A 96223-nucleotide genomic window follows, 5' to 3' on the forward strand; every position below is an offset into this window, starting at 1 on the left:
AACAAAAAAACAGAGATTCCGAAACCTATCGAAACCTCTGTTTAGGAATATTAATTTATTGAAAATCAATTTTCTCTGACCCTGCAATATCTTGTTAACTCCTTATCGGGTTGCTTTCGATAATAAAGCAACTTTAAAAGGCATGCGATTATCCATGAATAGGAATCTAAGCCCACATTAATTTCATCATTCGTAAAATGTTTCAAAAACAAGTTGAGAAGACGTAAAGGACATGATTCCTTAAGTCCCCCATTATGGGGATTTGCAGCATTGTAATAAAACTGCTTTAGGTTTGTTGCCCATTTATTCTTGAAAATGCCTTAAGATTTCAATATCAATCTAAATTGTTTGATGATTCCATTTTCTCCAATTAATGTAACCATATACACACCTTTGGACAAAGAACCAACCGGAATAGTAAAAGTTGATTTTTCATCTAACCTCGTATCCCGTTCAACTACCATACGTCCAGCCATATCGTAAATATAGATACCATATAAAGGTATATCAACCCCTAGCTCGATTGTTATATAGTCACTTGCCGGATTTGGATATAACAAAATGAAATCACTTCCAGAATCATTGGTTTCTTCCATCAATTCTAAATCCAATTCTTCCTGGCTCAATACCCTGAGATTAGAAATATTCTGTGATACTTTGTCACTGGAGATAACCCTGATACCACAAACCTGGGCATTGTTTACACTGGCAGCCATCGATATGTTCAGCACTCCATCCGTAACAGTGACTTGTTCAAATACCAACACCGTCTCCTTATTGTTGTTCGCTACAAATAAATCAAAATTTGCCCGAACCAACTGACCTTCCAGGGAAATGCTGTAAACCCGCTGTCCCGCCTTGGCAGCAGGACCTCTGCTTGTGCCAAAGTATAACTCGTTATGGTAGGTGCTGACCTGGTAAACACCATTGGGAACAGGAATGGAGTAGGTCAGGGTTTTCGAAAATCTTTCTGTTTGGTACAGGGGGACACTGCTGGCCAGGGAATTAGTATAGGTGTTTGATGCCCCAAAATAACTGCTGAACTTGCCGTCACCCAAAAATGTATTGCCCCCGAAGCTGGCATCGTTAACAGTGCCACTGTTCAGGTAAAGTGAAACGTCAGGGATGATCACTGGTGGGTTCACGGTGACTTCAACCATGTCCTCTGAAGCTTTTCCATTGCCATCGGTTACCTTCAATTTAACCGCATATACGCCGGCTGTGGTAAATGTATGAACCGGATCCGCAAGGGTGGAACTGCTGCCATCCCCGAAATCCCACAGATAGCTTAGCGGGCCGCTGCCAGTGGATCCAGATCCTGTAAAGTTGACAGACAGGGGTGCCGTTCCGGAATTAACCGAGGCGACTGCTATTGATTCCGGATTGGGTTCAGACAATTGCTCTGACACTACCGATATTCCACAAACCTGGGCATTGTTTGCACTGGCGGCCATGGATATATTCAGCACACCATCCGTAACGGTGATTTGTTCAAATACCAACACCGTCTCCTTATTGTTGTTCGCTACAAATAAATCAAAATTTGCCCGAACCAACTGACCTTCCAGGGAAATGCTGTAAACCCGCTGACCCGCCTGGGCGGCAGGGCCACTGCTTGTACCAAAGTATAACTCATTATGGTAGGTGCTGACCTGGTAAACACCATTGGGGACAGGTATGGAATAGGTCAGGGTTTTGGCCCACCTTTCTGTTTGGTACAAGGGAACACTGCTGGCCAGGGAATTAGCATAGGTGTTTGATGCCCCAAAATAACTGCTAAACTTGCCGTCACCAACAAAAGTATTACCCCCAAGGCTGGCGTCGTTAACCGTGCCACTGTTCAGGTAAAGTGAAATTTCAGGATTGACCACGGGTGGGTTCACGGTGACTTCAACCATGTCCTCCGAAGCTTTTCCATTGCCATCGGTTACCTTCAATTTAACCGCATATACGCCGGCTGTGGTAAAGGTATGTACTGGATCTGCAAGAGTGGAACTGCTGCCATCTCCGAAATCCCACAGGTAGCTTAACGTACCGCTGCCAGTGGATCCCGAACCTGTGAAGTTGACAGACAGGGGTGCCGTTCCGGAATTAACCGAGGCGACAGCTATTGATTCCGGATTGGGTTCAGACAATTGCTCTGACACTACCGATATTCCACAAACCTGGGCATTGTTTACACTGGCAGCCATCGATATGTTCAGCACACCATCCGTAACAGTGATTTGTTCAAATACCAACACGGTCTCCTTATTGTTGTTCGCTACAAATAAATCAAAATTTGCCCGAACCAACTCACCTTCGAGGAAAATGCTGTAAACCCGCTGACCTGCCTTGGCAGCAGGTCCCCTGCTTGTCCCAAAGTATAACTCGTTATGGTAGGTGCTGACCTGGTAAACACCATTGGGGACAGGAATGGAGTAGGTCAGGGTTTTCGAAAATCTTTCTGTCTGGTACAAGGGAACACTGCTGGCCAGGGAATTGGAATAGGTGTTTGATGCCCCAAAATAACTACTGAACTTGCCGTCACCAACAAAAATATTACCCCCAAGACTGGCGTCGTTAACCGTGCCACTGTTCAGGTAAAGTGAAACTTCTGGGATAATCACGGGTGGGTTCACGGTGACTTCAACCATGTCCTCCGAAGCTTTTCCATTGCCATCGGTTACCTTCAATTTAACCGCATATACACCAGCTGTGGTAAAGGTATGTAATGGATCCGCAAGGGTGGAACTGCTGCCATCCCCGAAATCCCACAGATAGCTTAGCGGGCCGCTGCCAGTGGACCCCGAACCTGTGAAGCTGACAGACAGGGGTGCCTTCCCACTTGATACCGAAGCCGTTGGCAGGGATACCGGACCTGAGGGTTCGACATAATTATTTACCGTAATCCCCACGTTGCCAATCGCCGATTCACCATTTTCATCAGTTACTGTAAGGCTTATATTATAACTTCCGGGGTTGACAAAGGTATGATTGACATCAGCATTAGTTGAGGTAATTCCATCTTTAAAATCCCAAAGAAAGGAAAGTGACCCAGTACCCATTGAACCTGCACTACTGAAATCAACCTGAAGGGGTGCAAACCCACTGATAGGAGAGGCTGTTAAATTAACGATCGGAGCAGCATTTTGACCTTTCAATTGGACCGTTTTGGTTTGGTCGATTCCATATTTGACCTCTAAAACAGCTTCCTTAAGCCCTGTTCCTACATATTCTATTTCTACATCAAATTGAGAATCCTTTCTTATAAGGAATTTATTTATTTGCTGGGATTTGATAACAAAACTTGAAGCATCAGGGCCATTTATAGTTATTGACCTGATAAAAATCCCGGTATTTCCATTGGCAACCCCAAGCCGGGCCCCTTTGGTTTCTCCGCTATTTAGCGTTAACAGGTCATCAACGGTAAGTTCACTTGCAATAAGTGCGGTCCCTTTTGGTTGATCATAACCGAAAACTTCCATGTTTTTCTGAGAGCCTCCACCTCTTGTCGGAGAACCGGCCAAAACATATAATCCTTTACCGGATACAATACCCTGAGTGCCGTGCCTGGGGAAATTCAACGGTTCCAGCAAAAACCAGGATTCTTCCACAGGATCGTACATTTCCGTTATCGCAAGAGCCTGGCTTTGTTCTCCCACTTCTCCTCCCGCCACAATTATTTTATCCAGGTAATTGTTGGTAATTGCACCTGCTCTGGGGGTAGGTAAATTTTGTTCGGCAGGCAGGGTCTTCCATGTTTGTGTGCTGAAATTGTACACATCAACTTCCGGAATCACAGGGTTAAATACTCCCCCATCTCCCCCGCTGCGCCTGCCAGAGATAACATACATTTCCTTTCCTACTACTGTCGAAAAGAAGTGGTCTCTTGCTTGTGGCGAGTTCTCCAGTACGGTCCATTCTCCGGTTTGCGGATCGAATTCGTCAAAGTAATTAACCGCCCCTCCGCTATGACCCTGTGTATTTCCATTTACCACGTAAAATTTTCCGTTGTAAACGACTACCCCTGCGGAACCTCTTTTTCTTCCCTGGGGAATTTCAGCCCCCTGCATCCATTCCTGGCTGGCAGGATTAAAAATCCAGATATGATCTGCCGGTATTTCATTGGGGAAATTATTACTCTTGAATGCACCGATCACCCAAATCAACCCCTGATATTCTACTGCCTGGAAATGGTTAAACTCAAAGGGAATGGTGTTTGGTAATGATGTCCAGGAATCATTGGTATAATCATATATTTCTACTGTTTTGCTGTTTTCCCGTCCTCCCAGAAGATAAAACTTATTGCCTGCCTGAACGAAGGAATTCTCATGCCTGCCGGTGTATTGCTGAGATTCATTTTTGATTTTCCAGGTTTGCTGAAGTAAACTTGAGCTTACAGTCCAGGTAAAATTGACTTCAACTGCGTCAGAGCTGGTCCCATCTTCATCATCAACGGTTACGGTAACCTGGTAAGGACTGTTTACATGTGCGTCTACATCCAAAGTCCCATAAATAGTACCATTTGTAGGCTCTATGGTTATGGATGGAGGAAGACCTGAAGCGGCATAATTAAGGTTTCCATCTCCTCCTGTCGCTTCAATGAACAAACTGCCGTCAAGTTCTTCCCCTGCAGAGTTAATTAAATTGTCGGGAGGCACCACCACAATTGGGTTATGAATAAAGGAACCAAATTTCCTGATGATCTCTATTCCATTAATCAGTGGATTTTCTATATTTTTAATAAAATTGATATTTAACTCTTCATCGTCCAGGGTAATTGGGATTTGCACCATGGCTCCCACATTATGTCCATACTGGGCAGATAAATCCACTTCAGGTAATTGAACTTCTCCTTCGATTGCAACGCTAAAAACCCGCTGCCCTGGAGCAGAAGTACCTTCATAGCCATTTCCCATATAAAGATTGACCAAATAATCTCCGTTTGGAATGGGTATGTTGAATTGCATACTTGAACCAGGATTGTATCGTTCGGTGTTGAAAATTTGCAAATACATTTCATCACTGATATAAGAGGGTATGGATGCATGTCTTTTGGCCAAAACGAAAGTATTGTTACTTAAATTTCCTGCATTCACATTGTAAGCTTCGGTATTCACAGCTCCTGCGATACTGTTACTCAACCAATCCGGGTTTTCCGAAGCATCATTCAAGGTTCCTCCACCAGCATTGATCCTCAGAAACACCTTGGTCCCTACATTCACATTTACCAGAAATGATTGCTCGACGAACAAGTTATCCTTATCCGTCGCCCTTATCGTTATCTCCGATTGACCTTCATTGTTTGGAAAACTTAATGTTAGGATACTTCCTGAAATCTTTGCGCCTACCTGCGGAAAAGTATTCGACACAACCGAATAGGTCAGATGCTGATTTCCTCCATTATCATCAAAGTATTCGTTTAGATTTATCAGGAGGTCGGGATCGTTAATGATTTTTTCAACATTTCCCAAATCCCGGGTGGTATAAGGCTGGTTTCCTGCCACCCTGAAATAATCCCAAACGCCAATAAATGCTCCCTCAGTATCATTGGATGTCCCAAAAATTCCAATCGCCAATGGCCTGTCGATATTTTGAATGGCAGTTTTTACCGCACCAGAGCTTAAGATACTGCCTATTTGCGTTTTATCTCCATTACCAAACTTGTAGAATGGCTTCACTGAGCCATCCGAAGGATCAACATCAAATCCCAAAGTAATCGAAACCCCTGCATCAGGGCGGTCCTGAACCGGAATGGAAATCATGATTGGGTTTGGATCAGGCACATCATTGATTTCCTGTGCCGCTACCAAATGGGTAGATGTAAAAACCAATTTAATAAAATTGCTTTGGGACCCGTCGCCCATTTGAATGCCCACTTCACCGGCACCAGCATATTCATAAAGAGCTCCGGGGGAAGTCAATCCAAGCAATCCAGAACTGATGGTGAATATTCCCGTTTCCAAACCTACATTGACGCCAAATTGGAAACCTTTTTCCTGGTTATTTGCTGTTCCATTCGCAGAGCCAGCTGTCATGGACACCTGAATGGCACCGGCAGCACCCCCGTAAATATCGGCAGGACCCGGTCTTTCGTTCGGTTTATCCAACCAGTTAAGCCAATTAGGGTTTAGCGCCCCATTGTTCATCAAACCTGTCAATCCCAACCCTAAAAAACCGCTTTGCCTGCCCTGAGCATCAAGCTGGTTGCTAAATAGTTCATTGTTAATAGGGAGGTTTCTGGAATACCCCAACTGAAAAGGGTCCAGCTGGTCAAGGATATCATCCCCATCATCATCTGTATCATTTAGATCTGATACCAAATCCTCATCGAAATCATTAGGGATAGAAGCACCAGAACAATAGTCACTTCCGTTGTCTATTTCATCCTGATTGGTATAACCATCAAAATCGTAATCTGCCAAAGTATTAAATGCCGGATCATTTTCTGCAATACAAACCACCTGATCTGTAGGTGTCAGGACCATTATCCTATTGTCATAGGTAGCCACCCAAATCGTGCCCGGAAAAATTTGATCATCTGCATTACAGGAAACTCCCAGCGCATTGCCCCCATTCAGATTCCATTTATCTATTTCCAGGTTATTTAATAATCCATCTGGATTTAGGTGAATTAAATGAAGAAATCCACCACTTTTTCCTACCACCAAAGCCCCTTTTAATTGCCCTGCAAAATTAGATGCCTTATATTCATCAATCCCATTCGAATTGATCGGCAACTGGGTGATGATTTCAGTTTGAGGACCATTCGGATTAGGCAAAGATGGGGCGATAAAATCTGCTTCTTTTCCATTTGCCATTGACAAAGGTACAGGTGGCCAATTGGCTGGCAGACTGGTGGCCGCATAATTGTCAAAACCCGGCGACCCGGGAGCTATAGGTTGAAGAATCTGTGTCCTGAATTTATCAGATGGCGGAAAATCAGGCACAATATTGGACCAGTTATCATCATCACCAACAAACTTAGTATACAAACCTGCACCACTTGGATTAAAGGGAAAACTTGACCCCGGTGAATAGGGGTTTCCGGGATTGGCCCTAACCGGAGTCGGGTGCCCTCCATAATAAGAACCAAAAATGAAACTATCCAAATCCCGGGCGATAAGGTGAAGGTGATCTTTGTTATCGACATATTCCCCGGAAGCGCTAGGACTATTCGCATTACCTCCTGGTTCCCCAACAGGAAAATTGTTACTTACCAATAAGGAATTTCCTTCATTTTCAGGAAGTCCGCCCCAATTGACGTTGGCGCCGTTATCGGTAGCATACACCCTGTTACTTTCCGTAACCACAAGGTCATAGGAATTCCTGTAGCCCCCTGAAAAAATTTGCACAGGACCACCCGCAACCACCATCGCCATGTTCAGCCCATCGTTACCACCAAAGGGATCATTTTCATCAATCCCATTATATGAGGGATGATTGGGGTTATAAATAAAATTTTTATTTGGCCTGCTGGGATCATCCAGGGTAGGAATATCATATTTCACCTGCCTGCCTGAAATTGGATCAATCTTCGTTGGTAATGCCTCTATTGCATCAAGGTCTACACTCAAAATAGCAGCTCCTAAAGCATATTCTGTAATGTAGGTAAAGTTTTTGGAAGGTGCGCCTGCATTTGTAAATCCTCCACTGGTCACCAATAAATAGGGCTTTCCGTTAATCAAAGTATGCTCAAGCCCATTTGTGGAATGATTTTCCTCAGACCTTGGCAGGCCCCTTACCAGATCGATTACATCCCAGGCAGAACCAGTCCAGGTTAACCTGGTGATGGTTCCTGAGTTGGTATCAAGCCCCTTATCCCCACTGGGTCCGCCCCACTTGGGATCACTCGAAGAAACATAAATTATAGGATTAGCGGCCGAACCGGCAACTGTTAACCCAGTTATTTGGCGTTTATTCCTATTATCAAATGCAGGATTGCCGTTGTCGTCAAAATTGGGAATCTCTTTTACCGCCGTTAAAACCTCCGCATCAATAACCTCATATTGATTCGTACCAACTTTTAAAATGGTATATATTTTTATGGTTCCATCAATCTGAGAAACGTACAGCCGCTCATCTGGACCAAATTTAAGCGATGTCCCATTTGAAATGGGACTGAAGCTATTAAATTTTAATGCGGTTTGGTCAAAACTAACACTTTGACCAATCGCCCTGTTGTTCCATAATAACCCTACTATTAAAACTAAAAAAAATAGGGAAAAAGACGATAATTTTTTTTTCGCAAAACAGCCCATTTTGCATTAGAATAAAGGTATAACAAGAACTTGACCTGTAATTTAAATCTTGTAATAAAATCTCATTGCCAATTTGAAGCAATATAAGAATAAAAATTTATTAACCAACATTTTTATGTTTTTTAAATTCATTTTTGTGTATTTTAACTAACTATCACTTTGAACGCTTGTTAAAATAAACCAAAAGCTGAAAAAAAAAATTTAGTATATTTATAAATATTATTATTAAATATATTTTCAATAATATTAACATTTGAATAATAATATTTATCAAAAAATTAATCTATATTATAGCTCATAAATACCGATTAATAGATTCCATTTTCTGAAATAAGGAAAAAGGTGCTAAACCCAATGTCTGGGATAAAAAAATGAAAACGCATCCCCTTTAACCAAAAAGCAATACAAGAATACCCTTTCGCTCAAAAGTAAATCCCCAATTATTAAACGCTTTCGTCCTGCCCATTAAAGTTGGTTTTGGAATCAAGGCAACAGGATTAAAAAATGGGAAGAATTCGCACCTTGGCAGGATTTGTCCCTACATGTCCCCTTTTTTCAATGCCCCAACCGCATGATCCACGGCCCTGGCCGTACAGGCCATATACGTCAGACTAGGATTTTGGGTGCCGGTGGAAGTCATGGAAGCTCCATCTGTCACATATACATTGGGGCAGGCATGCATCTGATGATGGCTGCCCAAAAGGGAGGTTTTAGGATCTCTGCCCATGCGTACGCCACCCATTTCATGAATATCCAATCCCGGTGCCTGCCTGCTGTCATTTTGCCGGATGTTTTTGCATCCGGCACTTTCCAGCATCTCAGCTCCCTGGTCCAGAAAGTCTCGAAGGGATTTTTCGTCGTTATCGTCGTAACCCACATCCACCCGTAACTGAGGCATCCCCCACTCGTCCTGTTGGGTATCGTCCAGGTACACCCGGTTACTGAGCTTGGGTATGGTCTCCCCCTGCATCATCATGTATACTCCCCAGGGGCCGGCCTCCGAATTAGCCTCCTTAAAATCCGGGCCGAAATCTTCATTTCTGGCAGCTCCCCAGCTTCCTCGTCCTGCGGAATAAAAACTCATGTATCCGCGCAAAAAATCCATCTCCTGCCTTTTGACATTCCTGAAATTGGGCAACATGACAGCTGTAGGCCTCCTTCCATAATAATAGGAATCCAGGTGACCTTCAATGCTGGCAGATAATGACCCGCGGTAATTGTGAAATGCAATATGGGTACCCAACAGACCATTGTCATTCCCCAAACCGTTTGGAAAGCGCTCTGATCTGGAATTCAACAATATCAGGTTAGAATTCAATGCCGAGGCATTGACGAAAATTACTTTGGCAAAATATTCCGTGGTCTCTTTGGAAAGTGCATCAACGATTCGCACTCCCGTCACCTTTCCCTTAGCGTCGTCATAAATCAAGGAATGTACGACCGAATGAGGTCTCAGCGTCAGGTTTCCAGTAGCGGCAGCTGCTGGTAAGGTCGAAGAATTAGAACTGAAATAGGCGCCAAATGGACAGCCTCGCTGGCAAAGGCTCCGCGCCATGCACTGCCCCCGGCCCTGGGCTGTATGGTGCGGCTGTGGTTTCGTCAGGTGGGCACAGCGCCCAATCACAAATTTCCGGTCCGGGTACGCACCTAAGATACGTTCCTGTACGATCCTTTCCACCTTATTCATTTCCCAGGGAGGTAAAAACTCTCCATCAGGTAAGGTTTCCAGGCCGTCTTTATTTCCACTAACACCTATAAATCTTTCCACATAGCTATACCATGGGGCGATATCTTCGTACCGGATGGGCCAATCTACGGCAAAACCATCCCTGCCTGGCCCTTCAAAATCATATTTACTCCAGCGCTGCACCTGCCGTGCCCAAAGCAGGGACTTGCCGCCAACCTGATATCCCCTGATCCAGTCAAAGGGCTTGTCCTGAATATAGGGGTGTTCCTTGTCCTTCACAAAAAAGTGATCTGCATCGTCTTTAAAGGCATAACAACGGGAAACCACCGGGTTTTCCTGCCGAAGCTCCAGGGGTAATTGACCCCTAAGTGGAAATTCCCAGGGAGGGGTATGCATGGTCGGATAGTCGTCCTTGTGGGTCACATTCCTTCCCCGCTCAAGGACAAGTGTTTTTAAACCTTTTTCGCACAATTCCTTTGCAGCCCAGCCTCCACTGATACCGGAGCCAACAACAATGGCATCATAATTATGATCATTCATGGTAATTCAATTATTCATAACGCAATGATTCTATGGGGTCCAACCGGCTGGCTTTGTAAGCCGGCAACAGCCCGGAGAACAAGCCGACCAAAACACATACGACAAAGGCAAAAATTATCCAGACCCATGGAATCAAAAAACCTCCCGGACCCACTGAATTTCCTACCAGGTTTCCGATACCGATCCCCATTAATACTCCCAAAATTCCTCCAAGAACACAGATCACTATGGCTTCAATCAGAAACTGCTGCCTAATCCGCTGAGGTGTCGCTCCCAGGGCCTTTCGGATCCCGATTTCCCTTGTTCTTTCAGTTACGGAGACCAACATGATATTCATCAGGCCAATGGCTGCCCCCAACAAAGTGATAAACCCGATGCCAAAGCCGCCGATCCTGAGAAATCCTGCAATCTCCTCCAAACTTTCTCCCAGGGTTTGCGATTTCACCACTTCAAAGGAATCCTCCATACCTATGGCATCCTCACGGATGGATCGCATGATGCCTGTTGCCTGCCCCATTTCATAATCAAGTTTCAAGGGGTCTTTTCCCGCTACCGTTATAGAGTACCGAAAGGTGCCTCTTTGATCCAGGTTTCTCGCATTGAGGATGGGAATGACAATGGCCCTGTCTGCACCTGAATCTCCACCAACTCCTCCTTGTTTTTCCATGACGCCCACAATCGTGTAACGCCTGCCAAAAAAAGAAATGTAATTTCCTATGGGGTTTTCTCCCTTTTCAAACAAAGTACTTTGGATTTCTGTACCAATTACACAAACATTATTTCCATATTGAATTTCTATGTTACTGAAACTCCTTCCTTCTTCAATACTTATTCCTTTGATCAAAAAGTAATTTTCGTCCCCTCCTATGATCCGGCTATTGGGATTGGTTTTCTTTGACCCTCTTTTTACCTCAGCAGAACCTGTCACAGAGGTGGTAATGGTAGATAAACCCCATTCGGAGTATTTGTCTTTAAACGCCTCCGACTCCCTGTAGGTTATATTTGGATAATTTTTCGGTGCAACCCCGGAGGAGGTGGCCCTTCCCCCGGAGAATCTTTTGCCCCGAACATCAAAATTATTTGCACCAAAACCGGAAAGACTTTCCTCAATCTGGGCCTTCATGGCATCTATTGCCGTCAACATACCCACCAGGGAAGTAATGCCTATAGCAATGATCAAACCGGTCAAAATTGTCCGTAAAAGATTGGTTTTTACCGACCGGAAGGCCTCCCGTATATTTTCGATCAAATTCATGCTTTGTCCGTAAATGGCCGCTTTTGAAAATATGGACCAACTATTTCGATAATATTAACCATTTATTGTTTTTGCACAAAGGAATTCAGAGAATTTAACTTTTAACTCCTGCTAATGCATTCGGTCTCCCCTGATAGCCAAATGCTCCATCACTCCTTTTTCAAAGGCCAGCCACTCTGCCCAGCGTTGATCCACCTTGCCCGGATCATTATAGGATTTTGCCAGTTGTATGAAATTTACGTAATGACCGGCCTCGGAAATCATCAGTTCGTGATAAAACTGTTTCAACTCCTCATCGGCTAGATTTTTCCAAAGGATTTTGAAACGCTCACAGGAACGGGCCTCAATCAGCGCATTCATCAGCAAATGCTCCGTCAATTGGTCTGTCCTGCTTCCGCCTTTCCGCACAAAACCTTGCAATTGAACCACATATTCATCCTTTCTGGGGAATCCAAATTTATACCCCCGCTTTCGGATTTGCTCCATGACGGATTCAAAATGCGCCCACTCCTCAGCAACTACAGGAACAAGAACATCCACCATCCGTTCATATTCCGGAAATTTGATAATCAGGGAAATGCAGGAGGAAGCTGCTTTCTGTTCGCAATAGGCATGATCCACCAATATCTCTTCCAGGCTCATTTTCGCTACATCCACCCAGCGGGGATCGGTGGGCAATTGTAGCCGCAACATTTTTTGCTTTGTCGATTCCTGCCAATCCATGTTCAAATTTAATCAAAGAAATACCAACTGATTCCCAGGTCCAGCATATTTTTTAAACCCGTATAACCGGGTGTTACAAAGTAGCCATCATTCTCCAGGTACCCTGCATTCAGGTGATTGTACCTGAAAAGCACCCTGGTGCGGTTGATCCTAAAGTTTAAAAAAGCATCCGCCACAGGATAAGCATAAACGTTGAAATCATTCTGCAGGTAAAATTGCTGGGTGGAGGGCATGTATGCGGGTGCGAAATTATCTGAGCGGTACCTTACTTCCAGACCCAACTGCACATACACGTTTTCATCAAATAAGGGGCCGTCAAAAAACACCCTGGAATTGACAAAAACTTCAGGAATCCGGAATTTATCAGCTGCACCACCGGTGATCAGGGTATAATATGCCTCAGACTGCCAGTGAAATTTACCGGCAAAGATAAAATGGGCATTCAGTCCGGGGATCACCATAAATGCTTCTGAGGAAGCTTGTTCGGGTACCTGCTCTTCATTGTAATACACATAATTGTTGATCCGGTTAATGGTAAGGTTGGGCCTTATTTTAAAATGGGTGAAATCAGCTTTAATGGTCCCTTTAATCTGATCCACCCCCGTATTGGAAAAGTCGTTGTCCCATTGGTAATGATTGCCCTGGTATCTTTCCTGGGCCAGAGTGGGCTTGTACAAAGCTTTGGTGTAACTGATGTCCAGAAAAGGGGAGATAAATAATCCACTGACCCTGTAGCCATCGGGAATCAGGTATTCACCTTCTGCCTCAAACACCCAATTTTCATTGATCTCACCCCTCAATGCCCCACCCAGATACAACTCTGTAAATGAATTGTTGGATGAAAAAAACCTGCTGGCCATTCTTCCGGAACGAAATTTCAGGTATGCATTGTAATAGACAGGACCAAAATCCCCCTTAAAACCCATCTCATTTCTCCACTCAGAAAAATGATTGTGGTTGTTGGTGGTATCTGTTTTGCTGTGCACCAGGCTGGTATCAGAAGAGATGAACCGGTTATCATTAAAAAAAGCCGCATCGGATGTCCCCAGGTCACTAAAAAAAGTCACTTCCTGCTTTTTCTTATCGAAAACATGATACACCTGCCAGCCTTTCAATAATTCGTATTCATGATAAAGGTGATATTCCTGACGCAAATCAACGGCTTTGGAGTTCCTCAGCCAGACTTTAGAGTCTTCATAGGTAAAATAAAGCGAGGTAGTATCGATCTCCGGCGGGATGATCCCCCCCTGCTCGTTGACATTATGCTTCATTCTCGAAAAACTGGCCAGGAGCCGGTACTTTCCATTTTCAGAATGGTAATTGGTATGCATTTCATAAGAATCATTGACCACGTTGTTATCGTCCCTGCGCGTGGGATTTAAAGTCTTCCTTGCGCGTATTGTGCGGTAGGCAATCCCCACATTCCAATTGGGTTTGATATTCCGGACAAATTCCACATCCAGCTTATTGCGGTTTCCGCCACCAAAAAAAGCCGCAATATGGGTATGGGGAGATTTGGTATCATAATACCTGATGCTGTCCGTGGTATTGTGGTACAGGTCATATGCCTCAAAACCTGAGGTGCTGCCTATCTGTTCGGGCACATCGTAAAATATGGGCCTGGCTGCCGTTCCCAAATTTGCAAGATCCTGGTATTTGTACCAGGTGTCCGCCACGGCTTCATAATTGTGGAAGCCTGTAAGTGAGGTATCCAGCTCCATTTTTTCAAACCGGTTGTTCCTTACCGATTTTTCATAAAAATAAAGAGAAGTGTTGGGACCGTATACCATCTTGGTAGAATCGTCCAACAGGCCTCTCCTGGGACTGTTCTCATCCCCATCCTCCACAGTTGTTTGCTGGGCGAATAAAGGAAGCTCCCATGACAACAAAATAGCCAACACAATAAAAAAGAGTCTCATCCTAATTTTCAACGACGAAATTTTTTGATTTAATCACTTCATGAACCCGATGCAGTAAATCCTGCTCATCGTTTTTCTCCATAACCACCTCAACGGGTAACGCAAAAATGGGCAAGTGCTGTAGTATTTTCAATAACTTTTTATCTCTAAGCTTGCTGGCATCTTTCTCAGTGGTCACCAGGGCCGGCCTGGATTCCTTGTACTTATCACATACATTTCTGATTTTAAGCATGTCATTTTCGGAATACCGGTGGTGATCCGGAAAAGATATGACTTCAAGCACCTTGTGATTTTTATTCAATTCATTTAACATTGGCCGGTAATCCACTATTCCTGTGAGCAGGATCAGGTTTTTATGATGCCTCATTTCTCCGGCCGCTAAAGGATATGGTTTGCCGTAACGCAACCCGGCAAAATAAACTGGGACTTCCGCTCTGGTATATCTTTTTATGCTTCCTGTAATCACCTTTTTTTCCTCCGGTGAAATCGAATCAGGACATTTGGTTACGACCACTGCATCTGCCCTGTTGGCATTTTTCCTTCCCTCGCGGAGTCTGCCCATCGGCAAAAGAAAATCTTCGTAAAATGGTTGTCCGTAAGTAGTCAATAACACATACAAATCTGCTTTCAGGTAGCGGTGTTGGTAAGCGTCATCCAGCAATATGCCCTGCACCCCATCCTCTGCCGCCAAAATCATGGGGATGGCCAGTATCCTTTCTTCTCCTACTGCTACCCGAACTTTATCCTTAAATTTGGCATATATCTGAAAAGGCTCATCGCCTATTTCTAATGGTCCTACCGAACCATCAGCAAGAATAAATCCCCTTGTTTTGCGACCGTACCCCCTGCTCAATACGGCAAGATTTAGTTTGGGAGTAAGGTGTTTGATCAAAAATTCCACGAAGGGTGTTTTGCCCGTCCCTCCCACAGCAAGGTTGCCTGCCACAATGGTAGGCACCTCAAATTGCTGACTTCTTTTTAATCCCGCATCGAACAAATGATTTCGAAAGGCAGTGATTCCCCCGTAAAGCATAGCAAAAGGAAATAACAAAAAGTCAGGGAAGCGCATTGTGGTTTTTTTTGTAGTTTTGATTGAAAAACAAAAGCAAATATATGGTTTATTTGATTAAGGATATCATTTCTCATTTAGAATCCATTGCCCCACCCCCATACCAGGAAAGCTATGACAATTCCCAACTACTGGTGGGTAACCCCGACAGCCCTGTGGAAGGCATTCTCTGTGCGCTCGATGTCACAGAAGCTGTAGTGGAAGAGGCCAAAAGCAAAGGGTGTAACCTGATCATTGCCCACCACCCCATCCTGTTTAAAGGGCTCAAAAGCCTTACCGGGAAAAATTATGTGGAAAGGACCGTCATCAAAGCCATAAAAGAGGATATTGCCATCTATGCCATTCACACCAACCTGGATGCGGTAGATCAGGGGGTTAATCAAAAAATCGCTCAAAAAATCGGCCTTTCCGAAACAAGAATATTGGCCCCGAAAAAAGGTGTTTTGACCAAACTGACCACATTTATCCCCAAAGAGAAAGCCGGGGAAGTCCTTCAAGCTTTGTATAAGGCCGGCGCTGGTAATATTGGTAATTACTCGCATTGTAGTTTTCAAACAGAGGGCCAGGGCAGCTTCCTTCCCATGGAAAATGCCCAACCCAGTATAGGTTCCCGGGGAAAAGAAGAAATGGTGACAGAAAAAAGAGTGGAATTGATGTTTCCCAGTCACCTGCAATCAAAAATCATTCATGAACTTAAAGTGGCTCATCCCTACGAGGAGGTGGCTTATTACCTGCATCCCCTGGAAAATGAGCACCAGGATGTAGGTTCGGGCATGATCGGACACCTGCCGGAGCCCCTGTCAGGAATGGATTTTCTGGAGCATCTTAAAAAATCCATGGGACTACAAGTATTGAAACATACGGCTATTTTGGACAAGAAAGTAAGCAAGGTAGCTCTTTGCGGAGGTGCAGGAATATTTCTATTGGGCCGGGCAATAAAATCAGGAGCCGATGTGTTTGTTACGGCGGATGTTAAATACCACGATTTCTTTGAAGCGGATCAGCAGATTTTACTGGCTGACATTGGGCATTATGAAAGTGAAATTTACACAAAAGAACTTTTAAAAGATTTATTGTCGCAAAAATTTAGTAATATTGCAACCTATTTGACAAATATAGTTACAAATCCAATAAGTTACCTTTAGTAAATGGAAAGTCCGGTCGCACAAAAACTAGAAGCTATTCTTAATCTTCAAAATATTGATTCCCGTTTAGATGCTATTTTTAAGGTGAGGGGAGCCCTTCCCGAAGAAGTCCAGGATTTGGAAGATGAAATCATCGGCTATGAAACACGGTTGAGCAAATTCAATTCTGATATATCGGCAACAGAGGATGAGATCAAAAAGCACAAAGATGCCATCAAGGAGTCTGAAAAACTGATCAAAAAATATCAGGACCAGCAGATGAATGTGAGAAACAACCGGGAATACGATGCCATTACCAAAGAATTGGAATTACAGGATCTTGAAATTCAAGTCTCCAAAAAGAAAATAGCTGAAGCACAAATTAGAATCGAGGAAAAACAAAAAGACATTGCCGATCTGAATGAAATCCTGAAAGACAGGCAAAATGACCTCGATCAGAAAAAAGGAGAATTGGACACCATAGTTTCAGAAAGTGAAACAGAAGAGAAAAAGCTCCGAAACGAAAGGGAAAAAGCTGCCAAAAAAGTAGAAGACCGGTTGATCAAGTCTTATGACAAAATCAGAAACAACGCAAAGAACGGTCTGGCAGTGGTCCTGGTAAAGAGGGGAGCCTGTGGTGGATGTTTCAATATAGTACCCCCTCAGCGGCAAGCTGAAATCAGGGAAAGGAAAAAAATCATTGTCTGCGAACACTGCGGAAGGATACTGGCAGGTGTAGAAGATGAAATCGTGGAAGAGCCAACGCCTAAAAGAAAAAGATCAAAAGCTTAAATCAATTTATATAAACCGGATAAATCCGGTTTTTTTTTGAATCCAATTTATTTTTTGTTTCGTATATATTAATTACATATATTACGATTCTATGAAAACAGTTATTTTAGCATTAACCCTAATTGCCTTTAGTCAGGTTTCCTTTGCAAAAGAAGGTCCTGAAAAGACTTTTTTAATTATTTTTAATGAAGCGGAATTAAAACGCATTCAGTCAAGTCCTGCAAAGGTGGAATTGAATTTTTTAAGTGCCTTTGAAACCAAGGCCTATGGTGGGAATTCAGAAAGGGCATTGATGGTAACAGTCCCCTTTGCTGATTGGACCGTGTGTGAAATGGGAAATATCCTAGTAAAAATAACTGAAGATAAAGAAGTCCCTTTGGATAACATTGCTTTCCGGATCATAGACCTGAATGAATGCCAGGAGAATTTCAAGGCCTTGCTTTCTGATTCAGAAGATCAAAGGCAAAGCAAAAAAACCGCTACCATCAAACTTACTTTATAGCCTCCATTTTTTTAAGCGGAGAAGGGTGGTATTTATCCAGATATATCTGACCATTTTCAGCCTGGTGCAATTCATAGCAACATAGGTTTTCATGCCTGAAGACATCCATATAGCGGAGGTCATATCCAAGTAATAACGTCATTAAAATACGGATAGCTCTGCCATGCATGCAAATCAAAATATGAGCCCCCCCCTGGTCTAAAATATAATGCATGGCCCTGCTCAGGCGTTTTGCCACATCTACCGGAGATTCTCCACCATTGATTTTGTTATCCAATTCTCCTGATGACCATTTATCCAACATGTTGAGATAATACTGATTTTCGTCGTGGTCCATAGGTAATCCTTCATAATTACCCCAGGAAATCTCGTTCAAATCCGGCAACTTTTCCTGGTATACTTCCTCATTCAAAAAATCCGCAATGGATTGTCTCGTTCGGATAAGGGAAGAATAATAAATATGATCGAAAGGAATATGCCTGAAATTTTTGTAAAAGGCTTTTGCTTGTTTAATTCCTGTTTCGTTGATGGGGGCATCGATCCCACTTCCCTGCACCACCCCTTTGAGGTTATAATCCGTTTGCCCATGCCGTACCACATATATTTTTTTACTGCTCAAGATTCTCTATTTTTGATTCCAAAATCAAAGAAAAAAATTTTATTGCATAAAACATGATATTTACTGAAAAACCGGATCTAAATTTTTTAAATCAAATCGGAAAGGAAAGCATGACCGGTTTTCTTGAGATTACTTACACAGCCATTGGAGATGATTTTCTGGAAGCCGCTATGCCTGTGGGACCAAAAACCAAACAACCATTTGGATTGTTACATGGGGGAGCCAGTGTGGTGTTGGCAGAAAGTCTCGGCTCGGTAGCAGCTTCCCTGACTTTGGAAAAAGACAAAGCCTATGCAGTGGGATTAGAGATCAATGCGAATCACCTGAGGCCGGTAAAGGAAGGAATTGTGACCGGAAGGGCCATGCCCATACATTTGGGCAAGAAAACCCAGGTTTGGGAAATAAAAATAAAGGACAACAAAGACAGACTATCTTGCATCAGCCGCATTACCCTGGCCATTCTTGAAAAGTAAGATTTTATGGAAACAACCAATAAGATAGCCGAAATTACGAAAGCGCTTTTTCTGGAGCACCTATTGTTCAGGGCACTGAATGAAAATTTGCCCATTGCCATTTGGAAAAAACCCAAGCAGTCACTAATTGAAGTTATCATTGACGAAGACAAAGAGGGCATCAAACAGCCTGGCATGGACCTGGATCAGTTACCTCCCGGATTTATGATCCATCCATTTCTTCACTCGGCAGACCACCAACCTTTCTTTATCAAAGCCACCAATTATTACCGGTTTAGCCTGGATGAGAACGAGGTATCGGATGATCAATTGCCAATTTGGGAAAATTCAAATAAAGAATTGACAGTAAAAATCCGTGAGATCATCCAATCCTTTCCTGCAGGCAAAAAGGCAAAAGCCTCCCGAAAGTCAGATTTTATCCAGACAGTAAACAAAGCCATTGAATCTATAGCATCCGGGAAGCTGTATAAGGTGGTGCCGGCCCGTCTGAAAAAAATGACCCTTCCCTCGGATTTCGATTTGGCAGGTACCTTTCTGGCCCTTTGTGATGCCTATCCCAATGCTTTTATCAATTGTTTTTTCAGTGAATCCACGGGGTTCTGGATCGGGGCCAGCCCGGAAACCCTGATCAAGACCAGAGCGGATAGTTTTTATACCATGGCATTGGCAGGAACCCAAAAGGCAAAAGGGGATAACCCCTTAAAAAATGCCGCATGGACACAAAAGGAAATTGAAGAACAGGCTCTGGTAAGTCGATATATTGTAGATTGTTTCAAGAAAATCCGGCTACGGGAATACCTGGAATTAGGTCCTAAAACCACCATAGCAGGCGGCCTGCTGCATCTAAAGTCTGAGTTTCTGGTGGATATGAAAGCAACCAATTTCCCACAATTGGGCAGCGTGATGCTTGAATTACTTCATCCTACTTCTGCCGTTTGCGGCATGCCAAAAGCGGAAGCCCTGGAATTCCTCGATACTGAAGAAAATTTTGATCGGTCCTATTTTTCCGGATTTATTGGCCCAGTCAATATTGAAGCGGAGACCGCATTGTATGTCAACCTCCGTTGTGCCAAATTGGAAAACAAGGAAGTCCTTCTTTTTGCTGGTGCGGGGGTCACGGAAGATTCTGTCCCTGAAAAAGAGTGGGAAGAAACGGAAATGAAATGCAACATTATAGGTAAAATCATCAAAACCAACCAATCTCGTTGATACTCCCTCAAATCAGCCACCTGGTTTCCATTTGTGCAAAAAGTGGTGTTACACAGGCCATTCTTTCCCCGGGGTCCAGGTGTGCTCCTTTATCGCTGGCCTTCATCAGGCATCCCAACATCCATTGCAGAACCATATCCGATGAAAGATCAGCAGCCTTCATGGCTTTGGGCATGGCACAGCAACTCAACAAGCCCGTTGTATTGGTCTGTACAAGTGGTTCTGCTACCTTAAATTACGGACCCGCCATTGCTGAAGCTTTTTACCAGCAAATCCCCCTTTTGATCCTCACGGCAGACCGTCCGGCAGAATGGATAGACCAGTGGGATGGCCAAACCATCCGGCAACAAGATATCTATGCTCCCCATATCAAAGGTAGTTTTACTTTCCCTGATGATGCAAATCCAACAGACAAACTGTGGCATGCCAAACGGATCGTCAAAGAAGCTATTGTACTTGCAAAAGCCTTCCCCAGTGGCCCGGTACACATCAATATCCCCTTAAGGGAACCCTTTTACCCTGCTCCGGGGGAAAACTACAATTTCGAAATCACAGACATGGAACCGGTTTTGGATGTGGAGACCGGTAGCTATGCTCTCAGGGAAGAGGTCAGACAAAAATTAAAAAATCAGTTGTCAGGCTTTAAAAGGATACTGCTCCTTCCGGGTCAGCAAAAACCCAACCTGAAAATTAAAAGGCTACTGGAAGAAATTGTCCAAAATCAAAAAGGACTTCTGGTAACGGATGTGACCAGTAATATGGCCCAACCCCTGGCCATTGTTCATCATGATTTTTTTGCAGCCGAGGTTTCAAAGGATAAAGAAATGGTACCAGACTTGCTGATTAGTTTTGGCAAATCCATATTATCCAAGTCGTTGAAACAGTCTTTAAGGAATTGCCCCATGTCTCACTGGCATGTACAACCTGAAGGCAGCGTCCCGGATCCATTCCAGCACCTGGATCAAATCATTCGGCTGCAGCCGGAGATATTCCTTGAATTTCTGCTAAAGGAAGGTCCTGAAATAGATCCTGTTTTTGGCCAGGCCTGGAAAGACAAAAATGAAATTGTGAAAACTCAGCTTCCCCAAATGCTGAATGGGGCTTCATTCGGGGAATTGAAATCATTGTCACACATTTTGCATGCCTTACCAGCAGCAGGTAAAGTACATCTGGCCAATAGCATGGCGGTGAGAAATGTCAATTTTTTGGGATTAAGCCAGGATAAAATCGAAATTATCTGTAACAGGGGCACCAGTGGCATTGATGGAAGCAACAGTACAGCGGTGGGCTGTACTTTCACCACCAAAGAACTTGTTACCCTGATTACCGGTGACCTGGCATTCTTTTACGACAGGAATGCTTTTTGGCATCAATACAACATGAGCAATCTCAGGATTATTTTGTTCAACAATCATGGAGGAGGGATTTTCCGCATGATAGATGGACCTTCCAACTTACCTGAATTGGAAGAATACTTTGAAACGCGGCAGAGACTTAACGCAAGACTGCTGGCCAGAGAGATGGGATTCGAATATACACTGGTCAAATCCATGCCCGGACTAAAAAAGGGCTTAGCCGATTTCTTTCAGGATTCGATAAAACCTAAAATAATTGAAATCGAAAGCAGCAGTGAGCTCAATTCCCGGGTTTTGAAGTCCTTTCGAAGAAAAATCAAGGCAAGAATCTCTAAAAAGGAATAATTTTTGAAAAAGTATTTCATTGTAAAAAAAATCTGATTTGTTTTTTCTACATTTAAGCCAATGAATTTAACCATTTGAATCATGCAAAAGCAATTCAACGAAAAGGAAAATGCTCCTTTGGGAAATATTGAGGAATGGGAAGAGGACTTAAAAGTGCGTTATCCCAAACCTAAATCCGAACAAGCAAAAAGCAAGGAGGACTATCGGAATTATCACGATTCTGAACGCATAGATACTGTAAGGGAATTTTACCGTTTGAATCACCAATACCAGACCTATGACTTTGTTTGCCAAAAACAAGCGGATTTCCTGAAGTTTGACAAGAAGGAAATGCCTTTCTGGGATGCTATAGCTTACCTCAACACCCTGGTGGATGACTCTGACCCAGATATCAGTCTGGACCAGCTACAGCACCTGTTACAGACTTCTGAAGCCATCAGGGCCGATGGGCACCCGGATTGGTTTGTTTTGACAGGCTTTATCCACGATATGGGCAAAGTGTTATGCCTCTTTGGAGAACCCCAGTGGGCTGTGGTGGGAGATACCTTTCCGGTAGGCTGCGGCCATTCTGACAAAATCGTTTACCCGGAATACTTTAAAGCTAACCCCGATACCGATAATGAACGATTCAACACCAGGTATGGTGTTTATGAACCCAATACAGGACTCGAAAATGTAAAAATGTCCTGGGGACATGATGAATACCTGTACCAAATGGTAAAGGATTATTTGCCCGAACCTGCTTTATACATGATTCGGTATCATTCTTTCTATGCCCAGCATAGGGAGGGTGCATACGACCATCTTTTAAGTGACCATGACAAGGAAATGTTTAAATGGGTAGATAAATTTAACCCCTATGACTTGTATTCCAAGGTACCGGTGCCACCAGATGCCAAAGCCTTAAGGCCATACTATGAGGACCTGGTAGCGAAATACCTGCCGGCGACCATGAAGTTTTAATCATTTTACCAGACAATGCCCCAATTCCTTGCTGCCCGGTAGCCCATCGGGCAGCAATTTAATGTTAACCCATGCTTACAGCCCTTACCTTCATAGGTTTTACACTTTTTGTAGCTTTTCTTTCCTGGTATAAATTACGAAAAGACGATATCAGTTCCAGAGACGGATATTTTCTGGGCGGGCGTTCCCTTACAGGAGGAGTAATCGCAGGGTCCATGATATTGACCAATATCTCCACAGAACATCTGATCGGACTTAATGGATCTGCCTATAAAAATGGCATGATCATCATTGCCTGGGAGGTCACCAGTGCCATTGCCCTGGTGATAGCGGCATTGTATTTTCTTCCCATTTACCTGAAAATGGGCTTAACCACCATTCCCCAATACCTGGAAAACAGGTTTGACAGCAGTACCAAAACCATCGTGGCCTTTCTGCTCATGGTCTCGTTTGTGGTCACCTTGCTCCCCATCGTCCTCTACACAGGTGCCATCAATCTGGAAAGCATTTTCAATGTTTCAGAGGTCCTGAATGTAAGCCTTTCGGAGGGAATCTGGATTACTGTTATTACGATTGGTGTAATCGGATCCATCTATGCGATTTTCGGAGGGTTAAAAGCCGTGGCCCTTTCAGATTCCATCAATGCCATCGGACTTATTATCGGAGGCCTAATGGTACCTGTATTTGCACTATGGGACATAGGAGAGGGAAACATTTTCACTGGAATGAGCAAGGTGTATGCCTATGCGCCTGAAAAATTCAACGTCATTGGTAAGGCAGACTCGGTTTTGCCCTTCAGTACCATTTTTACCGGGCTGATGATCAACCAGCTTTATTTCTGGGGGATGAACCAGACCATTATTCAACGTGCTTTTGGTGCCAAAAACATGGCTGAGGCACAAAAAGGCCTTTTGCTTACTGGCTTGTTTAAAATACTCATACCACTGATCATTGTTTTGCCAGGTATTATAGCCTATTATTATTACAGCGACCAATATTATGACAATCAGGATTTCATTTATCCCGTTTTGCTGACACGTGTCATGCCACTGGGATTGTTGGGTTTTTTCGCTGCTGTGGTCCTTGGAGCCATATTGAGTACCTTTAACAGTGTGTTGAATTCGGCAGCCACCATTTTCAGCCTGGACATCTACAAAAAAATATTCCGACCAGATTGTTCTGACAAAACTTTGGTGCGGGTGGGCAGACTAAGCTCGCTGGTTTTGGCAGTATTGGCCATTTTAATCGCCCCGCTGGTAGGAAATGCTCCGGAAGGCCTTTACCAGCTGATGCAACAGCTCAATGGTATCTTCTTTATTCCCATTGCTTCCATATTAATTGCCGGTTTTTTTATTCCAAAGGTAACTGCCAGAGCTGCCAAAATTGGATTGTTTACCGGTTTGTCTTTTTACCTGATCACCAGTTTTTTCCTGGATATTGGCATTCATTTCATCCACATTTGGGCCATTGAGTTTATATTGAACCTGGCTTTGATGCTGTTGGTCAGCCATTATTTTCCGGGAAAACCAAATACCTTTGTCAGCAGGCCTCCTGTACTGAAGATGAAGCCCTGGAAATATGCCAGGCCAGTCGCCGCCATCCTCTGCCTGGTGACGGTATTGATCTATATCTGGCTGGGAAGTTGATTCAAATAGTTTTTTTGAATCAATACAGAACAGTCACAGCCCCTTTTATTCTTTTTATGGCCTGTTTCTTTGTTTGAACGGTATTATTTTTGGTGCTTTTGTCTTTAACTTTGTACTGTGGATTTGAAAACGATAAAAATAGCGGCTTTTTTTTCCAGGTATATCCTCACCAATCTACTTGCCCTTTTTTTGGTAGGTCTTTCCGTGGCTGAGGGAAATGATGCGGTTCAACAATTTCCTGCAGCAGGTATACATTTGGATACGTCTGAGCTTGACTATATAGATTTTCCCACCTCAGTGAGCAGAGGCCAGTATGGTAAGCAACACCCCAGGGAAATGATGCTCCCACTTTTTTATTTAAAAGACAATCCTTTACGCCTGCTACAGTTTCTACATACCTCATTACCAGAAGTATTTTCTCCATTTTCTACGCCAGGCCAAATCAGGCAAATTGTCTCCCTGATCGTTTGGTGCAATGCTCCCTGATCCAATGCTTCTTTTTTAATGGTGAGGAGCTATTGCTCTATTGCATGTCCAATTATCTAATACAACCCAAAATAGCCCCCATTCCAGCTGCCACGGAAATTGGTTGAAACGCCTGTTTTCTTACTGTTCACTGGATGGATAGAGCTTGTTCAAGTGTTTGTTTAATCCCATTTCAGCAATGAATAAAAAAATTCTGGGGCTCCGGTATTCCGGTTTTAAAAATGCCCGATTCAACTACCTGTCTAAATTACTTGTCATCACGGTCATTGGGACTGCCTTTTTTTCCTGTAGTGAAGGGAGAGGTAAAAACAAGAAGAATGCAGAAGTATTGGAAGTCCCTGTGTTTACCCTAATGCCCAAAGACATTGAAGTCCCCCAGACCTATGTCTGTGACCTTCAGGCGATACAGTTTGTGGAAGTCAGGTCCAAGCTGGAAGGATTTGTAGAGGAAATATTTGTTGATGAAGGCCAGGAGGTGAAAAAAGGGCAACCCCTGTTCCAATTGTCATCAGCAGAATACAATGAATTGGTCAATTCTGCTACTGCCAAACTCATGCAGGCCAGAGCAGAGGAGAAAGCCGCCACCCTGGAAATGGAAAGGTTGAAAGTGCTGGTGGACAAGAAAATTTACTCTTCCTCCGAATTGGAGTTGGCACAATCCAGAAAAGAAATGGCCCAATCTGCGATCATGGAAGCTCAATCCATGCTGAAGAATGCCCAGGTGGGGCTATCCTATACCACCGTCAAAGCCCCCTTTGACGGCATAGTAGACCGTATCCCCTACAAAACAGGCAGTTTGGTGAAAAGTGGAGATCTGCTGACCAACATCACGGATATCAGTGAGATATTTGCCTACTACAGGATTACGGAAAACGAATACCTGGAATACATGCGCGGAGAGTTGGATAAAGACGCTGACTCAGAACAAATGAATGAGCAGGTGAGAGAAACACTTAAAGACGAACAAGAGGAGATCTCACTGATCCTTTCGGACGGTGTGGAATACCCTTACAAGGGTAAACTGGAAACCATGGAAGCGGACTTTGAGCAGGGTACCGGTTCCATTGCCTTACGGGTACGCTTTCCAAATCCTGATGGCCTGATCAAACATGGCGCCAGCGGTAAGGTCCAAATGACCAATGAATTGAAAGATGTGTTCCTGATACCCCAGAAGTCCACTTTTGAAATTCAGGAATACAATTATGTCTACCTGGTAGATAAAGAAAACAAGGTAAATGTTAGAAGTTTCCGTCCATTGAGAAGGCATGGGTTGTTCTATGTGGCCCAGGATTTTAATACCAATGACAAAGTGGTGCTGGAGGGCATACAACTCCTGAAAGATGAGGCTACCGTAAAGCCCAATCCAATAGGTGAAGAAGAAGTGTACCATTCCCTGAATCTACCGCTTTAGCAGGACAAAACCCATTGACAAATGTTTGATTTATTTATTAAACGACCCATTCTCTCTACGGTAATCTCCATATTGATTACTTTAATCGGATTATTGGCACTTTTTGGTCTGCCCGTGACCCAATTTCCGGAAATTGTCCCCCCATCGGTAACCGTCACTTCCCAATACCGGGGAGCCAATGCAGAAGTGGTCACCAAAGCGGTCACCACCCCGCTTGAAAGGGCGATTAACGGCGTTCCCGGTATGACCTATATGTCATCTGTAAATACCAATGACGGGGTATCCGTGATCACTGTCTTTTTCAACGTGGGCACAGATCCGGACCAGGCGGCCGTCAACGTACAAAACCGGGTAGCTACGGTAGTAGATGAATTGCCCGAAGAAGTCATTCGGGCCGGTGTCATGACAGAAAAAGAGGTGAATTCCATGTTGCTTTACCTCAACCTCATGACATCGGACAGTACCCAGGACGAAAAATTTGTATACAATTTTGCAGACATCAACATTCTGCCCGAACTAAAGCGGATAGACGGGGTAGGAAGGGCTGAAATTATGGGGAACAGGGATTATGCCATGCGTATCTGGCTGAACCCGGACCGCATGGTGGCCTATAACCTTACCCCTCAGGATGTCAGTGAGGCCATACAAAGCCAAAACGTTGAAGCTGCTCCGGGGAAATCGGGAATCAGTTCCGACCGGGATCCCCAGGCCCTGCAATATGTGCTCAAGTACACCGGGAAATTTAATACTCAGGAAGATTATGAAAACATCACCTTAAAATCCCTGCCCGATGGCTCACTATTGAAAATTCGGGATGTGGCAGAAGTAGAATTCGATTCCGAAGACTACAATATGGTTTCCATGACTGACGGGCGGCCTTCCGCCTCTATCATGATCAAACAGCGCCCCGGATCCAATGCCCGGGAGGTCATTCAAAACATCAAGGACAAGATGGAAGAACTTCAGGGATCTTCCTTTCCACCGGGTATGAAATATAATATCTCCTATGATGTCTCCCGATTTTTGGATGCCTCCATTTCGGAAGTGGTGAAAACCTTGATCGAGGCATTTTTGCTGGTATCATTTGTGGTGTTTATTTTCCTTCAAGATTGGAGGTCCACCCTTATCCCAGCCATAGCAGTGCCTGTCTCGCTTATTGGAACCTTCTTTTTTATGGGCCTTCTCGGATTCTCCATCAACATGCTGACCCTGTTTGCCATGGTACTGGCCATCGGCATAGTGGTGGACAATGCCATTGTCGTAGTGGAAGCCGTTCATGTGAAGATGCACCAAAACGGAATGAACGCCAAAGAGGCTACCTTTGCCGCCATGAAGGAAATTGGAGGGGCCATCATCGCCATTACCCTGGTCATGTCCGCCGTGTTCATACCGGTAAGTTTTCTTTCTGGTCCTGTAGGGATTTTTTACCGGCAATTTTCTCTTACCCTGGCCATCGCCATTGTCATTTCCGGGATCAATGCCCTGACCCTTTCACCGGCACTATGTAGTTTGCTTTTGAAGCCTGTACACCACGAAAAAGGAAAAGGGCTGATGAGTCGATTTTTTACGGCTTTCAACGAAAAATACGATGCCTTTTCGGGGAAATATGCCCATTTCATAGGAAAAACCGCAGGAAGAAAAGCACTTACTTTTGGCATTTTGATCCTGTTTTTTGTCCTTACCTATGGCATGACCTTTGTTTTGCCCACAGGATTCATCCCAAATGAAGATCAGGGGATGATTTATGTCAATGTGACCACGCCTCCTGGTTCAACCATGGACCGCACCCAACAGATAATGGATGATGTGCAAGCCTCCATCCTGCCCTTTGAGGAAGTGGAAACCATCTCCACGCTGGCCGGATATAGCCTGCTTACCGAAACTGCCGGGGCTTCCTATGGCATGGGCATGATCAATCTGGTCGGTTGGGATGACCGGGAAGCCGATGTGAATGAATTGATCGAAAAATACCAGGAAAGAACAGACCACATCACAGGTGCCTCTATCCAGTTTTTTGGTCCCCCTCCCGTACCAGGATTTGGTAATGCCTCCGGATTTGAATTGCAAATGCAGGACAAAACCGGAGGTGACCTGGAATTTACCGCCCAGACGGTAGACGATTTCCTTACAGCCATCAGGCAAAGGCCGGAAATACAGGATGCCTTTACCAATTTTGATCCCTCATTCCCTCAGTATATACTCAGGGTAGACCATGATAAGGCCGCCAAACTGGGGGTGGACGTCCGTGCTTCCATGCAGACCCTACAGAGCTTTATCGGTAGTTATTACAGCTCCAATTTTATACAGTTTGGTCAGATGTACAAGGTCATGCTACAGGCCTCACCCGAATTCCGAACCAATCCGGAATCCCTGCTGAAAATGTACACCAAAAACAAGCAGGGAGAAATGGTCCCCTACTCTAATTTCGTGACCCTGGAACGGGTGTATGGTCCCGAGCAGCTGACCCGTTACAACATGTTTATTTCCGCCATGGTCAATGGTGATGCCGCACCGGGTTATTCCAGCGGAGATGCCATCCGGGCAGTGGAAGAAACCGCCGTTTCCATTCTTCCCAGAGGCTTTTCCATCGATTGGTCCGGTATGACCAGGGAACAAATCGCCTCCGGCAATCAGGCTGTATACATATTTCTTATTTGCCTCCTGTTTGTTTACCTGCTCCTTGCCGCCCAATACGAAAGCTACCTGCTGCCCCTGCCTGTAATCCTCTCTTTACCGGCCGGTGTATTCGGTTCCTTCCTTTTTTTATACCTCACTGGCTTGGAAAACAATATCTATGCGCAGGTTTCCCTGATCATGCTGATCGGCCTGCTGGGCAAAAACGCCATTCTTATCATTGAGATTGCCGTTCAATCCCGGCAAAAAGGCATGGGGATCCTGGCTTCAGCAAAACATGCGGCAGTAGAAAGGCTAAGGCCCATCCTGATGACTTCTTTCGCCTTTATCAGCGGCCTGATCCCACTGGCGCTTGCCAGCGGAGCGGGAGCCATAGGCAACCGAACCATTGGTACCGCAGCAGCAGGAGGAATGTTTATTGGAACTTTTGTCGGAATTATACTCATTCCCGGACTATTCGTCGTGTTTGAATCCCTGGCTGCCTATCTCAAAAAGCAACCCGTGCCGGTAGCTGAAGATCAAAGCGTCCCTTCAGGTAGTCTCAAAACTTCTTAAAGTCAATTCCCTATTCTATGAATACCGTACAATCAAGATACCTGTTATTCTTTATTTTATTTGGAATGGGTCTCTATTCCTGCAAAGTACCGCAACGTCTCACAGATGAAAACATCAGCCCGCCGGAATCTTATCCAGAATCCCTGGTCTCTTCTGTAGATAGCACCAAACTGGCACTGACCCACTGGGAGGCCTTTTTTGGTGACCCGCAACTACAGCGCCTGATAAAAAAGGGTTTGGAAAACAACCAGGATCTTGCCAAAACACTGATGCAGATCCGTATTGCCAAAGCGGCCATGAGCCGGGCAAAAATGGGCCAATTGCCTGAAATCAATCTTGAGGCCGGAGCAGGAATCCGGAAATTCGGCGACTATACCATGGACGGGGTCGGAAACGACGACACCAACCGTTCCCCCACCGTTCCGGAAGACAAACGTATCCCGGTGCCGTACAAGGATTTTATATTGGGAGCGGCATTCAATTGGGAGCTGGATATCTGGGGAAAACTCAATATGAAAAAAAAGCAGGCTTTGTCCAGGTATCAGGCTACAGAAGAAATGAGGAATGGGACAAAGACCTGGTTGATTGCAGAAATTGCCAATACCTATTACACCGTAGTGGGCCTGGATGAGGAAATAGAAACACTGCTTTCCAATATTGCCTTCCAGGAACAGGCATTTGAACTGGGAAAAAGCCTGAAAAATGCCGGTCAGGAAAGCCAGTTGTCGATCGACCAGTTTGAAGCCCTGATGCTCAACTCCAAAGGCCTTCTGGTCCGGAAGCGCAGGGAACTTAGGCAGGCAGAGTTGAACCTGGCCTACCTCACCGGCGGATATCCCGAAGCCATATCCAGGCAGTCTTTGTCAGAAGTGGATATTTTTCCGGATGCCCTTCAGCTGGGCCTGCCTTCGGATCTGTTAAGGATGAGACCGGATATCCGGGCAGCCGAACAAACCCTTAAAGCCAATAACCTGGAAGTAGGCATCGCCAGAACGGCATTTTTTCCTACTTTTAACCTGTACGGCATGGCCGGATTCAATGCTTTTGAATTCAGTAAGCTCTTTCTGAATCCCGCCTCAACAGTACACCAGCTGGGAGGAGGCCTGGTGGCCCCGGTATTCAATAGAAACAGGATCAAAGCCGCCTATGAAAGTGCCAGGGCCCGGCAAAAGATAGCCTTGTATGACTATGAACAAACCGTTCTCAATGGTTATTTGGAAGTGTTGGGGCTTGTCAATAATTACACCACCTATCAGGAGGAACTCGAGTTGAAAACCAATGAGGTATTGGTGCAGCGCAGGTCTGTGGACAATGCCAATACCATGTTTAAGGTAGGCTACGCAGACTACCTGGACGTGATCAACAGCCAGTCCAATGCCCTTTCCTCCGAGCTGGATTATATCAACCTAAAGGTGCAACAACTTCAAAACATCACCAGTTTGTACCGGGCCCTGGGCGGGGGCTGGCAGCAATAAGCCTGGCCTGGGAGGAGGCAGATGAATAAGAGGCAGGCAGTATGGCTACCGAAAAATTGGATCCTGAAATGCTACTCTTAGAGGGGGAAAAATCCTGCCGGATAATGCCGGCGGGATTTTTTTTTGGGTAACGGTCAAAAGAAGTATCTTTCTTTGACCGAATGAATTTTTGCTGCCAGCAATCCCGATGATATTAAAGAAATAAATAGTAATATTAAACCCTGGCTAAAAGTTGGTTTTTTGACGGATATTCAACTGATAGGCATATTACCCTTTTGATCTACACAGAAAACCTAATACCTTTACAATCATGAATCTTATAGATTTAAATATGGATAAGATACGTCAACTTTGCTTGACGCACAAGGTTAACAAGCTTTTTGTATTTGGCTCTGTTCTTAAAGATTCTTTTACCAATGAAAGCGATATTGATTTAGTAGTCGATTTTGATAAAGTAGACTTAAATGATTATGCAGACAACTACTTTGATCTAAAAGATCAATTAGAGGCCATTTTCAATCGTCCAGTTGATTTACTTGAAGAGGAAGGAATCCGAAATCCATACTTAAAAAAGCAAATTGATTTTGAGAAGCAACTTATTTATGGATAACAAAATCAATACTTGGCTTTTTGATATTCTCAATTCCATTGAAGAAATTGAATCTTTCTTTGAAGATACACCATTGAATTTTTTAGAGAATCAGAAGGATATAAAAACTAAAAGGGCGGTTGAAAGAAATAGTGAAATTATTGGGGAGGCTGTAAATCGCATTCTTAAAGTGGAAAAAACTGTAGAAAGAAAAAAACATCACATATCGACCACAAAAAGTAAAGTAAGGAAAAGGTATACCTTCAAACTTACAGAAAGTCGGCTTTTCGAATCCTAAAAACTAAAAAATCAATTTAAAAAGGACGAATAAGCCCCAAAAGTGCTTAACTTAATAGCATTGGAGCCACCCCTTAGCGATGCCAACCATGTGATTACCTGGGCCAGTAAACCAACCGGATAGCTATTTCCAACCACCGTTTAGTGGATATATCCCCTACCCACGTTACTTTCCAGGCCAAATTTACCGCGACAAAGCCAAAACCAAGCCGGTACGTTTGCCGGGAATAAAGTTTTTGCGGCGTTTCCGCCATCTTGTGTTTCCATAGAGGATGATACGCATCAGGCGTTATTTCTCGATATTAACTGTATTTACAATAATAACATTAAACAATTAAATTAATTTAGTATTTTGTTCTCGTGGTCAAGAATAGGTAGCATCATACGGCATCACATACCCTTTTTAATGAACAATTCAGGCAAATGATGAAAAAAAAGTGATGACATTTTATACAATAACCGATATAGTTATATAATCATAAATGACGAGCATATGAAACAATTAAAACTTCTGTTAGGGGTAATAATTCTTATGGGATGGTCTTGTAATAATGACGAAACAAAATATGTAGGTACAGTGAATTTGGAAGCCAGTGGACTAAGCGATGGCAAGTTAGCTATTAACAATGTGGCTACTTTTACAGCAACCGTAACCGACTATTATGGTGATGTTGCTAATCTTAACTACCGATGGACCTTGGATACCGAAAATGGTGAACTCTCTGACGGCGTAAACACACTTGCTAATTCCACCATTGCAGGGCACACCATACGATGCATTGGAAGAATTAGCGGCGATGAGCGCATAATTGTAGAAGTAATTACTGAAAACAATACGATTATTGCCTCGGCATATGTTGATTTTACTATTATCCCTTTTGTTGATACTCCCGATGGCCTGGGATGTTATGACCAACCTAAAATTATTTACCAGTATGGAAATTCATCCTTTTATGTTTGTAATTTTGATGGCTCTAATGCTGAATATATGGGAGTTGGTGGTTTGAGTCTAGCCATATCGCCAAATGGCAAATGGATTGCTTACAGCAAGTTTGATGATGACCGAATGGGCTATTTTGCGTATTTAAGGAATTGTGAAACCAACGAAACAATAGAAATCCCCGGAGGAGATGGGGACGATTATACACCTGAATTTTCATCCGATAGTAAGGTTTTATATTTTTTAAGGCCAGAGCCTTCGCTTGAAGAGAATATTGCTGGGGGCCGACCGGAAGATATTGCAGCATATAATATTGAAACGGGAGAGGATTATTTCCTAACCACATTACATCAATCCGGTGAGCGTGTTTCCAAATTTACGGTCTCTCCGGTATCAAACGAAATTGCATTTATTAGAGCCGGTGAGGAGATACAACCACGGCTTTCTATTCTTAATACGGAAAGTGGATTAATTACCGATTTAATGACTTTAAGTTTTACTCCTAATAGTAGTATGGATTGGTCTCCAAATGGTGAAGATATTATTTTTTCAAGCTCCAATGTCCAATCAGGAAAGGGCATCTTTCGCATGAGTCTTGTTGATGGCATAGGGCCGCAGTTGATATTTACCGATCTTTCGCCACAATCATTGGCGCCTATAAATCCACATTATTATGCCAATGGCACTCGTATTGCTTGGTCTGGCCAGGAGAATGGACAAAACAACATCAATATTTGGAGCATTGATATAAATGGCAATGACCTACAACAGATAACCAGTACCAGCGGAAATGATCTTGTACAAGGTGTATTGGAGTAAAGTCTTTAATCGAGATTATTAACTAGAACCCTGTAACCAACGGATATGTGGGGTAGTTGCACAACGCTCCTGCGCAATTACACCTCAAATGACTGTGTTCTTTCCATGAGCAGATGCAGCAGGCGTACGCTACTCCCTGCGTGGTGTTTTGCGAGCATCCCCTCAGCGATGCCCGCCACGTGATTCATTACCTGGGCCGGTACAGCCACCGGGTGGCTATTTCCAACCACCGCATAAAGGATATATCGGACACCCACGCTACTTTCCAAGCCAAAGATTGCCGCGACAAGGCAAGGAAAAAAACGGTACGCCTGCCGAGGGTGGAGTTTCTACCTATCCGGCGGATAAACCCCATCTTCCAGGAATTCTAAACAGTGACTAAACTTGCGCTATGAAAAGACAAAGCGAACAAGAAATGAAAAAGATGTACCTGGAATGGTTGGAATCGGGCAAGAGCAAGTCTGAATTTGCTGATTCAGTGGGCTTGGTCCGCACCACCTTTTATAACTGGGCCAAAAAATTCAGTACCGGGGACGAATTTTCATCTGGTAACGGTTTTCAGTTACTGGACAAGTACGGCAAAATGGGCGTAAGAATCCCTGCCTCAAGTGCCTCAGACTGGACCATGGGGGCTGGCAACAGATCAGGCCGATCTGGGCTGATAGTCACCGGCCAAAAATATCTCCAGGTTGATGAAACCCCGTTGAAAGTACTGGACAGAAACCATAAAGATGGGATCCATAAGGGTTACATGTGGTTATATCATGCCCCTGTGGACAGGCTTGTACTGTTCGATTACAGAAAGGGACGGGACCAGTCCGGTCCCAAAGAGATGCTTGCGGATTTTAAGGGTATCATCCAGATGGATGGCTATATAGTCTATGGTGCCCTTTATGAAAAACATCCCGACATTAATCTGACTTTTTGTATGGCTCACGCCAGGCGGAAGTTTGTGGATGCAGTTGAAGACGACCAAAAGCAGGCAAACCATGTACTTGATGAAATGCAGCTCCTCTATGTCCTCGAAGACAAAATGAGAGAGCTGGGACTCAGTTGGGAACAGAGAACAAAGGAAAGAAAAGAACACGCCACCCCTATCCTGGAAAGGCTGGGAAAATGGTTGGAAGAAAACCAGTACAGCTACAGGCCCAAAAGCCCTATGGGAAAAGCCATCGCCTACACACATAAAAGATGGGCAGGATTGAGTGCATACGCACTGCACGGGCGAATGGAAATTGATAATAATTTAGTTGAAAATGCGGTGAGACCCCTGGATGTCGACAGGAAAGCCTTTTTATGTGCAGGATCGCATCAGGCAGCAGAAATGACCGCAGCAATGTACTCTTTCATGGCGAGCTGCAAAAAGAACAAGGTAAATGAGTTTGAATGGCTCAGGGATGTTTTTGAGAGAATCCAAAGCCATAAGCAGAAGGACCTCTACCAGCTCCTACCCTCCAATTGGGAGGAATAAAGAATCAAGGCATAAACATTACCTGCTATAATTCCTACCTAATTCTAATGGGTTCCTCGGATGGATACACCAAACCGGTCTAGTTGGCAGGGGTTGGGGTTCCATAGATTGTGATTCCCCGGTAAATAGGATGGCGCTAACCCTCTCCGTCATCCAAACGGAACCTGGAAAGTCCTCCGAGAAAGCTTGTTCCAACACCTCCTGGCAATCCCCAGGCTAAGGGATACAGAAATTTAGCACAAGCTTCTGGTCGAACTCAGAACAGATTTTCACCCGTTGGAACGGTCAACTTTTTGACCTATATTCACTATTCAAGGCACACACAGCAGTTTTGCGTCTGACGGGCTACGTAAGAAATTCTTGTGCATATTTGAAGTGTAGTTCTTCGTATCAAGGTTAATACTAAAAAGCCCGCCCGAACGCAAAGCCGCGAACCGTTGTGCAACAGCAAAATGTACACAAATACCAGAGATTAAATAATTTCGATGCATAAGACCTTAATTGATAATATTCAAGAAATAGTCCCCCTCAAGGGAGATGATATATTGCTTATTGAGAATGCATTTATACCTGTTGAATTAAAGAAAAAAACAGTTTTTACTTCAAAAGGGGGAATCATCCAACCACATGCGATTCGTAGCAGAAGGATGCCTCAAGCTATATCGTATTGATGATACTGGAAAGGAGCATATTCTTCAATTTGGAATTATGGGTTGGTGGGTAAATGACCTTTATGCCTATCTGACTCAAAAGCCAGCCACATTTTTTATACAAGCCATTACCGATAGCACTGTTTTACAGGTTCACAGAGATCAACTCAATAAACTTTATGACAAGATCCATATGATGGATCGGTTTTTCAGAATTAAAACACAGAATGGATATGTTGCTCTCCAGGAACGAACAATTAACTCCATGAGCCAAACTGCTGACGAATGTTATTTTGACTTTATAAGAAAATATCGGAATATGGAACAACAGATTCCTCAATATATGATTGCATCTTACTTAGGAATAACCCCAGAACACCTAAGCTCCCTTCGAAAAAACCTTGTACGAAAGCTTTCTTAAGATACCTTAATGGATTTGGCCTGCATGATTTGAAAATTTGCACAAACAAATAATTCAAATCATGAAAAAGACAAATTTGGTACTAGCCTTGGTTTTTGCAGGCCAATTGACCGTATTGGGTCAGCAAAATGAAACCGTTGGTAAAAGCCCCTGGGGATCCGATGATGAAATAGGTTCACTGAATCTAATGTCCAATTCCACGCGATTCGAGGTATTATCTCAGATCAAATCCGGTAAAACCTATGATTTAAGTGTTGAATATTTCGTGGGCATGCCCAGCTTCCACGCATTGGGAGACCCTCCTTATCAATACTGGCTGACCCATACACCGCATGGCACTATCGTGGACAATCCTAATGGACTTGGTGAAGCCATGAACCGCAAAGTGAGTTACACCGGAGATGCCATTTCTATGTACACCCACATGGGTACACATATTGACGCACTCAACCATTTTGGTCTGAATGGAAAAATCTGGAATGGATTCACTCCTGAAGAACACTTGGGTGACAAAGGTTGGAAGAAGACAGGAGCTGAGACCATCCCTCCTATCATTGCGCGCGGTGTGATGATTGATGTTAAATCATCGAAAGGGTTTCTTCCAAAGAACTATCGGATTACCGAATATGATCTTCAGGAGGCGCTTAAAAAACAGGGAGTTGTACTGAAACCTGGTGATGTTGTTGTTATCCGCACTGGCCAGGCTGAGTTTTATGAGGATGCCGATCACTATCTCGACAACTATCCAGGTATCAGCCTTGCTGCGGTCAAGTGGCTTATCGAAGATCAGGGCATCATGCTTCTTGGTGCAGACAACCTCTCATTTGAAGCTTTTCCTCCCGAGCGAGAAGATAACTGGGTGCCAGTACACACCTACCTATTGGCAGAGAAAGGGGTGATGTTCATTGAACAGATGTACCTTGAAGAACTGGCCAAAGATGAAGTGTATGAGTTTGCCTTCATCGCAGCATCATTGAAGCTGAAGGGTGCAAATGGCTCACCTATGCGTCCAATGGCTATTCCTATGAATTCCAAATAAACAGAAGATGAACAACCAAACATTGCTTCTTCTTTCCTTTTTGGTTGGAATTATGGTGGTGATTCAAGGTGGGATAAATTCCCGATTGGGTATTCTTCTAAACAACTCTTTGCTGGCGACTTCCACAGCGCTAACAATGGGTGCGAGTTTCACAATTATTACTGTATTGATAACTGTGAGACAGTATCCAAGTATGCATCAACTCAGGGAGATCCCTATATATATGTGGTTAACAGGCGGGCTGCTAAGTTTCATAGCTGTAACGTTATTCTACTATATCATTCCAAAAGTAGGCATCTCAAAGACTGTCACCTTCGGGTTGGCTGGACAACTTGCTTTCGCAGCAATTGCCGGGCATTTTGGGTGGTTTAACATGCCGCTAGAGCCTATCACCATCAAGAAGGTTGCAGGATTGTTGTTGATGATCACAGGTGTTATTCTAATCAAATCATGAAATGAACTTAATCAAAGCAAATACAAACAACCTGACTACTCTCTGGGCAGCCGGAGGTCAGCTGGCCGGACAATATATTGAAGAGTCTGGCTATCGCTTAAGCATTGCCGGAAGTGGTGAATGGCCAAACAAACTCTGGTTTACCCAACCAATGGACATGCAGGCAATCATGGATATTCAGCTCAATTGGAATCTGCCCAAACTATCACTTCCTGTTTGGGGTAATGACCTTCGTAGGCAAGAATTGATGCTTAAAGCCCATGGTTTTGAAGAGAAACTCACGCAAGTCGCCATGTCAATGAACCTGAAAGATGCTCCTGATCATGCGGAGCGTGTCATCATTCAGAAAGTGACGAGTAAACCTATAGCTGAAATTTGGTCGCAGCTATTTCAGGAAGCATTCGGATATGAGATAAGTGCCGACACTGTGAGCCGGACTATGGGTTCCATTGAGTATTTCGTTGGAAAACATAACGGAACTCTGGTAGGTACTGCCGTACTTTTTATTGACCAGGAAGGTGTTGCCGGTATACATTCGATGGGCATCATTCCTTCACAGCGCAGAAAAGGTTATGCAGAGGAATTACTTATTCACATGATGAATATCGCCAGATTAAAAGGTGCAGCATATGCCACCCTGCAAGCTTCTGATATGGGAAAGGGACTCTATTTCAAAATCGGCTTTCAGCAAGATTTTAGTATCAAAACATTTATTAAACCAAAAAACTAAACAACAATGAATTTATTAGACAAACTCAATTGGCGCTATGCCACAAAAGTATTTGATCCTACCATGAAGGTGTCAGAGGAAGATTTAAACTTTCTAAAAGAAGCCATTCGGCTTTCGGTCTCTTCCTACGGCTTGCAAATGTACAAAGTACTAATTATCGAGAACCCCGAAATCCGAAAGGAACTGCGCAAAGCCTCTTGGGATCAAGCTCAAATAACGGATTCATCTCATCTGTTTGTTTTCTGCAACTACACTAAAAACCACGATCAACAAGTGGACAATTACATTCAGCTCGTCATTGATACCCAAAAGACTGTAAATATTCAAGGACTGAAAAAATATGGGGAGTCTATTAAATCCAGCATTGGGAATATGACTACCGAAGCGCGAAAAAGCTGGGAGGAAAAACAGACCTACTTGGCTCTTAACAACCTGATTGTTGCATGTGCAGACCGGCAGATAGATGCCTGTCCAATGGAGGGATTTGATAAACAAGAGTACAACCGACTTCTTGGTCTGGACGAAATGGGACTCAATGCTTCGGTGATCGCAGCAGTGGGGTATAGATCGAATAAAGATGAGACAAAAGAAAGAAAAAAAGTGCGAAAATCAATTAAAGAATTATTTCTAACTGCTGAATAAAGAAACAGATGAACAACAAACAAAAAAACAAAGCAAGGCTACCCCACCTGGTATTTTATATCTGCTGATAATCATATTGGGGGGTTTTAGCCAAGGTTATATTCTTGGAATAATTTTTTACTCTCTACCGGTTTACCCCGCCTATCGCGACCACCCGGATTCGAAATGAAATCACTTTGAAAACTGTTTAACGTTACCTGAACGACTAAACTGGCAATGTCACTGAATAGCTCTGGAAAAGGGATCTGCATCTAAGCCCTAAAAGGGAATATATCACGCCCCCAGAAATCATAGACCCTGAGTTCGACTGAATTTCGTTAAAAAACCATCATCCCGAGGCTTAAAGAGGGTTTTTAGCGGTGAAAGCCGTGAGAATTTCTGGCCAAACGAGCCTGCCACACCCTTTCCCAGCTCCTATACCCACGAGAAAGGGTTCGCAGTAACGATTCAATTGGTATTTATTGACGATCTTTATTCGAACTCAGTTATAGAAACTCTTTTTACTATGGGCTATACCCATCGCTGAATGATCCCGCCTTTTCCTGAAATAATTGATGATTCTTTTGTTGAGATGAGATACCTCCATTGCCAGGGTATTTCCTGCCTGCAAGACTTGATCGAAGGTAAGTTCTTTTGGTAGGCCCAACAGTAAATTAAATTTAATCCATAGCCTTCTATAGGACTTAACAGAATGAAAAGGGTGCTGCACCCAAGCACTGACAGTGCGAAATACCAAAACACAGGGTGTAGCCCTGTGAAAACCATCGACTACTGCAACTCAAGCCCTGTAAGGGCGAAATATATTTCCCTGGCCTGCTATAAGGGATTCAGTTTCCTGAATCCGGATCACAGATAAGCCGGTTCCTGCTGGCTGAGGCAATGGAAAGATCCCAGCCCCCAAATCAAATCCCAGGAATCTATACCCACCACCTTTCTGTCCGGGAAACAGCCGCTGATTATATCCAGTGCTTTTTCATCATTTTTATCCCTGAAGGTAGGCACAATCACATGTTTATTGGCAATGTAAAAATTGGCGTAACTGGCAGGTAAGCGGGTATTTTCGTAAATCACAGGAGAAGGCATGGGTAATTCAACAATATCCAGAGACTGCCCATCCGGAAGCCTGAAAGCCTGTAACATCTCCAGGTTTTCTTTCAATACCTGATAGTTCTCATCTTTTTTATCGGACTCGACCACGGTCACCACTTTATTTTCGCTGACAAAGCGGGTCAGGTCATCCACATGCCCATCTGTATCATCCCCAATGATCCCATCTTTTAGCCAAAGTAGCTGCCGGACGCCATAATAGTCTCTTAAAATATTTTCGATCTCTTCCCGGCTATGTTGGGGATTCCTGTTGGGGTTTAACAAACAGGCCTCAGTAGTGATCAGGGTACCTTTGCCGTTAAAATCCACCGATCCCCCTTCCATAATGATGCCGGGTTTAAAGCAGGGAATTTTCAAAATCAAGGCTACTTTTTCCGGGATCAGATTGTCCAGGTCATAGGGTGGGTATTTATTCCCCCAGGCATTGTATCCCCAATCCACGATGGCTTTCCCCATTTCTTTATCCTGATTCAGCAAAAAAGAAGGGCCATGATCCCTGCACCAGGCATCATTGGTAGGAAAATGGTGAAAAACCACCTGATTCATGTCTGCCTCTGCCCTGTACAGCTGCTCGCAGGCAAAGGTTTGCATGGCCGCATCCGCTACCATAATATTTACCTTTTCACCCTTAGCCAGACAGGCCACAAACTCACTGTATGCAGGATAGATACTTTCGATTTTGCCGGGCCAGGAGGCCTCCTTGTGCGGCCAGCTCAGCCAGGTGGCTTCATGTTTGTGAAATTCTGCAGGAAAGAAATACCCCAAAGCTGAGGGGCATACCGGATCGGAGCCTGAATTGCCTTTAAAATTAAATTTAGGATCAATTTCCATCCAGGTAGCGCTTGAGAATTGGGTCATAACTGTCTATCCTTCTATCCCTGAGAAAGGGCCAATGGGTCCTGTAACGGTCAGATCCGGCCAGGCTGACAGGGACCACCTGCACGGCTTCCTCCAAATGTGGGGCCTGGTAAATGACTTTTCCAAACGCGTTGGTCACAAAAGAACCTCCCCAAAACTGCAATTCTCCCTCTTTTCCGGTACGGTTTACAGCAATTACCGGAACCCCGTTGGCAACTGCATGAGATTTCTGTATGGTTTGCCAGGCCTGGTATTGTTCTTCATTGGTGTCCGGATCCTGCGATTCATGCCAGCCAATGGCGGTGGGGTAAAACAACATATCAGCACCCATAAGACTGGTGATCCTTGCTGCTTCAGGATACCACTGGTCCCAACAAATGAGTATGCCCAAATTGCCATACCTGGTGGGAAATACTTTGTACCCCAGATCACCAGGAGTAAAATAAAACTTTTCATAAAAACCGGGATCATCCGGTATGTGCATTTTGCGGTATTTACCCAAATAGCTGCCATCGGCATCCAGCACAGCTGTAGTATTGTGGTATATACCCTCTGCACGCTTCTCAAACAGAGAAGCAATAATGACGATTTCAAGCTCTGCAGCTAACCTCGAAAAGATTTCGGTACTTGGGCCAGGAATTTTTTCAGCAAGTGAGAAGTTTTCATAAGCCTCTACATCGCAGAAATATAGCGACCTGAACAGCTCCTGCAGACAAACAATCCTGGCACCCTGACCGGCCGCTTTTTTGATGGCGGTTACCGTTTTTTCAACATTCGCTTCAGGTTCTCCCCCGCAAGTGAGTTGCACCAAACCAATATTAATATTCTTTTCTGTCAAAGGAATTTTATTTATATGTATGAATACCTGTTACTTACCCCAAAAACTTAAAAAAATTCTAAGTAGCCAATAATTGCATTTTCTCTTTATGGATGACCGGATTGGCATACATGGCAAGGAAATTTCTTACAGCCACCGGATCATTCAATTCCACCCCCTCCCTCATTCTTGCCTCAAATTCATCTTTTTCCTGAGGTGTATATTGATCTTTGTGTTCTTCTGATTTGTTGAGCAAATCCAGGGCAATGTAGTTGGTAGGCCATAGCCGGTAGTTTTTCACAATTTCTTTATCCAGTTCCTCCACCAGCAATTGCAATTGCTTATTGACCGTTTTTTCCTTTTCAAATATTGCCTCTATTTCCTTATCCAGGATCTCACCTACCGAGATGTGAATTCGCTTCTTTTGCCCCATTATACCACTCATAAGGGTTATAAAGTCCTCATTTTTTTGCTTTACATAAGCCTCTTCCCGGGACTTGGCCAAAAGCTCGGGCATTTTAAGCATATCGGTAGGATCATTTTCATAGGAAATGGATACCGGCACAATCTTAAGCCTGATAAAATAATCCTTTAAAGGCATCTCTCCGCAGGCCTTGGACAGCATTTTCAACACCCCTTTCTGGGTCAAATCCATCCCATCTTTCGTCCTGCCCTCTCTTTGAGCAATCCACACCGACCTGTTCTGGGAGAAAATGGCCTCACGAATAAATTCAGCATTCAGCAGGGAATATTCCAGCATGGCCTTATGGCTCAGCCCCCTGTGAACGATGAAATTCCGCGTAAGCCTGGATAAGGTTTTTAAGAACGGTTTCTTGACCAGATTATCCCCAATAGCAGATGTGGTCATGAGCAGACCGTGCTCGTACAAGGTGGTGTTCAAAAGGGAGGTGTCGAGGATGATATCCCTGTGGTTGGAAATAAACAAATAGGCCGTATTGGGCTCCAGCTTTCCAAAGCCTGAGGTTGTCAGTCCATTTGAACTGATGGCCAGAACCTTTTGCACGGAATGGTATATGAAGTTGATCTGAAAGTCTCGTATAGAATGCGTTTTTAGCAACTGCTCTGTCCATTCTTCATCCGTCTTATCAGGAAAAGTAAAATTCATCATGGCTTTCATCATGGGATGAGCGGCCACTTCCATCAAAGCCCGGTTGACTTCACTATCATAAAAAGGTCTTATCGAATCAAATTTGGACATACTTTATCTATTAATAGGGTGCAAATTACAAAAAATGGCCCAAAGGTTCCTTCCTTTTGTCAAACAATAGTACTGAAACAAAAAAGCCCCGAATTTTTCAGGGCTTTTTGTTTCATGGGTTTACGATCCTAAAGGTGGTTGAAAGGTAAACATGTAATTTTTACAGGGTCTTTACTTTGATGTCTCTCCATGAAATCTTCAACCCTCCGCCACTGTGAATCTGTAAGGCAATCTGCCCCTCTCCTTCTCCGATTTTTTCATCGGTATAATCTACCATTTCTACCCCGTTTAACCAGGTGGTAACATGATCGCCTTCTACTCGGATTTTGATATCATTCCATTCTCCGAATTTCAGGTTTTTGTCCTTTTCGGGATCTGGCTTGATCAACCAGCCCCTGCCATAGGACTCATAAATCCCTCCTGTATCATTGCCGGGAGGAGCCACTTCCACCTGCCATCCGGACACCTTGGTGCCTTCAAATGTGGATCGGAAGAAAATACCACTATTGCCGTCCTGATCCTGCTTGAATTGCGCTGTCAACTCGAAATCCTTGTAGTTTTCCTCTGTTCCCAAATAACCATATTCTGCATCTGGCCCACTTTCAGAAACCAAAATCCCGTCTTCCACATACCACTTTTCCGTCCCATATATGGTCCACCCGGAAAGGTCTTCTCCATTAAAAAGTTCTTTCTCTCCGGAAGATGAGGCACAGGACAACAACAGGGCCACAGCCAGTACCAGGCTACCACTTTTTACAATTGTTTTCATCATTTGTTCTAGGTTTTACTTATCTGATTGAAATTTATACCAAACTCATATTTACGGGATCCCATTGGATAAACTGATCCTGAAAATAACTGTCATTGCACAATAATGCAGGTGCTGCGGCACGAAAAGCAAAAACCGGATCCTCTACTACCTTCCCTCCTTCACGGATGGCCTGGAAAAAGTTGCCAAAATGATCGTAATGAGCCCCTTTATATCCCGGCTCCACTTTGTATACCATTTCATTGGGTGGAAGTATCCTTTTCCTGTCGGCTGCAGCTCCTCTCATTTTTGCCTGTGCTTCCATAAAAGGATCATCACTGGCCGTCTGCTGATTGGTTTTCACGACTACCTCATCCCACTTCACATCCATAGATCCCTTGCTCCCCACAATCCTAAGGTAGGTGGTTCCGCTGGTACCGTCTACAAAGTTACACCTTAATGAAAGGTTGAAACCAGGATGTTGTTCACTGTCCGGATATTGAAACATCCCCAGCAACACATCGGGTACTTCCCTGCCATCCTTCCAATACCTCAATCCACCCATCGCTGATACTTTATCAGGACCCAGAGAATTGGTAATGAAATGAAGACTGGTAAATAAATGTACAAAAAGATCACCTGACATGCCGGTGCCATAATCCAGGTAATTTCTCCACCTGAAAAACCGCAACGGATCAAATTCCCTTGATTTGGTATTGGAAATATAGCGTTGCCAGTCCACCGTATTTTCAGAGGCGTCATTGGGAACCAGGTATTGCCATGCCCCTTCAGGAGAATGCCTGGCCCAGAACCCTTCTGCATAATTGATGTCGCCTATGGCTCCTGATGCCAGGAGCTCCCGGGCCTTCTCATTTCCCAGACTGGAAATACCCTGACTGCCAACCATAAAAACTTTACCCGATTTTTTCCAGGCATCAATCACTTCTTTTCCTTCGGACACATGGTGCACCATGGGTTTTTCGCAGTACACGTGTTTTCCGGCATTCAGGGCATCTATACTGATCTGTTTGTGCCAGTGATCTGGTGTCCCAATCAATACAGCATCAATATCCTTCCTTTTAAGAATTTCTTTGTGGTCCTTGGTCAGGAACAAATGATTTCCCCACTTTTCTTTGGCTGATTCCAACCTGCCATCATACAAGTCGCAAACTGCAGTTATTTGTACATTGTCATGCTGAAGTGCGGTGTTCATGTCCTGGGTCCCCATAATCCCGGCCCCTATTAGTGCTATTTTAAGCTCACTGGCTGCAGCATCCTGCTGCTGTCTCCTCATGTGGGTGTATTCAGGTGATTCCTGATGGGCAAAGGCTGCTGGTGCCAATGCCGAAGCTGCTCCGGCAAGGCTCAATCTTCTTAAAAATTGACGTCGGTTATTTTCCATAATTATCAGTTTGATCCAAACAAAGAATAAATATAGCCAAATATTAAAACATATTTTTATACAATGAGATAAACTTAATAAATAATTTAAGCTATCTCTCTTCTCATTCCCCATTAGGCCCCATAACATTCACAAAAAAATCCCTTCCTGATGTGGAAGAGATTTTTTTGACCTGGTAGTTAAAATTGGTTTTGTTTGTTGATAATAGTTTTGACGTATTTATTTTTTGTTGCAAAAGCCAATAATTTGCCCCCTACCAAGGGCTACAGGCATCCGGAGGAATATTGCCTTTGCCCCGATAGTTAAGGCGGCTACCGGGAAATCCTTCCATGCCGGTTTCGTAATGTGCGATTTCATGACTCAAATACCATCCTTAATTTCTGTTGGGGCCTTCCTCATTGGGTTGATTCTGGTATCTATTGTTGTTATAATTTGGATTATTGGGATCCATCATCCGCTGCTGTGGCCATTGAGGAGTCAATTCCTTTTCCTCCAAACTCACCAATACATCATTTTCAAAGGTGGCCAATAAATAAAAGCGCTCATCTTTGTTGATCCGGTACACTTTCTTTTCATTGTTCAACTGGCTGATAACTGCATCTTTATTTTGTCTCAGAAATTTACTTTCGGACATTCCCAACTGATAGGGGATTCTAGGCTGAAACAAAGCACAGGAACCCATTAAAAATACCAAACTCAAAATACTCAATGTTCTTTTCATTACATGCATTTGCGTTAAATAATAAATTGACAGCCTTTATCAATTTTAACCAATACAAGTACAATAATTTTGCCAAAAGTTTATCGTTTGAACCTAAAGCCATTAGCTGTTGGGGCAATAAATTTTTTTGACGATGTAAAAATTTTATTTACCTTTGTCATGAGCGGCACGACCAGCTCCTGCTAAATCCCCCAGGTCCGGAAGGAAGCAAGGGTAGGCGGTTGTAGCGGTGCGATGCCGCTTATTTTTTTATCCTTTTCCCCAACACTTCCCGCTTTTTGCTAATTTTGATTTAAATTTACCAGCATATATCAAAAACCATACTTATTAAAATGAAATTCTTTATTGATACAGCGAATTTAGAAGAAATTAAAGAGGCCTATGAACTGGGTGTACTGGATGGAGTAACTACCAATCCCTCTCTGATGGCCAAAGAAGGCATCAGTGGAGAAGACAAGGTCAGGAACCACTATAAGGCCATTTGTGATATAGTAGATGACAAAGTCAGTGCTGAGGTAATCGCTACAGATTTTGACGGGATGATAAGAGAAGGCAAAGCCCTGGCAAAAATTGATGACAAAATAGTAGTCAAAATACCTATGATCAAAGATGGTATCAAGGCCATCAAGTATTTTTCCAGTGAGGGTATACGAACCAATTGTACACTGGTTTTTTCTGCAGGGCAGGCAATATTGGCAGCAAAGGCTGGGGCAAGTTATCTTTCCCCTTTTATTGGAAGATTGGATGACATCGCTTTTGATGGTTTGGATCTGATTGCACAGATCGTCCACATCTATCAAAATTACGGCTTTGAAACGGAAGTATTGGCTGCTTCTGTGCGTCACACCATGCACCTGGTAAAGTGTGCAGAGCTGGGAGCAGACGTGGTCACTTGTCCCTTAAAGGTGATTACAGGCTTATTGAACCATCCCCTAACAGATAAAGGTCTGGCTCAATTTCTGGCAGATCATGCCAAAGCCAATAAATAAAAGTAGCAAAGGACAGGTATTCCATCTGTCCTTTTTTGGTTATATATTGTCCTAAAAGAAAGCAAACCTCTCAAAAAAACGCTTGGTCATGTACATCATTAAAGTGAAAGGAAAGGCCAAAATTCCGGATTACATCCAGATCAGGGATGAAAATTTTGTTTTGGTAGCTTATTTCAGAGCGGATCGTCCATTGAAGAACATAGAGAAGTTTGGTCTGGAAGGCAAAGAAGCTGCATTGGAACAATTGATTAAAGAACTGCCTTTCGGCAAACTAAAAAAACTCAGCCTCTGATATGATTTTCTCTAATGAGCCTGTGGTCAAAGTAACCAATGCCTGTATTTTTCAGGGGATCAATACCATCCTGAAAAATGTAAATTTCAATATTGAAAAAGACGAGTTCGTATTTTTAATTGGCCGTACCGGAAGCGGAAAGAGTTCCCTGCTCAAAACTTTGTATGCTGACTTGCCATTGATTATGGGTGAGGCCCAGGTGGTAGGATATTCCATAGCCAATATCAAAAAGAAGGAAATACCCTTTTTGCGCCGCAAACTGGGCATTGTTTTTCAGGATTTTCAATTGTTCCCCGACCGCAGTGTTGCGGAAAACCTGTATTTTGTGCTACGAGCAACTGGCTGGAAAGACAAAATCAAAATGAAAAACCGGATGATCGAGGTGCTGATGGGCGTGGGACTGGGCGGTGCCGCCACCAAAATGCCTCACCAACTTTCCGGTGGGGAACAACAGCGTGTGGTCATCGCCAGGGCCCTGCTCAATGAGCCTTCCATTCTGTTGGCAGATGAGCCTACCGGTAATCTTGATCCGGATGTTTCAGACGGCATATTCAAACTCTTCCAGGAAATCAATAAAAAAGGGACAGCCATCCTGATGGCAACCCACAACTACGAATTGCTGAAAAAATACCCCTACCGCATCCTTAAATGTGAAAACGGACAGGTTTTGGATAGCAAAACATCGGAAATTTCGCTTTCTGGCTCTGGTCTATGACCGTCAGAGCAGCACCTTTTTTTCTGCATCCTATTCTTCCTGCTTAAAAAAAGCAAGCCTTAAAGGCACAATTAATTTCAGATCTCCCGAAAATCCATATTGGGGAAAATTTGCTGAAAAGGGCAACTTTATTTTCCCTATGGGAGTAGAGTAAGTAAACCATTAAATAAAGTCCCATGGAAATTGAACATTATTTTCAGTGTCCTTATTGCCTGGCTGAAATTTCCATGCTTCTGGACCCCAGTGTGACGGAGCAGGAATATATTGAAGATTGTGAAATTTGTTGCAATCCGATCCAGGTAGCTTATGGAATAGAAAATGGAGAACTTCACTGGTTTAATGCATCTGGTATAGAACAGTGAAATTTTATTCAAATTAACCTTGAAAATCCTGCCACAGCCCTTATTTTAGGTGATAAATTAGATAGGGATATGGTTAGATATTTAGGTTTTTCACTCTTTTTATTGGTATTTTTTCGCGCATTTCAAAGCCAGGCACAGGTCGTGGAAGAAATCAAAACGGCAGGCCAGATTTATGCCTATGCGCAGCTTCATGGGGACCATGAGATTCTGCTTGATTTTACTTATCCCTCGCTGATTGAAAAAGCCGGGGGCAGGGATGCCATGAAAAACATATTGAAGCAGATCCAGGAAACCAAACACAAAAAAGGACAGCATTTGACCTCCGTGGAGTTTGGAGACCAGATCCAATCGGTCAGTGTCAAAGATGAAATTCACGCCATTGTGCCCATTACGCTTGTCACCAAGGTACCAGGAGGCACCCTCACCAGCAGCAGTAACCTAATCGCCGTTGGCACGGAAAACCGGGAAAATTGGTACTTTATAGAGACCACCGCTCTGGAAGAAAGAAACATCAAAAAGGTGCTTCCCAATTGGGATCATAGCCTTACTTTGCCTTTCAAAAAAGCGCCGGTATTCAAGGAAGACAAGCGTTAAGCGGTATCACATCACTTCTTTCCCTTCCTTTTCTCTTCCATGGCATCCCACCATTCATTTTTGATGGAACTCAAGCCATTGAACTGGCCTGCACCCTGAAGCCATTCACCACCATCTATGGTAATGATTTCGCCATTGATAAAAGCCGAATAGGGGGAGATCAAATAAGCAGCCAGGTTGGCCAATTCCTGATGTTCCCCTACCCTTTCCAGCGGAACCCTTCTTGCAGGATCAAATTTATCTGCAAGTTCTCCGGGCAATAGTCGCTGCCAGGCTCCTTCCGTTGGAAAGGGGCCGGGAGCAATGGCATTGGTCCGAATACCGTAAGGAGCCCACTCCACGGCCAAAGATCGGGTCATGGCCAAAACACCGGCTTTTGCCGCTGCACTGGGAACCACAAAGGCAGAACCGGTAAAGGCATAAGTGGTCACAATATTCAGGAAGGTCCCTGCTACCTTTTCCCTGATCCATTCTTTTCCTGCCACCAGGGTAAGGTTTGCTGATCCTTTTAGCACTATATCCAGGATGGTATGAAAGGCATTTGCAGAAAGCCTCTCGGTAGGAGATATGAAATTAGCAGCAGCATTGTTGACCACCACATCAACTTTACCGTAATGCTGCCTGGCTTTCCCATACATTTCTTCCACCTGATCATAATCTCTCACGTCACAAGCCAAAGGCAACAGCTCCCCTCCCGTTTGTTCCCTCAATTCATCCGCTGTCTTTTCCAGAACTTCCATTTTCCGGCTACTGATGACCAGCCTGGCCCCGAGGGTGAGAAAATACCTGGCCATGGATTTTCCCAATCCCGTGCCCCCACCGGTCACCAGGACCACCTGATCCTTTAGCGCATCTGGCACCAACATACCTTGATTATATTTCATGTGTCTATAATTTGTTCTTTAATGGCCACCCCGATTTGTCGGGGCAGGCTATGGAATCTCGCATGGTTGTTAGTCATCCCAGTGTGTGACGGCTACCTCATGCTCGATTTCATGTGTTTATAGTTGTTTTTAAATTGCCAAGAAGCATGCCTTTCGGGAAGATTCCCGCATTTTGCCCCGATCCTATTGGGACAGGGCCCTATGGCCCTTGCGGCATGCCCTATATTACAAGCTTACCGTATTTAGGCAAACTTATTTTAAAATACGTAATTTTATGATCAATCAAATGATTGGGTTAAAGTTTATTTATCTTTGGCCGATTAACTGATTAGGAAACACGCGAAAAATGTTACGGTGCTTATGAAATCTATTTTCAGATACTTTCTGTTCCTTTTATTGTTTTCCTGCAACCTGGACAATAACAGGGAATTGCAGATTGATCAGTCCTATGAGGGGGAAGAAGCCTATTGGGTTTCTAAATCCATGGACGAACACCTGCACCTCGCTTTTTATGATTTGGAAGCATTCAAAAAGAAGGCTTTTACCGATAGCCTTCCTGGCTGTCCTTCGGTGTTATTTTCCACCGATTCCCTGAGCCTTACCCTTAATTATGATCAAGCCGGTTGTGAAGATGCAGGCAGCTCGGATTTTGAGGGCTCCATCCAGCTTCAGTACAGCCTCCCTTCTCCGGGCAGCAACGACACCCTTCAACTGAATTTCCAAAACTACCACCAAGAAAACACAAAGATACAGGGCAGCAGGGTTTTCTATATCGCCAGAAAACGTACGGATAATAAACTGCTGATTGAGGAAACTGATTCGCTGTTATTGGTTAACAACTTTGGCTCCAGCACCCGTATCAAACCACGGCTTGAGCATCAAGCCCAGTTTCAATCGGGTGCCTTGACAGCAATCAGCAGCACTGGCGACATGACAGGTAGAAATTGGAGTGGAAATGAAATCAAGGTTAAGCTATCGAAAACAACAGGGGATGAGTGCCTGTCCAGCGCTATTTTCAGACCTACTTCGGGGACTGAAACCTGGACTGTCTTGAGAACTGGCGGAGGCAATGTGATCCATGAATTGGTTTATTCCGAAACCGGAGATTGCGAAACCAAAACGACCATCCGTTTGTCCGAAGGCGTGGTGATGGAAAAAAGCCCATGAAGGTAGATCTACATGGCCCGCAAAGCTGTCAGCAATGCTTCTTTTTTTCTGGTTGATACGTCTATTTGCGATCCATTTTCCAAAATCAGGGTTCCACCTTTCCCTTTTTTAAATTGCTTTACTTTGGAAAGATTAACCAGATGACTGTTGTGAACCCTGAAAAATCCCAATACCTGTAACATGGACTCAAATTCTTTGAGGGTTTTGGCCACAGTGATTTTTTGTTTGTTTTGAAAATGTATGACTGTGTAGTTTACGTCGGCTTGCAAGTGGCTTATTTCGTCCAACTCCACAAAAACAAGCCCCTCTTGTGTAGGAATCGGAATCTTTTTTTTAGCCGTGTGAAAAGCAGGCAAAACCTCCGTAGCTCTGCTCAAAGCCCCGGGCTTCTGGTCAGATTTTGACTTAATTTTTTCTAATGTTAGCAGCAATTCATCTGGGTCAATGGGTTTTAGCAGGTAATCAAGGGCATTGGCTTTGATCGCTTCTATCGCATACCTTTCATGTGCTGTTGTGAATACCAATGCAAAGGGCGGGTCTTTTTTCCCATTTAACCAATTAAACACAATCTCCTCATCCAATTCAATATCCAGAAAAACAACATCCGGGACATTGCTTTCCAAAAAGACATCCAAAGATGCTGTATCTGAAAATGATCCCAAAACCTTTACTTTTCCATTTGCATATACCTCCAGCAAATTTACCAACCTGCTTCTGCAGTGGTCTTCGTCGTCTATGATTATCGCATTCAGCATAATTCCGGCAATTCCAATTCTACCCGATATCCTGTATCCATAGCCCCATGCTGAACCCTGGCTTTTGCCTTTCTGGATAGGTTCCATACCGATATCCTGTCTTCAGTTAGGCGCATCCCCATCGAGTGCCCATTTTTGATTTTCTTAAGTGGCTCCGGTCCATCAAGGCCTTTGCCGTTGTCCTCTACGATTAAGGTAATCCCATTACCTGATTTCCTGATGACTACCCTTATTTCACCCGGAATTTCGTTCTTTTTTGAAAAACCATGCCAAATGCTGTTTTCTACATAAGGTTGGAGCAATAAGGGAGGCACTTGGATTTTATCGGAATCAACCCCGGATTCAAGATCAATTACGTAGGAAAATTTACCGTTAAATCGAAAAGCCTCCAGTTGCATGTATATTTCCAGCATTTGCAAATCCTCCTTTAATGAAATGGTTTGTTCTCCACTTTTTTCCAGAATCATGCGCATCAATTTTGCAAATTTACCCAGGTAATAGTCTGCGGTAATCGGGTCATGCTTTAAAATAAAATCGCTGATCGCATTGAGGGAATTAAAAATAAAATGAGGATTGAGCTGAGCTTTGAGCCATTTCATTTCTGTTTCTGCAATTTTTTGTTTCAATGCTGCCTCCTGCTCCCTTTCTCTTGCATCTCTTTTTTTCTTGTATAAAACGGCGACCACCAGAAAGAAAAACACAAAAAACACAAATACCCCTGCTATCAATTGTTTTTTATAAGCTTGTTCTTCCACTGCTGTTTTCCCCATAGCCAGTGCCTTTTCATGGGAGGCTTTTAAAAGCATCTCCTTTTTATCGAATTCAAATCTGGCTTGTTGGCGGAGCAATTCTTTTTGTTTTTCATCATTAAAAATACTATCCCTGAATTCCAGGTGCTTTTTATGCCAGAATAGCGCTTTTTCAAAATCATTCTGTAACGCATGGGTATTGCTCAAACCTAAATACACATCCTGGAGCAAAGGTTTTGCTCCTGAACGCAAAGCCATAACCCTTCCCTTTTCCTGCCACTCCAGTGATTTGCTGATTTTGTTTTCGGCGGTAATGGACTCAAATGGCAAAAAATCAGGTGGCATAGCAGCGATCAGGTTTCCCAACAAGTGGTAATTCATCGCCCCGTTTTCCAGATCGTTGGTTTGCTCATAAGCCTGGATAGCCTGCAGATGGAAATAATAGGCTGAATCATACTGCTTTAAATTTAAATGTACCCTTCCCATATTGGTCAGGTCACTACCTATTCTTCTGAGATTGCCAATTTCTTTGTTTATGGCAAGGGAATTATTAAAATGAATCAATGCCTTTGCATGCGCTTTGTTTTGATCCAGAATAACTCCCATATTACCCAAAGCGTTGGCCAAGCCCTGTTGGTTTCCTGCTTTTTCAAACCATTCATAGGCACGTTGCTGGTAATTAAAGGCCGTATCAAGTTCTCCTGTATTTTTATAGACCAAACCAATATTGGTGGCCAGATTTGCCTGTAACATCTTCTCCTCTTCCGGCATCAATTTCAAAGCTTCAAAAAAAGCCGCCAAAGCTTTCGGGTAATCTGCCAAAGAAAGGTATACCACACCCAAATTGGATAAGTTATAATAAATCCCCGGTACATGGCTCATGGTTTGGAAACGGGAAATCGCCTCCTCATGACTTCGAATGGCCTCCAGAAAATCGGACTGATTGTATTGGATCAGGGCCATGTTACTCAGGGCTTTTGCCGCACCTAAATCATTTTTTAAAGAAGTATGTATTTTCATGGCCTCCATGTAGGCTTTTAGTGCCAAAGAATCCGCTCCTTTGGCCCAATAATTTGAGCCCAGGTTGTTCCAGGAAACTGCCTGATAATGTTCATGCTCCAGCTTTTCTGCCAGATTCCTTGCCATTTGAGCATAGTAGATCCCGGAATCAGGCTTAATGCTATAAAAAGCATAAGCCATTTCATTCCATAGAATGATTTTAGTAGAGTCAGGAATACCGGTCCGTTGTACAATTTGCCGGAGACTGTCCAATTCATTTTGCTGACCTAAGGCCGTCAGGCAAGGGGTTATTATCCATATCCAAATAACAATTAACCTCATGATTCAACTTATTCCGAGGACAAAATACTTCTTTATTGTATCATTTACTAAATTAAGACAGGCAAAAAATAAATGAATACCGGCACTTAATCAATCTGACTTTTGAATATTAACTAAGGGAGGTACATTGAAGCCAAAACGATATAAAAAATTTGGCTATGAAAATCACAAGTTATTTACACCAGAATACATATAGTTTACTGACATTATGTAGCATTTGTTTTCTTTTCCTGTTTTATTCAGGTGCTCAGGGCCAGGCTTTTGATAAAGGCACAAAAGTAGTCAGCGCCGGTATAGGAATCGGGAGTTCTCTTGGAAGTTTTTCCCACAATTCCCAAACACCGGCCATAAGTGTTCAATATGAGCAAGGGGTATGGGATGCGGGAGCAGATGGGGTTGTCAGCCTCGGGGCTTATGTGGGGTACAAAAGCTTTGGGTGGAAAACAGAAACCTCCGGCTTCAACACTTCTGCCAGCTGGAAATACACCATTATCGGCATCAGAAGTGCCTATCATTATCAAGGGCTGGACAACGACGACCTGGATGTCTACGGGGGCTTAATGCTGGCTGCCAATTTACTTAATTATTCGTACACTGATTCCCAGGGTAATCGTCAGGGGGCGGGAAACTTTGGCAACAGTACGGGGCTGACTTTGTACCTTGGTGGTCGCTATTATTTCTCTCCTATGGCTGCTGGCTTTGCTGAAATAGGCTACGGCATTTCCTACCTTAACCTTGGATTGGCCCTTAGATTTCAATAGTGTTCGGCCGATTTGTTGGAACTTGTCCTTCCTATATGGACCAGGGCATCACCGGCATTGACTACCGGTTGATTATTGATGCCAATGACATGGCCCGATGAGGAGCTTTTCACAGGAACTTTTACCTGTCCGTAAGGGTCGGATATTTTTGCCAATACCTGACCTCTCTTTACTTCATCTCCCAATGATACCGAGGCATTGAAAATTCCGGAAATTTTAGCCCTGACCCAGCCACTTTCCTGAATCTTCAATGTTCTTACCGATGGAAAATCGCCTGCTATCATGTCCAGGTGTTTCAAGAGTCTTCCGGTACCCATGATACCCTCCTGAATCACCTGTTCATCCAAACGCATGGATTCTCCCCCTTCGAAAACCAAAATATGCTTCTTGTTTTTATAAGCTTCCTTACGGAAGGACTTGTCGATATGGGGAGAATTTACGGTGAAATTGGCCCCAAAGATCTCTGCCAGTTTCAACCCTGTCTTATCCCTGAAATCCACTCTTACCTGGGGATAATTGGAAAGCATCCTTCCCCCGGTATGGAAGTCTATGCCGAAATCTATTTGAGGGATGATCTCGTGTGTCATGATATAGGCAATCTGAGAGGCCAGAGATCCTTTACTGCTTCCGGGAAAACTCCTGTTGAGATCTCTTCCATCGGGAAAGGTTCTGGAATTACTTAAAAAACCATACACATTTACAAGGGGAATAAAAATAAGGGTACCCTTTTTGGGCTCATAGATATTTTCTTCCAGCATTCTCTTTACTGTGACAATGCCATTAATTTCATCTCCATGGACTCCCCCACTGATCAAAACGGTAGGGCCAGGATTACTGGAACTCCGGATAAAAACCGGCAAATCAATAAGGGTATGGGTAGGAAGCCTTGCAATGGCTATCTCTATGTTCAGTGTTTGGCCGGGCCTAACCCTGATACCATTTATCACCATTTCTTTCATAAAAAAGCAGACTATATTTATTTTTCCATAATGCTTAACCGCTACTTTTTAGGGCTAAATTGCTGGAAATTTTTTCTATCTGGTCAAATAACCTTTAATTCGTGGTATATTTTATATGATGAAGATACAAGAAAATATTTCTTTAAGTGCCTATAATACTTTTGGAATAAACAAAAAAGCCCGATTTTTATGTGAAGCTGAAAGCAGGGAGGACGTACTTTACGCTTTTAATCAGTCCCGCATTTTAAACAAGCCCCTTTTCGTTCTTGGAGGAGGCAGTAATATCTTATTGCTCGAGGACCTGGATGCGGTAGTATTGAAAATCAACATTCAGGGAATTGACAGCATCCGGGAAGATGGTGAGCAGGTGATCCTGAAAGTAGGCGCAGGTGTGGTATGGCACGATTTGGTAAGGTATTCCATAGAAATGGGATTAAGCGGTTTGGAAAATCTTTCCTTGATTCCCGGTACCGTTGGAGCTGCTCCCATGCAAAATATTGGCGCCTATGGGGTGGAAATCAAATCGGTATTTGATCATCTGGAAGCCATGGAAATTCCTTCCGGAAAATTACGTGTGTTTACCGGGAAGGATTGCAGGTTTGGCTACAGAGAAAGTATCTTCAAAAATAAATTAAAGGGGAAGTATATCATCACTCATGTTGCCTTCAGGCTTAACAAAAAGCACCAACCCAATATAAATTATGGAGATATCCGACTCACCCTGAAAGAAATGGGAAATGCTTATCCAAGCCCTGTCAATATCAGTGAAGCAGTAGTAAAAATCCGGCAACAAAAACTTCCTGATCCAAAAGAATTGGGGAATGCCGGAAGTTTCTTCAAAAATCCAACCATACCCTTGTTTGACTTCAATCAGCTTAAGAACCAATACCCGGAAATTCCGGGCTATCCCGTTGAAGACAACAGGGTAAAAATCCCGGCAGCCTGGCTGATTGACACTGCCGGCTGGAAGGGAAAACGATGTGGAGCTATAGGCGTGCATGAAAAACAGCCCCTTGTTCTGGTAAATTACGGCGGAGGTACCGGAACGGACATACTCGAATTGAGCGGGAAAATCCAGGCTGATATTTTGGGCAAATTTGGTATCCAGCTTGAAAGGGAAGTTAATACCATCAGCTCGGAAAATTTGATCCAGCTTTGATACCCGCCGGGTTCAGGCGCAAAGGAATGCTATGCGCAACTGATTTGATTGTCCGGGGATGAGCCTTCTTGTATTTGTTGGTTTTGGATATAATGCAGAATCGCTTGTCTGCCAGTTATCAAATTCTCCTATGGATAGTACCTACAAAGAGTTCCTTAAAAGACCTGCCAATACCCGTTTGAGGAGAAGGCAATATGAATTAAAACCTATTAGAAGGGCATTTCAAATCAAATCATCCTTTATTTGAAGCGTCTTTTGATAGTGTTCCACCCTCACGCCGAACTTTTCGAGAAACACCAATCCTTCATCAATTCCAATTCCTTTGTAGCTGGCATAGGAATACAAATAAACCACCTTTTGAATACCCATGGAATAGATGATTCGCGCACAAGGGAGACAAGGAGCCAGGGTCACATAAAGGGTGGATCCTTCGACAGAGGCCTTGTTTTTAACGGCATACAGGATTGCATTTTGTTCAGCGTGCAATGCCAGTGAACAGCTTCCTTTACTATCTCTGCTACATCCGACTTCAGGAAATTCTTCGTCACAATTGTGGGTTCCTGAAGGAGGCCCATTATAACCAATGGAAATAATACGGGTTTCTTTGCACAGGACAGCACCAACATGCTTTTTGATACAATGGGATCGTTGGGCAAGGCTGACTGCCAATTCCATAAAAATATCATCAAAATCTGGTTTGGCCATAATGTAAAATTCTGTTAGTAAAGATAATCTGGTTTCCTTCAGATAAGGCAATGCCAGATAATATTCCCGGGCATTGCTTCACAAATCTAGTATTTTTAACGTTTTCGTTTAGTGGAAAATTTGGCTTAAAAAAAATAATCTTCAGCAAAATTTATTTATTAAAAATAAAATTCTACTTTTGTATCAATTTATTTGCTTTTCAAAAACACGTTTATGCATTTCAATGGTTAAAATAGTTTTAATTGACGATGATCCTATCAGTATTTTCGTTACAGAAAAATTGATTCAACGGAATATCATGGAGCCTTGTAGGGTTTTCTCTTTTGACAATGCTATGGATGCCTTAAAAGACATTTATCAGATCAACCCCCATTATTTATTCCTTGACCTGAATATGCCGGAAATGACAGGCTGGGATTTTTTGGAAGTTTTCAATCCTGTCAAAGCAGATCCTGAGATTTATATTTTAAGCAGTTCCGTTGATGAACGGGATATCATGAAGGCCAATCAATATGATAAAGTAAAGAAATACCTTTCCAAACCACTTATCAAGCAATACATCAATTTGATTTTTGGAAAATCGGGACAGGGTTCCCACTGAAAAAATTAATTTTTTTAGGCTAAGCAGAAACTACTTTTGCTGAAATTGGTTTATACATAAAAAATAAAACCATGGCAAAAGCGAATCCCAACCTGATATTTAAACTGCGTAAAACAGTAGAAAAATTAAAGAAAGGTGCAACTTACCAATGGGGGCACATGGGTGCCTGTAATTGTGGAAACCTGGCACAGGAAATCATTCAGATAAGTAAGGCTGAAATTCATAGGTTGGCCATGCAGCGTTCCGGAGATTGGAGCGAACAGCTGGTAGACTATTGTCCGAGTAGTGGCATGCCCATGGACCTTATGATTTCAAAACTGTTGGATTCAGGGCTGGAAAGAGATGATCTGATTCACCTGGAAAAGTTGTCAGACCCTGAAATATTGTCCCATATCCCAAAAGAGCGGAGGGATAAAATGGTTAAAAATCACATTGCGGATGTAATTCTTTATCTGGAAACCTGGACGCAGGTCCTGGAAACACAATGGGCTGCTGCTCAGTCCATACAGCTCCTTTCTGTAGGCCGGAAAATAAATTATTCAGAGGCCTTGAGTTAATTCCGAAAATTTCATTAATTAGCCAAAACTAACGTACATAAAAAACCTGGGGCTTATGAATGAAGACTTTGACAACGATTTTGAAGAGGATCCTGATGACGAATTCGATGAGGAATTCAACGACTTGGTTTTCGATGAAGAAGAAGACAATGGACTGGAAGATGATGTTTTCATGGATTTTGATGAAGATGATTTTGATGAATTGGAGGAAGACTTTTCAGAAGAGGATGAATTTGAAGACGATGAGTTTGAATAATACTCTCGTGGATCAAACTCATTTAGTGGATTCATGAAATTGAGGCTTTACCGGTATTGGTTTGGATAAATCCTTTGTAATCCGTTTTTTGCTTCCTAAATTGCGTTCAAATTTGATATCAAAACCATTTTGTATATGTTATTAGAAATATTTAGTTCTCCGATAGCGTCCGGAGCCCAGGTTTTTTGGTTGATTGTGGCCATCCTGGTTGGCTTGGGAGCTGGCTTGTCTGCCATTGATTTTAGAAGCACTTTGTTTAAAAAAGAAGAGAAAGATCATTAAAAAAAGCCGGTCACATTGACCGGCTTTTTTTACTTTTAGTTTTTTATACCATTTCATTTTTTTTATCGGACCTTGCCCATTAATTTTCTTATGGGACCGGATAAAACCATTAGCACCAATCCTGCGCCTACCACAGTGTAGACGATTAAAAGGTACTGTTGGGGCATTTCAGCCAATGCTTCGCTGGTACCCCCACTGGCACTTCCGGCAATTCTCCCTGCAACAAGGTTACCCATAGCGATGGAAAGGAACCACATGCCCATCATTTGGCCGGCAAACTTCTTTGGTGCCAGTTTGGTGGTCAAACTCAAGCCCACAGGGCTAAGACTTAGCTCACCAAAGGTATGAAACAAGTAAGTAATCACCAGCCAGGTAGGAGCTGCCAAATCTCCTGAAGCGGCAATTTTGGCTGCAAAATACATGACCAAAAATCCTATCCCCAACAAAATAAGCCCAAAAGAAAATTTCAAAGGGGAACTAGGTTCCATTTTTTTCCTGGCCAGCCCCACCCACATGGCTCCAAAAAAAGGAGCGAAAATAATGATAAATATACTGTTCACAGACTGAAAATATCCCGCAGGAATTTCCCAGCCCAACATCATCCTATCTGTAAATCTTTCTGCAAATAAATTCAGAGATGATCCGGCCTGCTCAAATCCGGACCAAAAAATTGCGGAAAAAACAAACAGAATCATGATCACCAGAACCTTCTTCTTTTGCTCCGCATCCAATCCCCCAAACAGTAAAACATAACCAAAATACAACAGTGCCACTATAGCGATTACGGTATTCGAAACTTCTGCAATGGCCACGGGATCCAGTCGGATGATTTGTAAAAAGAACAGTACTACCAAAACAAAAGTCAAGCCCAATATGAGCCACATCCCTTTAAAAGCACGTTTTTGTGCTGCCTTTTCCCCAGGATCCTGTGGCAAAACAGCTTCTCCTATTCCTTTTAAATATCCTCCTGTGAGCTTGTACTGCACCAGGCCCATCAACATTCCGAATCCGGCAAGTCCAAATCCAAGATGCCAATTGTATACAGCAAGGGTACTACAGGCTATTGGGGCCAAAAATGCACCCAAATTGATCCCCATATAGAAAATGGAAAATCCAGCATCTCTCTTGGAACTGTTTTCCGGATACAACTGCCCAACAATGGAACTGATATTCGGTTTGAGCAAACCTGTTCCCAAAACGATCAGTACAAGGCCCAAAAAGAAGGAAGGCAAGTCTATGCCCGAAAGTTGATTGGCAGTGCCTTCGTTTCCAGATAGCCAATGAAACAGACCCGGCAAAGCCATGGTAAAATGCCCTGTGGTGATGATGATTCCACCGATCCAAACGGATTTTTTGAGACCGATTAGGCGGTCAGCTATCCAGCCTCCCGGAAGAGCCAGCAGATAAACCCCCATAGAATACAAACCGTAAATGGCCCCAGAGGTCTGATCATCAAAACCCAGGCCTCCGGCGGCAATAGGTGCTGTCATGAACAAAATGAGCAGGGCCCGCATGCCATAATAGCTAAATCGTTCCCACATTTCAGTAAAGAAAAGTGTCATCAGGCCTTTGGGGTGACCAAATAATTGGGGCCCTTCGTATTCCAGAATGTCTTCCGGGGCATTGTGTTTTCCTAAAAACTTGTCTTCTTTTTTCAAATCAAATGCAGTGTAAGTGGTGGTATTTTATAAAATGGGTAATGGATTGAATACAATTATAACATGATACTACCATTATTTCAGTATTATTGCAAAAAAACAAATGATCGTTATATGAAAACAGGAGAAATTCATACCGAAAAGGGTACCATGAAAATTAATTTTTATGATGAAGATGCCCCCAAAACTGTAGAAAATTTTATCCAACTTGCCCAAAAAGGGTTTTATGATGGGCTAACTTTCCATAGGGTTATCCCTAATTTTATGGTACAGGGAGGCTGCCCCAAGGGAAACGGTACCGGTGGACCAGGCTACCACATCGACTGTGAGTTGGATGGGGAGCTACAATACCATGACAGGGGAGTACTTTCCATGGCACATGCGGGAAGGAATACAGGAGGTTCCCAATTTTTCATTTGCCATAATCGGGACAACACGCAACATCTGGACAGAAACCATACCTGCTTTGGAAAAGTAACTGAAGGAATAGAGACCCTGGACCAGCTAAAACAAGGGGATAAAATCACAAAAATCATTATTCATGATTAAGGATAGGTCCGGAAAAAGCTAAAATAGTGCCCCGGCAACAGTGGCAGTCATCAGACAGGCTATGGTAGCGGCCAGTAAAGCACGCATACCCAGCCTTGAAAGGTTCCCCTGTTGTCCGGGTGCTATACTTCCAATCCCACCTACCTGAATGGCAATGGAACTGAAATTTGAAAAACCGCAAAGCGCATAGGTTGCTATAACAATGGATTTTTGAGACAGGGAACCTGCAGCCTTCATTTCCGCCAGGCCCAAATAGGCCACAAATTCATTGATTACTGTTTTTTGCCCAAGTAAAGACCCTACCTCCAGGGTATCCTTCCATTCTACACCTATGACCCAGGCAAAAACCCTGAAAACCTGCCCCAAAAGGTATTCAAGCGACAAACCGGAAAATGTTCCATCGGTTCCAGATGCCACCAATGCATTGAGCCCCGAGAAATCACCTACAATTTCAGAAAGTAAATAGTTTAGTGCTGCAATCACGGCAATGAAAGCCAACAACATGGCCCCAACATTAAGGGCCAGTTTCAATCCCTCAGCAGCTCCTCTTGACATGGCGTCTATGAGGTTTACATCAGGAATCTGATCACTGATTTGTAAATTGTCATTGATGATATCCTTGTTTTCTTCAGGGATGATTATTTTAGAGATTACTATTGCGGCAGGGGCATTCATAATACTTGCCCCAAGCAGATAAGTGGCGAACCGGGTTTTTTCAACAGGGTCATCTCCCCCCAAAAAGGCAACATAGCCAGCCAATACCCCCCCGGCAATGGTAGCCATTCCGCCCGTCATCAAACACATCAGCTCAGATCTTGTCATGGTAGGAATAAATGGCCTGACCAATAGAGGCGCCTCCGTTTGACCTAAAAATATATTTCCTGCAGCTGACAAGCTCTCTGCACCCGATAGCCGCATTGTCCTGGCCATTACCCAGGCAATTCCGAAAACGACCTTTTGAAGAATACCTAAATAATAAAGTCCTGCAGAAACAGTAGAAAAAAAGATAATGGTAGGCAAAACCTGAAATGCAAAAATAAATCCAAAAGAACTGGTAGCCAGATCTCCAAATAAAAACTCAGCCCCTTCTTCCGAAAAACTTAAAAAAGTTACAAAACCCGCACTAACTTTGGAAAAAAGCCCGGCAACAAAATCAACCTTTGTAATCAAAATACCAAAAATCACCTGTAGGCTTATACCTATGCCCACCAAACGCCAATCTATTTTTTTTCTATTGACAGAAAACAGGGCGGCAAAAACTACCAGGACCAAAATCCCTAATACACCTCTTAAATAATCCATACCAGTCCTTTCATTTCACAAACATCCCTTGCCGAACTGATAACGGATTTGCCATGGTAAGCCTTTCAAATTAAAATAATGGTTTGTGTAGAGGGAAGAAAAGCATGTCCAAGCTGGCTTTAATTTCTTCTATTGATCTCGTCTCTCAACCGGGCCGCCTTTTCATAGTCTTCATTGCTGATGGCCTTTTCAAGCATCTGGTTTAATTTATCCAGACTGAAATCCTTCAAGGAAGCTTCCTGAGATTTGCTCTTTTCTTTAGCCCCCTTACCAGTTCCGGCACCTGCCGATGCTTCCTGCTCTCTTTTTTCATCCTCTTCGGTAAATTCTATCGCCGCCTCCGTCATTACCGAACTGGCACAAAATATGGGTGCATCAAACCTGACTGCAATGGCAATAGCATCGGAAGGCCTTGCGTCAATTTCTACTTTCTTAAAAGAACTGTGGCACATGATTTTGGCATAAAACACTCCTTCTCTCATGTCTGAGATCAAAATATGATCCACAGAAAATTGAAAATTCGAAGCAAAAGATTTAAATAAATCGTGTGTCATAGGCCGATTGGGAATGATTTTCTCAATTTCTATGGCAATAGCCTGAGCTTCAAACATACCAATTACGATAGGAAGCTTTCTTTTACCTTCAGATTCACCCAATATTAGGGTAAAAGAACCTGATTGTGCGCTATTAGAAGACAAGCCCAGGATTTCTAACTCAATTGTATTATCCACAGTTTATTGTTTTAATGCTTTAATCGCTTTTGTTAGCTTTGGGACTATTTCAAAAGCGTCCCCTACTATACCATAATCCGCTGCCTTAAAAAAAGGAGCCTCGGGATCCTTGTTAATAACCACAATATGTCGGGAGGCGTTCACTCCAGCCAGGTGCTGAATCGCCCCTGAAATCGCTATAGCTATATACAAAGAAGGAGCCACCTTCACTCCGGTTTGGCCCACATGTTCATGGTGCGGCCTCCACCCCAAATCCGAAACAGGTTTGGAGCATCCCCTGGCTGCATGAAGGGAATCAGCCAAATCCTCTATCATCCCCCAGTTTTCCGGACCATTCAAGCCCCTTCCCCCTGATACGACGATATCTGCCTCGGGCAACAAAATCTCCCCGCTAGCCTTTTCCTTACCGGTTATTTTGGCGGCAAAAACGGACTCAGGCAACTCTAAGGTCAACTTTTCAACGATAACAGCCGTACCATCTGTTTTGATCGGCTGAGTATTCTTTTTTATGGCCAATATCCTGTTCTCTGTTGGTATGGCGGTATCCACAAAAGCTTTTCCCGTGAATATACTTCTTTTTACTACAAAGCCATCCGAAAGTTCAGGCAAACCAACTACATTGGAAACCAATCCAGCATTCAATTTAACAGCTAATCTTGCTGCTACTGCATCACCTAAAGCAGATTTTGCCAGGACAAGGGTACTGGCGTTAACCTGTTGATAAACCAAAGCGATCATATGGGCATGAGCCTGAATGACTCCGGAATTTAATCGCTCATCAGCCACATGATAAATGGCCTCTGCCCCTGCCTGTCCCAACTGTGCCCAGTCTTCTTCTGCAATCGTACCCAATCCCAAAACACTGACTTTTCCTCCGGATCTTTCTGACAGAGCGGATGCATAGGAAACAGCTTCCAAAGAGGAACTCTTGATTTTTCCCTGATCTTGTTCTATATATACTAATATTGACATTTTCTTTGGCTATTTAAAGTATTTTGGCGTCATTTTTCAGCAATTCCACCAACTGATCCACATTTTCCACAATCTTTACCTCACCTTTTGGCTCTGGAAGTTCGTAAGTCCTGGTCTCTGTCCTTTGGTCCACTGAGACAGCATCCACCACAGTCAATGGCTTTGTTCTGGCAGACATGATCCCTCTCATATTCGGGATTTTCCATTCTGCTATGGGTTCCTGGCATCCTGCTATGAAAGGCAAAGCTACCTCGATAAATTCTTTCCCGCCTTCGATTTCCCGGTCCAATCTGGCCGTCTCACCTTCTAATTCCAGTTTCATTACAGGGGAAACGGAGGGGATAGCTAATAACTCACCCACCATGCCATGTACCATTCCTCCATTAAAATCAATCGATTCCCTTCCCATAAGGATCATGTCGTATTCCTTTTCTTTTGCCTGATGGGCAATTTGTTCCGCCACAAAATAGGCATCCTTGGGAAAAGCATTTACCCGTATGGCCTCATCTGCGCCAATAGCCAATGCCTTCCTCAGGGTAGGTTCAGTTTCTGCCTCGCCAACATTGAGCACAGTAATACTGCCGCCAGTCTCTTCTTTAAGTTCTACAGCCCTTGCCAGTGCATAGTCATCATAGGGCCCAATAATAAATTGAACACCGGTTTTGTCCAACTGGGTATTTTCAGCTGTGAATTTGATCTTTGAAGTGGTATCAGGCACATGCGTGATACATACCAATATATTCATGTAATTTTTAATTAACTTTGTTCACAAATCTTAAAAATAAATGCAATTCCCATACCATGAAACATGCTGACAGGATAAAGGAACTTTTACAATACATTGAAAAAGAACCTTATGATCCTTTTAACATTTATGCCCTGGCTTTGGAATACCAAAATCAAGACAAAGAAAAGGCTTCTTTTTATTTTAACAAACTATTGGAAGAACATAAAAGCTATCTTCCTACCTATTATCATGCTGCCTTACTGTTTATGGAACTAAATCAGCCTGAAAAAGCAGAAAAAACATTCCTTGATGGCATTGCCCTGGCAAATACCCAAAACGATGCACATGCCAAAAAGGAATTGCAAAACGCTTATTTCAACTTTCAGGTTGATGGAGATTAGATCGGGGTGCCCTTTCGGGAATCCCATTGAATTCCAAACCTGTAGCGGTACAAATCAGTCTATTTTCAAAACCAACTTTCCTAACTGCTGGCTGTTTTTCATCTTATCAAAGGCAGCCACAGCATTCTCCAGAGGAAATACTTCATCAACAAGGGGAATGATTTTATGAAGCGCTACCCATTCCAGCATCTTTTTAAAATCCAAATCAGACCCCATGGTGGAGCCCTGTATGGACAGCTGTTTCCAGAATATTTTACGGGCATCAATTTCACCAGGATTTCCCAAAGTGGCTCCATAGACTACAATCCTTCCTCCTGGTCTGGCCACTTCGATTAAATCATTCATTGTGTTCCCCATGGCACTGTCAATAATAAGGTCAAAACCCCTGTCGGCAGTTTTAGCTTCATTGATCCAATCTGCTTTATAGTTATATCCGGCTCCAACGCCCATTTCTAGGGCTTTTTCAAGTTTCCAGTGCTCGCCACTACTCACACTGACTTTTGCTCCGGAACTCAGGGCAATCTGAACGGCCATTTGGGCTACCCCTCCCCCAAAACCAGTCACCAATACCTTGTCTTCCTTATTCAAATGTCCCTGGTAGACCAGGGCCCGGAATGCTGTTAAACCTGCCAATGGTAAAGCCGCTGCCTGAAAATCATCCAAATGGGAGGGTTTTTCGTGAACCCTGTCCATTTTTACACAAATATATTCGGCCAGTGTTCCATGATTGGGCATACCCAGAATACTGAAATCAGCTCCCTGGGCGGATGGATTATTCCCCCAATTATTGGCAGGGTTTATTAACACTTCTTTTCCTATCCAATTCGGATCTACCCCTTTTCCTGCTTCTACAACTGTTCCGCTTCCATCCGAACCCAAAATAATACCGTCCTTTAAATTGGGATATTTCCTTTGCCTGCACCATTGATCCCTATGGTTCAAGGCTGCAGCTTTTATTTTTATTTTCAATTCCTGCCGACCCGGAACTGGTTCTTTTAAATCCACCAGGGAAATCCCGTCGGGATGATTACTATCTAAAACGATACACTTCATCTGTTTATATTTTGATTTTCTAAGGTCAAAACTGGACTGGCACCGAAGGTTTCTTTATTCGGGAGAATCTTGTACCTTCTGGCGGGAAGGTAATTTTAGTCATCTCTGGTTGTCGCCTTCAGCACACTTGATTTCTTAATATAAGAACTTTTTGTTTATTCAGGTAGATTGGTATTTCCAGTCCCTTAGAGACAGCAGCGCAAGGCTGTAGCTATCTATTGCCTTAAAGATTCAATTTCAGGGATTTTAAATCTTTTTGCCAAAATTTAAAATGGAGCTTTGTCTTCTCCCCCAGGAAAGGGGTTCTCCCCTTGCTCATCTCCATTGGCCCGGCTTCCCATACGGACCATCCCTCCTTCATCAAAACCCTTGCCCCCTGCACTACTGGGAAAGCGACTGCCATAAAGTGCATCCTGAGCCTGGTAGGGCACATTCAAATCCAAATCGGTAAACTTGGTGTACTTGCCAATAAACCTGAGCTTCACATTTTCCAGCGAACCGTTTCTATGCTTGGCAATAATGACTTCACCTACGCCTGAGGTACTGTTTCCATCTTCATCCTCGGTAATGCCGTAATATTCCGGACGGTACAAAAACATGACAATGTCCGCATCTTGCTCAATGGCTCCAGACTCCCTAAGGTCGGATAACTGGGGCCTTTTGTCTCCTCCCCTTGTCTCCACCGCCCTGGAAAGTTGGGACAAGGCGATTACCGGAACGCTAAGTTCTTTGGCTATTTTTTTCAGGGCCCTGGAAATACTGGAAATTTCTTGTTCCCGATTGCCTCCATTGTTTCCCTTACTGTCTCCGGACATTAACTGAAGGTAATCCACTACGATCAATTGTACATCATTCTGGGCTTTTAGGCGGCGGCATTTTGCCCTTAATTCCAGAATAGATAAAGCCGGGGTATCGTCCACAAATAAGGGTGCTGAAGTAAGTTTCCCCGTCTTATGAATCAGCTGTTGCCATTCGTAATCTGCCAGGTTTCCTTTCTTTATTTTTTCAGAATCCAGTTCTGCTTCTGAACTGATCAATCGATTGACCAGCTGAATGGAAGACATTTCCAACGAAAAAATGGCAACCGGTCGATCATGGTCTACCGCAGCATTTCTCAAAACCGATAGCACAAAGGCAGTTTTTCCCATTGCCGGACGCGCAGCAATGATCACCAAATCTGATTTTTGCCAACCGGAGGTGACTCTATCCAGGGCTGTAAAACCAGAGGGCACTCCTGTAAGTCCATCCTTTTGCCCCTTTTTGCTCTCCAACTCAATTATGGCCTCGCGCATGATAGAGCGCATGTCCACGTAGTTTTTCTTGATGTTATTTTCGGAAATTTCAAACAAGGACTGCTCCATCTTGTCCAAAAGTTCAAAGACATCGGTTGTATCCTCGAAAGCCTCCTTTTGAATATCAGAAGCGATCCTGATCATGTCCCGTTTCATGGCCTGCTCAGTGATGATTCTGGCATGATATTCAATATTTGATGCAGATGAAACCCTTGAGGTAAGCTCCGTGATAAAGTAAGCTCCGCCTACCAATTCCAACTTTCCGTTCTTTCTGAGTTGATTCGTGACGGTAAGCAAATCAATGGGTTCCCCTGCATTGAACAAATCCAGAATAGCCTCATAGACCATCTTGTGGGCATCTTTATAAAAACTGTCAGGCAAAAGAATATCAACCACCGCCGTCAGGGCATCTTTTTCCAACATCAATGCTCCCAGGACGGCCTCTTCCAAGTCAATGGCCTGGGGAGGCAATTTGCCCAATGCAGCTGCAGGATCACCTGTCCGCCTCCTTAACGTCCCTAATCGTTCAGTTTTATTGCTGTTTTTATCTGCCATACAAACAAAAGTACCCCTTTAAGGTCAAAGGTTTTGAACAATTTATACACTTTATTATCCACAAGCCTGTAACCATTACTTATACAACCCATTGGGGGCAAAATCTATTCCAGAGATGTGAAAATTATTTTTTCACCAGCTCCAGAGCAAAAATCAGTTGATAAATTAAACCCGTAAAAATTCCTATATTTGCAATCCTGGTTTAACTACCAAAATATCCAAAAAAAGTTCAGGTAGGAGTCAGGGCCAGGAAACGTCGTACACTCAATTTTGAACCTAACCTTTTTCATATACAAAGTAAAATCCCAATGAAATTGAATTTAAAGAATCCGATTGCATTTTTTGATCTTGAAGCCACAGGAGTCAACATATCTACTGATAGAATTGTAGAAATATCTGTATTAAAAGTTTATCCCGATGGCAAGGAGGAAATCAAAACCATGAAAATCAATCCAACGGTACCCATACCGCTGGAATCCTCCCTTATTCATGGTATCTATGACAAAGACGTGGTCAATGAACCTGTTTTTAAGGATGTGGCCCGGGAGCTGCAGCAGTTTTTTGAGGGAGCGGACCTGGCAGGCTTTAACGTATTGAAATATGATATCCCCTTATTGGTCGAGGAATTTTTAAGGGCGGGCATTGACTTTGATCTGGAAAAGAGAAACCTGCTGGATGCCCAAAAGATCTTTTTCATGATGGAAAAAAGAAACCTGGCATCTGCTTATAAATTTTATTGCGGAAAGGTCCTGGAAAATGCCCACAGTGCCGAGGCAGATACGCTGGCTACTTATGAGGTTTTCAAGGCCCAGATAGATCGGTATGCGGGAGAGCAAATGGAAGACCTCCAGGGAAACATCGTGGGTGTTATGGAAAATAATATGAAAAAAATCCACAACATGATCAATGAAAAAATGGTGGATTTAGCAGGGAGATTTGTTTTCAATGACAAAGGGGAGGAATGCTTTAATTTTGGAAAACAAAAAGGAAAACCTGTTACACAGGTATTAAAAGAAGAACCCGGTTATTACGACTGGATGATGAAGGGAGACTTTCCGCTGGACACCAAAAGAAAACTCACTCAGGTAAAACTCCGGGGGTTTAATCAGAGATAATGGTTTTTTTGCACTGTATTTCCTATAAAAGGTCGGCGTGGACAGTCTTAAGATTGAACCGATGATTACAATTTACCAGGCAGACAGCCAACACATCCCACTAATTCAGGATATGGCCAAAATCATTTGGCCCATTGCATTTGGGGAAATTCTTAGTTCCGAGCAATTGGCATACATGATGGACATGATGTACAGCAAAGGTTCCCTTCAAGAGCAAATGGAAAAAAAAGCCCACAAATTCCTTATCGCTTCCAAGGGAAAGGAACCCTTGGGCTTTGCCTCCTATGAACTTCACTACCTTGGATTGCCTCAGCTTAAAATCCATAAATTATATATATTGCCTACAGCGCAAGGCCGTGGCATCGGCAAGGAAATACTAACTTACCTTGAAACGGAAGGGAAAAAAACCGGAATGAAAAACATGGTGCTGAATGTCAACAAATACAATAGTAAAGCTTTCCAGTTCTATGAAAAGCAGGGATTTACAAAGATAAAGGATGAGGTTATCCCTATCGGAAATGGCTATGTGATGGATGATTTTACCCTTAAGAAAAAAATTTAATCACTAGTATACATTACTCATCGGGCAAATCAATTTTCCTGGTTTTGGAATTAATATCCTTGATCACCTCATCCAATTCTGAAGCAGAAACCAAAACATGATCCAACAATTCCTTTTTATCTTTTGACAAACCTTCTAGTTCAACTTCCAGCAGACTTACCAAGCCCATCAAACGGGCAAGGGGGGCCCTAACGACATGAGACTGAATCCATGCAATATCCTTGAGCCTTTTGTTCTGTTCTTCTATTGTTTCAATGTAAGCCTTTTTTAGAGTGACATCGTTGGCCAGTACCAACTTGGCAGGGCGACCACTGAAGTTGATCGGATTAGAGCTGATTTCCACCGTAATGATCTCCCCGTTTTTTTTTGAATGCAGGAAAGTTCCTGCATTTTTAAAGCCAGGATTTTTTTTGCCCTCTTCTACAGCGATTAACAGCTTATTTCTTTCCTGCTCAGGCCGTATATCCGATATAGTCATGCCAAGAAATTCATCTCTCGGATAACCATAAGATTGAATGGCTGCTTCATTGACATCCAAAAATTCAAATGAAACCTGATCGTATACCCACATGGGCAAAGGGCTGAGATGGAAAAGTTCTTTGTACCGGTGTTCCGATTCTTCTAACCTATTGAATACTTTCTTTCTTTCTATACTGTAAATGATACTCCGAAATAATATATCCGGGTGAAGCTCATCCTTAACCATGTAATCAGACATGCCTAAACTGATAGATTTGACAGCAAAATTCCTGTCCGCATAACCGGTCAAAACTACAATGGGAATCCTGGCAGCCATGGCCAAAATTTCTTTGATCAATGGCTCTCCGCTCTTATCCGGAAGACTAAGATCCAAAAGTATGATGTCAAAATCCCCAAAATTTTGTGCAGCAGCATCTTTGTATGTAGCCACCCAATCAATTTTGGATGTCGGGAATTTTTCTTCCAGGGCCTCCGCCACCAAAATATAATCCCCTTCATTATCTTCGATAATGAGGATCCGGTGAATATCTTCCTCTGAGGACATAACTTATACCCTGGAAGGGAGTTTTACCAATGAGAACCAAAAGCTTTCAATCTTTTGCAGGATATCCTGATAGCTTTCCGGTCCCATAGGCTTGGAAATGTAACTGTTTGCATGATTTTTGTAAGATTCCAGGATATCCGTCTCACTGGAGGAAGTAGTTAGCATGATTACGGGTATTTGCTTTAACCCATTTGAGCTTTTGATAAATTGCAACACTTCCTGACCGTTCTTTTTAGGTAAATTAATATCCAGCAAAACCAGATCAGGAATATTGTTGTCGTTTACACACAAGCAACTTTCCAAAAACTCCACTGCTTCATGACCATCTTTTGCATAGCTGATTTGTAGCGGTATATTAAGTTCCTCCAAAGCATCTGAAATCAATAAAACATCTCCTTCATTATCTTCGATCAAAAATATCTTCAACATGGTCATGATCAGCAACTTAACTTGGTTAGAATCTTTAACCCGTAATTTTTTCCGGGTCATGTAAGGAAATAAGTATAAAAATTATTTAATTCCAAAGATTGAATAAGAAATTATACACTTCACAAGTATGGAATGGGTAAAATTTATTCTATTTGAAAGGTATGATTTGTATTATCCTATTCCAATTGTATAACGTTAAAGCTTAAATTAGGGTATATTTTGAAGCAGGCAAAAGTTCAATGAACGAAATAGCTGTAAAAGTTTTTTCCCCAGGCAGTGATGGCTCAAAGGACAAAACTGCTTCCTTTTGACCTGCCGCTGGAGGATAGGCTAAATTAAGGTATCCCAAGGAATATATATAAACTTTTATGACCTTTTGAAAACATCACATGAAAGCGAAGATCGGACTTCCCGATTCCTTTTTCCAGGCTAAACTTTTTCTCTGGAAACTACATCTTTAACGGTAAAATGGATGGTACTACCTTCTCCTAAAACAGACGTAGCCCAAATTTTACCCCCACCATCTTCTATGATTTTTTTACAAATAGCCAGGCCCATACCTGAACCTCTCCTGGTGAGGCCTTGATCATATTGTTGTAAAATATAAAATATGCTGTCCAGGTTTTGAGAGGCTATGCCTACACCGTTATCTTTTACGGCTATGGTTTGAAAACCATCAGCTTTGGAAACACTGATTTCAATCTTCAGTGGTCTTGATGAATCCCTGAAATTAAATGCGTTGTTCAACAGCTGATCAAATAATTGCAAAAACCTTTTGTAATCACCTTTGATACTCGGCAAATCTTCTTTCTTCAAATCGATTTTTCCCACCCCGAATTTCCTGGAATTTAAATGAATCGCCTTTTCCAAAACTTCATTCAGATCTACAATTTGCAAAGCTTCCCTTTCTTCTGTCAATTGTGAAAACTCTACCAAATCCTGAATCACATCTTTAATTTTATAGAAATTATCTAATGTCAATTCCAGAAAGGAAATAGATTTTTCTGGAAGACTGTTTTTGTTTTTCCGTATAAATAGCTCCAAAAAACCATGACTCTGTCTTACCGGTTCAACCAATTCATTGGATGCCACGGAAATAAACTGATCCAATTGATTTTTGGCATGATCGGATTTTATCCGTTCCTTTTCGATCTTTAAATTGGCTTTTTCAAGCTCTTTGACCTTACTATCCAAATACAGGTATTGTTTTTCCATTAAATAGTACAACAAAATCCCTGTCAAAAAAATAAATGCTGTCCCTTTAAAAGATTGATAATTTGTTAATATTGAAACATCTGTACTCTGGAAAAAATAAAGTATCAAAGTATCACTTGCAAAAATCCATAGTATCCCTACAACTACATAAAGAATAGCTATTTTTAAACTCGTTTTCATTTATGCTGGTTCTTCATCCTACCCTATCTCTCACTGCTACATATCAAATGATTAAATTACGAAACAAAATTGATTAGCGGAGATTTCAACACCAATTAATTTTAAGGAATTAAATTTTATTTTCAAGTACAAATCCATTCATCAAAATGCCTTAAATTGGTGAAGTGAAAAAAGTTGATAGTTAAAAACAATTAACCATGTTTAAAATCTCTCAAATTACTATTTTCAGCTTGCTGGTCATCTTTATTTCCTGCTCTACTTCCACTGAAAAAATTACTCCCAACAGGCAAAATATCAGCCTTTCGGTTTATGCTTCAGGAAAAGTAGTCAGCAAAAATCAATATGAGGTTCAGCCAAATGGTAGTGGGTACATCCAAAAAATCTTTGTCAGCGAGGGAGATATTGTAAATAAGGGGGATATTTTGTTTTCTTTGTCCAATGAGGCCACCGAACTGAACCAGGACATGGCCAGGCTTTCCAAATCATTTGCGGAAAAGGAAAACAACGTCGCAAGGTTGAAAGATTTGGAGGTAAAAATAAAATTGGCTCAGGAAAAAATGACGCATGATTCCCTATTATGGGAAAGACAAAAAAAACTGCATGACAAAGGAATTGGAACAAATCTTGACCTTGAACAGAGGCTGTTGCAGTATTCCCAATCCAAAACGGAACTCAAAGCCCTGCACCTTAACCAGGAAACCCTGATCAGGGAAATCGAATTCAATGCTAAAAATGCTCAAAAAAACTTTGAAATAGCCAGTTCCCTGGCCAATGATTTGGAAATTAAGAGTAAAATAGATGGAAAGGTTTACTCCCTTTTGAAAGAGACAGGTGAACTAGTGAACCAACAAAGCAAACTTGCCGTGTTGGGTAATGGGGAAGAATTCATATTAGAGCTTTTGGTAGACGAATATGACATTGCTCAAATCAAGACGGGGCAGGAAATTAAAATCAACCTGGACAGTTACCGTGGAGAAGTCTTTGATGCTACCGTTACCAAAATCCATCCCATTATGGATGACAAAACCAAAAGTTTTGTTGTTGAAGCTGAGTTCACCAAATCTCCCCCGCAGTTGTACCCCAATTTGACTTTGGAGGCTAACATTATCCTTCAAACAAAAGAAAATGCGCTACTGATTCCTTCTTCCTACCTGATTCAGGATCAGTACGTCATCAGCATCGAAGGAGACACCATTGGAGTCAAAACCGGCATTAAAAACTACCAAAACACAGAAATATTAAGTGGAATTGAAGAAACAACGGAATTGATTAAACCTTAACATCTGGCAGAAAGAACCTGTCTAAAAAAGGGACAATTATTCATCATCCGAGATTTTCCGAGTGTCGGAATCCTTCAGTACAGGACATATTATGGCCTTAGAAAACAAATTATAGACAGATGAAATTCGGTTTATTACTGGAAATAGCCCAAAAACTCATGCTTGCCAGGTTCAAACAAACCCTGGTCGCCGCTATAGGAGTAACTTTTAGTATTACCATGTTTGTGGCACTTTTAGGCTTTATGAATGGTTTGAACATGATGCTGGATGGATTGGTACTGAACAGGACACCTCATATCCGCTTTTACAATGAAATCAAGCCAAACCCCAACCAGCCTGTTGACATGTCTGATACCTATAGCAGCTATAACAATACCATCAGGTCCATCAAACCCAACAGCAGCCGTAAAAGTATCTACAACAGTGCTGCCATGATCCATACCTTGCTAAACGATGAGCGGGTTTTGGGAGTAGCCCCAAAAGTAAACACCCAGGTTTTTTACAACATCGGAAACATAGATATAACGGGATCCATAAACGGAATCGATGTAGATGCAGAAAATGCTCTTTTTAGTTTTGAAGATTATGTCACTGCAGGAAACAGCGATGACCTGAAAAACATCAATAACAGCATCATATTGGGCAAAGGTGCCGCCGACCGCATGCTGGCCCAGATTGGGGATGTGATTCAGGCCACTACGGCCCAGGGGAATACCGTACGATTAAAGGTGGTGGGATATTATCAATCTGGTTTAGGTGACTTGGACAATGTACAAAGCTATACCTCCCTGGAAACCGCCCAAAAAATATTGGGCGAACCTCCTTCATTTATTACGGACATACAGGTAAAGTTGAAATCACTGGAGCTGGCCCCTTCCATGGCCATTGATTACGGGGATTTATTTGAGATAAAAGCAGATGACATACAAACAGTAAACGCACAGTTTGAAACCGGCACAGAAATAAGAAACCTGATCAGCTATGCGGTTGGCATCACCCTGCTTATCGTTTCAGGATTTGGAATTTACAATATTCTGAACATGATGATTTATGAAAAAATGGATACCATAGCTATATTAAAGGCCACTGGGTTTTCAGGAAGAGATGTAAACATCGTTTTTACCCTGATCGCGCTGATCATTGGAATAGTGGGTGGAGCGGTAGGATTAATACTAGGTTATCTGGCAGGAATGGGCATTGATCAACTTCCCTTTGAAACTGAGGCCTTACCCACCATAAAGACATTCCCTGTAGACTTTAATCCCCGGTATTATATCATTGGTGGTGTTTTTAGTTTGTTGACCACTTACATGGCCGGTTATTTCCCGGCTAAAAAAGCGAGCAGTGTAGATCCGGTGGAAATCATAAGAGGAAAATAACATGAAGGAAAAACCTGTATTGGAAGCCCGAAATATCAATAAATTTTTCTATAATCCTGTAGAAACCCAAGTGCTGAAAGATATCACTTTCACCATCAACAGGGGGGAATTTGTATCGATCATGGGTAAATCTGGCTGCGGTAAATCCACTCTACTTTATATTTTATCTACTATGGACACCAGTTATCAGGGCAGGTTGCTGATAGATGAAAGCCCTGTAACCGGTAGATCTCAATCCTTTCTTTCCCGGATCAGAAATGAAAAAATTGGTTTTGTCTTTCAGTTCCATTACCTATTGGCGGAATTTTCTGTACTTGAAAACGTCATGATTCCTGGACTCAAACTAGGAAAAATGGGCCGAAAGGAATTGGAATTCAAAGCCATGGAAAAACTACGTATTTTTGGAATGGAAGACCATGCCCTAAAAAAAGCCAATCAATTGTCCGGCGGACAAAAACAAAGGGTAGCCATTGCAAGGGCATTGATCAATGATCCTTTAATTATCATGGGGGATGAACCCTCCGGAAACCTGGACAAAAAAAACAGTGATATTGTTTTTGGGATTTTTAAAGATTTGGCCACCACTTTTCACCAAACCCTGTTGATCGTAACCCATGATCCCGAATTCGCCGAAGGCACTGACAGGATCATTGAAATGGAGGATGGCAGGATCATTTCCCAATAAAGGCTACCGCCCAATCTCTCTAAGGAGCTACCCCTACCAATTTATTGCCATCCTATCAGCTCATCAATAGAGGTGGAACCCTTTCGTCTGCATTCAATCCTTGGGGTTGGTTTTGATATAAATCATGTTTCGCCATGACAGGAATCATCCCCTTTGTAACGTTATTGAATTACTTTGGTAGTGTAATAAAAACATAACCTACAAAATTCAAATAGCCAATGTTAACACTAGGAAAAAGAAACGGAAGTTTCTGGCCAAAGGCAATCTCAGATCTCCTGGGATCCGATAACTGGCCGGAATTTGACAATCGGTTTTATGATTGGGACCAAAAATTCGAGATCCCATCCGTAAATATCAAAGAAACAGAAAAGGAATTTCAGATAGAGGTGGCAGCACCGGGATTTGAAAAGAAGGATTTTAAAATTGAGTCTTCTGAAGGCGTGCTCACGATACAAGCAGAAAAAGAAATAAAGAAGGAAGAGGACAAAGAAGAGATCAAAAGGCAGGAGTTTTCCTATGCCTCCATTAAAAGGTCCTTTAGCCTTCCTGAAAACGCAGAAAGCGATAAGATTGAAGCCAAATATGAAAATGGCATCCTAATGCTTGAGATCCCAAAGCTCAAACAGGTTGTTGCCCCTGCGAAAAAAGAAATTAAAGTTGGTTAGGTCTAGTAAAAAGGCTCCGAACACTTGATCGGGGCTTTTTTTTATTTCCTATTTATCAGGACTTATTGGTATGCAGGACTACCGATGATGTGTTTATTAAATAACTCATTGGGAAAACAATACACAAATGATAAACCTTAAAAAAGCTGCTCTCATACCATCTTGTTTCCTTAACTGGAAGATCAAAAATGAAAGACAAAACGGAGTGTTCTGATGGGCATTAATGAAAGGGAAAAACTATGGGTTGAGGTTTTGTCTTCAACCGTGCGTCCTTGATTTTTGGAGGAGTTATTTCGATAATTTTGGTCAAACCCAACAAGAACTCCTGATTCAGCCGAAACCGAGAAATTTTTTGCAAAATGGTGCTTCATTCCTATAAATCCTATGGATGAAAAATTGAAATTATTGTTTTTTTGGATTGTAACGGATCCCGAAGGTTCAAAATTCTGTTCATTCCTTGATTCTGAAAACCCGACACCAAGGTCAATCCCATATTTTTTGGTGTAAAGCTCTTCTGCCATTCTTTTCGATTAAACAGTTAAGCGATTAACAGATTAAACATTTCCTCAAATGAATTTCAAATACTGATACCGGCTTGATAATAGGAAATAAACTTCAAATACGATTTCCTTACAAGGCATCTGTACCTTTTTTGAGGTAAAAATAAGAAATGGCCGCAGCTCCCGTATCTGCAAGAGGAAAGGCATACCAGATTCCTTCCAAACCAAAAAACAGGGGCATAATGATGACCAAAGGAATCAGAAAAATCCCCTGTTTACTCAAGGCCAGAAGTAAAGCGGATTTTGGTTTGCCTATGGCCTGAAAATAAGCACTCCCTATCAAACTAAAGGCCAGTAGCGGGGTAGCCAGAAATGCCTTTCTCATGGCCGGAATACTTTCCAGAATCAAGGTTTCATCTTCAGTAAAAACCTGGACTAAAGAACCAGTAAAACTCATGATCAAAATAAAAATGACAAATGCTATCAAGCTGGAAGACCTCAAGGCAAGCCTGATGGCCAAATGCACCCTATCTTTGAACCTTGCACCGTAATTGTATCCTGCTATGGGCACAAAACCCTGGGTAATGCCTAGTACCGGGAAATTTGCAAACATCATGACCCGGTTGATCACCCCAAAAACAGACAAGGCCATCTCCCCGCCATAGGTAAAGAGTTCGTTATTCAGGACTATGGCCAAAATACTCACCGTCCCCTGCCTGGCCAAAGTAACCGCTCCCAGGGCAGAAATTTCCCTGGCAATGGCCAGATCGGGCTTGAACCAGGAAGCTTTAACTTTCATAATGGATTTTCCGAACATGAAAAACCACAATGTATAGCCTGCACTGGCAATATATGAAATGGTGGTAGCCCATGCCGCTCCTTTTAGTCCCATATCCAGCCATACAATAAAAATCGGATCCAGAACAATATTAAATACTGCTGGTACTATCAGGGTATACATGGCCACTTTTGGATAGCCTTCTGCCCTGATCACATTATTACTCATCATGGCCCAGGCCAAAAAAGGAATACCAATCAGGATGATTGAAAAATAATCCTTGGCTGGCTGTAAAACATCCCCTTTTCCACCAAAAAGCTTCAGGATTTCTTCTGAAAACACATAACCCATGCCTACAAAAAACAAGGCCAGGGTCAGGGTCATGCCAATCTGATTCCCAAATGTAGCAAAAGCCCTGACATTATTGTTATCCCCAAATGCCCTGGAAATGATGGAAGCACCGCCCACACCTATGGACATGCCAATACTGGAAATCAGAAAAGTAATGGGTAAAACCACAGTGATTGTGGCAATTCCAAGAGAGCCCACAAATCGACCCACAAATATCGTATCCACAATACCATAAATGGACAAAACCAAAATACCTACCGCTGCCGGAACCGCCTGTTGGACCAGCAACTTACCAATTGGGGAATGACCAAAAGCATGGTTGTTTTTTTCCATATAATGCAAATTCCCAATGGTCAGGAAAACTAAGCATTGGGTTTATCGGGGCAAAGTACCCATTTTATTTCAATGGATAAACCCCTATTACAGGAAGGTCTCAAAAAGTTTTGGTAAACTGAATCTTTACTTTCAGCTGCAAATCCCGGATGACCTTGAAAATTTCCCTGATAGTCACCACTTGAACTTTGGTTAATGTGTTGATTTTTATATAGTTGACAGGGGTTTTGTTTTCTTTAATTACGGTGGCTGCCTGCTTTTCCAGTCTTAAGCCCATCAAATAATAATAAGCCTGATACAGCTCGTCAGATGCAATGGTTGTAAAAACGCCCCTCTCTGTAAGGATTTTCAGTCTTTTTCCCGTATTGGTTTCAAAAATCCTATTGGCCAGTGCATAAAGCCTGATCGCATCTACCATAGGTGTCATGGCTTTCTTTATATCAAAAACCTGTTCCTTGTCAACTTTAAAAGTCCTGATATTCCTCAACCAGGTAAGCTGGGTATCGTATTGCAAGGCATTCTGTGCCATATTATAATAAAACCGCTCCAAAGGATATTGTAGCTGCCCATCCATAAATGCTTTCAGGTCATTTAGCAAAGTAAAATCTCCATATATGGGTCTGCAATCGAAAAAAGTGCCATAACTCATCACCGTTTCAGTTGAGGATTCCTGAAACCAGGCAGCATAATTTCTCTTCCAATGGGAAAGGGAATGGGTCCATTTGGGATTGCTTGCCATATATCCCCCTTTACAATAATTGAATCCAATATCATGGAGTCTATCAGACACTTCTTTGGCAAAACCCAGAAAGTAATCCCTTACCAGGGCACGCTGTTCATTGGCCTTATCCTCATAGATGATGGCATTGTCCTGATCTGTTTTCAGGGTTTGTTCTTTCCTTCCTTCACTGCCCAGCACAAAAAACACGAAATTGGCAGGCGGTTTTCCACGTTCTTTTACCACCTGTTCAATCACTCTCAGGGCGATGGTATCGGCAATTGTAGATATGATCTGATTGATAATTTCCGCCCTGACCCCACGCTGAATCAATTGATCCACAATACCTGGCACCTGTTTCCACTTAACTTTTAATTCATCCTTATCCAGGGCAAGCTTTACCGACTGTATAAATACAAAGGGGGATTGTGACTGAATAGTCAAAATCTTATTCCTGCTGGTCACTCCAATATATTTACCTGCCTCAGAAACCAGCAAGTACCTGGTCTTGGTGCGAAACATCAGCAACAGGGCTTCATAAACGAATGCATCTTTAGGAATAGATACCAGGGTTTTATCCATGATTTCGGCTATGGGTCTTTCAGGAGATACACCTTGCGCCAAAACATTATCTCTTAAGGTAATATCAGTGATTACACCATGGATATGAGTCTTGTCGCGACCTACAAAAAGACAGCTGGACATTTCCTTTCGCATGATTTGAGCAGCGATGGCTATGGAAGTTTCCGGCACACAATACAATATTTCCTTTAGTGGGATTTCACCAATGGTCCTGACATAAAAATCATCTAAAACAGTCAATGGCTCAGAAGGCATGAAAACAATTTTTTTTGCAAAGATGAGCAATCATTTCGAGTAAATAAATAAGTAATTACAATTTACAGTTTGTAATTAAAAAAAACCGCCTTACATTTGCACAAGCTTTTGAAAAAGCATCAAGAAACAGGCTGAAAAGCCTGTTTCTATTTGTAATATAAAGGTCCTGTAGTTCAACTGAATAGAGCATCCCGACTTTTGGGTCGGGAAGGTTTCAGGTGGACAAATGGATAGTTAAGTAAAAAAAGGTCCTGTAGCTCAACTGGATAGAGCAACTGCCTTCTAAGCAGTAGGTTTCAGGTTCGAGTCCTGACAGGATCACAATAATGGCTATTTGTAACCAGTTTAAAGCCATTTGGTGATAATAGATACAATTGATTCCGTAGCTCAGCTGGTAGAGCATAACACTTTTAATGTTAGGGTCCTGGGTTCGAACCCCAGCGGGATCACCAAAGCAAGAAAGATTGTGTAGCAATATGCAATCTTTTTTTCATTCGGACATTTCATGGGGTGAGAAGTTTATCCCGACGGTCGACCTAAGGAGACCAAGTCGGGGAACCCCAGCGGGATCACCAAAGTGAGAAACCTTGTTCTTCGGAGCGAGGTTTTCTTCGTTTAAAAGCCTTGCATGGTAGCGCAGAATATCATTCCGATGGCCAACAAAAGGAGCTCAAGTAGGGGAAGCCAAATGCCCTGGAGTACTCATTCAGAAAAACACCTGAAGGGTTGACCACTCACCGAAACGAGAATTTTCCAATACCAGGGACTTTACTCTTTCATCACCTTAAAGGCCTGCGTTTCATTTCCAGCCTGAACCTGAATCAAATACAGACCCCTCGGGTATTCGAAATCCATTACATACTCCACCCCCTGCGCTTCCTTATTAAAATGCATCTGCTGTTTTAACTGGCCCGAACCATCAATAATCCGTACCGATAGGTCTCCACGGTACTCATTATTGATGAATAAAGAAAGCTTTTCAGTAACAGGATTGGGACCTATGGCATAGCCTGACCTACCTGCAAAAGTACCATCTCCCGAACTGGAAACCACCACCACAGCCGAAAGCCTGTTACACTGATCGTCTATTATGGCTACCTGATACCTGCCTCCATCTTCCACCATGATACTTCTTCCTGTAGCACCTTCAATGACTTGCCCGTCTCTGTACCACTGATAGGAGCTTGCTGGAATCCGAGAACTTAATTGAGATCCATTGGCTACAATTTCTGGTCTTCTCAGGGAATTAGAAGTAACAGTAATACTTTTTTCAAATCGCTTTGTTCCTCCTGGTCCGTTAATCTCCAGGGAAACCAGGTATGTCCTGGGGTTGTTGAAAACAAAGGTGGGATTGGTAGCAGTGGATGATCCAAAACCTCCAAAATTCCATTCATAAGAAGTAATGTTCCCTTCGGAAAGGTTCACAAACTCAGACAATCCACCGGCACAATTGAAAGCCACATCAAAATTAGCCAACAAGACATTTTCGCAGGAGATATTACTCCAATTGGCTGAATTAATTGCTGTAGAAGGCGGATCCAGGTTAATAACCGACTCACCTTGCAAATCGACATTCAGAACGCTCAAGCCCTCAAAACAATACTTCCGGTAAGGTTCATGCATCAAAACGGACTTTCCTGTGGATCGGATAAGAGACTGCGCTCCGGGCGCATCTGCGTGATTGATATTTTGATTTACGATAAAAGAAAATCCGTCGGACAGAAGCAATTCTGCTCCTGCTCCTATATCCAGAGAATCAACACGGGTCATGTCCTGGTTAACTTGCGTTTCTCCGTTTAAGACCAGTTTTTGGATGGTACCTGAGGCATAAATTGCCAATAGTCCTCCTCCGTTTACCAGGCTTCGTGTTTCAGTGGATGATAGGTTTTCATAAATTCCATTTTCCCCGGAAAATAATATATTTAGCGATTCCTCTATGATTGCCCCTTCATCAAATCTCAAAATATCTTTAAATTCCAGGATAGACAACTCGCCCCGGAGCCTGGCACCCGAAGACAACTCCACCTCATCTGCGATGAGTCTCTCCATACCAAAATCCACATCAGCACCACTGATTTCCAGTAAATTAATTTCAGGCATGGATAGCACTCTCCACCTGCCTTCATCAAATAAAACATTGATGCCCGAAAAATCAAGTTGACCAAAGTCGAGGATATTTTCGTTTTGATCCCTACCTTCAAAATGAATGAGTCCGTTTCTTACATTCGTCAGGTTGTTGCTGGATCTGAAGCCATTTCTGATCACTAACTCATTTTGGTTTAAATCCAAAACCAGCGGTTCTTGTCCGAAAATATTCAAGCTAAAAACATCAGTATCACCAGATAGACTGATCGTTTGGCCAGCCACAGGCCTGTCAATCACCACTCTGGTCCCCTCGTCCGGAATAAGGTTTGCACTTGGGCCATTGCTGTTTTCAGACCAGTTATTGGGGTTATCCCAATTGCCGTCATTGCCAATCCAATACAAAGTATTTGATTGTCCGTCGGAAACCCCGGCAGAAAAAATCAAACTAAACGGCTGTTGGGAATTGGTCAGGTTATTTTTGTGACTGACACGGACGGTGTATCTCTGTGGGCTGGGATTTTCTATTGATACCTGCTCTACATTATCCCTGAAATTGTCACTACTGTTACTGGCTATGGCACTGGAACCATCTCTTGGGTTAAGGGTCCAGGGGAAAAAAGTGTTGCCACTTTCATCAAAAATTCTCAAATCCAAGTCATTAACGAGCATTAAGTCTGTGGGATTTACACTGGGAGAGGGAGATGTTCCCGCAGGATCTGTCCAGGCAATGGTCGCATTGATGGGCTCTACTCCGTTGGAAATAAATTCGAATTCATAGGTTTCTCCTTCCCGTAGATTTAGTTCTCTGATGATTTTAGAGCTACCATCTTCGTCAATAATCATTTCTGCCGCAGCCTCTGTGTCCAAAAGACCCCATCCAAACATGTAATCGGGGCCTGGATTCATTCCAGCTTCTTTTGCCGTTTGGATTGACAGGGCTTTCAGGGTTGATGAATGCATGTACCTTCCTGCATTCCTGTCATTGAACAATTCCTGAAGCAGCAAGAGTGAACCTGAAACATTTGGGGTGGCCATAGATGTCCCGCTAAGCGTGGCATAGCTGTCGGCCCCATTTTCACTTAGCACTGCTGAACTAAATACATTCACACCCATCCCAACAAGGTCAGGTTTGATTCGTCCATCGTCCACAGGACCCCAACTGGAAAACGAGCTCATGGCAACATCGGAGGGGTCTTTATAGGGACCTGGAAGACCAACAGCCCCTATCGTAAGGCTGTTCTTGGCCACCCCTTCCGGTCCTATAGAATCATCCGGACCATCAGCATCCCTTGATCCATCACCAACATCAGACCGGTCATTTCCGGCAGCCCAGACAATGGTATAGAATGGTTTGGCAAAGGCCAGCTCATCTATTTGCCTGGATTTGTTGGTATAAAAACCAAACCTGTAATCTTCGCTTGAACTGATGCCCTCATTACCTGCCCAGGTCCAGTTATTGTTGCTATCCCTGTACCAACCCATCAAAAACCCATACGAATGATTTGAAATGAGATGTCCGTCCGGATTTATATCAGGATCATAACTGTTTTGAGTCATTTTAGAAATATCCGCATCCCAATTAAAAGCCCAGCCAATGGCTTCCCTGGCCATGCCCGCAGCATTCCTGTTATTACCTGCTGCTAAAATGGTCCCAGTGACATGGGTTGCATGATTGCTGATTTCTTCAGTGGACCCGTCTATCTGAGTGACCCTGTTGCCAAATTCATTATGATTGGCTTTAGGTCTTGTCTGGTCATATATGCCAATGACCATATCTGCCCCTGTCAGGTTCAAATTCAAATTTCCTCCTGCCTGTAAAGCATTGGTCCTGGTAGCCGCAGCAGCATTCAGGTTATGGGTGGTGTAATACACCGGATGGTTTACCTCATCAAGATATTGAAATACAGCCACTCTTTCCCCCGGAAGATTCATGGTGAGTGGAATCCCCAATTCCTCCGCTATGACTGCTTTTTCTTCAGGTTTTAAACTATACTGCCTGACGTTTTCCTGCAATCTCTGAAAGACTTCCGATCTGACTTTTTGCAGTCCTCCCTGGACCTGGGCAAAACCCAGGTTTGTGCCCAAAAGGAAGATGGCCAAAATAGCTGTTTTTTTCATCCGATTTCTACAATTTGTTCAGGAGGCGGTAAGTAGGGAAAATTCCTTGAATACACCTCGAATTTTCTTTATTCTATCACCCGGGTCAATGTAGTAACCCCACTTTCCTCCGTTTCTTCGGTCCTCCAGTTGATCCTGATGGTGCCATCTTCATTTACCCTACCGGTACCATTGAAAGTATCATCTCCAAAAACAAGGTCAGGCTGGTCCGTAATGGTAATTTCACCACATAACTCGGTAAAGACGGCGGGGTTGTCCTCCGCTCCAAATACCTGGGAGTAAACGCCTCCTGTAATATCTGATATCCTGTAGGTGAAAGGTTCCAATTCGGTGATGACAACCTGGTAATTTACCGTTCCACCGGTACCAACCGTAACCGTACTGTATTCCCCTGCCAAATCAGAAGGACAGGACAACCTGATTTCTATGGTCAATCGATTGTAATTGGTACTGATTTTGGTATTACCGGCATCCAATATGGTTAAGGTAAGGTCTGGCATTTCCTCTGCTCCAAGGTTCCCGGTCAATATCTCCAGGGGTATGTCCACAAAGCTGCTGTTGGCAGGAATGGTAACCTCATCGTTAACCAAACGGTAATGTACACCAGCTATGGCTGTTGACTCAGGGTCGACCCCCACCAAAATATTAACCGGTTCTGATAATTGCCGGCCAACCAGGTTTACTCTTACCATTTCCTGATCCACCTGATTATCATTGGTTTTGGTCATGATTTTTCTGATGGTACCATTGGGTCTTGATGCATCCTCAAACTCAACTTCCAGACCTTCCCAAACAATATTGAACCCGGATTCTTCCATACAAGCCGAAAACCACAAGGAGGTTCCCAGTATAAAGGTCAAAACAAATATCTTTTTCACTGCTTCCATATTCATTAATAACCTGGGTTTTGCTCAAGATTTTCATTTAATTGAACCTGGGCCAAAGGAAGGTTTCCTAATACCCTGTAATCGGTATAAGGCACTACCAGAAATTCCCCATGTTTGCTGATGTCCCTTCCGTTTCTTTTTAAATCAAAAAAACGATGCCCTTCAAGGGCAAATTCGAGCCTTCTTTCCAAAAGAATTCTGTTTAACAAAGCCTCACCCGAAAGGACATTGTCAATGGGACCCAAACCTCTTTTGGAACGCAAGGCATTGATGTCTTCTCGTGCTCCGGAGGGATTGTTTTGATATCTTGCTTCTGCTCTGATCAGGTACAATTCCGCTGCCCTGATAACGGGTATATTTTCCAGGAAATCACCTTTATATCCAGTCCATTTTCTACTGGCGTAAACGGGCCCTTCAATACCCTCTCTGGTCGTTTCTCTCCAACAATCTCTTCTCACATCTCCCTCCTCATAGGCTGACATCAACTCATTGGATGCACCTATAATAAATTGAGCCGCCGGCTCATTATCGGCCACCAAAGAATTGAGGGAATTGTTTACCCCATCCACGCTGCTCCAGTCCACCTGCCGGAGTTCAAGCTCAAATAAGGATTCGGGATGTGGTGCCCTTGAAAACCCCTGTACGTATTGACCTGATTCCAACAACCCATCCCCATTGGTTCTCAGACCCAGAAAATCCATGGCAGAGGTTGCCGCAGCTTCGGCATCCTCCATGCGGTTCCAATACAGGTAAAGTCTGGCTAGCAGAGTAAGGGCTGCGCCTGCGTTGGCGTAATATACCCCTTCAGATCCTATAGGTACGGCACCAACTAATGGAATGGCTTCCAGTAAATCACTTTCAATCTGTTGATAAACCTCCTCAACGGTAGATCTGGATCTGAAATCCGCATCTGAGGCCACCAATGTAGGTGTTAGCCGCAATATGGGGCCTAAATTAAACCCATTCACTTCCCTACCGGGTTCATAACCATACACCCGGCACAGATCAAAATAAAACAGTGCGCGCATAAAGTAGGCATCTCCCTTGATAAAGGCCTTTTCCTGTTCATCTCCTGATACGCTTTCATCGTCAATGCTTTCTATGATGAGATTGGCATCGTTGATTCCTCCATAAACCACACCATTCCAAATGGCGATGTGATCACGGTCTCCGTTGGATTCTTCCCCCTGATACCTTCCTGTGTTGGCCACCAGTCTTAAATTATCTGCTAATATTTCCGGTGCGATCATCATGGTTTGACCATAGTAGCTGAAACTGGTCGCCCTGTTGTACATGGAGTTGGCTACAGATTGATAACCAGACACATCATTAAAAGCTACTTCCGGGGTAAGACTTTGCCTTGGTGTAGTATTCAGGTCTGTACAGGAAATTACGGATACTAAACCTAAATAAAGGATATATTTTCTGATCATTTTCATTTCTTTATCAAAAGGTAAGATTGATACCTGCGGTTACCTGTCTGGCTATAGGATAGGTACCATAGGTATCTCCTATGGAATTTACTTCAGGGTCCAAACCATTGTATTTCGTGAGTGTCCATAGATTCAATCCCTGGACAAATACATTCATTTCATCTATTCTTGCTTTGGACAACAGGGTTCTGGGTAGGTTGTAATTCAAGGTGATTTGTTTTAGCCGAATATAACTACCATCCGAAATCTGCTTGGTGGAAAACTGTTGGTAACCTGAATGGCCGGGGATTCTTCCCCCTTCATAAGGCTTGGGCACATTAGTGATCTGGCCCGGAGTTCTCCAGAAATACAATTGATCCGTTGTTTGATTGTCCTGTCCGATTGAACCCGCCTGTGCCATATTGTACAGATCCTGATTAAATGCCAGGTTGCCATATTGATATTGAAAAAAAACTTCCAAGCTTACCGGTCCGTAAGAAAGGGTATTGGAAAGGCCTCCATAGGTCCAGGGCAAGGCACTTCCGATATATTTCTGATCATCGTCACTGAGCAGGTAGGTATATTCCCCATTTTCATCATAATACATGGGAGCACCATTAGCTGGATTAACACCTGCATATTCATAGGCATAGTAAAAATCTATGGGTTTTCCAACGATTAGATCATTGCCCAGCCGATCCAATCCTTCATAAAGCTCCAACAATTCGTTGGAAAATATGGAGGTATTAAAAGCAGTAGTCCAGCGGAACTTTCCATAAATAATATTGGTGGTCTGCAGGTCAAAATCAATTCCCTGATTGCGAACCTTTCCTGTATTCCGGGTAATGGATCCGAAACCTGAATCAATGGGCAATTGTGTTTCAAAAAGCAACTTGCGGGAATCCTTCCTCCAGACATCCACTGTTGCAATGATACGCCCATTAAAAAAAGTCCCGTCCACTCCAAAATTAAGGGAAACAGACTCCTCCCAGGTTAACTGATCATTTCCCAACTGCACAAAACGCAATGCTCCTCCCCCCAAATACTGTCCGGCAGAGCCTACCAGGGTCCTGGACTCAAAATTCCCGATATTTGAGTTTCCCGTGACTCCATAAGAAGCTCTTAGTCTGAGGTTATCTACCCAAAGTGCATTCTCCATAAACCTCTCTGAGGAAATTCTCCAGCCTGCAGAAACTGCTCCAAAATTCCCCCATCTGGTATTTGTTCCAAACCTGGAAGACCCATCACGCCTGACCGTCAAATCGAAAGTGTACTTGTCATCGTAATCATACTTGGCTTGTCCAAAAAATCCAGACCTGATATATTCTGTATAAAAACCGCCCACTTGAAAAGGTTGGGCAGCATTTTGAAGGTACCTTAAAACGGGGTTGGGAAACCCCCTTCCCGTAGCTGAAGTATTTTCCTGGGTTTCCATTTTATATTCATACCCCAGAATTCCTGAAACCGTATGAATTTCGTCAAATTCCTTGTTTACATTAAAATTGGCGTTGGCATTGGAGTTGACAATCCTTCGGTCTGTAAAGGTGGATGATCCCCCATAGCTTGCAAATGCAGGTATGGTTGAGGGCCTGTTGTTTTCATCCCTGTTGTCAGAAAAATCTATCCCTCCAAAAGTCGTAAATCCAAGCCAGGGCAGGAATTTATAGTTTAATTGTATGTTTGAAACAGATTGATAACTAATACCTTTCCTTAATTCCTGCCTGACGCCCTGAACAATATTATATCCGAATAAATGTTCAGAGGGATATTCTGCGAAACTTCCATCTTCATTATAAATAGGTACATTTGGCCTGGAGACATATCCGGCCACGAAAGGGCTGTTGACAAAATTACCTCTGTCAATTGAACCACTGGTCATCTGCCTGGAAAGGGAAAGGTTGGCATTGATACTGAATTTATCATTGACTTTATGTGTCAGATTCATTCTACCCGTTGTCCGGGTATAATCAGACATGATAATCTGTCCCTGGTGAAAGGTATGCGATCCGGAAATAAAAAACTGTGTCCCCGCATCTCCACCGGATAAGGAAACATCATACACACTCATTCTTCCATCCCGGAATAATTCTCCCAACCAGTCTGAATTTTGCAGGCCGGTATCAGAAGGACTGCCAAAAATATTTTCTGCATCCTGTGGATTCAATCCTGCGTTGATATAGGCCTGTCTTTTGATAGAAGCCAATTGATTGGAATTCATCACATCATAGAATGCTAAAGGCTGCACTAGCCCTTCCTGGGCTGAGACCCTTACTTTGGTCCGCCCCTGCTTTCCCCTTTTGGTCGTTATCAATACCACTCCATTTGCAGCCTGCGCCCCATAAATAGACGCCGCTGCTGCATCTTTAAACACCTCAATGGATTCTATATCATTGGGATTAATTGAAGCAAGTGCATTTTGGGGGCCCTGACCGGATAAACCGCCGGATGCCACCTGAACTCCATCCACAATATATAAGGGCTGGGTACCGGCATTTATGGACCCCACTCCCCTGATTTGAACATTTAGTGTACCGCCTGGCTGACCGGAACCAGAAGTCACTTGTACCCCGGCAACCCTTCCCTGCATGGCCCTGTCAAAAGATTGCATGGGAAGGTCCTGGAATATTTCTCCCTTTACCGAAGCGATGGCGCCAGTGACTTCCCTTCTGGTCTGGTCACCATAAGAAGTAACCACAAATTCATCAAGGGCAGTAATTTCGGGACTTAATACAACGTCTATTTTATTCCGGTTTCCGACATTCACTTCCTGGGGCTGTAAACCTACAAACCGGAAAACCAATGTGTTTTCTCCTTCGAATACCTCGATTTGGTAGTTCCCATCTATGTCTGTAACTGTTCCTGTATTTGTACCCTTTACCAGGACCGTAACTCCGGGAATAGGAAGGCCAGCTTCTGCATCCGTAACGATTCCGGAGACCATCCTGCTTTGTGCCATGGCCAAGGTGGAGAAGGAAAATAAGATCAAAACCAGTGGTAGGGCTTTATTCATAAATTTGATTTGAGATTAACAATCAATCAATTTTATACAAATTCCGTGGATATTCCAATCAATGACAGGAAGTAAAGCGGATGAATAAGGAAATCCAACAGATTAATAACGCTTAAAATCCAAATCAGTTTTTTTAAAAGGATTATTTCTGAAGGAAACTATTGAATTTCAACCTCTATTCTTCGATTATATGACCTATTTTCCTCAGTATCATTTGGCCGGAGAGGTTCTGAAGACCCTTTCCCAACGGTATTTATTCTTTCTCCTGCAATTCCGGCATCGATCAGAAAGGCCCTTACCTTTTCGGCCCTTTTTTTACTAAGGGTAACGTTATAGGTGTCATTGCCGACATTATCTGTATGGCCTGCAATCAAAATGGCCACTGAGGGGTGATCATCTAAAAATTTCACCAATCTGTTAAGTGAACTTTCAGAGGCTGGTTTAAGACTGGTTTCATCAAAATCAAAAAATACATTTTCAAAGACAAAGTAATTACCCGATGCTATAGGTTCCAGCTTTACTTCCAGGTTTTTCCTGTTCTTCAAACTATCGCGATCAACATTGTAGATTTTCGGCATAAATCCTTTTTTCTCAACATACAGCCCTGAAAAAGCTTGATCCGGATAAATCATGGTAAATGTACCATCTATGCCTTCCGCCTTAAATCTGTATAAAGTACTGTCCTTATCAAGATCTACCAGAGAGAGCATGGCATCAACTGGTTCACCTGTTTCTTCATTGATTACCCTTCCCTCAGTCACGATAATTTTTTCTCCGAGGTCAATTTCTTGCGGGAAATCAAACCGGTACAAAAAAGAACTATCCACCCTGTCCAATGAATAATTATTTTCTGTATAATATGCATAATCTTTTTCGGCAGTAATAAACAAGGCCAATTGGTCTTTCTGATCATTGATGGGATACCCAAGATTTTCAGGCTTTTCAAAGCCCTTAGGGCCAAACCTGCTCAAAAAAATATCCTTACCCCCAAACCCATCATGCCCATCAGATGCAAAAAAGAGAATGGTATTGTTGAAAAAAACAAAGGGAGAAACCTCGTTTCCGGAGGTATTTACCTTTTCTCCCATATTTTTTGCTTCAGACCACTTGCCATCTGTTTGTCTTTCTGCATACCAAATGTCATTTTCCCCTTCTCCATTTGGTCTATTGGATGAAAAAAACAAGGTGCTGCCATCAGCTGAAAGTGAAGGCTGAGAATCCCAAAACCTGGAATTAACCTCCTTACCCATGTTTTCGGGCTTTTGCCAGGTACCATCAATTTTTTCTGTGAGGTATAGATCGCAACTTCCAAAGGAATCAGGCGTATCACAAGAGGTGAATATAAGGAGGTTGCCATCTGCAGAAATGGTACAGGTCCCCTCATTATATCGGGTATTGATCAAAACGGATATCGGTTCAGGGGAAGTCCAATGGCCATTTTCATAGTTGGAAAAATATATATCTTCATGATCTCGTGGGGATATGCCATCTCTTTTTGTAAAAAAAATCCGCTGACCGTCTGCAGTCAACACCGGAAAATATTGTAACCTGAATTGATTTAGGGGAGCGGGCAACCTTTCCTTTTTCAACTGCAATGGATTTTTAATTCCTTCTGCTATGATTTCAAGTTGACGTTTTTTCTTTTGATAGGCTTCGGATTCCAGAAATTCGGGTGTGAAAAAAGGCTGATTTTCCGTAACGGTCTTTAAGGCTTGGGGGAAATCTCCCATTTGCAGGTATATCTGCCCCTCCAGCCAGCCCATCTTTCCCTTGAAAAAATCACTTTCTTTGATGGCAAGCCTACTTTGGCCCATTTTAACTACCTCCAAAGCTTCTGATACCTGCCCGCTGCTCAATAAGATCTGTGCGTGCCGGATGTAGGCTTCATAAAAATCTTTACTCCTTAGGTAGGCTTCTTTAAACTTTTCTTTGGCTTCAGGAAGCTGCCTTCGTAGAAGATAGCCCTCACCTTCTTCAAAATACCTGATGGCCCGCTTGTCAATTATTGAATAATCCTGCGCCCGCCCTTGAAAAAAGACAGCCGTCAAAAGCAAACTAAAAAGCAGGAACCTCAGCATATCGATTTAGGGTATCTCCATAAATTTATGGGTTTGCAATGAGACCCTCCAGGAAGGGTTTTCCTTAACAAAATTAATAATTAAAGGTGTCATTTCCTCCGCCTTGGACCATTCAGGCTGCAAGAGAAGATGGCAATTTTTGTTGACCAAACTGGCATGTTTCAAAGCAAAATCAAAATCACTTTTATGGTAAATAATCGCTTTCATTTCATTTGCCCGCTTATAAATACCCGGGTCAGGAGCTTTAAACTTCTTGGGTGAAAAGCAAACCCAGTCAATGCTTCCGGATAAGGGGTACACGCCGGAAGTCTCAATGTTGATTTGAAAACCCTTTTCTTTTAAAAGCCTGGTGAGCAAGCTTAAATCGTACATCATGGGCTCCCCTCCTGTGATGACAGCCAACCTTGAAGGGTATGCTGCGGCTTCTTCAACAATCTGGTTCACAGGCACCAATGGCCAATCACCTGCTTCCCAGGAGGCTTTCACATCGCACCAAACACATCCTACATCACATCCTCCCAACCGAATAAAATAAGCTGGTTGACCTGAAAACAATCCTTCTCCCTGTATGGTATAAAAGGCCTCCATCAAGGGCAAAAGCTTCCCTTTTTGAATCAATTCCTGTTGTTCTTTCATAATTTTTGATTAAGCGGGTTATTGAACCGCTGATGAACAATTGATAAACGCTAAAATTATGAATAAATTTTCCCTTGTGCAGCCAATAGGGTATTGTACAAAAGGGAAGCAATGGTCATGGGACCTACTCCCCCCGGCACTGGAGTGATGGCAGATGCTTTTTTTGAAACCTCATCGAATACCACATCACCGACAAGCCTGTATCCATTCTTTTTGCTGTCATCTGGAATACGATGTATTCCGACATCTATCACCACAGCACCTGGTTTTACCATTTCAGCAGTGACAAATCCAGCCTTGCCAATAGCAACGATCAGAATATCGGCACTTCTGGCAATATCATTGAGATTTTGGGTACGGCTATGGGTAAGCGTTACGGTACAATTTCCCGGATGATCATTCCTGGCCATTAAAATACTCATTGGTGAACCTACAATATGACTTCTTCCAATCACCACACAGTGCTTTCCTGAAGTTTCAATTTCATACCGTTTCAGTAATTCCACTATACCGTTAGGAGTAGCAGAAATATAGGCAGGCCATCCCAGAGTCATCCGACCTACATTCGCAGGGGTAAAGCCATCCACATCTTTTTCGGGTCTAATTTGTGCGGTTACTTTTTCTACAGAAATATGCTTTGGAAGAGGTAATTGTACAATTAATCCATGAATTTCAGGATTGTCATTGATTTTCTGAATCTCTTTAAGCAACTCTTCCTCGGTTACCTGCTCATCCAGACGGACAAGTGTAGATTCGAAGCCTACTTGTTCACAGGCTTTCACTTTGGCAGCTACATAGGTCTGGCTGGCTCCATCCTCGCCTACCAGTATTGCAGCCAGATGAGGGGGATTCTCACCTGCTTTTTTTAATTTTTTTACTGCTTCTGCTATCTCTTCCTTAATAGTAGCTGAAACTTTTTTTCCATCGATTTTGAGAAATCCTTCTTTTTTTTCCATAGATTTTATTTTACCAAGAGCTCAATGTTGACATTAAGGCAATGGGTGTGAGGGAGGTCAAACATAGGAAGCTGGTTAATCCCTCTTCCCTGATACCGGAGCTGTTAATCCAATTTTAACACGGCCATAAAGGCTTCCTGGGGCACTTCCACATTACCCACCTGTCTCATTCTCTTTTTCCCTTTCTTTTGTTTTTCAAGTAACTTTCTTTTCCTGGATATATCTCCACCATAACATTTGGCCAACACATTTTTTCTTAATGCCTTAACCGTCTCACGTGCAATTACTTTTGTACCAATGGCCGCCTGTATGGCAATTTCAAACATTTGCCGCGGAACCAGCTCTTTTAACTTTTCGCAAAGGCGCTTTCCCCATTCGTAGGCCTTTTCACGGTGAACAATAGCTGACAACGCATCTACCGGCTCTCCGTTCAACATCACGTCCAGCCTTACCATATGCGATTGCCTGAATCCGATCAGTTCGTAATCTAAAGAAGCATAACCTCTGGAAATGGTTTTGAGTTTATCAAAAAAGTCAAATACGATTTCCACCAAAGGCATATCGAAGGTAAGCTCCACCCTATCAGATGTTAGGTAAACCTGATTTTTAATCTGTCCCCGCTTATCCATACAAAGTTGGATTACCGGACCTATGTAATCTGCCGCCGTAATGATGGCTGCCTTTACATAAGGCTCCTCTATATGCTTGAACAAATTGGGCTCAGGCATGTCAGATGGCGCATTTACAAGCCGGTATTCATCGTTATTCATCAGTGCGCGGAATTGAACAGAAGGGACTGTGGTGATCACAGTCATGTCAAATTCCCTTTCGAGGCGTTCCTGGATGATTTCCATATGAAGCATACCCAAAAAGCCGCATCTAAAACCAAAGCCCAGTGCAGCGGATGTTTCCGGCTCCCAAACCAAGGATGCATCATTGAGCTGCAGTTTTTCCATGGAAGCACGGAGCTCTTCAAAATCGGTGGTCTCCACAGGATATATCCCTGCAAATACCATTGGTTTTACGTTTTCAAAGCCCTGTACAGTTTTGCTGCAGGGTCGCTTTACATGCGTGATGGTATCACCAACTTTCACTTCTTTAGCCACTTTGATGCCAGAAACGAGATAGCCTACATTTCCAGCTTGCAATTGCTGTTGGGGCTTTTGTTGAATACCCAAAATCCCGATTTCATCGGCATTATATTCCTTTCCGGTATTCACAAACTTGATTCGGTCACCTTTGTTTATGGTCCCATTAAATATCCGAAACAAAACTTCTACACCTCTGAAAGGATTATAAACAGAGTCAAATATCATGGCTTGAAGGGGACCTTCTTCGTCTCCCTTGGGGGCTGGTATTTTTTCTACCACGGCATTGAGAATGTCTTCGATGCCTATTCCTTCTTTTCCAGATGCCAGAATGATATCCTCCCTTTCACAACCAATCATTTCCATGACTTCATCTGCAACTACTTCAGGCTGAGCTCCGGGCAAGTCAATTTTATTCAATACAGGTATTATTTCCAGGTCATGCCCAATGGCCAGGTAAAGATTGGAAATGGTTTGCGCTTCAATTCCCTGGGAAGCGTCAACAATCAATAGGGCGCCTTCACAAGCAGCAATAGACCGGGAAACCTCATAGGAAAAATCCACATGACCCGGGGTATCGATAAGGTTCAGCGTGAATTCTTCTCCTTTATAAGGATATTTCATCTGGATGGCATGAGATTTTATGGTGATCCCCCGCTCTCTTTCCAGGTCCATGCTATCCAGAAGCTGGTCTTGCATTTCCCTTTCAGTCACTGTATTGGTGAATTGTAAAAGCCTATCAGCCAATGTGCTTTTGCCATGGTCAATATGGGCAATTATACAGAAATTTCTTATTTTTTGCATGTTCATACTAGGTGCAAAAATAGTAAATCCCCGGCGTTTTAATATGATTTGCTGATATTAATTGGAAGATAAGACCCCTTTCCAACCAGGGACAGGTTTAATGGTAGTATACTCCCTATTCGTTACTCATCCAAAATACTTAAATGCCATTTAAAGTTTAACAGAGAGGAAACCATGCAAGGAGTAGGTGCCCATAGATGGGACACCTTCTTTGAAGGCAATATTTTATTTTTTGCCCACTTCAATATAAAACCCTGTTCAGCCAGGAACCATTTTCTACACACCTTATATGTCTTTATATCACTTATATGGTTCAAAAAAAGGGAACCATATAAGGAATAGAATAACATAGAAGTGGGTTTTTTTTGATTTTTTCTGTGTTAATCCGTGTAATCTGTGGTGGGAATTATGGTTTCACAACAGACAGGCACCAGATTTCCAAGGATTTCTCCTTGTCCCACCTAAACCTTATATTTCCTTATATGTCTTATATGGTTCAAAAAATAAGGGACTAAAAAAGAGAACCATATAAGGAATAGAAGAACATAGAAGTGGGCTTTTTTTGTTTTTTTTCTGTGTTAATCCGTGTAATCTGTGGTGGGAATATAGGATGCTCCACAGATAAACCCTGATTTCCACAGATTTTTTTTCTTGCCTAAACCTTATATTTCCTTATATGTCTTATATGGTTCAAAAAAAGGCATAAAAAAAGCCCTTGTGGTATCAACCAAAGGGCTTTTGAATAAATGAGGCGGCGACCTACTCTCCCGGGTGTAACCCC

Annotated in this window: 80 protein-coding genes, 2 tRNA genes and 1 other RNA gene; 45 read left to right on the plus strand and 38 right to left on the minus strand. The window is 42.9% G+C overall.

What is annotated here, in order from left to right:
* Positions 1-320: 320 nt before the first annotated feature.
* The 6 genes from G9Q97_RS22810 to lpxK all read right to left on the minus strand — a co-directional run bounded on the left by G9Q97_RS22810 (position 321) and on the right by lpxK (position 15436).
* Entirely contained in the window at positions 321-8243 is a 7923-nt protein-coding gene (locus tag G9Q97_RS22810; RefSeq protein WP_166151252.1) for a PKD domain-containing protein, read from the minus strand.
* Positions 8244-8781: 538 nt separating this feature from the next.
* Positions 8782-10470 (minus strand): GMC oxidoreductase, encoded by a 1689-nt coding sequence (locus G9Q97_RS22815; RefSeq protein WP_166151254.1) that lies wholly within the window; start codon positions 10468-10470, stop codon positions 8782-8784.
* A gap of 10 nt (positions 10471-10480) precedes the next feature.
* Positions 10481-11725, minus strand: a complete 1245-nt coding sequence (locus tag G9Q97_RS22820) for an ABC transporter permease (RefSeq protein WP_166151256.1) — start codon at positions 11723-11725, stop codon at positions 10481-10483.
* Positions 11726-11836: 111 nt separating this feature from the next.
* Positions 11837-12448 (minus strand): tRNA-(ms[2]io[6]A)-hydroxylase, encoded by a 612-nt coding sequence (gene miaE / locus G9Q97_RS22825; protein ID WP_187357746.1) that lies wholly within the window; start codon positions 12446-12448, stop codon positions 11837-11839.
* An 8-nt stretch (positions 12449-12456) separates the two neighbouring features.
* Positions 12457-14367, minus strand: a complete 1911-nt coding sequence (locus G9Q97_RS22830) for a putative porin (protein WP_166151258.1) — start codon at positions 14365-14367, stop codon at positions 12457-12459.
* 1 nt (position 14368) lies between these two features.
* Entirely contained in the window at positions 14369-15436 is a 1068-nt protein-coding gene (gene lpxK, locus G9Q97_RS22835) for a tetraacyldisaccharide 4'-kinase (protein WP_166151260.1), read from the minus strand.
* 44 nt (positions 15437-15480) lie between these two features.
* On the opposite strand from lpxK, the gene G9Q97_RS22840 reads away from it, so the two are divergent.
* From G9Q97_RS22840 to G9Q97_RS22850, 3 genes are all read left to right on the plus strand, one after another.
* A complete protein-coding gene (locus tag G9Q97_RS22840; protein WP_166151271.1) occupies positions 15481-16581 on the plus strand; it encodes a Nif3-like dinuclear metal center hexameric protein in 1101 nt (366 codons plus the stop codon).
* A gap of 3 nt (positions 16582-16584) precedes the next feature.
* Positions 16585-17352, plus strand: a complete 768-nt coding sequence (locus G9Q97_RS22845; protein WP_166151273.1) for a zinc ribbon domain-containing protein — start codon at positions 16585-16587, stop codon at positions 17350-17352.
* A 91-nt stretch (positions 17353-17443) separates the two neighbouring features.
* A complete protein-coding gene (locus tag G9Q97_RS22850) occupies positions 17444-17854 on the plus strand; it encodes a hypothetical protein (RefSeq protein ID WP_166151275.1) in 411 nt (136 codons plus the stop codon).
* On the opposite strand, the gene G9Q97_RS22855 is transcribed toward G9Q97_RS22850, so the two are convergent.
* Complete coding sequence (locus tag G9Q97_RS22855) at positions 17844-18473, minus strand: histidine phosphatase family protein (protein WP_166151277.1); 630 nt, start codon at positions 18471-18473, stop codon at positions 17844-17846. The genes G9Q97_RS22850 and G9Q97_RS22855 overlap by 11 nt on opposite strands.
* Positions 18474-18526: 53 nt before the next feature.
* Between G9Q97_RS22855 and G9Q97_RS22860 the strand changes: the two genes are divergently transcribed.
* The 19 genes from G9Q97_RS22860 to G9Q97_RS22950 all read left to right on the plus strand — a co-directional run bounded on the left by G9Q97_RS22860 (position 18527) and on the right by G9Q97_RS22950 (position 39077).
* Positions 18527-18946, plus strand: a complete 420-nt coding sequence (locus tag G9Q97_RS22860) for a hotdog fold thioesterase (protein WP_166151279.1) — start codon at positions 18527-18529, stop codon at positions 18944-18946.
* Positions 18947-18952: 6 nt separating this feature from the next.
* On the plus strand, positions 18953-20155 hold the full coding sequence (locus tag G9Q97_RS22865; RefSeq protein WP_166151281.1) for a chorismate-binding protein: 1203 nt from the start codon (positions 18953-18955) through the stop codon (positions 20153-20155).
* Entirely contained in the window at positions 20152-21855 is a 1704-nt protein-coding gene (gene menD, locus G9Q97_RS22870; protein ID WP_166151283.1) for a 2-succinyl-5-enolpyruvyl-6-hydroxy-3-cyclohexene-1-carboxylic-acid synthase, read from the plus strand. Before G9Q97_RS22865 ends, menD begins: the two co-directional genes overlap by 4 nt.
* Positions 21856-21936: 81 nt before the next feature.
* Positions 21937-22818 (plus strand): inositol oxygenase family protein, encoded by an 882-nt coding sequence (locus tag G9Q97_RS22875; protein WP_166151285.1) that lies wholly within the window; start codon positions 21937-21939, stop codon positions 22816-22818.
* Positions 22819-22889: 71 nt separating this feature from the next.
* On the plus strand, positions 22890-24464 hold the full coding sequence (locus G9Q97_RS22880; protein WP_166151287.1) for a solute:sodium symporter family transporter: 1575 nt from the start codon (positions 22890-22892) through the stop codon (positions 24462-24464).
* Between the two features lie 123 nt (positions 24465-24587).
* Positions 24588-24950, plus strand: coding sequence for a hypothetical protein (locus G9Q97_RS22885; RefSeq protein WP_166151289.1), 363 nt, complete (start codon positions 24588-24590; stop codon positions 24948-24950).
* 178 nt (positions 24951-25128) lie between these two features.
* Entirely contained in the window at positions 25129-26361 is a 1233-nt protein-coding gene (locus G9Q97_RS22890; protein ID WP_166151291.1) for an efflux RND transporter periplasmic adaptor subunit, read from the plus strand.
* A 21-nt stretch (positions 26362-26382) separates the two neighbouring features.
* Complete coding sequence (locus G9Q97_RS22895; RefSeq protein ID WP_166151293.1) at positions 26383-29550, plus strand: efflux RND transporter permease subunit; 3168 nt, start codon at positions 26383-26385, stop codon at positions 29548-29550.
* Positions 29551-29567: 17 nt separating this feature from the next.
* Entirely contained in the window at positions 29568-31025 is a 1458-nt protein-coding gene (locus G9Q97_RS22900; RefSeq protein WP_166151295.1) for a TolC family protein, read from the plus strand.
* Positions 31026-31335: 310 nt separating this feature from the next.
* Positions 31336-31635, plus strand: a complete 300-nt coding sequence (locus G9Q97_RS22905) for a nucleotidyltransferase family protein (RefSeq protein ID WP_166151297.1) — start codon at positions 31336-31338, stop codon at positions 31633-31635.
* Positions 31628-31912 carry a HepT-like ribonuclease domain-containing protein gene (locus G9Q97_RS24715; RefSeq protein ID WP_187357747.1) on the plus strand — a complete coding sequence of 95 codons (285 nt, stop codon included), beginning with the start codon at positions 31628-31630 and terminating at the stop codon, positions 31910-31912. Before G9Q97_RS22905 ends, G9Q97_RS24715 begins: the two co-directional genes overlap by 8 nt.
* Positions 31913-32404: 492 nt before the next feature.
* Positions 32405-33670, plus strand: coding sequence for a TolB family protein (locus G9Q97_RS22915; protein ID WP_166151298.1), 1266 nt, complete (start codon positions 32405-32407; stop codon positions 33668-33670).
* Positions 33671-33783: 113 nt separating this feature from the next.
* Complete coding sequence (locus tag G9Q97_RS22920; protein ID WP_246255837.1) at positions 33784-34041, plus strand: transposase; 258 nt, start codon at positions 33784-33786, stop codon at positions 34039-34041.
* 20 nt (positions 34042-34061) lie between these two features.
* Positions 34062-35141 carry an IS66 family transposase gene (gene tnpC, locus G9Q97_RS22925; protein ID WP_246255838.1) on the plus strand — a complete coding sequence of 360 codons (1080 nt, stop codon included), beginning with the start codon at positions 34062-34064 and terminating at the stop codon, positions 35139-35141.
* 627 nt (positions 35142-35768) lie between these two features.
* Positions 35769-36212 carry a Crp/Fnr family transcriptional regulator gene (locus tag G9Q97_RS22930; protein ID WP_222852071.1) on the plus strand — a complete coding sequence of 148 codons (444 nt, stop codon included), beginning with the start codon at positions 35769-35771 and terminating at the stop codon, positions 36210-36212.
* A 61-nt stretch (positions 36213-36273) separates the two neighbouring features.
* Complete coding sequence (locus tag G9Q97_RS22935) at positions 36274-37251, plus strand: cyclase family protein (protein WP_166151302.1); 978 nt, start codon at positions 36274-36276, stop codon at positions 37249-37251.
* A gap of 7 nt (positions 37252-37258) precedes the next feature.
* Entirely contained in the window at positions 37259-37705 is a 447-nt protein-coding gene (locus G9Q97_RS22940) for a DMT family transporter (protein ID WP_166151304.1), read from the plus strand.
* Between the two features lies 1 nt (position 37706).
* The gene (locus tag G9Q97_RS22945; RefSeq protein ID WP_166151306.1) at positions 37707-38435 is read left to right on the plus strand and encodes a GNAT family N-acetyltransferase; all 729 of its coding nucleotides are present in this window, start codon (positions 37707-37709) and stop codon (positions 38433-38435) included.
* Between the two features lie 6 nt (positions 38436-38441).
* Positions 38442-39077 (plus strand): NAD(P)H-dependent oxidoreductase, encoded by a 636-nt coding sequence (locus G9Q97_RS22950; RefSeq protein ID WP_166151308.1) that lies wholly within the window; start codon positions 38442-38444, stop codon positions 39075-39077.
* A gap of 846 nt (positions 39078-39923) precedes the next feature.
* Here the strand turns inward: G9Q97_RS22950 and G9Q97_RS22955 are convergent.
* From G9Q97_RS22955 to G9Q97_RS22980, 6 genes are all read right to left on the minus strand, one after another.
* Positions 39924-41015 (minus strand): agmatine deiminase family protein, encoded by a 1092-nt coding sequence (locus G9Q97_RS22955; protein ID WP_166151310.1) that lies wholly within the window; start codon positions 41013-41015, stop codon positions 39924-39926.
* Positions 41005-41880, minus strand: coding sequence for a carbon-nitrogen hydrolase (locus G9Q97_RS22960; protein ID WP_166151312.1), 876 nt, complete (start codon positions 41878-41880; stop codon positions 41005-41007). Before G9Q97_RS22960 ends, G9Q97_RS22955 begins: the two co-directional genes overlap by 11 nt.
* A gap of 58 nt (positions 41881-41938) precedes the next feature.
* A complete protein-coding gene (locus tag G9Q97_RS22965; RefSeq protein ID WP_166151314.1) occupies positions 41939-43078 on the minus strand; it encodes a 1-acyl-sn-glycerol-3-phosphate acyltransferase in 1140 nt (379 codons plus the stop codon).
* A gap of 160 nt (positions 43079-43238) precedes the next feature.
* Positions 43239-43847 (minus strand): 3-keto-disaccharide hydrolase, encoded by a 609-nt coding sequence (locus G9Q97_RS22970; RefSeq protein WP_166151415.1) that lies wholly within the window; start codon positions 43845-43847, stop codon positions 43239-43241.
* A 34-nt stretch (positions 43848-43881) separates the two neighbouring features.
* Entirely contained in the window at positions 43882-45228 is a 1347-nt protein-coding gene (locus G9Q97_RS22975) for a Gfo/Idh/MocA family protein (RefSeq protein ID WP_166151316.1), read from the minus strand.
* Between the two features lie 373 nt (positions 45229-45601).
* Positions 45602-45949 carry a hypothetical protein gene (locus G9Q97_RS22980; protein WP_166151318.1) on the minus strand — a complete coding sequence of 116 codons (348 nt, stop codon included), beginning with the start codon at positions 45947-45949 and terminating at the stop codon, positions 45602-45604.
* Between the two features lie 157 nt (positions 45950-46106).
* Here G9Q97_RS22980 and ffs point away from each other — a divergent pair.
* From ffs to G9Q97_RS23010, 6 genes are all read left to right on the plus strand, one after another.
* Positions 46107-46199, plus strand: an RNA gene (gene ffs, locus G9Q97_RS22985) — signal recognition particle sRNA small type.
* Positions 46200-46281: 82 nt separating this feature from the next.
* Entirely contained in the window at positions 46282-46938 is a 657-nt protein-coding gene (fsa, locus tag G9Q97_RS22990) for a fructose-6-phosphate aldolase (RefSeq protein WP_166151320.1), read from the plus strand.
* An 88-nt stretch (positions 46939-47026) separates the two neighbouring features.
* A complete protein-coding gene (locus G9Q97_RS22995) occupies positions 47027-47230 on the plus strand; it encodes a fructose-6-phosphate aldolase (protein ID WP_166151322.1) in 204 nt (67 codons plus the stop codon).
* Between the two features lies 1 nt (position 47231).
* A complete protein-coding gene (locus G9Q97_RS23000; protein ID WP_166151324.1) occupies positions 47232-47945 on the plus strand; it encodes a cell division ATP-binding protein FtsE in 714 nt (237 codons plus the stop codon).
* A 176-nt stretch (positions 47946-48121) separates the two neighbouring features.
* Positions 48122-48307, plus strand: a complete 186-nt coding sequence (locus tag G9Q97_RS23005) for a CPXCG motif-containing cysteine-rich protein (RefSeq protein ID WP_166151326.1) — start codon at positions 48122-48124, stop codon at positions 48305-48307.
* A gap of 69 nt (positions 48308-48376) precedes the next feature.
* Positions 48377-48901 (plus strand): hypothetical protein, encoded by a 525-nt coding sequence (locus tag G9Q97_RS23010; RefSeq protein ID WP_166151327.1) that lies wholly within the window; start codon positions 48377-48379, stop codon positions 48899-48901.
* An 11-nt stretch (positions 48902-48912) separates the two neighbouring features.
* Here G9Q97_RS23010 and G9Q97_RS23015 read toward each other — a convergent pair whose 3' ends face one another.
* Complete coding sequence (locus tag G9Q97_RS23015; RefSeq protein ID WP_166151329.1) at positions 48913-49785, minus strand: SDR family oxidoreductase; 873 nt, start codon at positions 49783-49785, stop codon at positions 48913-48915.
* Between the two features lie 360 nt (positions 49786-50145).
* Here G9Q97_RS23015 and G9Q97_RS23020 point away from each other — a divergent pair, with 360 nt between their 5' ends.
* Positions 50146-50952 (plus strand): porin family protein, encoded by an 807-nt coding sequence (locus G9Q97_RS23020; RefSeq protein ID WP_166151331.1) that lies wholly within the window; start codon positions 50146-50148, stop codon positions 50950-50952.
* Between the two features lie 8 nt (positions 50953-50960).
* Here the strand turns inward: G9Q97_RS23020 and G9Q97_RS23025 are convergent, their stop codons facing one another.
* Both G9Q97_RS23025 and G9Q97_RS23030 read right to left on the minus strand, forming a co-directional pair.
* Positions 50961-51707: a LytR/AlgR family response regulator transcription factor gene (locus G9Q97_RS23025; RefSeq protein ID WP_166151332.1), complete on the minus strand. Its 747-nt coding sequence runs from the start codon at positions 51705-51707 to the stop codon at positions 50961-50963.
* The gene (locus G9Q97_RS23030) at positions 51701-53797 is read right to left on the minus strand and encodes a tetratricopeptide repeat-containing sensor histidine kinase (protein WP_166151334.1); all 2097 of its coding nucleotides are present in this window, start codon (positions 53795-53797) and stop codon (positions 51701-51703) included. The genes G9Q97_RS23025 and G9Q97_RS23030 overlap by 7 nt, the downstream gene beginning before the upstream one ends.
* 158 nt (positions 53798-53955) lie before the next feature.
* Between G9Q97_RS23030 and G9Q97_RS23035 the strand changes: the two genes are divergently transcribed.
* Complete coding sequence (locus tag G9Q97_RS23035) at positions 53956-54558, plus strand: hypothetical protein (protein ID WP_166151336.1); 603 nt, start codon at positions 53956-53958, stop codon at positions 54556-54558.
* On the opposite strand, the gene G9Q97_RS23040 is transcribed toward G9Q97_RS23035, so the two are convergent.
* A complete protein-coding gene (locus G9Q97_RS23040; protein WP_166151338.1) occupies positions 54552-55517 on the minus strand; it encodes a succinylglutamate desuccinylase/aspartoacylase family protein in 966 nt (321 codons plus the stop codon). The two genes, G9Q97_RS23035 and G9Q97_RS23040, sit on opposite strands and share 7 nt — an antisense overlap.
* 115 nt (positions 55518-55632) lie before the next feature.
* Here G9Q97_RS23040 and murB point away from each other — a divergent pair, with 115 nt between their 5' ends.
* Positions 55633-56676: a UDP-N-acetylmuramate dehydrogenase gene (gene murB, locus G9Q97_RS23045; protein ID WP_317168806.1), complete on the plus strand. Its 1044-nt coding sequence runs from the start codon at positions 55633-55635 to the stop codon at positions 56674-56676.
* Positions 56677-56898: 222 nt separating this feature from the next.
* Here the strand turns inward: murB and G9Q97_RS23050 are convergent, their stop codons facing one another.
* Positions 56899-57381 carry a deoxycytidylate deaminase gene (locus G9Q97_RS23050; protein WP_166151340.1) on the minus strand — a complete coding sequence of 161 codons (483 nt, stop codon included), beginning with the start codon at positions 57379-57381 and terminating at the stop codon, positions 56899-56901.
* Positions 57382-57604: 223 nt separating this feature from the next.
* Here G9Q97_RS23050 and G9Q97_RS23055 point away from each other — a divergent pair, with 223 nt between their 5' ends.
* The 4 genes from G9Q97_RS23055 (at position 57605) to G9Q97_RS23070 (ending at position 59077) form a co-directional block, all read left to right on the plus strand.
* Positions 57605-57982, plus strand: a complete 378-nt coding sequence (locus G9Q97_RS23055) for a response regulator (RefSeq protein ID WP_166151342.1) — start codon at positions 57605-57607, stop codon at positions 57980-57982.
* 71 nt (positions 57983-58053) lie between these two features.
* A complete protein-coding gene (locus tag G9Q97_RS23060; RefSeq protein ID WP_166151344.1) occupies positions 58054-58539 on the plus strand; it encodes a hypothetical protein in 486 nt (161 codons plus the stop codon).
* A gap of 55 nt (positions 58540-58594) precedes the next feature.
* The gene (locus G9Q97_RS23065) at positions 58595-58795 is read left to right on the plus strand and encodes a hypothetical protein (protein WP_166151345.1); all 201 of its coding nucleotides are present in this window, start codon (positions 58595-58597) and stop codon (positions 58793-58795) included.
* Positions 58796-58930: 135 nt separating this feature from the next.
* Positions 58931-59077: a hypothetical protein gene (locus tag G9Q97_RS23070; protein ID WP_166151347.1), complete on the plus strand. Its 147-nt coding sequence runs from the start codon at positions 58931-58933 to the stop codon at positions 59075-59077.
* A 62-nt stretch (positions 59078-59139) separates the two neighbouring features.
* On the opposite strand, the gene G9Q97_RS23075 is transcribed toward G9Q97_RS23070, so the two are convergent.
* Positions 59140-60639 (minus strand): peptide MFS transporter, encoded by a 1500-nt coding sequence (locus G9Q97_RS23075; protein WP_394353003.1) that lies wholly within the window; start codon positions 60637-60639, stop codon positions 59140-59142.
* Between the two features lie 210 nt (positions 60640-60849).
* Between G9Q97_RS23075 and G9Q97_RS23080 the strand changes: the two genes are divergently transcribed.
* Complete coding sequence (locus G9Q97_RS23080) at positions 60850-61284, plus strand: peptidylprolyl isomerase (RefSeq protein ID WP_166151351.1); 435 nt, start codon at positions 60850-60852, stop codon at positions 61282-61284.
* 18 nt (positions 61285-61302) lie between these two features.
* On the opposite strand, the gene G9Q97_RS23085 is transcribed toward G9Q97_RS23080, so the two are convergent.
* The 4 genes from G9Q97_RS23085 to G9Q97_RS23100 form a co-directional block, all read right to left on the minus strand.
* Positions 61303-62586, minus strand: coding sequence for a NupC/NupG family nucleoside CNT transporter (locus G9Q97_RS23085; RefSeq protein WP_166151353.1), 1284 nt, complete (start codon positions 62584-62586; stop codon positions 61303-61305).
* 119 nt (positions 62587-62705) lie between these two features.
* Complete coding sequence (locus G9Q97_RS23090; RefSeq protein ID WP_166151355.1) at positions 62706-63317, minus strand: bifunctional nuclease family protein; 612 nt, start codon at positions 63315-63317, stop codon at positions 62706-62708.
* Positions 63318-63320: 3 nt separating this feature from the next.
* A complete protein-coding gene (locus G9Q97_RS23095; RefSeq protein ID WP_166151357.1) occupies positions 63321-64289 on the minus strand; it encodes an electron transfer flavoprotein subunit alpha/FixB family protein in 969 nt (322 codons plus the stop codon).
* 13 nt (positions 64290-64302) lie between these two features.
* Complete coding sequence (locus G9Q97_RS23100) at positions 64303-65034, minus strand: electron transfer flavoprotein subunit beta/FixA family protein (RefSeq protein ID WP_166151358.1); 732 nt, start codon at positions 65032-65034, stop codon at positions 64303-64305.
* Positions 65035-65090: 56 nt separating this feature from the next.
* Here G9Q97_RS23100 and G9Q97_RS23105 point away from each other — a divergent pair, with 56 nt between their 5' ends.
* Positions 65091-65417, plus strand: a complete 327-nt coding sequence (locus G9Q97_RS23105) for a tetratricopeptide repeat protein (protein ID WP_166151360.1) — start codon at positions 65091-65093, stop codon at positions 65415-65417.
* 54 nt (positions 65418-65471) lie between these two features.
* On the opposite strand, the gene G9Q97_RS23110 is transcribed toward G9Q97_RS23105, so the two are convergent.
* Together G9Q97_RS23110 and dnaB are read right to left on the minus strand one after the other, a co-directional pair.
* Positions 65472-66470, minus strand: a complete 999-nt coding sequence (locus G9Q97_RS23110) for a quinone oxidoreductase family protein (RefSeq protein WP_166151362.1) — start codon at positions 66468-66470, stop codon at positions 65472-65474.
* A gap of 266 nt (positions 66471-66736) precedes the next feature.
* Positions 66737-68317 (minus strand): replicative DNA helicase, encoded by a 1581-nt coding sequence (gene dnaB, locus G9Q97_RS23115; RefSeq protein WP_166151364.1) that lies wholly within the window; start codon positions 68315-68317, stop codon positions 66737-66739.
* A 308-nt stretch (positions 68318-68625) separates the two neighbouring features.
* Between dnaB and G9Q97_RS23120 the strand changes: the two genes are divergently transcribed.
* Positions 68626-69432, plus strand: coding sequence for a 3'-5' exonuclease (locus G9Q97_RS23120; protein ID WP_166151366.1), 807 nt, complete (start codon positions 68626-68628; stop codon positions 69430-69432).
* Positions 69433-69493: 61 nt separating this feature from the next.
* Entirely contained in the window at positions 69494-69994 is a 501-nt protein-coding gene (locus G9Q97_RS23125; protein ID WP_166151368.1) for a GNAT family N-acetyltransferase, read from the plus strand.
* Positions 69995-70007: 13 nt separating this feature from the next.
* On the opposite strand, the gene G9Q97_RS23130 is transcribed toward G9Q97_RS23125, so the two are convergent.
* The 3 genes from G9Q97_RS23130 to G9Q97_RS23140 all read right to left on the minus strand — a co-directional run bounded on the left by G9Q97_RS23130 (position 70008) and on the right by G9Q97_RS23140 (position 72842).
* Positions 70008-71018, minus strand: a complete 1011-nt coding sequence (locus tag G9Q97_RS23130) for a PAS domain S-box protein (protein WP_166151370.1) — start codon at positions 71016-71018, stop codon at positions 70008-70010.
* A gap of 3 nt (positions 71019-71021) precedes the next feature.
* Positions 71022-71447, minus strand: a complete 426-nt coding sequence (locus G9Q97_RS23135) for a response regulator (protein WP_317168807.1) — start codon at positions 71445-71447, stop codon at positions 71022-71024.
* Positions 71448-71876: 429 nt separating this feature from the next.
* Positions 71877-72842 carry a sensor histidine kinase gene (locus tag G9Q97_RS23140; RefSeq protein WP_166151374.1) on the minus strand — a complete coding sequence of 322 codons (966 nt, stop codon included), beginning with the start codon at positions 72840-72842 and terminating at the stop codon, positions 71877-71879.
* Positions 72843-73039: 197 nt separating this feature from the next.
* Here G9Q97_RS23140 and G9Q97_RS23145 point away from each other — a divergent pair, with 197 nt between their 5' ends.
* The 4 genes from G9Q97_RS23145 to G9Q97_RS23160 all read left to right on the plus strand — a co-directional run bounded on the left by G9Q97_RS23145 (position 73040) and on the right by G9Q97_RS23160 (position 76851).
* Positions 73040-74122 carry an efflux RND transporter periplasmic adaptor subunit gene (locus G9Q97_RS23145; RefSeq protein WP_166151376.1) on the plus strand — a complete coding sequence of 361 codons (1083 nt, stop codon included), beginning with the start codon at positions 73040-73042 and terminating at the stop codon, positions 74120-74122.
* Positions 74123-74241: 119 nt separating this feature from the next.
* Positions 74242-75501: an ABC transporter permease gene (locus G9Q97_RS23150; RefSeq protein WP_166151378.1), complete on the plus strand. Its 1260-nt coding sequence runs from the start codon at positions 74242-74244 to the stop codon at positions 75499-75501.
* Between the two features lies 1 nt (position 75502).
* A complete protein-coding gene (locus G9Q97_RS23155; RefSeq protein WP_166151380.1) occupies positions 75503-76186 on the plus strand; it encodes an ABC transporter ATP-binding protein in 684 nt (227 codons plus the stop codon).
* Between the two features lie 218 nt (positions 76187-76404).
* A complete protein-coding gene (locus G9Q97_RS23160) occupies positions 76405-76851 on the plus strand; it encodes an Hsp20/alpha crystallin family protein (RefSeq protein ID WP_166151382.1) in 447 nt (148 codons plus the stop codon).
* A 630-nt stretch (positions 76852-77481) separates the two neighbouring features.
* Here G9Q97_RS23160 and G9Q97_RS23165 read toward each other — a convergent pair.
* Complete coding sequence (locus G9Q97_RS23165) at positions 77482-78813, minus strand: MATE family efflux transporter (RefSeq protein ID WP_166151384.1); 1332 nt, start codon at positions 78811-78813, stop codon at positions 77482-77484.
* Between the two features lie 100 nt (positions 78814-78913).
* Positions 78914-80368, minus strand: a complete 1455-nt coding sequence (locus tag G9Q97_RS23170) for a DUF294 nucleotidyltransferase-like domain-containing protein (RefSeq protein ID WP_166151397.1) — start codon at positions 80366-80368, stop codon at positions 78914-78916.
* Between the two features lie 247 nt (positions 80369-80615).
* Here G9Q97_RS23170 and G9Q97_RS23175 point away from each other — a divergent pair.
* Both G9Q97_RS23175 and G9Q97_RS23180 read left to right on the plus strand, forming a co-directional pair.
* Positions 80616-80689: transfer RNA gene (locus tag G9Q97_RS23175), tRNA-Arg, on the plus strand.
* 55 nt (positions 80690-80744) lie between these two features.
* Positions 80745-80820, plus strand: a tRNA-Lys gene (locus tag G9Q97_RS23180).
* A 316-nt stretch (positions 80821-81136) separates the two neighbouring features.
* Here the strand turns inward: G9Q97_RS23180 and G9Q97_RS23185 are convergent.
* From G9Q97_RS23185 to lepA, 8 genes are all read right to left on the minus strand, one after another.
* Positions 81137-84571, minus strand: coding sequence for a S8 family serine peptidase (locus G9Q97_RS23185; RefSeq protein WP_166151399.1), 3435 nt, complete (start codon positions 84569-84571; stop codon positions 81137-81139).
* A gap of 68 nt (positions 84572-84639) precedes the next feature.
* Positions 84640-85464, minus strand: a complete 825-nt coding sequence (locus G9Q97_RS23190; RefSeq protein WP_222852072.1) for a DUF4843 domain-containing protein — start codon at positions 85462-85464, stop codon at positions 84640-84642.
* Positions 85464-86891 (minus strand): RagB/SusD family nutrient uptake outer membrane protein, encoded by a 1428-nt coding sequence (locus G9Q97_RS23195; protein ID WP_246255840.1) that lies wholly within the window; start codon positions 86889-86891, stop codon positions 85464-85466. Before G9Q97_RS23195 ends, G9Q97_RS23190 begins: the two co-directional genes overlap by 1 nt.
* A gap of 13 nt (positions 86892-86904) precedes the next feature.
* The gene (locus tag G9Q97_RS23200) at positions 86905-89880 is read right to left on the minus strand and encodes a SusC/RagA family TonB-linked outer membrane protein (protein ID WP_166151403.1); all 2976 of its coding nucleotides are present in this window, start codon (positions 89878-89880) and stop codon (positions 86905-86907) included.
* Between the two features lie 158 nt (positions 89881-90038).
* The gene (locus G9Q97_RS23205; RefSeq protein WP_166151405.1) at positions 90039-91958 is read right to left on the minus strand and encodes an OmpA family protein; all 1920 of its coding nucleotides are present in this window, start codon (positions 91956-91958) and stop codon (positions 90039-90041) included.
* A gap of 6 nt (positions 91959-91964) precedes the next feature.
* Positions 91965-92594, minus strand: coding sequence for a 7-carboxy-7-deazaguanine synthase QueE (locus G9Q97_RS23210; protein WP_166151407.1), 630 nt, complete (start codon positions 92592-92594; stop codon positions 91965-91967).
* A gap of 56 nt (positions 92595-92650) precedes the next feature.
* Positions 92651-93550, minus strand: a complete 900-nt coding sequence (gene folD / locus G9Q97_RS23215) for a bifunctional methylenetetrahydrofolate dehydrogenase/methenyltetrahydrofolate cyclohydrolase FolD (RefSeq protein ID WP_166151409.1) — start codon at positions 93548-93550, stop codon at positions 92651-92653.
* A gap of 104 nt (positions 93551-93654) precedes the next feature.
* Entirely contained in the window at positions 93655-95448 is a 1794-nt protein-coding gene (lepA, locus tag G9Q97_RS23220; protein WP_166151411.1) for a translation elongation factor 4, read from the minus strand.
* Between the last annotated feature and the right edge of the window lie 775 nt (positions 95449-96223).

The organism is Cyclobacterium plantarum, assembly GCF_011290685.1.
Lineage (GTDB): Bacteria > Bacteroidota > Bacteroidia > Cytophagales > Cyclobacteriaceae > Cyclobacterium > Cyclobacterium plantarum.

Coding starts and splice junctions, on each gene's coding strand:
- G9Q97_RS22810 (WP_166151252.1), bottom strand. CDS start 8,243: ATGGGCTGTTTTGCGAAAAAAAAATTATCGTCTTTTTCCCTATTTTTT.
- G9Q97_RS22815 (WP_166151254.1), bottom strand. CDS start 10,470: ATGAATGATCATAATTATGATGCCATTGTTGTTGGCTCCGGTATCAGT.
- G9Q97_RS22820 (WP_166151256.1), bottom strand. CDS start 11,725: ATGAATTTGATCGAAAATATACGGGAGGCCTTCCGGTCGGTAAAAACC.
- miaE (WP_187357746.1), bottom strand. CDS start 12,448: ATGGATTGGCAGGAATCGACAAAGCAAAAAATGTTGCGGCTACAATTG.
- G9Q97_RS22830 (WP_166151258.1), bottom strand. CDS start 14,367: ATGAGACTCTTTTTTATTGTGTTGGCTATTTTGTTGTCATGGGAGCTT.
- lpxK (WP_166151260.1), bottom strand. CDS start 15,436: ATGCGCTTCCCTGACTTTTTGTTATTTCCTTTTGCTATGCTTTACGGG.
- G9Q97_RS22840 (WP_166151271.1), top strand. CDS start 15,481: ATGGTTTATTTGATTAAGGATATCATTTCTCATTTAGAATCCATTGCC.
- G9Q97_RS22845 (WP_166151273.1), top strand. CDS start 16,585: ATGGAAAGTCCGGTCGCACAAAAACTAGAAGCTATTCTTAATCTTCAA.
- G9Q97_RS22850 (WP_166151275.1), top strand. CDS start 17,444: ATGAAAACAGTTATTTTAGCATTAACCCTAATTGCCTTTAGTCAGGTT.
- G9Q97_RS22860 (WP_166151279.1), top strand. CDS start 18,527: ATGATATTTACTGAAAAACCGGATCTAAATTTTTTAAATCAAATCGGA.
- G9Q97_RS22865 (WP_166151281.1), top strand. CDS start 18,953: ATGGAAACAACCAATAAGATAGCCGAAATTACGAAAGCGCTTTTTCTG.
- G9Q97_RS22875 (WP_166151285.1), top strand. CDS start 21,937: ATGCAAAAGCAATTCAACGAAAAGGAAAATGCTCCTTTGGGAAATATT.
- G9Q97_RS22880 (WP_166151287.1), top strand. CDS start 22,890: ATGCTTACAGCCCTTACCTTCATAGGTTTTACACTTTTTGTAGCTTTT.
- G9Q97_RS22890 (WP_166151291.1), top strand. CDS start 25,129: ATGAATAAAAAAATTCTGGGGCTCCGGTATTCCGGTTTTAAAAATGCC.
- G9Q97_RS22895 (WP_166151293.1), top strand. CDS start 26,383: ATGTTTGATTTATTTATTAAACGACCCATTCTCTCTACGGTAATCTCC.
- G9Q97_RS22900 (WP_166151295.1), top strand. CDS start 29,568: ATGAATACCGTACAATCAAGATACCTGTTATTCTTTATTTTATTTGGA.
- G9Q97_RS22905 (WP_166151297.1), top strand. CDS start 31,336: ATGAATCTTATAGATTTAAATATGGATAAGATACGTCAACTTTGCTTG.
- G9Q97_RS24715 (WP_187357747.1), top strand. CDS start 31,628: ATGGATAACAAAATCAATACTTGGCTTTTTGATATTCTCAATTCCATT.
- G9Q97_RS22915 (WP_166151298.1), top strand. CDS start 32,405: ATGAAACAATTAAAACTTCTGTTAGGGGTAATAATTCTTATGGGATGG.
- G9Q97_RS22920 (WP_246255837.1), top strand. CDS start 33,784: ATGCAGCAGGCGTACGCTACTCCCTGCGTGGTGTTTTGCGAGCATCCC.
- tnpC (WP_246255838.1), top strand. CDS start 34,062: ATGAAAAGACAAAGCGAACAAGAAATGAAAAAGATGTACCTGGAATGG.
- G9Q97_RS22930 (WP_222852071.1), top strand. CDS start 35,769: ATGCGATTCGTAGCAGAAGGATGCCTCAAGCTATATCGTATTGATGAT.
- G9Q97_RS22935 (WP_166151302.1), top strand. CDS start 36,274: ATGAAAAAGACAAATTTGGTACTAGCCTTGGTTTTTGCAGGCCAATTG.
- G9Q97_RS22940 (WP_166151304.1), top strand. CDS start 37,259: ATGAACAACCAAACATTGCTTCTTCTTTCCTTTTTGGTTGGAATTATG.
- G9Q97_RS22945 (WP_166151306.1), top strand. CDS start 37,707: ATGAACTTAATCAAAGCAAATACAAACAACCTGACTACTCTCTGGGCA.
- G9Q97_RS22950 (WP_166151308.1), top strand. CDS start 38,442: ATGAATTTATTAGACAAACTCAATTGGCGCTATGCCACAAAAGTATTT.
- G9Q97_RS22955 (WP_166151310.1), bottom strand. CDS start 41,015: ATGGAAATTGATCCTAAATTTAATTTTAAAGGCAATTCAGGCTCCGAT.
- G9Q97_RS22965 (WP_166151314.1), bottom strand. CDS start 43,078: ATGTCCAAATTTGATTCGATAAGACCTTTTTATGATAGTGAAGTCAAC.
- G9Q97_RS22970 (WP_166151415.1), bottom strand. CDS start 43,847: ATGAAAACAATTGTAAAAAGTGGTAGCCTGGTACTGGCTGTGGCCCTG.
- G9Q97_RS22975 (WP_166151316.1), bottom strand. CDS start 45,228: ATGGAAAATAACCGACGTCAATTTTTAAGAAGATTGAGCCTTGCCGGA.
- G9Q97_RS22980 (WP_166151318.1), bottom strand. CDS start 45,949: ATGAAAAGAACATTGAGTATTTTGAGTTTGGTATTTTTAATGGGTTCC.
- fsa (WP_166151320.1), top strand. CDS start 46,282: ATGAAATTCTTTATTGATACAGCGAATTTAGAAGAAATTAAAGAGGCC.
- G9Q97_RS22995 (WP_166151322.1), top strand. CDS start 47,027: ATGTACATCATTAAAGTGAAAGGAAAGGCCAAAATTCCGGATTACATC.
- G9Q97_RS23000 (WP_166151324.1), top strand. CDS start 47,232: ATGATTTTCTCTAATGAGCCTGTGGTCAAAGTAACCAATGCCTGTATT.
- G9Q97_RS23005 (WP_166151326.1), top strand. CDS start 48,122: ATGGAAATTGAACATTATTTTCAGTGTCCTTATTGCCTGGCTGAAATT.
- G9Q97_RS23010 (WP_166151327.1), top strand. CDS start 48,377: ATGGTTAGATATTTAGGTTTTTCACTCTTTTTATTGGTATTTTTTCGC.
- G9Q97_RS23015 (WP_166151329.1), bottom strand. CDS start 49,785: ATGAAATATAATCAAGGTATGTTGGTGCCAGATGCGCTAAAGGATCAG.
- G9Q97_RS23020 (WP_166151331.1), top strand. CDS start 50,146: ATGAAATCTATTTTCAGATACTTTCTGTTCCTTTTATTGTTTTCCTGC.
- G9Q97_RS23025 (WP_166151332.1), bottom strand. CDS start 51,707: ATGCTGAATGCGATAATCATAGACGACGAAGACCACTGCAGAAGCAGG.
- G9Q97_RS23030 (WP_166151334.1), bottom strand. CDS start 53,797: ATGAGGTTAATTGTTATTTGGATATGGATAATAACCCCTTGCCTGACG.
- G9Q97_RS23035 (WP_166151336.1), top strand. CDS start 53,956: ATGAAAATCACAAGTTATTTACACCAGAATACATATAGTTTACTGACA.
- G9Q97_RS23040 (WP_166151338.1), bottom strand. CDS start 55,517: ATGAAAGAAATGGTGATAAATGGTATCAGGGTTAGGCCCGGCCAAACA.
- murB (WP_317168806.1), top strand. CDS start 55,633: ATGATGAAGATACAAGAAAATATTTCTTTAAGTGCCTATAATACTTTT.
- G9Q97_RS23050 (WP_166151340.1), bottom strand. CDS start 57,381: ATGGCCAAACCAGATTTTGATGATATTTTTATGGAATTGGCAGTCAGC.
- G9Q97_RS23055 (WP_166151342.1), top strand. CDS start 57,605: ATGGTTAAAATAGTTTTAATTGACGATGATCCTATCAGTATTTTCGTT.
- G9Q97_RS23060 (WP_166151344.1), top strand. CDS start 58,054: ATGGCAAAAGCGAATCCCAACCTGATATTTAAACTGCGTAAAACAGTA.
- G9Q97_RS23065 (WP_166151345.1), top strand. CDS start 58,595: ATGAATGAAGACTTTGACAACGATTTTGAAGAGGATCCTGATGACGAA.
- G9Q97_RS23070 (WP_166151347.1), top strand. CDS start 58,931: ATGTTATTAGAAATATTTAGTTCTCCGATAGCGTCCGGAGCCCAGGTT.
- G9Q97_RS23075 (WP_394353003.1), bottom strand. CDS start 60,639: ATGACACTTTTCTTTACTGAAATGTGGGAACGATTTAGCTATTATGGC.
- G9Q97_RS23080 (WP_166151351.1), top strand. CDS start 60,850: ATGAAAACAGGAGAAATTCATACCGAAAAGGGTACCATGAAAATTAAT.
- G9Q97_RS23085 (WP_166151353.1), bottom strand. CDS start 62,586: ATGGATTATTTAAGAGGTGTATTAGGGATTTTGGTCCTGGTAGTTTTT.
- G9Q97_RS23095 (WP_166151357.1), bottom strand. CDS start 64,289: ATGTCAATATTAGTATATATAGAACAAGATCAGGGAAAAATCAAGAGT.
- G9Q97_RS23100 (WP_166151358.1), bottom strand. CDS start 65,034: ATGAATATATTGGTATGTATCACGCATGTGCCTGATACCACTTCAAAG.
- G9Q97_RS23105 (WP_166151360.1), top strand. CDS start 65,091: ATGAAACATGCTGACAGGATAAAGGAACTTTTACAATACATTGAAAAA.
- G9Q97_RS23110 (WP_166151362.1), bottom strand. CDS start 66,470: ATGAAGTGTATCGTTTTAGATAGTAATCATCCCGACGGGATTTCCCTG.
- dnaB (WP_166151364.1), bottom strand. CDS start 68,317: ATGGCAGATAAAAACAGCAATAAAACTGAACGATTAGGGACGTTAAGG.
- G9Q97_RS23120 (WP_166151366.1), top strand. CDS start 68,626: ATGAAATTGAATTTAAAGAATCCGATTGCATTTTTTGATCTTGAAGCC.
- G9Q97_RS23125 (WP_166151368.1), top strand. CDS start 69,494: ATGATTACAATTTACCAGGCAGACAGCCAACACATCCCACTAATTCAG.
- G9Q97_RS23130 (WP_166151370.1), bottom strand. CDS start 71,018: ATGTCCTCAGAGGAAGATATTCACCGGATCCTCATTATCGAAGATAAT.
- G9Q97_RS23135 (WP_317168807.1), bottom strand. CDS start 71,447: ATGTTGAAGATATTTTTGATCGAAGATAATGAAGGAGATGTTTTATTG.
- G9Q97_RS23140 (WP_166151374.1), bottom strand. CDS start 72,842: ATGAAAACGAGTTTAAAAATAGCTATTCTTTATGTAGTTGTAGGGATA.
- G9Q97_RS23145 (WP_166151376.1), top strand. CDS start 73,040: ATGTTTAAAATCTCTCAAATTACTATTTTCAGCTTGCTGGTCATCTTT.
- G9Q97_RS23150 (WP_166151378.1), top strand. CDS start 74,242: ATGAAATTCGGTTTATTACTGGAAATAGCCCAAAAACTCATGCTTGCC.
- G9Q97_RS23155 (WP_166151380.1), top strand. CDS start 75,503: ATGAAGGAAAAACCTGTATTGGAAGCCCGAAATATCAATAAATTTTTC.
- G9Q97_RS23160 (WP_166151382.1), top strand. CDS start 76,405: ATGTTAACACTAGGAAAAAGAAACGGAAGTTTCTGGCCAAAGGCAATC.
- G9Q97_RS23165 (WP_166151384.1), bottom strand. CDS start 78,813: ATGGAAAAAAACAACCATGCTTTTGGTCATTCCCCAATTGGTAAGTTG.
- G9Q97_RS23170 (WP_166151397.1), bottom strand. CDS start 80,368: ATGCCTTCTGAGCCATTGACTGTTTTAGATGATTTTTATGTCAGGACC.
- G9Q97_RS23185 (WP_166151399.1), bottom strand. CDS start 84,571: ATGAAAAAAACAGCTATTTTGGCCATCTTCCTTTTGGGCACAAACCTG.
- G9Q97_RS23190 (WP_222852072.1), bottom strand. CDS start 85,464: ATGAATATGGAAGCAGTGAAAAAGATATTTGTTTTGACCTTTATACTG.
- G9Q97_RS23195 (WP_246255840.1), bottom strand. CDS start 86,891: ATGATCAGAAAATATATCCTTTATTTAGGTTTAGTATCCGTAATTTCC.
- G9Q97_RS23200 (WP_166151403.1), bottom strand. CDS start 89,880: ATGAATAAAGCCCTACCACTGGTTTTGATCTTATTTTCCTTCTCCACC.
- G9Q97_RS23205 (WP_166151405.1), bottom strand. CDS start 91,958: ATGCTGAGGTTCCTGCTTTTTAGTTTGCTTTTGACGGCTGTCTTTTTT.
- G9Q97_RS23210 (WP_166151407.1), bottom strand. CDS start 92,594: ATGAAAGAACAACAGGAATTGATTCAAAAAGGGAAGCTTTTGCCCTTG.
- folD (WP_166151409.1), bottom strand. CDS start 93,550: ATGGAAAAAAAAGAAGGATTTCTCAAAATCGATGGAAAAAAAGTTTCA.
- lepA (WP_166151411.1), bottom strand. CDS start 95,448: ATGAACATGCAAAAAATAAGAAATTTCTGTATAATTGCCCATATTGAC.